Consider the following 115,343-nt stretch of genomic DNA (forward strand, 5'->3'; position numbering starts at 1 on the left):
CCGAAACCCCATGAAGGTATTGTAGGAATTTCTTTTGTAGTACCAGTCCACAATAGTATCTAATAAAAATATAAAAGCCTCTGGTTTAACCTTCTTCCTCGCCTCACAAAAGGCCTGTTTACTTACTGTTACCTCCTTTTTATTAAGAATTTTAAAGAAGTCATCCAGTTCAATCTGAATGCTCTTCTTTACAAAATTAAGCATAAATAACAATGTGCTTGTAAAACTCAACTTGTTTTGCCCTTCACGGGTAAAATAGGTTGGTTTGGATCGTGATTCACACTTAAAAATATAGTCATGAATGACGTTCCGAGTTACCTCAATAGCCTCTAAAAACATACTTTTCCCCATAAAAAATCACCACTTCATCGTTGATATACCTAAAAAATCGGTATTCAAATCGATTATTGTGGTGATTTTAAAAAGTCAAGTGCTTTTTGGCATATTTTGGTTATTTTTTGTCTTTTTTAATTCATTTACATATTTTGTCATCTTAGCTTGATGACATTGGGGGACAGACCCCTCTAACGTTACATAATATTAAACGTCAAGTGTTTCTTGTGTTCCATCTTCTTCTACTACTTCTACTTCACCATCTAATTGATAATGATCACGGATTGCCTGATGGACTTCATCCATAATGTCTTTGTTTTCTTTTAAGAAAACTTTAGCATTTTCTCTACCTTGTCCTAATCTTTCGCCCTGATAAGCATACCATGCTCCACTCTTCTGAACGATATCAAGGTCAGAACCAATATCTAGTATTTCACCTTCAATGGAGATACCTTCCCCATACATAATGTCTACTTCAGCCGTTTTAAATGGTGGTGCTACTTTATTTTTCACGACTTTAATTTTTGCTCTATTACCAATCATATCATTACCCTGTTTTAGTGTTTCAGCACGACGTACTTCAAGTCTAACGGATGAATAGAATTTTAATGCGCGCCCACCTGGTGTAGTTTCAGGATTACCAAACATGACACCAATTTTTTCACGAACTTGGTTAATAAAGATTGCTGTTGTTTTTGATTTATTGATTGCACCAGATAGCTTTCTAAGAGCCTGTGACATCAATCTTGCTTGTAGACCCATATGTGAGTCTCCCATTTCACCCTCAATTTCAGCCTTCGGAACTAGAGCGGCTACTGAGTCAATTACTAAGATATCGACAGCACCACTACGTACTAGAGCTTCTGCAATTTCAAGTGCTTGTTCACCAGTATCCGGTTGAGATAGTAATAATTCATCAATATTAACACCTAATGCCCTTGCATAAGTTGGATCAAGTGCATGTTCCGCATCAATAAATGCAGCTTGGCCTCCACCTTTTTGTGCTTCAGCAATCGCATGAAGTGCAACCGTTGTTTTACCTGAAGATTCAGGGCCATAAATTTCGATAATTCTTCCTTTAGGATAACCACCGATACCTAATGCAATATCTAGTGCCAATGAACCACTAGAAGTGGTTGCTAGTTTCTGGCCTTCTTGTTCTCCTAATTTCATAATAGAACCTTTTCCGAACTGCTTTTCTATTTGTTTTAAAGCCATGTCTAGGGCTTGTTTTCTATCACTCAACGAAACTACCTCCTTAGATTAACTATATCTATCATACATTGTTTTTATCATTTTGCCAAGTAAAAAACGAATAAATGTTCCCCTATTTTCAGATGGATTTTTCTAATAAAAATCGATTATAGAAGTAATAAATCCCCCTATAATCGATTTTTGTATATCTCTTCCCTATTAAAAATCTCATTTTAATAGATTTAATAAAATTTCAAAACCTTTTATAACAGCCCGATGACGAATACCATCTCGATTTCCCATGAATTCATACTTTTCGACAAAATGTTTTCCATCCTTCATATAAATGGAGATATAAACCGTTCCAACAGGTTTTCCCTCCACCGGGTCTGGTCCTGCAATTCCTGTGAAACTTATTCCAATAGAAGAATTTAACAATTCAGCAACATTTTTAGACATTGCCAATGCACATTCTTCACTCACAGTTCCATGGTTTATTAGAAGTTCATCTGGAATATTTAAAACGTTTCGTTTAACCGATTGATCGTAGCATACTACAGAGCCCTTACACACTCTGGAAGCACCAGGAGATGAAATGATTTTTTCAATAAACTTACCACCTGTAAGGCTTTCCGCAGAGGTAATTTGGTGATTTTTCTCCAGTAACCGTTTCAACAGACTACTTTCAAGCGTTTCATCATTCATACCAAAATAATAATCGCCAACCTTCGCTAATACTTGTGCCTTTGTCTGTTCAAGTAACTGAATCACGTCACCTTCAGTAGCAGCTTTAGCAGTTAAACGAATCACAACCCCATCATTTTGTGCTAATGGAGCAATAGTAGGGTTATTTTGTTGGTCTATTAATTCTTTTAGCTCATGTTCAAGCTTAGATTCTCCAATTCCAATAAAACGAAGGACATAAGATTTAATAATCGTATTTTGATATTGTTCACGACTCAGAAATGGTAGTACTTCTTCCACGACCATAGGTTTCATCTCACGAGGGACACCAGGGAGAAACACCCAAGTTGTGTCGTTATAATGAAGAATCATACCAGGTGCCATTCCTACCTTATTAGTTATTATATGGGCACCCTCAAATACACGAGCCTGCTTTCTATTATTTGGTGTCATAGTTGATTTATGCTTTGCAAAAAACGCCTCAATATTATCCATTGAAAGCTTATGTTCTTCCATGTTAAGTCCACTTAATAATTGAAAGGCCTCTCGAGTTAAATCGTCGTCAGTAGGACCAAGACCACCTGTTATAATTACGACATCTGAACGTTCTCCAGCATTATCAAACATATCTTTAACCCTCGTTAAGTTGTCTCCAACGACACCGTGATAATATACATTAATTCCATGGAGAGCAAGCTGCTCGGATATCCACTTAGCATTTGTATTAGCAATTTGACCTAACAAAAGCTCTGTACCAACAGCAATAATCTCAGCGTTCCGTCCCATTATTTAGAATCCCTCATCACATGCCAGTTTTTAACGAAATAGTCGTATCCTGACAGAACAGTGAAGAATAAAGCAATATAAAGCATGATTGTACCAAATGGGAAGCTAATAAAAGAGAACGGGAAATTATGTAGTAACAATACAGCAATAGCAGTCATTTGTGTGGCAGTTTTTAACTTACCCATTTTACCAGCTGCGAGAACAATTCCTTCTCCCGCTGCCACTAAACGCAATCCTGTAACTGCAAATTCTCTACTAATTATGACAATAACTACCCATGCAGGAGCAGCACCAATTTCAACTAACAAAATCAAAGCTGCTGAAACTAATAATTTATCTGCTAAAGGATCTAAAAACTTACCTAAGTTAGTAACTAAGTTATGTTTTCTTGCGTAATGACCATCAATCCAATCTGTTGCAGATGCAACTATAAAGAGTAATGCTGCAACGAAGTGAGAAATTGGTAAAGTACTATCACCAATATTCCATTCTCCCCAATTAAAAGGGATGCTCATTATAATAATAAAAATAGGGATTAGTAATATTCTTGATAATGTAATTCTGTTTGGTATATTCATTATAATTAATTCCTCCTACATATAAAGGTACAAAACCCTTCTTAGCAAAAAGCTTTCAGAAGGGTTTTATCCTTATTCATTTGCTTCAGCAACATTTAACCAGATATATTGCTGGTCTCTTTCGTTAGGGTCAATAGGAAACTCTAATTGTACGTCATTAATCGTCATAGTCAGACTAGGGGTATATCCAAGATTTAATTGAATTCTCTTTTGTCCAGTAACGTCAACTGTGACAGGTTTGTCTTGAGTAACCGTTCCGCTGAAAATAGACTGTCCATTTATATCATAAATACCAATCCATACATCCTGTCCTGTAGATCCGAAATCTAGAATTAACTGCTCCCCAACATTGGTTAATTCTAATTCTGATGTTGGAGATGCGACAGTCCCCTTCTCCAATACAGTGATACCGAGTTTAGGTTCCTCCTCAGTAACGTCTTCCTCTTCCGCATCATCAGTAGGTTCTTCTGTTTCATCATCTACTTCCTGTTCTTCAGCATTTTCTTCTTCATCACCAGAAGCAGAGTTTTGGTTGTCTGGTCTGAAGAACTCTTCCTCATTTTGCTCAGTCGTTGGCGATTCTCCATCTGGCTCATTTGACTTGGTAATGAACCACCAGGCTAAAAAGATAATCCCAATAATTAGGATAACAACAATTAATGTAGGAATAAATGAAAAAATTGCACTACTTTTGGTTGGCATATTATCTTTTCTGGATCGATGAATTCTTGTGTATTGAGTGGTAGTATCCTCCTCAGGGGATGGAATATCCTGTTTATATTCCTCCATAAGCTGATTAGGGTCCAACCCAACAGCAATAGCATATTCCTTGATAAAAGCTTTAGCATAAAATTTGCCAGGCAAAATCGAGAAATTTTCTTCCTCAATCGCTACAAGATATCGCTTCTGAATCTTAGTTGTATCTTGTAATGTATCGAGTGATATATCCTTTGCAACTCTTGCTTCCTTTAATCTTGCACCTATTCCCATACATAACACCATCCATTTAATAATCGAACATTGAAAAGCCGTTTCCTTGGTTAAATTGTGCTTCTTCTACTACTTCATATGTAATCTCTTCGTCCTCTTCACTCCGTAGTTCTATAATATAGTCAAAGTCGTCAATATTATACTCTGTAGATTGAACAAATATATCCGGGTGTTCTACAACTTTAATCGCAGGAAGCTGCATGATTTCTCGAATTAATTGCCAATGTTTCTCGCTTGCTTTTCGTTTAGAAACGATTCCATCAATAATAAATATATTGTCACTACTGTACTCACCAGCAATTAGTTCATTTCTCACTGTTTGTTTTATTAAAGTGCTTGATACAAATAACCATCGTTTATTTGCACATACACTGGCTGCTACAATCGATTCCGTTTTCCCTACTCTAGGCATACCTCTAATTCCAACTAACTTATGTCCATCTTGTTTATATAATTCTGCCATAAAATCAACTAGTATCCCTAATTCATCACGAACAAAACGAACTGTTTTTCTATCGTCAGCGTCTCGGTGGATGTACTTACCGTGTCTTACTGCTAGCCGGTCGCGTAATTTTGATTTACGAAGCTTTGTCACTTGAATAGTATCCATAGTGTGTAAAATCAATTTTAGTCGAGTAATTTGTTCATTGTTATCAGAGAGTAACAACATACCTCTTCGACCATTTTCAACGCCATTTATGGTTACAATATTAATAGAAAGCATACCTAGCAAAGAAGATATCTCACCTAATAAGCCAGGGCGATTAATTTGAATTTCATATTCTAAGTACCATTCTGTTTTTGCCACCCTAAACTCTCCTTTGCCAATATAACTTAGAAAAACTCGCATTCTTGAACGAATTCGTTAGTTTTTTATGTCTGCGGAAAGCTATTTTTACTTTCCTAGTACCAAAAAGTTCCTATACCTTTATAATATATGATTTTTACTATTGTTTAAAGATATTAATGAAAATAATTCCTAAATTTCCTTTATTGAACATAAAAGAAGCTACGATTCAAGCGCAGCTTCTTTTATAAGTGGTTTTTTCTTAATTAATTATTAGCTTCGTTTTGTACTAATTTCACCATTGAGTTGGCGATTGCGTGCTGTTCTTCTTTGGATGCAGCATTCCAAAGCTCACGAAGTACTGCTTCTTCGGAGTTTTTCGCATCGACACTTTTGGCAAGGTAATCTCCAACCTCATAGGCAACTTGAGAAATAGTATCTTGCGACATTCCCTGTGATTGTGCTTGTTCTAATCTATTCGCTAAGAATTGCTTCCATGAGTCAAAATTGTCGAGTACAGACATTTTTCATTCCTCCTTCTCATGATACATGCATAGTATTTGATTTAATTAAACGATTATACACGTTTCACAGAAAGGACAAAAAATATTTTATCACACCCAACCACCGGTGACCCTTAGCACTTCACCATGGATATATCCAGCTTTTTCACTTAACAAAAAGCTAACTACATTAGCAACATCTTGCGGCGTACCGGGACGATTAAGAGGAATTTCACTTACTATTTGTTCTTTCTCATCAGAACTTAACGGGTTCATTTTTGTATCAATAAAACCAGGACTAACCGCATTTACCCGTATTCCACTTGGCCCAACTTCCTTTGCTAATGCCTTCACAAAAGAGATTTGTGAACCCTTAACAGCTGAATAAAGTACTTCATAACTTGCCCCTATTTCACCCCAAACAGAGGAAATTAAGATTATATTACCTGATTTTTTCTTAATCATAGAAGGTAAAGCCTCTTTCGAAATTAACAAAGGAGCTTTTACATGGATCGACAGCATTTCTTCCATAATTTGCTCTGGTGTTTCTTGAAATAAACCATAATATGCAATACCACTCGCAAAAACAATGGAATCGACGGGATAGGCAACACCTGCCAATAATCTGTTGATGCCTGCTTGATTAGTTAAATCTGCTTTGATGGTGTCTAGTATGCCTTCACGAGGGAGCTCTCTTTGGATAGCCTCTATGGCCGTTTTGTTTTGATAATAATGAAGGATTAAAGAATAACCTTCATGACCCAATTGAATTGCAATCTGTTTACCTATATCTCCACTTGCTCCGATAATTAAAACATTTGTCCCCATAATAACTCCTTATTCTGCAACGACCTTACAAACAGCTAATCGATCCTCTGAAATCCATTCTTTCAAGAACTCGTTGGCATCCTTAACTGTCAAACTTTGTATTACTGGAATTAATTCAAAGAAATCAACTCCAACTGTATGATAATGAATATATTTACTTGCAATGTTTTCTAGTGAATTCATTGAACGTAGTAGTTGTCCTATTTTTTTCCGCTTCATACGATCAAATTCCTCTTCAGAAATTTCAAGCGTGTTCGTCGATAATAGAAGGCTCTTAATTTTTTCAACGAATTGGTCTGGATTATCTGAGTTACCCCCAAGTATTGAGTAGCCGAAATTCTTTTCTAAATTGGTTTCAAAATAAAAACTAGAATCGATCATTTTCTCACGGTATAACTCTTCATAGAATTGACCACTTTTAGAGAAATAAAAAGTGAGAATCATATCCTGAAGTAAATCCTTTTTGACAAATTTCTCGCCTTCCAATTCCTGGGTGGATTCTTTAATTCCTACAGTACACTTTGCTACAGATACAGGCATAACGATCTTATCTTCTTGTTTAGCAACTTCAGATGGTTCTTCAGGATAATCACGTTGGATTTCTTCCAATTTCTCAAATGTTTTAGCACTTTGATTTGCCTTAATAAGGCTCAACATTTTATTCGGATCAAAGTTACCTGCGATAAAAAAGGTCATATTTTCCGGATGATAAAACGTATGATAACATGTATACAAATCATCCTTTGTAATTTCACTAATCGAGTCAATTGTTCCAGCTATATCAATATTTACAGGCGTTTTCTTAAATAAGGTTTTTAATGTTCCCATAAATGATTGCCAATCTGGTTGATCATCGTACATTTTGATTTCCTGGCCAATAATCCCTTTTTCCTTTTCAACCGATTCTTCTGAAAAATATGGATCTTGGACAAAATCGAGCAATGTTTTTACATTTTCTTCAATATTAGCCGTTGCAGAGAACAAATATGCTGTTTTAGTAAAAGAAGTATACGCATTTGCTGATGCACCTTGCTTACCAAAATCAGCAAACACATCTCGATCTTTCTTTTCAAATAATTTATGCTCTAAAAAGTGGGCAATTCCGTCTGGAACAGTAATTTTCTCAGATTTACCTATAGGAACAAAGGTACGATCAATCGATCCATAGTTTGTCGAGAAAATAGCATATGTTTTTGACATTTGTGGTCTTGGTAGCAAGAATACTGTTAACCCATTGTCTAGCTTCTCTTGGTATAGGGTCTCTTCAATATGGGTGTATTCATTTTTAGTCATTTGATGAACCCCCTTCACTAGTAAGTAAATAGATGGTATCTTCTTCAATTTGCTTACCAACTTCAATTACTTCCTCAAGCTTAACGTTCTTAATTTTCTCTATCAGTTGATCTGGAGATAAATTAGCTTGAGCAATAACCTGCTGATAAAGCATTTCAATAATACCTTGTGGATGATCTAAAGTTTCTAATAATTGATTGATAATTAATTCTTTCGTTTCATTTAGTTCTTCTTCCGTAATTTGACCATCTTTCATTGATGTCATTTGTTGTTGCATGATATCTCTTGCTTTATCATAGTCCTTAGGCGCAATTCCACTGAATACAAGTAAAAGTCCTTTATGACTCTCTAATCTAGAAGAGGCGTAATAAGCAAGGCTATTTTTCTCCCTAACGTTTATGAATAGCTTAGAACTTGGAAATCCTCCTAAAATTCCATTAAACACTTGTAGGGCGGGATAATTCTCATCTTGGTACTGAACATTCGTTCGATATCCGATGTGTAATTTTGCTTGCTGTACATTTTGTTTATCAATGACTTCTTTTGGTGATTTTTGATTTTTTATCTTTTCTTTTTCAGCTACTATCTTCTCATTTTCTATCGTTTCTCGTTTAAAATTAGTCGCAATTGTTTCTTCAATCTCAGTTGTTGAAACATCACCTAATACATAAACATCTACTTGATCCTCTTTCAAGAGAGTCGTGTAGTAGTCATATAAATCAGAAGCACTAATATTATCTAAGTCTTCTTCGTAGCCACTGACATGTGTTTGGTATACCTCACCTTCACACATTTCATCAATTAATCTCATATTAGCATATTTCATTTTGTCATCTATTATGGATTTTATCTTTTGTCTTAATGTCTCTTTTTCACGGTTAAAGATTTCTTCCTGGAAGGAATTGTTGCTAATATTAGGGTGAAAAATGACTTCATTTAATAAACGAACAGCCTCATTTATGATATTCGATTCATTAGGGATAAATTTTTCATTTGCTACCTCAAGACGAAAACTTAGAATATGATGGTTTCCTTTTTTTCCACCGTCAATAGATAAAACTGCGCCATAGAGATTGTCTAATGCAATTTGTAAGTCCTTTCGACTTGGGTATTCTTTAGGACCTTGTTGTAATACATATGGGAGCAGTGCTCTTTTTGTAATTGTGTCACGATTTAAGGGTGATTTGAATTTTACAACGATGTTCACTGTTTTAAACTTTTCATTCGGTATTAGATGTAGATTTAGTCCTTGTAGTTGTTTCACTTCTTCCTGAATCATAACCATAGTCTTTCCTCCAATTTTATACATTCAAAACGAGCTAAACCTAGTTTGTACGTTTTTCAATAAACAATGAATGTTTTATTCATATCCATAGTTTACCATTTGTAAGTAAAACAACCAAAAAAAACTGACTTGAGTAAATACTCAAGTCAGTTTTTGTACTATCTACTTCCTTTGATATACGGAACACCATTCGCTTTGGGTGCCTCAGCACGTCCAATAAACCCTGCTAGTGCAAGAATGGTTAATACATACGGAGCGATTAGTAAGTACACCTGTGGAATATCCTCTAGTACAGGTATTCCGGAACTTACAATACTTAAACTTTGTGCAAATCCAAAGAATAAGGCTGCACCCATGGCTCCAAGTGGATGCCATTTACCAAATATTACGGCAGCTAGTGCCATAAATCCTTGACCAACAATTGTCGCATGTGAGAAATTCGATACGATGGTTAAAGCAAATACTGAACCACCCAATCCACCTAATGCACCAGATAAAATAACAGCGATATAACGCATTCTAGTAACATTTATTCCATTTGTATCTGCAGCCATTGGATGTTCCCCAACTGCACGCAAACGTAATCCGAATGCTGTTTTATATAAAACATACCAAGCAATAAATGCAATGATAATTGCTACATAGGAGGTTACATAAATTCCTTCAAAAAAGATAGGTCCTATAATAGGAATATCTGATAGGATAGGTATCGTCTGTGAATTAAATGGCTCGGCAACCATATCTGTTTGACCTTTACCATACCAAACTTTGGTTAAATAAACACCAACCCCAAGGGCTAACATATTAATTGCAACACCACTTACTGTCTGATCTGCAAAAAATGATACAGAAGCAACTGCGTGGATTACAGAAAATAGTGCTCCTGCTAATGTAGCAACAATAAGAGAAATCCAAGGTGTCATGTCACCAAAAGTATCTGCAAACGTAAGGTTAAACACGATACCAACGAACGCACCAATAACCATTAATCCTTCAAGTCCGATGTTAATAACACCGGAGCGTTCACTAAACACTCCACCTAGAGCTGTCAAAATGAGGGGCGCTGAGAAAAACAACACCGTAGGTACAATAGAATCTAAAATATCAAGCATTTATTTCCCCTCCTTTTTAAAGCGAAGTAAAGCCCATCGGATAATATAGCTTGATGCAACAAAGAAGATTATTAATGCGATAATAATATCTACAAGCTCTGTAGGGACTCCAGCACTAGGCATTTCTCCTGCACCTTCTTTTAGTACTCCGAAAAGGATAGCAGCAAGAATAACTCCTAATGGATTGTTAGCACCTAACAAAGCAACGGCAATACCATCAAATCCTAAATTAGTAAAACCAGAGATAACAGAAACATTACCATACGTTCCAAGACCTTCCATTGCACCAGCAAGTCCAGCAAAGGCACCTGAGATTACCATGGAAAGAATAATATTTTTACTAACATTCATTCCTGCGTATTTTGATGCATGTTTATTAAATCCAACAGACTTTAGCTCATAACCAATAGTTGTGCGATCAATAATAAACCACATTAGTACAGCTACGAATAATGCAATTAAAATTCCATAGTGCATACGAGAATAAAAAGTTAAAGCTTGTAACCATTCTGACCCTAAAGATGCAGTGGAAGCTATATGCTCAGTCGAAGTAGAATGATCTGTAAGAACAGATCGAACAATTTGGTTCGATACATACATAGCGATGTAGTTCATCATAATTGTTACAATTACTTCATGTACACCAATTTTAGCCTTTAGTAACCCAGGAATAAATCCCCAAAGCCCACCAGCTAAAGCACCGGCTAGAATAGCCAATGGTAAGTGAATAATCATAGGTGCATCAATTGCTATACCTACCCACACAGCAGCTAGCCAACCAACAATAACCTGTCCTTCAGCACCGATATTAAATAATCCCGTGCGAAAGGCAAAGGCAATAGCTAAACCTGTTAATATTAAAGGAGTAATCCTTCTAACTGTTTCCCCAATGGTAAATGCATCATAAAATGCACCATTCCATAACGCAACATAACCTTCTATTGGGTTATGACCAGAGATCATCATAATTATGGCACCAGCAATTAATCCTAGTAGAACAGAGATAATTGGGACTAGGATACCAAATAAACGATTATTTGATGTCACTTGAATCACCTGCCTCATTTGTTGTACTACCCGCCATTAATAGACCCAACTCTTGTTCATTCGTCTCCTCTGGCTTACGACTAGCAACAATTTTCCCATCAAACATAACCGCAATGCGATCACTGACATCTAAGATTTCATCTAGTTCAAATGATACTAAAAGAATTGCTCTACCTTTATCGCGTTCTTCGATTAATTTTTTATGAATAAATTCAATAGCACCAACGTCAAGTCCGCGTGTTGGTTGAGCAGCAATTAATAAATCAGGTGAACGATCAATTTCTCGACCAATGATTGCTTTTTGCTGATTACCACCAGATAACGCTCGTGCAGGTGTATATTCACTAGGAGTACGAACATCATACTCTTTAATTAACTCGTTAGCCTTATTGTAGATTTCTTTATAATTTAATATCGATACATTAGAATATGGTTTTTGATAGTACGTTTGCAATACCATATTTGCTCCAATAGGATAATCGAGTACAAGACCATATTTATGTCTGTCTTGAGGAATATGACCTAAACCACTTTTAGTGACATTTCTTGGCTTTAGATTCGTTATATTCTTTTCCTTTAATTGAATCTTTCCGGAACGTGATTTACGAAGACCGGTAATTGCTTCTATCAATTCTGTTTGACCATTACCATCAATCCCCGCGATACCCACAATCTCGCCAGCTCGTACATCTAGATTTAATCCTTTAACTAAATCTATTTTTCTTGCATCTTGAACATACAATTCTTCAATATGAAGAACGACTTCTTTCGGATCTGCGGGCTTTTTCTCGGTTTTAAAATTCACTTCACGACCTACCATAAGCGAAGCGAGTTCATCAGGGTTTGTGTCTTTTACTTCAACTGTTCCAATACCTTTACCCTTACGAATTACTGTACAACGATCACAAACCTCCATAATTTCTTTTAGTTTGTGTGTTATTAGAATAATTGATTTACCTTCCTTAACTAAAGAACGCATAATTTCAATTAGTTCACTAATCTCTTGAGGGGTTAATACGGCTGTTGGTTCATCAAAAATAAGAACTTCCGCACCACGGTAAAGTGTTTTTAGAATTTCAACACGTTGTTGCATACCCACAGATATGTCACTGATTTTCGCAGAAGGATCTACTTTCAGACCATATCGATCAGAGATCTCTTGAATCTCTTTTTCTGCTTTTTTGATATTAATATTACCCAATTTCCCCTTTGGTTCATTACCTAAAATGATATTTTGAGTAACTGTGAATGGCTCTACAAGCATAAAGTGTTGGTGAACCATCCCGATACCTAAATCATTAGCGACATTGGGATTTGTAATTTTAACTGTTTCTCCATTTACTCGAATTTCTCCAGCTTCTGGCTGATATAGCCCGAATAAGACATTCATTAGTGTAGATTTACCTGCACCATTTTCACCTAAAAGAGCATGTATCTCTCCTTTTTTTAACTGGACTGTAATGTTATCGTTTGCAACTATACCCGGGAATTCCTTCCGAATATTTAACATTTCAATCACGTGTTCCACTAGTCTCACCCCTCATCAAACAAATTCATTTCTTATATCTAAGTTAATTTATGTGATTTCATAATAATAAAATCATCAAATGAAAAAGACGTCATACATCTTCTTCATTTGAGGATCTTAATATTGAAAAATATGGAGGTTGTCCATATTTCCCCTCTAGTCATGACTAGAGGGAAAAGCTAATGGACAGCCTCATATTAGTAGTAACACTTTTATAGACCAGCTTCAAATTCTTCTAATTCATCATGAGTGGATGGAACAGTTACATCCCCATTAAGAATTTTATCTTGCCATTCATTAACTGTGTTAACGATTTCTTCAGTCATTGCATCAGCGTTTGTAGTTGCGAAAGCAATACCCTCTTCTTCAATCCCGAATTCTAATAGTTCTCCACCAGGGAACTCCCCATTTAACGCCATTGTTGCAACTTCTTGTACGGCAACATCTACACGTTTAATCATAGAAGTTAAAGTTACGTTTTGATCGCCAACTTGACCTTCTTCATGTTGGTCACGGTCAACACCAATCACCCAAATTTCACGTTCTGGATCGTTTTGTTTGATATCTTTTGCTTGGTTAAATACACCATTACCAGTTGCGCCAGAAGCGTGGTAGATTACGTCTATACCATTATCATACATGTTAGCAGCAATTAGTTTACCTTTTGCTGCATCAGCAAAGCTCTCTGCATACTGTACATCTACTTCAATATCAGGGTTTACAGATTTAGCACCTGCAATAAATCCTGCCTCGAATTTGTTGATCAGTGGTGAGTCAACGCCACCTACAAAACCTAACTTGTTAGTTTTAGTTTTAAGTGCAGCTGCAACACCTACAAGGAATGAACCTTGGTGTTCTTTAAATGTAATACTCGCTACGTTTGGAGCATCAATTACATCATCAACTATACCAAAATGCACATCAGAATTTTGTCCAGCAACAGTTGTTAAATCTTCTTTAAGTTCAAAACCAATACCGTAAATTAGGTTAAAACCATCACGAACCATACGGTTTAAGTTAGGAATATAATCTTCTCTAGCGTTTGATTGAAGATAGTGGAAACCTTCACCTTCAGATAAGTTGTTTTGCTCACCAAAAGCAGTTAAGCCTTCCCAAGCAGATTGGTTGAAGGATTTATCATCTACTCCACCAATATCAGTAACCATACCTACTTTAAAATCAGCTGTTTCTTCATTAGTAGCATCATCACCATTATTTTCATTACCTGATTCGTTTTCATTATCATCTCCGCCACCACAAGCAGCAAGTAATAATCCTAAACCAAGGATCAATACAAGTAAAAAGCTTAACTTCTTCATGAATAAATACCCCCAAATTAAATTTTAATTAAGTATTTGTTAGTTTACTACTATGTCCTAGGTCCTATCTAATTACTGAAACCACCCCCTAAAAGGAATGTTCATTTATATCCGTTTCCGAAACACATGGAAACTAAATACATCAGAACGAAAATAATTTAATGAATATAAAATTGGTCTATCGTCTTCTGTATAATGCATTTGTTTAAGTAATAATAGGGATTTATCAAAATCACAATTTAATACATCAAATATTTTTTCATGATAGCTAACTGGTTCAATATATGTTACCGCATAACTAATTCGTTTACCTGCATGGTTCTCCATTAATTTAAATAATGAGTCTTCAGTATGCGCTGCTTCAATCGGGATTAACCCTTTTGGCACCTTATCAATACAGAATACGACTGGTTCACCATCTGCTGTACGAATTCTTTCTAATTTTACTAGTTGTGTTAAGTTCTCAGAATCAAACATCAATCGCTCTTCTTCAGTTGGTTCAATGATTTCGGTTGAGAAATATTGAGAGCCAGGCTTTTTACCCGCTTGCTCAATCATATAAGTTACACTTGTCAGTTGTTCAATCCCAGAGGAAACAATAGGTTTCTGGTTTACAAAAGTACCGACACCATGTTTTCTTGTAACAACATTATCTTCCTCTAATATTCTTAATGCCTCACGCAATGTAGCTCTTGATACTCCTAAATTTTTAGATAGTTCAAATTCAGAAGGCAGCTTTTCATTTGCTTTATATTTACCGCTTTCAATATCTTGTTTAATTACGTCAATTACTTGTAAATATAAATGCCTTGAATCAGATTTTATGGACATAAGGTCCCCCCTAGTATTTGCTCATAAACCCTTCTATTATCGAATTTCCGACAAATACTGACAACCATACCTTGAATAATATATCATTAATTCCAAAACAAATAAATAGTTTTAATCAAAAATACAAACATTATTTATTTAATTATGTACTATTAGGTAAAAATACATCATAATGATGTTTAAAGCGGTTTCAATGTTCTAAAGGGTCGTAAAAGTAAGGTAATTTATAAATAATATTAAGCTAAGTAACACGTACTATTTTATACGATGTCACTTAGCCCCTATTTTATACAACCTGTCTATTTAGGAAGTTTTTTCTTCTGCTTGTGAAACTAACACCGCTCTTGGCTTACTCCCCTCATAAGGTCCAACAATACCTCTTGCTTCCATCGCGTCTATTAGTCTTGCAGCTCTTGTATAACCAATCCGAAATCTTCGTTGAAGCATTGAAACACTCGCGCTCTGCATTTCTGTTACGAGCTGAACTGCATCATCATATAACTCATCATCGACTTCCTCAACAACATCATTCGTATCATCCGGAATCATCTCTTCCTGGTAACTCGCTTTCTGTTGTTCAATACAGTGATCGACAATTCTTTCTACTTCTTCATCTGATAAGAATGCACCTTGTACTCGAGTTGGTTTAGAAGAACCAACTGGAAGAAATAACATATCACCACGTCCAAGTAGTTTTTCGGCACCACCAGAGTCAAGGATTGTACGAGAATCTGTAGAAGAAGATACGCTAAATGCTATACGAGATGGTATATTAGCCTTAATAACCCCAGTAATAACATCAACAGATGGGCGTTGTGTTGCAATAATTAAATGAATACCAGCTGCCCTAGCCATTTGTGCAAGCCTAGTTATGGAATCTTCTACATCACTAGAGGCAACCATCATTAAATCGGCTAACTCATCGACTATAACTACTATATATGGTAGGTTAGGTTGATGCTCTGCATCAGCTACTGTTCGATTATATTTTCGAACATATTCATTATATCCTTCTATATTTCTAGTACCGGTATCTGAAAACAACTCGTATCTTCGTTCCATCTCAGAGACTACTTTCTTCAGAGCACGAGATGCTTTTTTTGGATCTGTAACAACGGGCGCCAACAAGTGTGGGATTCCATTATAGACATTTAGCTCTACTTTCTTAGGGTCAATCATCATCATTTTTACTTCATGTGGTTTTGCACGCATTAAAATTGTTGTTATAATACCATTCACACATACACTCTTACCACTTCCTGTAGCACCAGCAATAAGTAAATGTGGCATTTTATTTAACTCTGCAAGAACGGCATCGCCAGAAATATCTTTCCCTAGGGCAACTAGTAATTTAGAAACCTGATTGTTTGTGCTGTCTAGTACTTCTCGAAGTGAAACCATAGAAATTTCTTGGTTAGGTACTTCAATTCCAACTGCTGATTTCCCAGGAATTGGTGCTTCAATCCGTATATCTTTTGCAGCTAGTGCTAGTGCTAGATCATCATGTAAACTAACAATTTTGCTAACTTTTACGCCTGCTTCAGGATAAACCTCATACTTCGTTACAGCTGGACCAACATTAACCTTTGTTACTCTAGCTTTTACACCAAAACTATGAAAAGTTCGTTCTAGTTTTCTCACTACTGACTGTATTTGAGACTTGTCATGTGATTGAGAGTTGAGTGATGGCTCAGATAATAGATTAGGTGAAGGTAATATATATTCTGGATTTTCTGCTTCTGTCATCGGCATAACATCTACATCATCTTCCCCATCATCTTCTACCATCTGTTTAACCGGTTGAACTATATCGCTAGGTTGTGGTTCGACTTCCTCAAAAGCATACGTAACATCTGGGAATTCTTCCGCTTTCGATTCAATCATTGGTTCTGGTGGAATAATACTATCATCTAGTAAATCATCAACAGCATCTTTTCGCTTTGTTTTACTAGGTTTAACTTTCTCTATTACTTTCTTGATTTGTGCTTTACTTTGAACAACTAGTTTTGTGAAAAAGTCACCTAGTGAAAACTCTGTTAGGAAGATTACTCCTATTAGAATGGAGAAGACAGCAACTATTTGTGCACCTACAGATGAAAATAAATAGTAACAGAATGCGAATAGAAATGCACCTATCATTCCTCCACCCGTTTGACCGGCAGTTGCATCGTCAGCAACATAGTTAAAAAAGGTTGTCCATGTCGCTTTTAGAATGGAGGTATCACTAGATACAGCTAGTAAGCTTACATAGGTTTGAATATGTGTAAACAGTAGAGTTCCAAGCAAGATAATATAAAAACCTATCATTTTTTTATGTAAAAAATTGGGATAACGTCTTTTAATAACAATAAATAAACCAATACCTAGTAAAAATAATGATGCCGTAAAATACCATATTCCTAGAAAGAAGCGGAAAATATGCTCTAGGCCACCAGGTATCGCTCCATCGCTAATTGCACTAGCACCACTACCAAAGATTGCTAGAAATATAAATAATAAACCTATGAGTTCAAATTGAACTTGTTTTTTTAGAGACGTTTTTCTTTTTCTTCGTTTTCTCTTCTTTGCCATTTTCTCACCTCTTACATTTCGTTGCTGTTATGAAACAAACCCCTGCCAACATTTTAGGCAAGGGTATATCTTCATGCTGAATAAATATAGTATATCATAGACATTCAAATTTAACGATTCCAATTATGATAGAATTGTACCTGGAGTATACTTTTGATCTAAATAGTCTTGCGGGTCTGTTGATAGTAGTTGGATTATTTGATACTCTCCATTACTATTCTTTTCTACAAAACAAGTTCTTCCCTCATATGTAACACACTGCCGGTTGCTATATACATTTTCAGCAGTTGGAAAGATGTCTGATTCAGAAAGCGGTGTATATAAAATCATTGAATGACCTCCTGATCTTGATTACCTTTCATTTGACTGATTAACTCATTTATCTTCAACATTGCATCTTTCACACCACCAACTCCATCAATCAAACCATACTCAACTGCATCTGTACCGATAACATTAGTTCCAATGTCTCGCGTTAGATTACCTTTTGCAAACATTAGATCCTTAAATTTCTCTTCTTTAATATTGGAATGATTAACTACGAAGTTAATTACTCTTTCTTGCATCTTATCTAGGTACTCGAATGTCTGTGGAACGCCTATGACAAGCCCTGTTAACCGGACTGGGTGTATGGTCATTGTAGCTGTAGGTACTATAAAAGAATAATCAGTAGACACGGCAATAGGAACTCCAATGGAATGGCCCCCGCCAAGGACAATCGAAACCGTTGGCTTGGATAAGGAAGCAATCATTTCTGATAAAGCAAGGCCTGCTTCAACGTCTCCTCCAACGGTGTTTAGTAGAATAACTACGCCTTCTATCTTAGGGTTTTGTTCAATTGCTATCAATTGCGGTAGTAAATGTTCATATTTTGTTGTTTTATTTTGAGGTGGTAATTGGATATGACCCTCAACCTGACCAATTATTGATAAGACATGGATATTTGAATCTGGTGCCTGGGGAACGTTGGTTTGCCCCAATGCTTGGATCTTTTGTACTAAGGAAGATGGACCTGCTTGTTCCTCTTGTCCTTCTTTTTTCTCTGTGTCTTTTTCCATCAACGGAACACTCCTTTCAAAATTCACTATAAAAGTAGTATGAACGTAAACAACTAAATAAATTCCTATAGAAAAAGGATTCCTCATGAAAGGAATCCTTAGCAAATATTATTTATTAATTCACTACTATCTTATTCTATACTAAGCTCTCCATTAATGATCTAACACGGTTCTCTTCTGCCTCCGTTAGCGGAACAAGTGGTAAACGCACACCACCTGTTTGAATACCTTTTATTTTTAAAGCAGCTTTAACAGGTGTTGGTGATGGTGCTTCAAATAATCCATTCATTACTGGTAAAAGTTTACGATGAATAGAAGCGGATCGCTTAACATCACCTTGTTCAAACGCTTGAATCATTTCTTGCATTTCATTACCAATAACATGAGATGCAACAGAAATAATGCCATCTCCGCCTATTGCTAGCATTGGTAATGTTAATCCATCATCACCACTATAAACGGTAAAGTTATCACTTGTATTATCAATAATTTCTGCTGCCTGATCTAAATCACCACTAGCCTCTTTAACCGAAACAATATTTTTGATTTTACTTAATTCAATTATCGTTTCCGCTGACATTTTCACGACAGACCTACCTGGAATGTTGTATAACATCACTGGTAAAGTAGTTTCACTAGCTATTGCCTTAAAATGTTCATAAAGCCCACGTTGACTAGGTTTATTATAATAAGGTGCAACTAACATAACGGCATCAACGCCACATTTTTCCGCTTCTTTCGTTAGTTCAATGGAACTTTTTGTATTATTACCGCCAGTACCAGCAATAACTGGTACTCGGCTATCCACAATTTTTACAACATGTGAAAATAGATCTATCTTTTCTTGAGTAGTGAGTGTTGGCGATTCTCCTGTTGTTCCCGCAACTACTATTCCTTCTGTTCCATGATCTAATAAATAGTCTACTAACTTGGTTGTTTCTTCATAATTGATTTCCCCATTTTCATGAAACGGAGTAATCATCGCAGTTAAAACCTTACCAAAATTCATATATACTCACCTTTCTATTAAAAAGTCATGCAAAATTGTCGACTTTTTGGCTAAATTGAATTCTTCATGTAAGGCATTTACTGCCTTGTATACATCTTGACCAGGGATTAACACCCATATTGTCGTATGACTATCTGCCGACTGTAATATTTGTATGCCTTGATTTGTCAGCGCTTGAACGATTTTGGAGGCTACACCCGGAACACCGGTCATTCCAGCACCTACTACAGATACTTTTGTGCAATCTTCGATGACTGTCGGTTTATAACCTTTAGCGTTTAGAATTTTAATTGCTTTTTTATGTTGCACATTAGGAACGGTGTAGATTACTCCAGTTGGTGATATATTTATAAAATCAATGGATATACCAGCATCTGCCATCGCCTTAAACACTTCTGATTGTAAGCGGTAAGCTTCTTTTTCTTTTGTCTGTACTTTAATTTGGGTAATATTCGCTAGATGGGCAATACCAGTTACTAAACGTTCTGAGACATCAACAGTATTTTTTTGATTAACAGCATTGGTTACCAGTGTGCCTCCATGATTTTCGTAAGTGGAACGAACTAATATTGGAATTTTACCACGCATGGCAATTTCTACTGCTCTTGGATGAATAACTTTAGCTCCTTGATAGGCTAAGTTGCAAATCTCTTGGTATGTTACCACATCTAGAGCACGAGCATTTTTCACAACTCGCGGATCTGCAGTCATAATCCCATTGACATCTGTAAAAATCTCAATTCGTTCTGCGTCTAAGGCTACACCCAAAGCAGCTGCTGTTGTATCACTACCTCCACGACCTAAAGTTGTTAGTTCCCCGATTTCATTTTTGCCTTGGAATCCTGCTACAACAACTACGTCATGTGTCTTTAATTCATGATAAATACGAGTTGGATTAACTTCTTTTATTTTCGCTTGGTTATAATCTGCATTCGTCAAAATTCCTGCTTGCGCTCCTGTTAGCGCAATTGATTTTATCGATTTCTTTTTTAATTCATTTGATAGTACTACAGAGGAAATAATCTCACCACAAGCCATAAGCATATCTAGCTCACGATTTGAAATAGAATGCTCTGGGTAATCAACTAAATCTAAAAGAGAATCGGTTGCATAGGCTCCTGGACTTCTACCTAATGCAGATACAACAACTACAAGCTTAATACGGTTCATTAGTGCGTTCTCTATATGCTCTATAACATGTTGTCTAGTTTGTTTACTTTGTACAGAAGTTCCACCAAATTTTTGAACTAATATCTGCACGTTTCAAACACCTCTACCTAAAAGCTATTTTAATAGCAGCCCCTTCTCTAGAACTCGTTCCGCAATTTGAACAGTATTCCATGCGGCTCCTTTAAGCAAGTTATCAGATACAATCCACATATGGAAACCTTTTGGATGGTCTAAATCCTTTCTCACTCGGCCAACAAACACTTCCTTTTTACCAGCTGCACTTTGTGGCGTTGGATATTCCTGATTACTTGGATCATCCTGTAATATAATTCCTTCTGCATTTTCCAGAACTTTCCATATATCTTTAGTAGTTAGTCCTTCTTGCTCTACTTCAATATATACGCTTTCTGCGTGGGAAGTGAAAAATGGAAGTCTAACACAAGTTGCTGCAACAGCAAGATCAGGGGCATGCAAAATTTTTCTCGTTTCGTTAATCATCTTCATTTCTTCAAACGTATAACCATTATCTTGGAATAAATCAATTTGTGGTAACGCATTAAAAGCGATTGGATAATGTTTTTTATCACCTTTTACTGGCATTACCTCTGAAGGTACTTCTTCCCCTTTTAAAAATCCTTCTGCTTGTAATTTCAATTCCTCAACTGCCTGGTTACCCGCACCGGAAACTGCCTGATACGTTGATACAATTACTCGATTTATACCAAATGCCTCTTTAATCGGTTTGAGTGCTGCCACCATTTGAATCGTCGAACAATTAGGATTAGCAATAATTCCTGTATGAGTTGATAAATCATCTTCATTGACTTCTGGTACGACTAAAGGAACTTGCTCATCCATTCGATAGGCACTAGTGTTGTCAACTACAACAGCACCCCTATTAACCGCTTCAGGAGCAAATCTCTTTGAAACGGATCCTCCTGCAGAAAATAACGCAACATCTACATTATCAAAGCTAGCGTTTGTTGCTTCTTCAACTATTAGTTCTTTGCCCTTAAAATTAATTTTGGTTCCTGCAGATCGTTTAGAGGATAGGAGTTTTAATTGCTTAATAGGAAAGTCCCTTTCTTCAAGTATTTCCAGTATTTTTTGACCGACTGCCCCTGTTGCTCCAACAACTGCTATATTATATAAAGAACCCTTCGTCATGTTGATGACTCCCTCCACTAGTAGTTAATTCGTAGTTTACAATTTTTTTGAATCTTAGCTATTTATTTTATCACAAATTATTCCGTGAATGGAACTAATACTGGTTGCAATTGTCTTCCTTCTAAAGCAGTTGAAATTGCATCCGGTAATAAATCCATATTTGCAACTAATGAATTCGGTTTTTTATACGGGTCATCCTGGCCATAAGGAACAAAGTAAATATACTTGCTTGCCATTAATCGCATTAAATTCACACCATTAAGACCAAGTGCATCATTAGTAGAAATACCAAGTACCACAGGGCTTCCGTTACGCATCGTCGCTTTTGCTGCCATTAAAGGGGGAGAATCAGTCTGAGCATTCGCAAATTTGCTCATTGAATTACCAGTTAATGGTGCTATTACCATACAATCTAAAGGATTTTTAGGTCCAAGTGGTTCAGCTTCTGGCATAGTCGAGATTACTTTATTGCCTGTAATGGATTCAATACGTGCGATATGGTCTTTTGCTTTTCCGAATTTAGTATCTACATTCATTACAGTATAGGTCACTACCGGAACAACTTCTGCACCTAATTCCATTAATCGTTCCATTGGTCCAAACACTGCTTCGTAGGTACAATGTGAACCAGTTACACCAAAACCAATTCGTTTACCTTTTAAATCCATCCTAATAACTCCTTTTCCTTTGTTAAAATTTGAATAATTACGTCTGCCAAGATTTTACCTGCAGTCTTCGGGGCAACGATACTAGGCAAGCTTCTAGCTAAAATAGCTTCGATCCCTCTCTGCTTCGCGTAATCAAAATCAGTACCACCTGGCTTTGATGCCAAATCAATAATAACAGCGTTTGATGGGAGATTCTGAATTGCATCTTTTGTTATTACTTCAGCAGGTATTGTATTAATTAACAAGTCACATTCACTTGTATACTCTGGTAACTTATTTAGTGCAATTGGAGTTAATCCCATTTCTGATATCCTTGCTAAATCGGTTGAATTTTTAGTAGCAACAGATACTCTGGCACCAAGTGCAGCAAACTTATTGGCAACCGTATTTCCCACTCTCCCAAATCCAGCTACAATAACTCTTGAAGAATGGATTGTATAGTCAGTGTTTTCAATTGCCATCATGATTGCGCCTTCTGCGGTAGGGATTGAATTATAAATAGCCACATCATCACGATCAAGAAGCGGAATTAACGTGGTATTTGTTTTCATTGTTAAATCTGTTAAATGATGATTCGTAATTCCAGTAAATACAACTGCTTTATCCTTCAACCTGCCAAACCATTCTTCTGTCATTTGTATCTCTTGATCAGAAAAGACAGTTTCTACTCTACCTTCTTCATCTGTACCAGTAATGGGTAATATCACAATATCTAGATTTTCGACATCCAAGTCACTGAAATCCGTTTGATTCAATCCTGTGAATCCTTGCTCTAACTTGTCGTAACCAACTAGAATTAATTCTATATGTCGGGTCGCTTGTAATTGCCTTATTAATTCTAAATATCTCGCATCGCCGCCTATTACAGCTATTAATTGTTTCATTACCTAGAACACCCTCCAAACTAGTTAAAAAATCATCTATGAAATTATATTCAACATTTAAACTAAAGCATTTTCTTTATAGCTTATGTTGATATAGGCGGTTAGTGAATGTTAGTTAATAAAAACGCACAAAAAAGGCTAGTATCTCGAAAAGGATACTAGCCACCTCGACTAATCAGCTTCTATCATTATCATATCTTCACCAATTTTTTTTATGGAATTCCAATGTATTTTAGCTACATCGCCTTCCTTTTTTAGGCCAAACCATTTGTAATTTGGCAATATAAAAGAACGGATCTGCCCAGTATGTTCATCAATTTCCAAATCCGTTTGTCCTAAAATTCCTAACCGTTTACCATTCCTAATATTTACTATCTCCTTATTACTTATATCATTATAGCGCACTATTTTTCGGCCCCCTTGCATTTGGAGTTTATATAAATATATGCCGGAAAATATAAACCTATGTTATTTATAGTGTTCATAATAAAGCCACCCAAAACAAAATGGGTGGCTTTTCAAATTTATATGAGATTAACCGATTTTTGGTGCAATTAGAGCTGTAGACGGTTTAATTCTAAATGTAGCCTCAATGACCTGTTGAATAGAGTGATGGCTTACTGCATCAATCTCGTGAATCATTTCATCCAGAGTTCGATGACGCTTTAGTAATAATTCATTCTTGCCATTCCTACTCATTCGACTATTTGTACTTTCTAAACTAAGCATCAAACTTCCCTTTAGTTGTTCTTTACTATTTCTTAATTCTTTGTCAGTTAGTCCGTTTTCCACTAATGCGCTAACAGTGCTTTCAATTGTTTCCCTTAATAATGGAAGTTGTTCCTTACCTGTACCAGCGTATATGGTTAGTAATCCATGATCCAAAAAGGAAGAGTGATAAGAAAATACGGAATAGGCTAATCCACGTTTTTCTCTTACTTCTTGGAAAAGTCTTGAACTCATACTACCACCAAGGACATTATTAAGGATAATCAAACTATATACGTCATTGGAACCAATCTGTAAACCATTATAGCCAATGCAAAGGTGGGCCTGTTCTGTATCTTTATGGCGTTCTATAGTGTCGCTTAAAAAGTTAGGTTTTTCGATTCGTGAAGATGATGCCTTCGAGCTATAGCTACCAAAATAATTCTCAATATTATGTATAAAGTCTGCTTCTACATTTCCAGCAACAGATATAACTACATTTTCTGGAATATATTGATTTGCTATGTACTCTTTTAATGTATCGGGTTTGAACGTACTTAATTGTTCCTCCGTACCTAAAATAGGATACCCTAACGGATGTTGCCCATAAGAGGCTCTAGCTAATAAATCATGTACAATATCATCAGGGGTATCCTCATACATTTTAATTTCTTCATAAACCACTTTCTTTTCTCTTTCCATCTCATCTGCATCAAATGCAGAATTAAAGAACATATCTGCTAATATTTCCAAAGCATGCTCCTTATGAGTATCTAAAACCTTGGCATAAAAACAGGTGTATTCTTTAGATGTGAAAGCATTTACCTGACCCCCTATGGAATCAAAGGCTTCTGCTATATCCGTTGCAGTGCGTGATTTCGTACCTTTGAAGAACATATGCTCCAAGAAGTGAGAAATTCCATTATTCGCAGCATTTTCATTCCTTGAGCCAGTAAGTACCCATACGCCAATTGTGACCGACCTTACTGAAGGTATTTTTTCTAATACAATTCGTAGTCCATTTTTGCTAGTATGTTTTTCTATCAAGATTGTTCCTCCTGTAAAACGCTATCGTGTTTCTGATAATAGTTTATCTATCGTACCAATTTTGTATTCTTTCGCCTTTATTTCCGTAATTATGCTAGGTAAGCCATTCACAACGGAAGGCGTAGGATGCATAAGTATTGTAGCACCCGGGTGAATTTTTCCCATTACTCGATTTAGCATAACATCAACCGAGGGTTTCTTCCAATCAATGGTATCGACACTCCACAGAATAGTATTCATTTGAAGCTCATCTGCTACAATTACTACCTCATTAGAAAAACTACCACTTGGAGGAGCGAACCATTTAGGAGTTTCACCGGTAATTGCTTGGATAACATCGTTTGTATCCTTGATTTGTTTATATATTTCTTCCCTTCCCAATCTAGCCATATTAGGGTGGTTGTACGCATGGTTACCAATAGTATGCCCTTGTTCCTTTATCATTTTCACATAATCTACATTACTCTTCGCCCATTTACCTTCGATGAAAAATGTTGCTTTTACTTTATGGGTCTTTAAGATATTCAGGATTTCAGGTATATACTCTGTCCCCCACGATACGTTGATTAAGAACGATACCATCTGTTTGTCAGGATGTCCTCTGTATATCGGAGCAGGCTCTAAGTCATTTAAGGAAACTTTAGGTGGTATTGGATCAAAAACTAATAATTCATCTTTATATTTTCCAGACTTTTCCATTCGTTCATAGGATGCATCGATATTTACTTTCCGACCATTTCTACCAGGTATTTTCTTCCATACCGGATCTATATAAGCATTCTTTGGTTCTTCATTATAGGTAGCACTTTTATCCTTGATTTCTTTATAAAGCGAATCCTCTAATTTAGATATCTCTTCAATTGGAGAAAAGACAGCTTGATTATCCATTTGAAAAGGATTTTGATTTATATTAAAAGATAACATTACGATAATGACAAAAACGATTAGATTAATGAAATTCCGGTATTTATACATATCATCACTCCTCCCTTCCATATATATGAGGAAGGAGGACAAGATATGTAAACCAAACACGGACATATTTATACATATGAAAAAAGAAACTGGTAATCCAGCTTCTTTAAAGTATTACAGTGTCGATTTTTCAGCTTTCTCTTTTTGTTCCTTTAATACCGCTTTACGAGAAAGGTTAACTCTACCTTGATGATCAATTTCTTTTACTTTTACCATAATTTGATCACCTATTTTAACAACATCTTCTACTTTGTTTGTTCTTTCTTCAGCAAGCTCAGAAATATGAACTAACCCATCTTTTCCTTTGAAGATTTCAACAAACGCCCCAAATTTTTCAATACGTTTAACAGTACCTAAATAAACTTGACCAATCTCAACTTCACGAACTATATCTTCAATTATCTGTTTCGCTTTATTGTTCATGTCTGGGTCTGTGGAAGAGATAAATACACTTCCATCTTGTTCAATATCAATTTTCACACCAGTTTCATCAATAATCTTGTTGATTTGTTTTCCACTCGGTCCGATGACATCACGAATTTTATCTGGGTTAATGGACATCGTTAAGATCTTAGGAGCATATCTAGATAACTCATTCTTAGGCTCATTAATCGTTTGAAGCATCGATTCAAGAATTTCCATACGACCTTTTTTTGCTTGAGTAAGAGCTTCTTCTAAGATTTCTCTAGATAAACCATCAATTTTAATATCCATTTGAAGTGCTGTTACACCATTTGCAGTTCCGGCTACCTTGAAGTCCATATCACCTAATGCATCTTCCATCCCTTGAATATCTGTAAGGATTGTATAGTCTTCACCTGACTTAACAAGACCCATTGCGATTCCAGCAACTGGTGCCTTGATAGGTACACCCGCATCCATCATAGCTAGAGTACTAGCACAAATACTTGCTTGTGAAGTTGATCCATTGGATTCTAATACTTCCGATACTAAACGAATAGTATAAGGAAATTCCTTTTCATCAGGTATAACTTTTTCAAGTGCTCTTTCACCTAAAGCACCATGTCCAATTTCACGTCGACCAGGTCCACGTATTGGCCCTGTTTCACCAACGCTATATTGTGGGAAATTATAATGATGCATAAATCGTTTAGATTCTTCTAAATCAAGACCGTCTAGGATTTGTACATCTCCTAATGCGCCTAAAGTACAAATGCTTAATGCTTGTGTTTGTCCTCGGGTAAATAAACCAGACCCATGTGTCCTTGGAAGAACGCTAATTCGAGAGGATAATGGGCGAATTTCATCAGGTTTACGACCATCCGGACGAACTTTTTCTTTGGTAATCAGTCGGCGAACTTCTTCTTTTACCATTTTATCTAATATGGATTTAACTTGAGAAGCAATTTCAGGGTCTTCTTCATAAGATAATAGTAATTCTTTCTTCACTTCGCTAATAGCATCTTCTCTAGCATGTTTTTCTTTCACTTGAATAGCTGCTACTAATTTTTCCTTCACTTCAGCTTCAACTTTTTCTAGCAGTTCCTGATCGAATTCAAACAATACTACTTCAGACTTTTCAGGATTTAATGCTTGTACAATTTCTTCTTGGAATGCTACAAGACGCTTAATCTCGTCATGACCAAACATAATAGCTTCCAACATGACTTCTTCAGGTACTTCATCTGCTCCCGCTTCAACCATGTTAATGGCATCTTTTGTACCTGCAACTGTTAATTCAATATCACTTTTAGCTTCTTGTTCTACAGTTGGGTTAATGATGAATTCACCATCAACTCGTCCAACATGAACACCCGCAATCGGCTGCTCAAATGGAATATTTGAGATAGTTAAAGCGATGGATGAACCAATCATTGCTGCAATTTCTGTTGAGCAATCTTGATCCACACTCATTACAGTACTAATCACTTGCACTTCATTACGATAACCATCAGGGAATAGCGGACGAATAGGTCTATCAATTAGTCTTGATGCTAGTATTGCTTTCTCACTTGGTCGACCTTCTCTTTTAATGAACCCTCCAGGTATTTTACCAACTGCATATAATCGCTCTTCATAGTTTACTGTTAACGGAAAGAATGGTAAGTCCTTCGGTTCTTTTGATCCTGTAGCAACAGCAAGTACTGATGAATCGCCATATTGCACCATACAAGCGCCACTTGCTTGTTTCGCTAATTCCCCAATTTCGACGACAAATGGTTTGCCGGCAATTTCGGTGGAAAATATTTGTTTTTCTTCTGCCATTATTTCTAGTACTCCTTTCATAAAACACTTCTATACTTTATTTTATACTTAATAAACAGCAATGTAAATTTAATATATGTATTAACGTAGAAAAAAAGCAGGATTACTCCTGCTTTTTACATTATCTACGTAAGCCTAATCTTTGAATTAATTCACGGTAACGTGTAACGTCTTTATTACGTAGGTAATTAAGTAAGTTACGGCGTTTACCAACCATTTTTAATAGACCACGACGTGAATGATGATCTTTCTTATGAATTCTTAAGTGTTCATTTAATTTATTGATATCTTCCGTTAGTACTGCGATTTGTACTTCTGGAGACCCAGTGTCACTTTCATGAACTTTAAATTCATTAATAATTTCATTCTTACGTTCTTTAGTAATAGCCATATTCGGCCACCTCCTATATATTTTTGATATCCCCTGTCCCCTAGCAAACGTCGGAGTTTCGATTTGCCAAGCGAAGGTTTTAACTATTATAGCTTAACTCTTTTTGAGAAAAAAAGCAAGGATACAAGATAAAAAGAAGATATAGATATAAGATAAATGCTAAAGAATTGGCGACAGATAATCTCTAATTAATTTTTCATCTTGTTCCATTTGTTCAATCAGTGCTTCAACACTATTAAACTTTTCTTCATTGCGGAAGAATTTATACCATTCGATAACAATTTCTTTACCATATAAATCATCTTTGAAATCTAATATATTTACTTCTAATGATAAATCTATACGATCTTCAGTAAATGTAGGATTTATGCCTAAACTAGCCATCCCTTTATAAACTTTATCATCAATATTTACTCCTACTGCATAAATGCCAGCCTTTGGTAATAAAGCTTCCGGTAAATAGTTAATATTGGCTGTTGGGAAGCCAATTTCTCTTCCACGCTTATCACCTTCTATAACTGTTCCTCTTGTTATAAAATGTCTTCCCAGCAAGACATTTACTTGTTCAATTTCACCTATAGCCAATAACTCTCTAATCCTGGTTGAGCTAATCTTTTCATTATCGAGGGTTACTTTTTCTATTACCGTATGAACAAACATTCCTCTTGTATGCTCTCGAATAACTTCCATGTTTCCTTTTCCCATATGACCATATGTAAAATCATATCCAGCAACTACATGTTTGATATTTAACCCAATGATAAAATGATCAATAAATTCTTGAGGAGATAAAGATGATAATTGCTTATTAAAAGTAATGATATATAAACGGTCAACACCAAGATTTTCAAGAATCTCTTGTTTTTCTCTTAAAGGGGTAATATACTTTACATTTTGGTTATTCCGCAAGACTACAGAAGGGTGCGGATAAAAGGAAATAACAGCGCTTTCCAATTTTTGTTCATTAGCAATGGAGACCGCTTGCTTGATTACCGTCTGATGTCCCTTATGTATGCCATCAAAGAAACCTGTAGCTGTAACGGTTTCTGGTAAGTCTTCTTTTTTCAACATATGGGGGTAGGTTAATTCTATCGTTTTCATTTATAACACCTGCACTTCCATTATTCGTGAAATACACGAACTGGTTTAATTTCATGCTCCTTTTCAGGATGTATTTGATAGATTGCTAATAATTCATCTCCGTACATTACTTTAAAAGGGTTCGTATGAATTATTTGATCAGGTATTAGGAGTTTCTGTCCATTCAAAATCTTCTGTTTTAGCGCTTCATCGTCTACATAAAATGTATCTAAGTGGGTTATTCCTTTAGTGATCGGTAATAGCAATTCTTGTCCTCTTCCATTATTACATGCCTCTTCAATGGTATCAAAATCAACTGTATCATCTCGATGGATAGCTCCTGTCTCTTCTCGGATTAGATGAGACATGTGTGCAGGATACCCAAACCTTTTACCAATATCTACACATAACGTTCGAATATAAGTGCCTTTTGAGCATACCACTTTAAAATTAATTGTTTCACTTGTTTTATCAGTTGGAAGATAAACAATATCATGTATAACAACTGTCCGCTTTGGGCGTTCTACCTGCTGATTAGCACGTGCATATTCGTACAGTTTTTTTCCAGCAACCTTCACTGCAGAGTACATCGGAGGAATTTGTACAATCTCACCCTTAAAAGATTGTAACACGTTTTCGATTTCTTGTTTAGAAGGAACTTTCGAAACTTTTACTTCTTCGACGACTTCTCCATGTGCATCCTCTGTTTCAGTAGCAGTCCCTAATGTAAGTTCGGCAATGTAAACCTTGGTTGTTTCGGTAAGAAACTGGACAATTTTTGTAGCCTGACCTATACATATTGGTAACACACCTTCTACTTCAGGATCCAAAGTCCCGGTATGACCTACTTTTTTCGTTTTATACAGCTTTCTTATTTTCATAACACAATCATGTGAAGTCCAACCTTTTGGCTTCCATAATGGCAATATACCATCCATAGTAATAACCTCCAAGGGTTTATTCCTTATGAACCTCTATTGACTATATTACCAGAGGTTCTTGGCTCTTAAGATAAAAATCTGACTCAGGTGAGCCAGATTTTTTTAGACTATTAAGTGAGATTTCATTTAAGTGGTTCTCTCTGCACAAAAGCTAATACTAGAGGATTACTGAGCTTATGGTCTCCATTCTACATTTTATTTAAAAACTAGAATATGGAAACTATAGCCAAGTTAATCTGGAAGTACTATTGTTTATTTAAGTCACGTAATATCGTGTCAATACGATTCCCGTACTCTAGAGCTTCATCAAATTCAAAAGTAATTTCAGGTGTTTTACGTAAACGAATGCGATTTCCAATCTCGGAACGGATAAAACCTTTTGCTTTTGCTAGACCAAGCAAAGTATCTTTCTTCTTGGAATCATCCCCTAAGACTGAGATGTACACAGTCGCTTGCTGTAAGTCACCAGTTACTTCTACATCTGTAACCGTAACAAAGCCAACACGAGGATCTTTTATTTTTCTTGTTAAGATTTCTCCTAACTCTTTTTTCATTTGTTCTGCTACTCGATTAGCTCGTAAATTACTCATAGCTATCACCTCTTCATGTAATACGTATCCCAAACTAAACGATTTCTATGTTAGATATAGTTCTTTCTATTTCAGAATACGTATCAATTACTCGAAGTATTTCCTGCATTGTTTGATCACCATGAGATCGCTCATTTGTAATAGTTACAATGCCCAACTTCGTCCGTTGCCAAAGATCATGGTAGTCAAGTTCAGTTACTGCTACATTAAAATCTTGACTTAATCTGGCTAATAAACGTTTAATTACTGAACGTTTATCCTTCAATGAGTGAGCATTGTATAAAATGCATTCTACTTCAAGATAGAAAATCATTTACGTTCAATTTCCTCCATAATGAATGCTTCAATTATGTCGCCTTCTTTAATATCGTTGTAGTTCTTAATCGTAATACCACATTCATAGTTTTGAGCGACTTCTTTCACATCATCTTTAAAGCGTTTCAACGCATCAATCTCACCTTCGAATAATACTACTCCATTTCTTATTAAACGAATTCCAGCATCACGGGTAAGTTTACCATCTGTTACGTAACTACCTGCAATTGTTCCTACTTTGGACACTTTAAATGTTTCACGAACTTCTGCTTGCCCAATAACTTTTTCTTGGAATTCTGGATCAAGTAGACCTTTCATGGCTGCTTCGATTTCTTCGATTGCTTTATAAATAATGCGGTGTAGTCGAATATCTACTTTTTCAGATTCTGCCGTGCTTTTCGCATTGGCATCCGGTCTTACATTAAATCCAATAACAATTGCATTCGATGCAGAAGCTAAAATAATGTCAGACTCCGTAATTGCACCCACACCTGTGTGGATGATTTTAATTTTCACACCTTCCACTTCAATTTTTTGAAGGGATGATGCAAGAGCTTCAACAGAACCTTGAACATCTGCTTTAATAATAACGTTGATTTCTTTCATTTCACCTTGTTTGATTTGTTCAAATAAATCATCCAAGCTTACTTTTGTCGTTTCGGAACGGTTCTCTTGAATATGCTTTTGTTGGCGTGCTTCCCCAATTTGACGAGCTGTTTTTTCATCGTCAAATACTACGAATTGATTTCCTGCTTGAGGAACTTCATTCAATCCAGTAATCTCAACTGGCGTAGAAGGTCCTGCCTCTTTCACACGCTGACCAAGGTCATTTACCATTGCTCGAACACGACCGAACGTGTTCCCCACTACAATTGGGTCTCCTACTCGTAATGTACCGTTTTGTACTAATAGAGTAGCAACAGATCCACGCCCTTTGTCAAGTTGCGCCTCTATAACTACGCCTGTAGCATTACGTTTAGGATTTGCCTTTAATTCTTCCACTTCAGATACAAGAATTATCATCTCAAGGAGGTCATCAATTCCTTCACCTTTTAATGCTGAAAGGGGAACAAAGATTGTATCGCCGCCCCAAGCTTCAGGAACTAATTCATACTCTGTTAATTCTTGCATTACTCGATCGGGATTCGCAGATTCTTTATCAATCTTATTGACAGCAATAATAATTGGAACTTCTGCGGCTTTAGCATGGTTAATAGCTTCTACGGTCTGTGGCATTACACCGTCATCTGCGGCAACTACTAAAATTGCAACATCTGTCACTTGAGCACCACGTGAGCGCATGCTTGTGAAAGCTGCGTGTCCAGGTGTATCAAGAAACGTAATTTTCTTACCTCCTCTATTTATTTGGTAAGCACCAATATGCTGTGTAATTCCACCTGCTTCACCAGCAGTAACCTTCGTATTACGAATTGAATCAAGTAAGGTTGTTTTACCATGGTCAACATGTCCCATGATAGTTACAACAGCAGGTCTTTCAATTAAGTCAGTCTCATCATCGACCTCAACGTATTTATCAAGGTCTGTATCTTCTAAGATAATTTCTTTTTCAACTTCAACTTCATATTCTGCACAAATAAGTTCAATTGCATCGTCGTCTAAATCTTGGTTCTTGGTTGCCATTACACCAAGGAACATTAGCTTCTTAATAAGTTCAGAAGCTTCTTTGTTTAGTTTATCTGCTAATTCACTAACAGTTAATGTGCCAGAATATTTGATTTCCTTAGGTGTTTCTTTAATGACTGGCTGTTGGTTGTTTACCTGCTTGTTCTGCTTGTTCCTCTTATTCTTTGGACCTTTATTCTGTTGTTTGTTATTGTTGTTTGGTTTTGGTTTATTATTATTCATTTGTTTTTTAGTATGTTGTTCTTGTTTGTTTGTATTCGGATTTGAGTTCAAATTTGTACCTTTTTCTTTTTTAGTTGCCTGTTGATTTCCATTTTTCTCAGGGCTTTGTTTATTAGTAGAAGTATTGTTATTGCTTTGCTTTTTAGCAAACTTATTATCTAATTTCTTAATCGTATCTCCTTCTATAGTAGACATGTGATTAGAAACTTCAATGTTATTTTCCTTTAAATAATTTATTACATCCTTGCTTGTAATATTTTGTTGTTTTGCATACTCATATACACGCATTTTACGCATATGTTCACCCCCGAATTTTTTTACCCGAGTAGAGATTCTAATTTTTTGGCAAAACCATCATCTAATATTGCAATAGCTACTCTATGGGATTTTCCGATAGCATTTGATAATGTCTCTCGATTATCGGACACGATTACACATGGAATTCCATATGAATGACATTTGTCAGTTAGCTTTTTTCGTGTTTGGGGACCTACATCATTTGCTATAAGTATTAATTTTGCTCTTCTTTTTTGTATGTCTTTAACAATTGTTTCTTCCCCAGTAGAACATTTTCCTGCTCGAAATGCTATCCCAATAATATTCAAATAATTATTTTTCATTTTTATCACTTACAAGTGTCCTTAATTCTTCATAGATAGATGCATCAATTTGTGCATTCAATTGTTTACTTAAGGCACTTGTCTTCTCAGCTTGATTTATAACTTCAATGTCTTTAGTTAAATAAGCACCTCGACCGTTTTTCTTACCGGTAGGATCAACAAAGACTTCTCCCTCTTTATTACGAACAACCCGAATTAAATCCTTTTTGGGCTTCATTTCATTGGTTACTACACATTTACGCTCTGGAGCTTTACGTTTCCCAACCATAAAAATCTCTCCCTTATTCGAATAAATCCTCTTCGACATCTGCGTAGTCTGTATCTTCTTGTTCGGTTAAGAGTCCTTCTGTTCGTGCTTCTGTTTCACTTTTAATATCAATTTTCCAACCAGTTAATTTGGCTGCAAGTCTTGCATTTTGGCCACGTTTACCGATTGCAAGCGATAACTGGTAATCCGGAACGATTACAGTAGTAGATTTTTCTTCTTCATTAACTAATACATCAACAACCTTAGAAGGGCTAAGTGCATTAGACACATAAACTACTGGGTCTTCTGACCACTCGACAATATCAATTTTTTCACCTTTTAACTCATTAACTATCGCTTGTACACGCTGACCCTTTTGACCCACACAAGAACCAACTGGATCAATCTCTGGGTTATCAGCATATACAGCAATTTTCGAACGATCTCCAGCTTCTCTTGCTACTGATTTTATTTCTACAATTCCATCATAAATTTCTGGAACTTCCATCTCAAATAGACGCTTTAGTAACCCTGGATGTGATCTAGAAATATAGATTTGAGGTCCTTTGCTAGTGTTTTCAACCTTTGTTACAAATACCTTAATTCGATCATGCACTAGATAATTCTCTGTGGGCATTTGTTCTGCTTCTGGAAGTTTAGCTTCGATTTTACCAAGATTCACATAAACAAATCGAGGATCAATTCGCTGAATAATACCTGTCATTACATCTTCTTCACGATCTGCATATTCACTAAATATTACGCCACGCTCCGCTTCTCGTACACGTTGTGTTACTACTTGCTTAGCTGCTTGAGCGGCAATTCTTCCAAAATCCTTAGGTGTAACTTCCACTTCGATTATATCCTCTATGTCGTAATTGGGATCAATCTTCTTAGCTTGCTCATGAGAAATTTCTTGTTGATGATCTTCCACTTCATCTACAACTGTTTTTCTTGAAAAAACTCGCATTGATCCTGCAGATTCATCTAACTCCACACGAACATTAGTGGCAGATTTGAAATTCTTTTTATAAGCAGAAATTAATGCCGCTTCTAAAGCTTCAATCAGGATTTCTTTATCAATGCCTTTTTCTTTTCCCAAATTTTCAATTGCATCAAACAATTGACTACTCATCTTCTTATTTTCCCCCTTTATAGTACAACTGCGAGTCGTGCTTTTGCTATTTTTTCAAATGGAATTTCAACTTGCTGCTTTCGTGTCTTAACTTTATATTCGATTGTTGCAACACCGTCAGAGAAACTTATAAGGATACCTTCGTATGCCTTTTCCCCATTAATAGGTTCAAATAACTTCACATAAACATTCTTGTTTACATTCTTAGCAAAGTCTTCCGCAGTTTTAATAGGGCGCTCTACTCCTGGAGATGATACTTCCAGAAAGTATGCCTCCTTAATGGGATCCACATCATCTAGCTTTTCACTTAATCGTTCGGACACTTCACCACATTCAGAAATGTCAATTCCACCTTCTTTATCGATAAAAACACGTAGAAACCAATTTTTACCTTCTTTTACATACTCGATATCAACTAATTCTAAGTTTTTGTCTTCTAGAATTGGAAGAACTAATTCTTCTGTTGTTTTTACAACTTGAGAGCTCAAATCTTACTACCTCCTTTAACTCTAGCTGCACTTACTATTTCTTATTATTAACTAACTGCCTCAATTTCATTTAAAAGCTTATGCAATATAAAACCCTTGCCAGACTAGGCAAGGGAAGTTAGACAAAGCAGGCAGATTACGAAGAAAGAGTGGGAGATGCCCACTCTTTAGTCCGATACTATCAATACTTACTACTAAAATATACCATAAGTATTAACGACAAGCAAGAAAATTACCAAGAATAATCCTTACATTTCATTAATTGGAGAATAACTCTACCAATGCATCCTTCGTCGTGGTGTTGCTAAACTTTAAATAGTCTTGAAGTGCCTTTTGCAAAGAAGCCTTGGTAGTGGCCTTTACTCCAAATTCAACATCGAGCTTAATCATATTGCGAACGATTTCTGGTCGCAAACCGGTTATAACTAATTTACTTCCCATCATGGTTACACCGTCTAATAACTTCAAAAATAGCCTAATTGCTTCATTGTCCATTTCTGCTATTCCAGACAAGTCCATAATTAATGTTTGAATCCGAAGTCTCCCAACTTCTAACAGCACCTTTTCTTCGATAACACCTGCACGATTAGTATCAATTGTCCCGATAAGCGGTAAGATGCTAATATCAGGGGTTATCGGAATGATTGGTACCGAAAGATTATTTACCAACTTTTGTTGCTTCTCTATAAGTTCATCCTTATATCTTGAATAACTGATAAAGAAACTATTTGTAAATGAATCAATTAAATCATTATAATTACTTGTTTCTGAATAGAATTCTTCGCTCTTCTTATCTTGTTTAGCCGTTAATAAATCAAACTGATGTAAGAATTCCCAGAAGGTCTTGCGGATTGCACGGATCCACTCTAATTTAAAGCTAAGTGTCATGGCATGTTTTGCCCATACAATACCTTCTTTTTTGGCGAATTCTTCTAATTCTTCAAATTTCCCATCAACTACTAGTAAAATTAGCTGATGTGCATTATCTAATAGATTTATATTCCCAATTACGTGTATCTCATCTATCTTATCACGAACATTTACTGCTACACTTAACAATCTTTCTTCAAATGATGTTCGATTTAAAACTAGGAACTCGTGAATGTCTTCGCTCTTGATTAGATTAGCCACCCGAATCACTTCCCTTAATCTATTACTATGTAAGCAACAATAATAAAATAATTTTGAATTTATTATACATATATATAAGTCATATAATCAAGGAATAACAATTTCATGCTATGTCCTATGAAAAAAAAGAGGGGTTATACCCTCATGGTATATTACCACGCCGGGACACCCCTCAGACATCAAAATTAAAATAGGGATAATTGGTTCTTCTCTTCCATCCCCTCTAAACAACCATGATTATCTAGATACTCAAGAATAGTTTTAGAAATTTTACTACGTTCGCGTAAATCTTCTTTGGAAAGGAACTCTCCCTCTTCCCTAGCTTTCACAATATTGATTGCTGCATTTGTTCCTAGACCTTCAACAGCATTAAACGGTGGAATCAAAGTATTTCCTTCAACAACAAATTCAGCAGCCCTTGACTTATATAAATCTACTTTTTGGAATGAGAACCCTCGTTCACACATCTCTAGTGCGACTTCAAGAACTGTTAAAAGACTCTTTTCTTTAGGTGCAGCATCATTACCTTTAACATTGATTCCTTCAATACGAGTGCGTATAGCCTCTGAACCTTTAACCATTGTGTTTAAGTCAAAATCACTAGCACGTACGGTAAAATAGGCGGCATAGAAATAAATAGGATGATGTACCTTGAAATAAGCGATACGGACAGCCATTAACACGTAGGCTGCAGCATGTGCTTTCGGGAACATGTACTTAATCTTTTTACATGATTCAACATACCAGTCTGGAACATTATGTTTTTTCATTTCTACAATCCACTCATCTTGTAAACCTTTACCCTTTCGGACCGATTCCATTATCTTAAAGGCAAGAGAAGCTTCGAGCCCTTTATGCATCAAGTACACCATAATATCATCACGACACCCAATAACTTCAGGCAATTGACAGATACCTTCATTAATTAATTCCTGTGCATTACCTAGCCATACATCGGTTCCATGAGATAATCCAGAAATAATAACTAATTCAGCAAATGTTTTTGGTTTTGTATCTTCTAACATTTGTCGGACAAACTTAGTACCAAATTCTGGAACACCTAATGTACCAGTTTTACTATTAATTTGCTCCGCAGTCACCCCAAGTGATTCTGTGCTAGAGAATATTTTCATTACTTCCTTATCATCTGTTGGAATAGTTTTCGGATCAATACCACTTAAATCTTGAAGCATGCGAATAACAGTCGGATCATCGTGTCCGAGTATATCAAGTTTCAATAAGTTATCATGTATCGAATGGAAGTCAAAATGCGTCGTACGCCATTCACTCTTCCGATCATCAGCTGGAAATTGAATCGGCGTAAAATCATATATTTCCATATAATCAGGAACAACAATAATACCACCTGGATGTTGTCCAGTTGTTCGCTTTACTCCTGTACAACCTTTTACCAACCGATCTGTTTCCGCATTTTTAAAGACTAGATTTTTATCAGAGGCATAGCCTTTCACATAACCATAAGCAGTTTTTTCAGCTATTGTACCAATTGTACCAGCGCGATACACATAATCTTCACCAAATAATACTTTCGTATAGTTATGAGCCTTTGGCTGATATTCACCTGAGAAGTTTAAATCAATATCAGGTACCTTGTCCCCTTTAAAGCCCAAAAATGTTTCAAACGGAATGTCTTGTCCATCTTTGTTAAGCGATGTTCCACAGGAAGGGCACTCCTTATCTGGCAAATCAAAACCGCTGGCGAATGAACCGTCTGTAATAAACTCATTATGATGGCATTCTGGACATACATAATGGGGTGGTAAAGGATTGACCTCTGTTATCTCCGTCATGGTTGCTACAAATGATGAACCTACAGAACCCCTCGAACCAACTAGATACCCATCATCTAGTGATTTTTTAACCAGCTTATGAGATATCAAGTAAATTACTGCAAAACCATTACTAATAATACTATCAAGTTCCTTTTCTAACCGATCTGTAACGATCTTAGGAACTGGTTCACCGTAAATATACTTTGCTCGTGTATAGCAAAGGTTTCTAATCTCTTCATCCGCCCCCTCAATTTTGGGAGTGTATAGTTCGTCTTTCACAGGAGATATTTCCTCTATTTCATCTGCTAGAGACTGGGTATTAGAGATAACAATTTCAATTGCTTTTTCTTTTCCTAGAAAACTAAAACTATCTAACATCTCATTCGTAGTACGAAAAGGAGTATCCGGTAATGTAACTCGGTTTAACGGATTACCAGCTTGTGAAGCAATTAATATTTGACGATACATTTTCTCATGATCATCAATATAGTGCACATTACCACTAGCTATTACTTTTTTATCCATCCGTCCACCTAGCTCCACAATTTTCTTGATGATGTCGAGTATTTGAGCTTCATTTTGAACTAGTTCTTTCTCAATAAGATGGGAGTAATTGGCTGGTGGCTGCACCTCTATATAATCATAAAACTCTGCCACTTTTTCGGCTTCCTCTGCAGATTTTTGCATCATCGTTTCAAATACTTCACCTTTATCACATGCAGTCCCAATAATTAAGCCTGTACGATGCTTTTGTAACACAGATCTTGGAATACGTGGAACTCGATAAAAATAATCGATATGGGCATAAGAAACTAATTTATATAGATTCTTTAACCCTTCTTGAGTTTTTGCAATTATTGTACAGTGGAAAGGTCTGGATCGCTGGTATGCATTTCCTTCCCCCATATGGTTATTTAATTGATTATGGTTAGTAATTTCTTTATTCAGTACTTCTTTTACTAATTTCCATAACAGATAACCAGTAGCCTCTGCATCATATATGGCACGGTGATGCTGTGTAAGTTCGATATCCAAATACTTACATAAAGTATTTAAACGATGATTTTTAAGCTCAGGAAATAAGAACCGAGCTAACTCCAATGTATCAATAACAGGGTTTGTTACTTTATCATATTCAATTTTTTGGTAGCCCTGATTTAGAAATCCAATATCAAAGCTCGCATTATGTGCTACAAATACTGCATCCCCACTCCAAGTATAAAAATCTCTTAGTACATCACCTATTTCAGGTGCGTCTTGTACCATTTCATCTGTAATCCCTGTTAAATCAATAGTTGTTTGGGATAAAGCATGATGTGGATTAGCAAACGATTCAAAGCGATCAACAATTTCCCCGTTGTGAATTTTCACAGCTGCAAGCTCTATAATCGTGTCATATACAGCGGATAGTCCGGTAGTTTCTACGTCGAATACTACGTACGTTGCGTCATTTAAATCAATATCATGTTCGTTATAAGCGATCGGAACACCATCATCAACTAGATTAGCTTCTACACCATATAACACTTTAACACCATGTTTTTTCCCGGCGCTATGTGCATCAGGGAATCCTTGTAAACCACCATGATCCGTTATTGCGATAGCTTTATGTCCCCACTTAGCAGCTTGTTCAACAAGTCTAGCAGGAGAGACTACCGCATCCAATTGACTCATAGTTGTATGCGTGTGAAATTCAACACGTTTCTCACCTTCAGGAGCAGAATCTTGCCTTGATGCAACTTGGACTTCTTGCATATCATTAGCCATCATAGCTAATTCGTTGGAGTACATATCCGTTTGGATACTACCTCTGGCTTTTATCCACATTCCCTTTTTCAACTGTTCAAACTTTGCAGCGTCCTCATCACCTTTAGAGAACATTTTAATTTGTAAGGAATCCGTATAATCAGTTGCCTTTGCAATTAACAAGCTTCTTCCGGATCTAAGCTTACGAATTTCAACATCAAATATATAGCCTTGAACAGTAATGCGTTTTTCCTCTTCTTGTATTTCTTGCATCTCAATTGCTTCATCTTGAATTTTGTAACCTAATGAAAACGGCTGATTTTCATCGACATTTCGATCTTTATCACGCTTTTCTTTATCTTGGATTGTTTTTAGAATTATTTTCTGATCTTCTAGTGACTTTTGCTCACGGAACTTTTGAATTTCATCCATTTCTGTCTTAACATCAACCGCTAATGGATGATAAGCAATACCAACTTTGTAACAGAATGCTTTAAAATTCTCATCTAGACGTTTCTTTAAAGCAGTAGCCTCTGCTTCATTTCTCGCAGTTAACATAATCTTATTACCGTTAACCCGAGGCTTTTGATTAAAAACTAAATCACGGTATGCTGGAGATATATCTGGGGTTAATTGTAAAAATAGTTGCCAATAATCACAAACCATCTCTTCGGTATAGTGATTATCTTTTACATTTAGAGTTAATTCTATCGCTGCTAGTTGTTGAAAGGCATGTTTTAATCTAGTTAGTAACTCTTGGTAGATACTTGTAGGTAAGACCCTATCTAACTCGATATAGAAATGCCAAATCTTTTTTAATTTATAGATTTCTAGTTTTTTTAATGAACTCTCTTGAAAATATTGTTGAACATAGTCTAAAGGCATTTCTATTTGCTGAAGTAACAGATTTAATTTCTCTTTTTTGGAAATATCCATTCTCGTATTCCTCCTGCTTTATTGCCAGTAACTGGCCTCTTTCAGGGTAATCAAAAACAATGGAAACCCTTGTCAAGGTAAAAAAGACAAGGGTCCCATTAACGCTTACTATTCTATTTATATACTACCTTCTTTATCCAACATATACAACCATTTTAATCTGGTAATCATTTCTTTTATGCAGTATTCTTTCCATGACAATAGTCCGAATGCACAGTGGTTTCTGCTGTAGTATATTCGGGCTCCTGTACAAATATTAATTAAATCTCGTTACTCTATTTTTTATAAAAATAATCGCTGAATATCATTCCATGTCACAATAATCATTAATAACATTAATAATGCAAAGCCAACAAAGTGGAAAATACCTTCCTTTTCGGGTTCCATTGGTTTTCCACGAACTAATTCAATACCAACGAACAATAGTCTCCCACCATCTAATGCTGGTAATGGTACTAAATTGACAACCCCAAGATTAATACTTAGTATTGCTGTCCACATTAAGAAATTCATAAACCCTGTTTGTACAACTTGGTCAGTAGCGTCATAAATTCCAACTGGTCCTGATAGCATATCGAGTCCTAATTGTCCGGTGATCAGCATCGCTAAATTAGTTAAGATTAGTGAAGTTGTTTCATAGGTCTTTGTAGCACCATAGGTAAATGAACCCCAGAACGTCTTCTCCATTGCCTGCATAACACCAATCTGCCCATAGGATCCCTCGCCGCCTTCAAAAGGAATTTCCTTTGGTACAACCGTTAAGTTTACTGGCTCACCATCACGTAAAACGGTCATACTTAATTCTTCACCAGGATTAGAGCGTACTATAGTAGTAAATTCTGACCATGTTGAGACAGATTGGTCATCTATTTGAATAACTTCATCATTTGGTTTAAATCCGGCTTCAGCTGCGGGTGCACCTTTCTGTATTTCACTTATTCTAGCTTCATCTACAGGAACACCTTGAACAACTCCGATTACAATGAAAATCAGTATTGCAAGTAAAAAGTTCATCATTGGGCCAGCAAATAATTGCATTGCACGTTGACCCACAGTCTTAGATGCAAATTGACGCTCATAAGGAGCAATCAAAGTTTCCTTCTCGTCCATTACAAATAGTGCTCGGGAATCTACTTGAAAGCGTAAAAGATCTTCCTCTTCGTCAATTTCATACCCCTCAATAATTAACTGGTGGTCTAAATCAACTTTTTCAACTTCGATTACACGAGCATTGGGATGCTTGGATTTGTTATTAACGATTATCTTGTTAACTTTGCCTTCTCCATCGAATTCTAATCCAATATGATGGCCAGGCTTTAAATCAATTATCTCTGGATCCTCACCAGCCACGCGAACGTAACCACCTATAGGTAGTAATCGAATCGTATAAAGAGTATCATTTTTAGTAAAAGCAAATATCTTTGGTCCCATTCCAATTGCGAATTCTCGTGCAAGCATCCCCGCACGTTTCGCAAATATAAGATGGCCTAATTCATGGACAAATACTAGAAGTCCAAACATAAAAATAAATGCTATAACTGTTGTCACATCTAACACCTTCCTTTATTGAGGTAGCTAAAGAGATGTATCCACGGAGGAAAATCTATTAGTTATCAAACCTAATTCAGTAAAAATTGCAGGATTAAATGTAGAACAGGAAAAACAAAGATAGCACTATCAAATCTATCTAATATTCCACCATGTCCAGGTAAAATAGTACCGGAGTCCTTTACGTTATAATGACGTTTGAATGCCGATTCAACCAGATCACCAATTTGACCGAATACAGATACAAGTAACGAAATTACTATAATAGTAATTATTCCATAAGGAAACTGGTAGATCACATCAAAGACTATACCTACAATAATAGCAAGAACAATACCACCTAAAGCACCTTCAACTGTTTTATTCGGACTTATCTCTGGCCATAATTTATGTTTTCCTAATGCCCTTCCGGTGAAATATGCCCCCGTATCTGTTGACCAAATTAGTAAGAGCGCAAAGAAAACATGGGCTAGTCCATCTGTACTGTTTCGTGTTTCTAAGAAATAGAAAAACCCCATTCCAACATACAATACCGCCAATAATACAAAACCTACATCATCAAATGTAAACTTGTTTTTCAATAATACAGTATATGCTAATAGTATTAAGACTAAGACAATCATGATTTGTACGGAATATGTTGGAATCATAAAAGCAACATATTCAGCTATACTTGGACTTAGTAGCAACCATAATAGAAGAAATGCTATTAATCCTGCCGGGGAATGCCATGTGATTTTATGCATTTTTAGGAGTTCATATAATCCTATTGTGGCTAATAAGTAAATAACTACCGTAAACGGTAGGTCTCCATAAATCACAAATGGAATAAATAATACTAAAGCAATAACACCTGTTAGAATTCGTTGTTTCATATATGACACATCACCTTATATACCTCCATATCGCCTAGACCTATTTTGGTAGTCCATAAGCGCCTTAACAAAAACTTCTTCCGTAAAGTCTGGCCACAATACATCTGTAAACCAAAATTCCGTATAGGCTAATTGCCAAAGTAGGAAGTTACTTAGTCGTTGCTCCCCACTAGTTCGTATTAATAAGTCTGGATCTGATACGTTATGGGTGTATAGATATTTTGATAACAGTTTCTCATCCACCTGCTCTAGAGAGAACTCTTCATTATCCATATCCTCCATCATAGACTTAATAGCACGTAATATTTCTTTTCTACTACCATAGTTCAATGCAAAGTTCAGTAATAATCCATCGTTATCTTTCGTTTTTTCCTTCGCATACTGTACAGCTTCTTTTGTATAACCTGGTAGTGAATCGAAATCACCAATAGTTTCAATTCGTACATTATTTTTAATTAAATCGGGTAGATAAATATGTAAAAATTCCTTCGGTAATCTTAATAAATACTCTACTTCATGCTTTGGCCTTTTCCAATTCTCGGTTGAAAATGCAAACAGGGTAAGGATTTTTATATTATGTTTTACCGCAGTTTCAACGGTATCTTTCACAACATCCATACCCGCTTTGTGGCCTGCAATTCTTGGGAGGCCTTTTTGCTTTGCCCAGCGTCCGTTTCCGTCCATAATAATGGCAACATGTTCCGGTACATTAGTTAATTCTTCAGTTTGTATAGGAATTTCTTCTTTTTTTGATTTAAAGAAAGGAAGTTTCATAGGCATACTTTTCCTCCGAACACTGGTGTTTAAACGTAAAATACTTTAATTACTATGCTAAATGAATTCGTTATATGACATGGCATACTATTTGTATATTTTATCATATTCCTAGGAAAACAATATAATACAAGCAAAATGTCATTATTATTATAACGATAATCCAATGAGAATACAAAAGCCCCCTTAAATAAGAGGGCTTATATATGTTCCATCGTGTAAGAAGTGTGAAAAAACCACAAGCCTAAACTTCCATAATTTCTTGTTCTTTGTTTTTAGCTAGTTTATCAATTTCAGCAATGTGGTTGTCTGTTTGCTTTTGAACGTCATCCTGAGCATTTCTTAACTCGTCTTCAGTAAGATCCCCATTTTTTTCTGCTTTTTTAAGAGCGTCGTTTGTATCACGGCGAACGTTTCTCACTTGAACTCGGTATTCTTCTGCATATTTTCCTACTACCTTAACAAGGTCTTTTCTACGCTCTTCCGTTAGTGGAGGGATATTTAGACGTATTACATTTCCATCGTTAGAAGGAGATAGGCCTAAATCAGCCTTCTGAATAGCTTTATCAATATCGTTAATTGCTGTTTTATCATAAGGAGTAATAACTAGCAAACGAGCTTCTGGCGCAGATATAGTTGCTAATTGATTTAATGGTGTAGTAGCACCATAATAATCAACAAAAACATTGTCTAAAAGACTAGGATTAGCTCTACCAGCACGTACCGTTGCCAAATTTCTTGAAAAAGCTTGTACTGTCTGCTTCATTTTATCCTTGCACTCATTCATAATTTGATTTGTCATGGTTATTTCCCCCTTATTATTGTACCGATTGTCTTACCCAAGACAACCTTTTTAATATTTCCTTCTTCGGTAATAGAAAAAACAATCAATGGTATATCATTCTCCATACATAATGTAGATGCGGTAGAATCCATTACACCAAGACCCTCATTTAACATTTCCATATAGGATATGTTCTCATACTTTTTAGCATCTTTATTGATTCGTGGGTCATCTGAATATACCCCATCAACATTATTTTTCGCCATTAAAATGACTTCTGCTTCAATCTCTGCAGCTCTTAATGCTGCTGTAGTATCCGTAGAGAAGTAAGGGTTACCTGTTCCAGCAGCAAATATGACAACTCGCTTCTTTTCTAAGTGGCGAATCGCTTTTCTTCTAATATATGGTTCTGCTACTTGGCGCATTTCTATTGAAGTTTGAACTCTTGTTGGTATGTCTATTGTTTCCAGTGCATCTTGTAATGCAAGTGAATTCATAACTGTAGCTAGCATCCCCATATAATCTGCAGTTGCTCGGTCCATTCCCATTTCACTGCCAACCTTACCACGCCATATGTTGCCTCCTCCGACAACAACAGCAACTTCAACTCCAAGTTTAACTACTTCTGAAATTTGGGTTGCAATGGATTGAATAATCTTCGGTTCTATACCGTATCCTTGGTTTCCGCTTAACGCTTCACCACTTAATTTAAGTACAATTCTTCCGTAACGAGCTGTTGTCATGTTAACCTCCATAATGAATAGATTTTCTACTTGTTCACACAATCTATTTGCTCATGGTGAAATAGGGAACATATTATGTCCCCTATTCGTTCATTTCTTATTTTTTAACTTGGCTCATTACTTCTTCTGCGAAGTTTTCAGAACGTTTTTCCATACCTTCTCCAACTTCATAGCGAACGAATGTTTTAACAGTCGCTCCTTTAGCTTCTACGTATTTTTTAACTTTTTGATCTGGGTCTTTAACAAAGCTTTGTTCTAATAAGCAAATGTCTTCAAAGAATTTACCTAAACGACCTTCAACCATTTTCTCAACAATGCTTTCTGGTTTACCTTCGTTTAGTGCTTGTTGTTTTAATACTTCACGTTCGTGGTTAATAACTTCTTCTGAAACTTGATCGCGTGAAACATATTTAGGGTTAACAGCAGCAGCATGCATAGCAATATCCTTAGCAACAGCTGTATCAGTAGTTCCTTCAAGTAAAGCTAGAACCCCAATACGTCCTCCCATATGAAGGTATTCACCAAAAGCATCATTATCTGTTTTTGTTAATAATTCGAAGCGACGAAGAGAGATTTTTTCACCAATCTTAGCAACAGCAGAGTTAATATAAGTTTCTACTGTCTCACCTTCACCTTTTAGTTTTTGTTGCAATGCTTCTTCAACAGTTGCTGGTTTTTGAGATAAGATATGGCTACCTAAATCTTCTAGTAGTTGTTTGAATTGTTCATTTTTTGTTACGAAGTCAGTTTCGCAGTTTACTTCTAAAAGTACAGCTGTATTGCCTTCAGACGCAATATATGTAGAACCCTCTGCTGCAATACGGTCCGCTTTTTTAGCAGCCTTTGCAATTCCTTTTTCACGTAGGTAATCAATTGCTTTCTCAATATCACCGTTAGTTTCAGTTAGTGCTTTTTTACAATCCATCATTCCAGCACCAGTTTTTTCACGTAGTTCTTTAACCATTTGTGCAGTTATAGCCATTATGAATCCTCCTTAGTATTGTTTATATTAGCATTTACCTTATGGTGTTATTACATGCTTTAAAAAAGGTGATAAAAGGCTTATCCTCTTATCACCTGACCTTTTCAGAAATTAAGCTTCTTCCGTTTTTTCAACTGAAGCTTCTGCTTTAGCTTCTTCAGCTACTTCTAATTCTTCACCTTGTTTTACTTCAAGGATAGCATCAGCAATTTTACCTGTAAGAAGTTTCACAGCGCGGATAGCATCATCGTTTGCTGGAATTACATAATCAATTTCATCAGGATCACAGTTTGTATCAACGATTCCGATGATAGGAATGTTTAATTTATGTGCTTCAGCGATTGCAATACGCTCTTTACGAGGGTCAATTACAAACATTGCATCTGGAAGTTTCTTCATCTCTTTAATTCCACCTAGGAATTTAACAAGACGTTCTTTTTCTTTTAATAAACCTACAACTTCTTTTTTAGGAAGTACTTCAAAAGTACCGTCTTCTTCCATTTTTTCAATCTGAACTAAACGGTTAATACGTTTACGGATTGTTTGGAAGTTTGTTAATGTACCACCTAACCAACGTTGGTTTACATAGTACATACCAGAACGGATTGCTTCCTCTTTAACAGAATCTTGTGCTTGTTTCTTTGTACCTACGAAAAGAACTGTACCGCCATTTGCAGCGATTTCTTTCACATAGTTATAAGCTTCTTCAACCTTCTTAACTGTTTTTTGAAGATCGATGATATAAATGCCGTTACGCTCAGTGAAGATATATTTCTTCATTTTAGGGTTCCAACGGCGAGTCTGGTGACCGAAATGTACACCAGCTTCTAGTAATTGCTTCATAGAAATTACTGACATTATTTTTTCCTCCTCAGGTTTATCCTCCGTTTGCATCATTTCTGCATGAAGACCATTTTGGCACCATTTCATACAAATCAACAAACGTGTGTGGTTATAAATAATTATTTTGTATTTACACCAAAAATAAATATATCATACTAAAATAGTGTTATCAAGCTTAAATATTACTTTTTTCCCGAAATTTTATTAATAAGTCTACTTCTGTTCTACCACAACCTAACTTTCGGGCAATTTCTTCTGCAGCCAATCCCTCTTCGTAGAGCTTTAAAATCCTGGATTGAAGTGAAACTACTATGTCATCCTGTATTTGCTCATCTTGATATAGAGTTTGAGGTGTCTCTGGTAGATTTCCCTTTACCGTATGTGTCGTCAATTCCATATCAGCACTAGGTTCATGTCTAGCAACTTGTTTATTTTTGAATACTTCCTGCTGTAATCGATCATTCTCTAGCTTAATTTCCTCGAGATAGTCTTCCATCAAGCTAACAATTTCAGAACTGTCATTTGATTTGTTCATCAATAACTGCTTACTTAAAGCATAAATCGCAATAATTGATAAAATATGTAATAAAAAACTTATAGTGAATAAAAATGATGTCATAAGACGTTAACTCCTACTGTCAAAATTAATCCCTAAATAAGGATGTTGGATAGATTCTTTCGTTGTGTCTACTCCGGGCACATTGGTATCCTTATTAGATGATTTATTCTCCTTTTGACCTTCTTTTTGAAGGTGAATCTCTTCAAATTCTTGTACCTTTTTCCTTTTTTGGTTCTCCTGTATAAGCTGACTTTGGGCCAATGCTTCCTGAAAATGCTGATTAGATTTTTGCATTTGATCTTGAAGTTTACCTGCATCTTGTGTTCTTGGAAGCGCAACCTGCATTTCAACAGATTTCCAACTCATCCAATCACTTCCTTAATTCATACAGAGTTTACTTGTAAGACAATTAATAATTTCACAGTGACCGCATATATATTTCATTTCGTAAAAGTTCTAGTTCAACTTGCTTATAAGAAGTATCTATTACACGTTTATATTTTCCAAATGTTACAACTGTATTGCCATATAGATTCCCTGTTACGGTGAGCTTAGCATGCCGTTCATTGGTATCATTAGTTATTGCATTTAATTGCTCTACTACCGTGTCCAGTAGATTTTTATTTTGACCGTAGGATGTCTTTTGTCTTTGTAAGGTTGCTAATAATTTTGGATTTAATTCTATATTTGGAGTATGAGAAAGTTTATCACCAATTATTGATAATTTCTTTAGCGTCTCCTCAATCTCCTGCTTTTTCATGCTAAGTTTTTCTATTTGTTCTACTTCTTTATGACTTTGCCCTAAAATTAACTCTGTTCTAGTGTTCATATAGTTACCTACATGCTTAACTTCAATCATATCTCCTGCTGAGCTACGCCCACCTATAATGCTTCCACGTTGACAGATAAGTTCTCCACCTGCGACACAATCACTGTGTAAAATAGAGTTTTCCACATATACATTCTTTGCAGCATGAACCATCCCTTGATTAATATATCCTATTTGAATACTTTCCCCTGCTTCTATATAGCCTTTTTGTAAGCCTGAAAGACCCTCTGATATAAAGATAGAACCTTCTGCCTTGATGGTAGCAGCTTCAACCATGCCATATATTTTTATATCCCCACCTGCACTTAACATATAACCCGATGGAACATCTCCTCTAATCAGGATAGTCCCAATAAAATCAAGATTTCCTTCTTTCATGGAGAGCGTATCCGTGACCTCAAACACGGGGTGGATATGTATAAAATTACCTTGTATAGTAGCTTGTCCTACTGAATTTGCATAAAAAGTTAAGTCTTCATCTTCAAACCTAACATTTTTGCCAGCATTTATTTTAACTGGTTTTCCAGGTTTTGCAGCGACAACATTTCCAAATACGTCTGTCCCTTCTGTCCCCTCGGTTGGTAAAGTGATACTAGCTAGCTTTTCATTATTCTCAACAGAAGGTATTGACATAACCTCTCGAAAATTCCAGTTAACATCTTTTTCAACTCTTGGATTAAAATTAATTACAAAGTTTATCTCTCCATCAAGTCCTGGAACTGGTTCCTCTCCATTAGCTACAACTATAGGAAAATCCTCAAGCGGTATTCCATCAATCAATTGTTTTATATTGTCATCATGTAAACCAAAAACTATATGATTGCCAGTTAGAAATTGTTTGATGTCCTCTATGGTGATTTCACTATCTCTATTTACTAAATATTCTTCCTTATAGTGTAGTTCGGCAATCATATGGTCCTTTGAAGTTGCTATTTTAAAGAATTGGCTAAGATCTATCATCTTATGCTACTCCTCTATTTAGGCTTAAAAAGCTTCCTGAAGTTTATTTCGTAATTTAAAAATGGCTTTCTTATGGATTTGAGAGATTCTAGACGTTGTTAAACCAAGTACTTGACCAATTTCCGTGAACGTCAGTCCATCATGATAGAACAAGCTTATAATCATTTGTTCATTTTCTTTAAGCTCTTTAATACTTTCTGTAAGGTCTTTTATTTTCTCGTTTTTTACTATTTGTTCATCAGGTTGAATAGTTTTATCGTCTGGAATGGAGTAGCCAATACCTTCTTTATGTTCAGCTGAGCTTGTCTTTGGCTTTTCCTCAATAGAAAGCATATTTGCTAATAGTGAATCTCGAACATATGATTCAACATCCTGAACAGGCATATCTAGAGCTTGAGCTATTTCCACCGAACTTGGTTCACGTTGATATAATTGCTCTAACTTATGAGTCATCTGTTCAATTTTTTTTGTTTTCTCCCGAATAGAGCGAGGCAACCAATCCTCTTTTCGAAGGCCATCGATAATAGCTCCTCGAATTCGGAAAGATGCATATGTATCAAATTTTAAATCTCTATCAAGGTCAAACTTTTTAAGTGCATCATATAATCCATATAAACCTAAACTTTTCAGGTCATCCTTTATCACACTACTTGGCAAATGGCTCATGGTTCTTTCAACATGGTAATTCACTAAATGCATGTATTGCTGAATTAGCTGATTAGCCGCTTCGTTATCCTGATGATTTTTCCATTTATCCCATAATTCTTGCTCTAGAGGAGAGATTTTTGTTCCCAAATGACTTGCTCCTCCCTGTCCAAATTTTTATACCACTATATCGTTAAATAATATGTTCACCTTTTGTAATTGTACGGATTCTCAACTGTGAATTTTGTGGATCGAATTCTATCGTTCTCCCATAATTCCCACCCACATCTGAAGCAATTACTGGAATCTGATGTTCCGACAATTTACTTAATACCGCCTCAATATTTCTTTTTCCAATCCGCATCATGTCATTTGCAGTATTAATTTGAAACATTTGTGCTCCACCTGCAATTTTAGCTTGCAGCTGAGATTTTCGAAATCCCATACGTAGTAACTTCTCCACAAGTATATCGATTGCTGTATCTGCGTATTTTAATGGATTAGACGTTCCTTGTTTCCCTAGTTTAGAGTCTGGTAACATCACATGTGCCAACCCAGCAATTTGTTTTGTTGTATGATAAATAACAACACCAACGCAAGAACCTAGTCCCGAAGTACGAATAATATCTGGTGCAGAAACAATATTTAGATCAGCTATCCCAACTTTAACAACTGTTTGAACTTTATTCATGATCTTGTATTCCTAAAGCTTGAAATATTTTATTAAATGATTCTGGTGATGGAAGTAACAATAATTGACCATTAATTCCTTTTCGTTCCTCTTCTGCATCATTTATTTTTGTATTAATAATGATAGCGTAATCATATACTTCTGATACTTGTAGCAAACCAACTGTTAATATAGCACCAGCCATATCCACACTTAAATGTGGTATAGAAGGTTGCATATTGATATTTGTAAAATCAGAAAGCGCAGATAAATACGAACCGGCTAAGATATTACCAGCTTCTTGTAAAGCAGAAAAAGCTAAATCGTTTTTTTCACCATCCATAGATAATGAAATCTCGTCATTATTGGTCATTTGCTTTACTAACGATTCCGCTTCTTCCAAAGTAAATAACAAATAGACCATTCCTGGTGCTTTTCCATGGATTTGGAAAAGGATCCCGACTATTAAATTTTCCGGTCCTCCGACCATATCCATTACTTCATCAAAAGATACGATACTGATGTCTGGTATATCCATATCAATTTTCTTTTGTATGAGCTTTGACATTGAAGTTGCTGCATTTCCAGCTCCAATATTTCCAATTTCCCTTAATGCGTCAATTTGAAGATGAGAAAGTTGTGCATAATTCATATTATTGACCTTCTACATATTTTAAATCAGTGATTTCCTCATTCGTTAAGACCTTTTTTAAGTCCAACAAGATAAGTAATCGATTCTCTAGTTTTGCTACACCTTCAATATAATCGTCATTAACAGCACCGATAACTTCTGGTGCGGGCTCGATTGAGTCAATAGGAATATCAATTACATCGTTTGCAGCATCAACTATTAGCCCTACATCAATTTCATCCAAATTAACGATGATGATACGAGTGGATTCATTGAAATCTGTAGCTTCTATACCTAAACGGGAACGGAGATCTATGATTGGTGTGACAACCCCTCGAAGATTTATTACTCCTTTTACAAAATCAGCTGTATTTGGAACCCGTGTAATAGTTTGAATACGCTCAATTGAACCTATTTGTTGTACCGATACTGCAAATTCTTCATCCTTAAGTTGAAATACAATTACTTTCTTTTCAGTAGCTGTTTCATTACTCATTTTCGTTTTCCCCCTCGAATTAGAAATCCCTATTTTATTATGGCATTACTGTCAATGATAAGAGCAACTTGTCCATCACCTAGAATGGTTGCACCTGATATTGCAAACGTATTGCTTAAGTAAGAACCTAAAGACTTTAGTACAATCTCTTGTTGACCGATAAAAGAATCAACTACAAGTGCAGCCATTTTTTCGCCTTTTTTTACAATAACTATCGAAGTATACTCTTCATCAGTAGCAGTATCAGGTACTTGAAAGACATCTTTTAAGTTTACTAACGGAACAACCTTCCCTCTGAAATCGATAACTTTCTTATGATGAGCAGATAGAATTTGTCCTTTAGAAATAATGGCGGTTTCAATAATAGATGATAATGGGATAGCAAATTTTTCTTTATTTAATTCAACTAGCAACGCCGAGATGATCGTTAAGGTTAGTGGTAGTTGAATGGAAAATACGGACCCTTTTCCAAGTATCGAGTCTATGGAAATACTTCCTCCTAATGATTCAATGGTGTTCTTGACTACATCAAGGCCAACCCCACGACCAGAGATATCAGATATTTTATCTGCGGTCGAGAAACCACTTTCCATGATTAATTGATAGATTTGCTGCTCGGATAAAGCCTCGATATCCTGTTCTGTTAATAACCCATTATTTAGTGCTTTATTTAATACTTTTTCTTTATTGATACCGGCACCATCATCAGCAATTTCGATAAAAACATGGTTACCACTGTGATAAGCTTTTAATTTTATTGTACCTTTTTCAGGCTTTCCTTTTTGTAGTCTTTCCTCTGGTGTTTCAACTCCATGATCAATCGCATTTCGTAAAAGGTGAACAATTGGGTCGCCAATTTCATCAATAACGGTACGATCTAGTTCCGTATCTGCCCCAATAATCTCAATATCCACTTGTTTGTCCAAATCTCGAGCAAGTTTCCGCACCATTCTTGGAAATCGACTAAACACTGTATCTATAGGAACCATTCTCATGGTTAAGATGATATTTTGCAGATCACTAGATACCCTTGCCATCCGCTCCACCGTTTCCATAAGATCACTATTTTGTAAATCTGCGGAAATCTGCTCCAAGCTTCCTCGGTCAATAATGAGTTCTTCAAATAAATTCATTAGAACATCTAGCTTTTCAATATTGACGCGAATCGTCTTATTTTGATTGCTTTTAGCAGAGTCAGGTTCTTTACTTTTATCTTCTATATTATTTGAAACAGTTGCATTATCTTTTTGCATTGTTTGAATTTGGTCCTCAATCTCTCTGGACTCACGATACTTTTTAACAGAGAAATGCTGAACAGTTACCGAATCTATCTCTGACACTTTTTGAATTTTTTTAGCGATTTCATCTTTAGGTTGGTTAGATACTAGAATGACAGAAAAAGTATAATCAAAATTTTCTTCTTCTAGATCATTGACAGAAGGGCTAGACTTGATTACCTCTCCAAGTTTTTCTAAAACCTCAAATACCATAAATACTCGAGCACCCTTTAACAAACAGTCTTCCCTTAATTCAACTGTAATCTCAAAGTTCTGAAAACCACGCTCTTTTGATTCATTTAGTATCGATAACTCAAACTCATCTAGATCTGTAAATACATTGGAATGGTTTGAAGATTCCGCTTCCAAACTATCTTCCACATGTTCTTCTTTAATATTTGCTGTCCCTTTTTCAAACATTTCTAGCTTTCTAGCAACTTCTTGTATATCATGGGACCCGTTTCCACCACCTGCTATATCCTCAACCATCGTATTTAAATGATCAACAGTCTCTACTAATAAATCAATCATATTGGATTGAACGTGAACGCGATCATACCGTATCGCATCAAATACATTTTCCAATGTATGGGTCAATGTAGCTAAATCATTATAACCCATTGTTGCGGACATACCTTTTAGAGTGTGGGCTGCTCTAAATATTTCCTCAATTATAGATTTATCGTTAGGATCCTTCTCTAAGTCCAGTATTTTTTTATAGAGCACTTCTATATGTTCATTACTTTCATCAATAAAGACATCCAAGTATTGTGCTGTATCCATCCTATATCCCCCCAGATCTATTTGTCAGTGTATGTATCGTCTCACCCATTTGATGTAAGTGGACTATGTAATTAACCGTGTTGGTTTTAATTGCTGCCTTAGGCATTCCATTGATAATTGCTGAATCCTCTGACTCAGCTAAAATAATAGCTTCAGGGTCACTTTGCTTTAATAACTTTATACCCTTAGAACCATCACTTCCCATCCCTGTAAGTATGACCGCTATCTTGTTCACTCTTGCAATATTAGCCGCTGACTCTAACAGAACATCAACTGCTGGTCTATGTCCAAATCTTTCCACTTCCTGTGTAAGCTCAATTGCATGTGCTGTTCCTACTCTTCTAATTTTCATGTGGTAGTTACCAGGTGCAACATAAACAGTTCTTTCTTGGATAATCTCACCATGAATTGCTTCCTTAATATGTAAATCTGAAAGATTATTCAATCGCTCTGCAAGAGATCTTGTAAAACCTGCTGGCATATGTTGAACAATTAGAATAGGACTAGTGAATTCTTTTGGCAAATCCAATACCAATCGTTGTAATGCTCGCGGTCCACCGGTTGATGCACCTATAAGGACTAATGATTTTGGATGGCGCTGCATCGTACCAATCAGTTTTGGGGAGTATTGGACTTCTTTTTTCTCCACAAAATCCACTTGTGATGCGGCGATAACCTTATTAATAATCTCTTCCTTGATTGTTGTAATATCTAATGATATAGAACCTGACGGCTTTGTAATGAAATCTACTGCACCAGTTGTAATAGCTTGTAATGTACTATTGGTTGCATCTTTTGTAAGACTCGAGAGCATGACAACCGGTAATGGATTTTCCTCCATAATGTGGGCTAATGCTGATATTCCATCCATTACTGGCATTTCAACATCCAATGTTACAACATCTGGTGATAAATCTTTTATTTTCTTAATTCCATCTGCCCCATTCCTTGCGGTTGCTATTACTTGAATCCGATTGTCACTTTCTAGTATATCTGTAATCATTTTTCTCATAAAAGCTGAGTCATCGATCACAATTACACGAATGGGAATCACTTTACTCACCTTCCTTTGTTGTTTAATAGCCCTTTTAGTCTATCAACAAATGTAGAAGATTCTTTCACGTTAATTACTATCTGTCTGTTCATATAATTATCAGCTAGTTGTCTAATTGCTCTTGCAATAGCTGACTTCTCATTTTCTAAAGCAAATGGTGCTTGTTTAATGACAGCAGATGAAACTGCCCGATCTTCTGGTAAGATACCAAGAAACTTAATATCAATGCTTAAGAACTGTTCTACTAATCTTTGAAAACGATTAACAGTCATTAATCCTTTTTTAATATTATCTGCTCTATTTAAAACAACATAGATAGGCATTTCTTTATTAAAACCTATAATATATTTAATCATGCTATATGCATCAGTAATCGAAGTGGGCTCAGGGGTAGTTATCACTACACACTCATCTGATGCTAATACAAAATCGATACTAGATTGAGTTGCACCAGCACCCATATCAAAAATGATATAATCAAACGTTTGTACAACTCTGTTATACTCTTCAAAAAAATAATTCATTTTTCTTTTATCAACCGAAAAAATATTAGAAAGACCAGAACCTCCTGCAATAAACTTTAGATTATGAGGTCCTAGTTCCATAATATCATAAATAGGTAATTGGTCCTGCAGTAAATCGACAATTGTTTTATTTGCTTGCAAGCCTAACAGGATTTCTACATTACCCATTCCGATATCTAAATCGACGAGTAATACTTTGTGACCTTGTTTACATAGCTCTAACGAAAAGTTAACAGCTATATTTGATTTACCAACCCCACCTTTACCACTAACAAAAGAAATGGTCTTAGCATGTTTTGTGTTATTGGAGATTTCAATTTTCTTTCTTAAACTCTCAGCTTGATCATGAATCAATTAAATCACCTACTATTAGATTACTAATGACTTCTTTTGTTGGCTCAAGTATATTATCTGGTACTTCTTGACCATTGGTTAAATAAGAAATTCCCATGTTATGTGTAAGAGGAATATTTAAGAGACTTCCATATTGCCTCGTTTCGTCAACCTTCGTAAAGATAAGACTCTTTATATGAATATGGCGGAAATTATAGTAAATATCATTGATATCCTTTGGTTTTGCAGTTAATGAAAGAACTAAATAATTTTCAACATTATCCCGGGATATCATGTTTTTCTCTAATTCTTTAACATACTGTTCATCACGATAATTTCTACCTGCAGTATCCACTAAAATTAAATCATAATTCTTTAACTTTTCTATTGCTGCTTTATAATCTTCAACCGAATATACAACTTCAACAGGAGTATCTAATATTTTTGCATAAGTTTTCAACTGGTCAATGGCCGCTATTCGATAGGTGTCCATAGTAATAAAGGCAACCTTCTTTTTGTCTTTTAGCATAGAAGTAGCTGCAACTTTAGCTAACGTTGTAGTTTTTCCTACACCAGTTGGACCTACAAAATGTACAACCTTAGCTGTATTCGAAATTCCAGCAAAGGACAAACTACTTAACCTATTCTCAATTTCCTGCTTTAAATCTTTTTGAATAGTCCTGTTATCAGGAGAAGTAGTAGAAGCCTCGTGTTTATTCACGATATTCTGAACGATATCCGTTGCTAATTCTCCTCCTACTTCTTGTTCAATTAAATGCTGATAGATGACTTGATATTCTAGAGCAAATTTATTATGAATTTGTTGTTGCGACTGACGTTCTAAAATGAGTCGCATACTTTTCATTTCATTGATAAGATCGGTTTCCATCTGACCTTTCTGCCTATGGATATTAGAATTACTAGCTATCATTTTGTTAGATGTAGATTGCTTTGTTGAGATTGGCCCTTTGTCTAGCGCAGCAATCACTTCAATTTTTCGTTTTTTAAAGAAGCCTAAAAATCCACCTTCTTGAATTTCTTTTGAGCTAAGTATCACTGCGTCTGATCCTAGCTCTTTACGGATTTTATTCATTGCCTCTGGCATTGTAGGTGCTACGTATTTTTTTACTTTCATGCTACATTCACCACTCCAACACTTTGAACTTGTACTGTCGGTTCAAGCTCATTATAGGATAATACAACCACTTGAGGTAAAAAGCGATCTAATAGTTGTTTTAAATACATCCGAATAGCAGGCGAACACAAGATAATTGCATTCTCTTCTTGTAACGTTAACTTCTCAACTTCTTCATTAATTGATTTAATAATTATTTGCTGCGATTCCGGATCCAATGCTAAGTAATTTCCATGCTCTGTCGATTGAATACTTTCAGCGATCATCTTTTCTATCTTTCCTGAAACGGTAATTACTTTCAATGAATTATCCTGATTCATATACTGCTTTGTTAATTGTGAAGATAGTGCTTGTCTTACATATTCTCCTAAAAGTTCAGGGTCATTCGTCAATTTACTAAAATCTGCAAGGGTCTCGAATATAACAGGTAAGTTTCGAATGGATACATTTTCTCGCAATAATTTAGCTAGTACCTTTTGTATATCACCAATTGATAATGGTTCCGGAGTTGTTTCTTCTACTAGAATAGGATAGTTTTCCTTCAAGTGATCCACTAGCTCCTTGGTTTCTTGTCGACCCAATAATGTATGCGCATGACGTTTAATTACTTCAGTAATATGGGTAGATACAACTGACGGTGGATCCACCACTGTGTACCCAGATAATTCTGCCTCATCTTTACTTTCTTCACTTATCCATTTAGCTGGCAGTCCAAAAGCTGGCTCCTCCGTCTCAATTCCTTCAATTAAATCATTATCCATATCTGGTGTCATTGCTAAGTAATGATCAAGGAGTATTTCACCAGTAGCAACTTGATTTCCTTTAATTTTTAGTCGATATTCATTAGGGTTTAACTGAATGTTATCACGTATTCGTACCACTGGTATTACGATACCAAGCTCTATCGCTAACTGCCTCCGAATCATGATGACTCGATCTAACAAATCCCCGCCTTGCTTAGCATCGACTAAAGGAATTAGAGCATAACCAAATTCAAACTCAATCGGATCCATGTTAAGGAGATTGATTACATTTTCCTGAGTTTTCATCGCTGAACCTTCCGCTTGGTCTTCCTCTTCTTCATCTTTCACTATTGGTTCTTTTTGCTTACGCATCATAAGAAACGCTCCAAAAGCTAGTATGCCTGCAATTGTTGTTGTTAAAAGAAAGTTGATTGGTGTAAGACCTAATAGGAATATCGTACCTGCGGCAATGAATAATAGCTTAGGGTACTGAAGTAATTGCTCAGCAACATCGCTTCCTAAGTTATTGCCTGTTGCTGTGCTACGGGTTACCACAATACCAGTAGCTGTTGAAATTAAAAGTGCTGGAATTTGACTAACTAATCCATCCCCTACAGTAAGTCTCATGTACGTATCAATCGCTTCTTGAAAGGAGAATCCTTTTTCAGTCATACCAATAATTAGTCCAAAAATAATATTAATTAGTACGATAATAATTCCTGCTACGGCATCCCCTTTTACGAATTTACTTGCTCCATCCATTGACCCGTGGAAATCTGCTTCATTTTCTACCTTTTTTCTTCTATCTTTCGCTTCATGCTCTGAAATAAGACCTGCATTCAAATCGGCATCGATACTCATTTGTTTTCCTGGCATTGCATCGAGAGAGAATCTTGCTGCAACTTCCGATACACGCTCAGATCCCTTTGTTATTACTAAGAAGTTAATAATAACTAAGATAACAAATACTACAAATCCTACTAATGGACTGTCGCCTATTACGAAGGTTCCGAACGTATCTACAACACCACCAGCATCAGCATTACTTAAAATAGATCTTGTAGTGGATACATTCAATGCAAGTCTAAAAAGTGTTAATAACAAAAGAAGTGTTGGAAAAACAGAAAATTGTAATGGTTCCTGCGTATTCATGGATACCAATAAAACAATTAGTGCTAGAATAATATTTATTAAAATAAATATACTTAATAGCCATCCAGGTAGTGGGATGACTAACATAATAACGACTAAAATTACGGCTATTAAAACAGAAAAATCACGGGCTTTCATGGATGTCTCTCCTCAACAATTAAACTTTTTTCTCCATGCGATATACATAAGCTAATACTTCGGCAACCGCTTGATAAAACTCTTCTGGAACCACCTCATCGATCTCGACTGAGGCATAAAGCGATCTAGCAAGTGGTCTATTTTCCACTGTTGCTACATTATTTGCTTTTGCAATTTCTCTTATTTTAAATGCAATATGATCCACACCTTTTGCAACTACATACGGTGCACTTGCTCTTGATTCGTCATATTTAATTGCTATCGCATAATGGGTTGGATTCGTTATTACGACATCCGCATTTGGAATTTCACTCATCATACGTCTCATTGCAATTTGTCTTTGTTTTTCTTTTATTTTCGATTTAATCAAAGGGTCCCCTTCGATGTTTTTATATTCATCCCGAATATCTTGTTTCGACATTCGGATATTTTTTTCAAAGTCATATTTCTGATAGGCATAATCAAACACCGCTAAAAACAAAAGCGCAATAGTAGCAGCAATTCCCATGATTAATGTTACTCTACCAAAAAATGCTAATGCACTATCAGCATTTTTAAAGGCAATCATTAACATTTCATCTTTGAACAACCAAATAACGAAAAATGTTATCGTACCTATCACAACTATTTTTAGTAATGATTTTAATAACTCAACTAGGGCACGGATGGAAAAAATTCGTTTTGCCCCTTGAATTGGATCAATTTTCTTCAAATCAAATTTCAAAGGTTCGGTTGTAAACATAAAACCAACCTGCATTAAATTGGAAGCAACTCCTGCTATCATGGCAATAAGCATGATCGGCCCAACAATTTTAATAAATTCAATGATACTCTCCGTAAAAACTTGAAAAACTGTTCTCTCTGTTAGGTCCCAATGAATAAATTCGGTAAATGAGTGTTGAAAAAGACCTAACATATTGTCCTTCATGACACTTCCAAACACTGCCATCATGATTAATACAAATATTAATAAAAAGGCAGTATTTACATCCTGACTTTTTGCTACTCTACCTTTCTTACGTTCATCTGTTCTTTTCTTTGGAGTTGCTTTCTCTGTTTTCTCACCTGCAAAAAATTGTAAATCTAAAGTTATTTGCAAGATTTAAGCACCTCCAAATAATGACATCAGTCCTTGCATGACTTCAAACATATAGCCAAACAAATTTTTCGCTAGAACAATGTAAAGACTTAAGAAAATAAGAATAGCCACAAAACTAACTAAGATCTTTAAAGGTAGACCAACTACAAAAACATTCAACTGGGGTACTGTTCTTGAAATAATGCCAAGTGCAATATCTACTAGAAACAAGCAACCAACAATTGGTATTGATATTTGGAAAGCAATGAGAAACATATTATTAAATGCTTTTATAACAAATTCAACAATATTCTCGTTTTGAAATGGTATAAATGCATCGATTGGAATAAATGTATAACTATTTACAATTCCATCTATTAACAAATGGTGACCATCAACCGATAGTAAAAAGAGAAGTGCGATGATATAAAAATATTGTCCTGTAATTGGGCTTTGCGCACCAGTTTGTGGATCCATTACATTTGCAATCGCAAACCCCATTTGAAAATCAATAAATCCACCAGCAACTTGCACGGCTGATATAATGATATAGCCTATAAGTCCTACTAAAATGCCGACAAGTGCTTCTTTTATTAGGAGAAAGAAATATGATTCATCAACAATAATTGCAGAAGAATCAACAGTATATATCATAATAAAGGCTAAAAACACACTAATCCCGATACGAAATGGCAACGGAATGGTTCGATAAGAAAACAAAGGCATTGTCACGAAGAAACCTAATACACGTACCAATATAAGTAGAAAGATTGGAAAACTATTAATATTAATTAACTCTATCATAGTCTACCCTACAAACCGATTCAGGTTTTGATATAAATCTACTGTAAATTCGATTAAAGTGGTTAACATCCATGGACCAAAGAACAATAAACCAACCAAAACAGCGACTATTTTAGGAATAAAAGCAAGGGTTTGTTCCTGAATCTGTGTAGTTGCCTGAAATATACTGACAAGTAACCCAACTGCTAGTGCCAAAATAAGCAGTGGACCTGTTATTAGTAGTATGGTGTAGATTCCTTTCTCCGCTAAAGCTAATACAAATTCACTACTCAATGAGAGACACCCTCCTTTTACCTAAATCCTAAATCACTTTTCGTCAAAAACCAGAAAGTAGCGAGTGAGTAATTAAATACCAACCATCCACCATTACAAATAACAAAATTTTGAATGGTAAGGAAATCATAACAGGGGGTAACATCATCATCCCCATAGACATAAGGATACTTGCAACAGCCATGTCAATAATTAGAAAAGGGATAAATATCATAAAACCCATTTGAAAAGCTGTCTTTAATTCACTGATTGCAAATGCGGGTACTAATGCTGTAAGTGGTATGTCTTGAACACTCTCAGGTGTTTCAATTTCTGCATAACTTAAAAATAACGCTAAATCTTTTTGCCTTGTATGCTTTGCCATAAAGTTCTTAATCGGTGCACTAGCCTTGGTATAGGCCTCATCGAGTGTAATCTCCTCATTGAATAACGGTTGTAGACCTTCTTCATATACTTCACTGAAGGTCGGTGCCATGATAAAAAATGATAGAAAGAGCGCTAATCCAATTAGAACTTGATTCGGTGGCATCTGCTGTGTTGCTAAGGACGTTCGAACAAACGATAAAACAATAACGATTCTAGTAAAACTAGTCATCAGTATTAAGATACCAGGTGCTAAAGAAAAGACTGTCAGCAACAGGATTAACTTAACCGATGTAGAGACATTAGTAGGATCGGAACTAGAAAACATATCGATAAATTCATTCATAGTTATCTTCCTTCTCGGTATGTTTATTTACTAAGTGTTTTCTGTTTTGTTTTAATTTTTCTAGTTCGTTAGAAAAAAGACTCTTGAAATTTTGATCCTTAGTATTCTCTTTATCTACTACTTGATTAGTTTTACGTTGGAAGAAAGACAGTACATTCTCTGCTTTGAAATCAGATTGCTCTTGATAGCTTTTAAGAATTTCCTCTTTCATCTGCTCATCTATAATCTCCTCTAAAAGCTGTACATTCTCCCCTACTCCGATCAAATAGAGTTTTCCCCCAACTCGTACAACCTGAATGGACTTACTAGGACCAACTGTGATACCACCAAGGTTTTCAAGAGCTTTCACTTGGTTAAATAGCTTATTGCGTTTATTTAAGAATTTTAGTAACAAGTAAATTAAAATAAGAATTAGAAATAGTGCAAAGACCATTTGGATCAGACTAAAAACTACTGATCCACTTTCAGACTGCTCTTCCTCTGTTGCTGGAGGATTTTCTCCGGTGTTCGTACCTGAGTCGGTACCAGAGTTTTCTGTGTTTTGTGTGTTATTTTCGAACATATCGCTGACCTTATCTCCATCAGCATGAACGTATGTTGGGGAAACTATAAGGAATAGTACTAAGCCAAGAAGTATCCCCAAACCACTTTTCTTACTCAACTTTATCACTCGTTTCTTAATCCAAGGCTTTCTGGATTGCTTCGATAACTCGATCTGCTTGGAATGGTTTTACGATAAAGTCTTTCGCACCAGCTTGGATAGCATCAATTACCATTGCTTGTTGTCCCATTGCTGAACACATAATAATTTTTGCATTTGGACTTGCTTCTCTAATTTTCTTCAGAGCAGTAATACCGTCCATTTCTGGCATAGTAATGTCCATCGTTACTAAATCAGGGTTTAGTTCTTTGTATAACTCAACTGCTTGCACTCCATCTTGTGCTTCCCCTACAACTTCGAAACCATTTTTTGTTAATATGTCCTTGATCATCATTCGCATAAAAGCTGCATCGTCTACAATTAAGATGCGTTTACTCATGTATAATTCCTCCTAGTATGATTATTTCAGCTTCAGTAAACGGTCGGATTGACTAATAATATCAGTTACCCGTACCCCAAAGTTTTCATCAATAACAACTACCTCACCTTGAGCGATTAACTTTTCATTCACTAAGATATCGACAGGCTCACCAGCTAGTTTATCTAATTCGATAATAGACCCTGAAGTTAGATCTAATATATCCCTGACGGTACGTTTCGTTCTACCTAATTCAACAGTTACTTTTAATGGAATGTCTAGTAACATATCTAAGTTTCTAGGTTGATTAATAACCGGTTCTTGTTGTTCAAAACTAGAAAACTCAGCTTGCTGTATATTGGATTGGTTTTGAAACATCGTATTACCAATTAATTGAGGTTCTTGTACTGGATTTGTTTGCTGCATTGTATTATTTCCAAATCCTGAAGCTTGTCCCATCATGGAATGCCCTTGGTTTGCTTGACTTACGATTGGTTCCTCAAGTGGCTCTACTGCCACAGCAGCTTCCACTTTACTTTCCTGATTATTCATTAATTCCTCTACTAACTGCTTCGCAAAGTTTAACGGCATCAATTGCATAATATTGGAATCTATTAAGTTACCAACCTTTAATTGAAACGACACTTTTACGCGCACATCTTCCTCATTATTCTCTGAACCATTCGGAAGATCGTTCTGTGATATAGAAGGTGGTGAAATATCCACGCGCTTTTCAAAGACAGTAGACATGCTAGTTGCTGCTGCCCCCATCATTTGATTCATTGCCTCTTGAACGGCACTTAAATGGATTTCATTTAGTTCACCAAAAGGACCTTGTCCGTTGCCACCTAGCATAATGTCAGAAATTACTGCTGCATCTTCTTTCTTGATAACTAAAACATTTTTACCACTAAAACCTTCTACGTAATTAACTTGAACACTTACATGGTTAAATTGAAAGTTTTCTTCGATTTCATCCTTAGTAATAATGGATACTTGCGGTGTTGTTATTTCAACTTTTTGGTTTAAAAGAGTTGAAAGTGTAGTTGCAGAGCTTCCAAATGAAATATTTCCAATTTCTCCTAAGGTATCAATTTCAATTGATGATAGATGTTCATTTAAATCTCGTGTACCTTTTTTTGAATCATTCGTTGGAACAACAGATTCTTCCTCAGCTCCAATATTTAATAGAGCATCAATTTCATCCTGAGACAGCATACCATCATTCATCATCTTCAACTCCTTCCTTTATTTCTTCCAACACCTGTACAGATAACTTATTTTTGAATTTACCAGGTTGTACATGGAATTTAGGCTCTTCATTTATTTTTAAGATTAGTGGCTCATCTATTGTTTGATTTAATGCAATAACATCATTGTTATTTAAATCCAAAAATTGTTGAATACTCATCGTTGTTTCACCAAGGATTGCTTTTGCATCCATATGAACCTTTTCTAGGTTTTTAGCTAATTTATCCGCAGCTTCTGGATCTCGTTTCTTTGTTGTGTTTTGCATCCAGTATTGGACAGAAAGCCTAGAAATAATAGGCTCTAGGACAATATGTGGAATACAGATGTTAATCATCCCACTTACTTCCCCAATAGCCGTATTTAAGGATACAACGACGACTGTTTCATTAGGGGAAACTAATTGTAAAAATTGAGGGTTGATTTCCATATCCTCTAGTTCTGGTTCTATATCTATTAACGACGCCCATGCCTCTTTAAGACTAATTGTTGCTTTATCAAAAAGCTGAGAGATTAGTATTGTTTCAATTTCAGTTAGACTATCAATCTTATTAATAGAACCTCCTCGACCACCTAACAATCTATCAAGCATGCCATAAGCAATGTTAGGGTTAACCTCCATGATTATTCTTCCATCAAGTGGTGAGACATTATAAAGGTTTAAAACCGTAACTTTAGGTATAGATCGGATAAATTCCTCATAAGGTATTTGGTCAACAGATGCAACCGTGATATTAACGTAAGTTCTAAGCTGTGATGAAAATAAACTCGTTAATAATCTTGCATAATTTTCATGAATCCTACCGATACTTCGAATCTGGTCTTTGGAAAATCGCAAAGCTCGTTTGAAATCATATACACGAACCTTTTTCTCACTTTCTTCCTTTTTAAGTTCTTCTGCATCCATATCTCCAGTCGTTAGTGCTGATAAAAGGGCGTCAATCTCGTTTTGCGAAAGAACTTCATCGGCCAAAGATACTCACCTCCAAACATGAGTATTTATTTCTACTGTAATATTTTATTAATCGTATAAACATCCTGAATTAATCCTTCAGTCATCACTTTATTAAGTTCTACTGTCAGGATATCTTCTACATTAGACAGCCCAGATTTAAAGGATTCCTCATCCATCGTTGCCAATTCTTTAATGAGAATATTCCTTACTTGGAATTCTCGTTTAGCGATTTCTTCTTTCGCATCTTTACTATCCGTTACGATTTGAAATTGAATACGAACAAAGCTTCCATCACTAAGGTCGGTTGTTATTTCAGGTGTTTGATAAGAGTATTCAATAATCTCATCAATGGTTTGTTCCTTATCATCATTTTTCTTATCTAATACGTTTAACACGATTACAGCAGCTACTACACCTACTAAAATAATAATAACTAATGATAATAGCATTGTTTTTACTAATCTACTCACTTGAGTTCCCCACCTCGCTTAGTGAATGTATGATACCTATCCTTTGGTAAAAAGATGTTATGAGTTCTGTTACTATATCTTCTGGTTCTTGAACAACCACTTTTTTTCCATTAATTAGTGTAATGGTGGTATCTGGATAGGATTGAATCTGTTCAATCATGAAAGCATTTAATGTAAATGATTCTCCATTTAAACGTTTAAGTTTTATCATAAAATTGGAAGAAGATGTCATCAAGGAGAAATATCCCCCCTGATGACATCACCCTACCTCCCTATTATCGTTTTAGATTAACGAGTTCTTGTAGGATTTCATCAGATGTTGTTATGATTCTGGTATTTGCTTGGAACCCACGTTGTGCTGTAATCATTTCGGTGAACTCTTCAGCTAGGTCTACGTTGGACATTTCTAGGGCGCCGCTGACTACTGAAGCAACACCTTCAGTTTCAGGAACCACTCTTACAGGGGCTCCAGAGTTTGCACTCTCTAAGAATAAATTGCTACCAGCTTTTTGAAGACCCGCTGGATTAGAAAAATTAGCTAATAAAATACGACCAGCAACGACTGTTGCACCATTTTCATTTACATAATTGACAATTCCATTAGATTGAACGGAGAAACTTTGTGCATTATCAGGAATACTTATGCGGATAAATTCGTTAAGATTTCCATTAGTATCCGTATCTGGATCTCCATCAGGTTCAACATTACTTCCTATTAGATATAACCCTTGAGGATTTACAATATACCCTTCCTCATCCAAGTAAAAATTACCCGCGCGTGTATATGAAACACTCGCATTATTTAGAGTTCCTGCAGGAGTATTTGTAGTTCCATTAAAATCACTAGCAACTATAAACATTCCATCTCCCTCTAACGCAAAGTCTAATGGATTATTTGTAGTTTGACGGAATCCTTGAGTATGGATGTTGTCAATAGAGCCTAATTGAGATCCTAATCCAACCTGCGCTGGATTTACCCCACCACGAGTAGCAGTTGACCCTTGAGCACCAGCAGTCATCTGACTCATCATATCCTGAAAAGTTACACGGCCTTTTTTGAAGCCTGAAGTATTTACATTGGCAATGTTATTACCAATTACATCTAATTTTGTTTGGAAGTTTTTCATTCCGGAAATACCTGCATACATAGAACGTAGCATATTTATTTCTCCCCTTTTTTGGTTTTAGTAAGCTGTATCAATCGGTCAACAGCTATTGGCCTCCCATAAGGGTCCAGCCTATTCATTAATTAATATCGTACCGTTAATATTCGTAAAGATTCGATTCGATGCTTCTTCTAGATTCATGGCAGTTACTACTGTGTTATTTTTTGCACTTACTAAAAGTGCTGCATTATTCATTACCACTAGAGAATCAGTTACTCCTTTTTGTTTTGCTTCCGTAACCTTTTCATGAATTAACTTCCATTGACTATCATCTAAATGAATGTTTCTTTCTTGTAATCTATCACTAGCATGTTTACTAACTTTCAGTTCCTGCTGTTCTTTTAGTATTGATTTAAAGTCAAGGTTATGGTTTTCAGGATGTTTTACTTTATTTGGCGCAGGGAACTGTAAGGCTTGTTGTCTCGGTACCTGATGAATTCGATGGTCCATTTACTTCACTTCCTTTATTCAGACCCTGAGTTATCAACCTCTTGATTCGTCTCTTCTACAATTAGATCGTCATCTTTACTATCCTCTCCCGTGCTTTTCACTTCAAGAATTAAATCCGCGAATACCTTTTCTCCATTACGCAATTCAAGAACTGCATGACCCTCTATTTGGCTTACTGCAACTACTTCACTAGTTTGAACTGTAAGCTTTTCTCCCGTCTCTTCGTTATAACCTTGATAAGAGACTGTCTTACCAATTAAATGACTGTATTGAATAATTGGATTCAATTGCTGGCTTTGAACTAACTCATTAATTGCCTTAGACATATTCATTGTTTGCTCTAATGAAGAAAATTGAGCAAGTTGGGAAATAAATTCACGGTCATCCATCGGATTGGAAGGATCTTGATTCTGTAACTGGGTCATTAATATCTTCATAAAATCATCTTTTCCAAGATTGTTATCTGGAACGCCTCTCGTCGAAGTTTGATTTCTTAAATATAATGATGGATCGATTGCTGGCATCGGTATCACCTACACTTTCTCATTTTGAATCAATTCTTCTAGATGTGTCTCAAAATCATCTCCGTCCAGATTGCTATCACTCTTTTGTTCGGATTCGTCTGACTGATTTTGATTTTGGCTATGTAATGATTGTTGTTCATCACTATGTTTTGCCTGGGCTTGTCCTTGTCCAGCACCTACATCCTGTCTTTCAATTACAACTTGTTGTGGCGAAAACATATGCTTTAACTGTCCTAAATTAGACTCCAGCATATCCTTGGCAGCCTGTGTTGTTACAACAATTTTAACTGTCATTTCACCATTAAGTTCTACAAAACGGACCATCATTTCTCCTAGATTTTCTGGTCTTAATGAGATGGATAATTGATTCATTCCATTTGGCATCGATAGAAACTTACTTGTTTTCATCACTTGCTGGAATTGATCGAGTAGTTGTTTTTCTACCGTCTGTCCACTTTGATTCTGGTTAATATAAATGACATATTGTTCTAATTTAGGCATCGATGTATTACTCTGGAATCCACTATCTAGTACAGGTAATACCTTTTCCGTAAGCTGTTGATTTTGCATTGCATTGTCTATCCACTTCACAACATCTTTGGTTGTAACTTCAGTGTGATAAATTTGCTTAGAATTGAGATTACTTCGATTCTGATATGCAACTAATACTTCTTTCCACACTTGATTAATTTTCAAGTTGCTTGGCTCAACTGTTTTTTCCGGATTCTCATTCATCCTTACTAATTGTTTTTCCAATGCTGTCCATTGCTTTAATAAGTCTAATATCTTCGGTGCAATCCTTTTAATATCTTGTTGACTGTTTGTTTGGGAAAGTAAACTTTCAAACTTAGAAAACACTTCCATTAACTGATTTTGAATCTTCACGACTTCTGTTTGATCTACTAAAATAGATTCTTGAAGAAGCTCTACATCAACATTTGCAACCCCAGAAATGTCTTCTAACTGCTTTGCCGAGTTGATGTTTAAGTCATTAATTAATAACTGTAGCGAACTAGAATCATCTGATTTTTCCTCAGATTTCCCGGAATTGACATTTTCCAATATTCGACTAATGTCAATGTCCAAACCTATCAGAATCTCTGTTAATTTACTAGATGACTTCTCATGAACTTCATCCTTTTTTAGTAATTCATTAGCTTGCTGATTCTCTAAACCTTGTAACAGTAGTGCAAACAATGGAGAAGCATCTACAGATTTAGTTTGCTCTTTCGGCGCCTCAGGAACAGTTTGCATATTGGAAGCTAACATCGCAATTGCATTCATTTTGTCACCCCCTTTCAAGTTGAAACTCAACTATTGGTTAATAAAGCGTTTTGCAATATTAGCAGCTGATTCGGGCTTCATGTTTTCCATAATTAACCCTCGATCTTCATTAGACATTTCACTTAATATTATGAATGCTGCACCAGTATCCAGTTGTTCTAGTATCAAAGCTGCCTGTTCACTTTTCATTTCCTTAAAGGAACTAGATATTTGTTTGATTGTTTTATTAGATTCTTCTTCAGGCTGTTGTTTTGCTACATCCAAGTCTCTTTCTAACTTAGTAATTTTTTGTTCTAACCGCTCCACTGTACTTTCAAGAGTCAATTTTTCCTCACTAAGCTTTGCAATTTCATCATCTTTTTTATCAAGTTTTGCTTGTATACTTTCTTTTTTTTCTAATTCTCTTGCCTCTTCATCGGTTGTTATCATGGAAGAGAGAATCGGGATATTGTTCCCAGTATTCTTTGCCCAGCCCACTACGTCTACCCCAGCCACAGCTAATACAATTGCTGTCAAAGTAATTGCAACAATTACAGGTATTACTATGGCAAATAGGAACCATAGAAATGGGTTCATTTTCTCTTTTTCTTCTACTAATCTTTGATTTGCCATTTGTATTCACCTAATTTTTGTGACTAAGATATTGATGGATCGATAGTTCATTCATATATGAATTTTCTGCTTTTCTTTCTATAGATGCTACCTCTTTTTTTCGAAACTCTATTATCTTCTCATACTTTTTTGTTTCAACATGAGCCTCTGACAACTTGAGTTGTTTCGATTCCATGTTAGACCTTGCTTGTTGAACTTGTACTTGGAGGTCGTTTATTTTTTTAATTAGCGTTTCAATGTAAGCTAACTGATTTTGGATATAATCAATATTCATACTTGAAGTCAATGCTTCTTCGTAAGCTACTTCAGCGGCTTCCTTTTTTTGTAGTAATTGTAGAAGTCTAGTTCCAACATCTTCAAATACATCAACTGACTCCCGATAAGCTAGCTGCGCATCCTTTTTCTCTTTTTCTCTTATATCAAGTATTTTGTTTAAGGTTTGAGTTCCTGCCATGATCAACTACCTCCATTTAAAACCATTTTTAGGTTTTCAACCGTTTCTTCAAGCGTAAGCTTTTCATGAACATCTTGTTTGAGAAAGTTAACTAGCTTTGGATAATAAAGGATAGCTTTATCAATTTCATGGTCTGTTCCACGTTTATAAGCACCAATTTGAATCAAATCTTTATTTTCTTCATATTTGGCCATTAAAGTTCTTGCTCGAATGGCTAATTCCAAGTGTTCAGGTGATACGATTTGATTCATGACTCTACTAATTGACTTCAGAATATTGATTGCAGGGTAATGACCTTGTTCTGCAAGGTTACGATCCATGACAAAATGGCCATCCAAAATTCCTCGTACAGTATCTGCAATCGGCTCATTCATATCGTCACCATCAACTAGTACTGTATAAAAAGCGGTAATAGATCCATTTTTATTTGTACCAGTTCGTTCCAGAAGCTTCGGTAATATTGAGAACACGGAAGGGGTATACCCTTTTGTTGTCGGTGGTTCTCCTGTTGCAAGACCAATTTCCCTTTGTGCCATTGCAACACGTGTTACAGAGTCCATCATAAGATTCACATTAAATCCTTGGTCCCGGAAGTATTCACTAATTGCTGTAGCAGTATACGCACCTTTGATTCTCATAAGTGCAGGTTGATCAGAAGTTGCTACGACTACAATTGACTTACTTAATCCCTCTTGACCTAGGTCTTTTTCAATGAATTCACGAACCTCTCGGCCACGTTCCCCTATTAATGCGATGACATTGATGTCTGCTTTACTATTTCGTGCAATCATCCCTAGTAAAGTACTCTTTCCTACACCACTACCTGCAAACAATCCAATTCTCTGCCCTCTTCCAACTGTAAGCGTCGAGTCAATTGCTTTAACACCAACTTGAATAGGTTCAGAAATAGTTGGTCGTGACATTGGATTAGGAGGAGATTGTTCTGTTAAGTAACTGGAAAGACCTTTTGGAAGCTCGGAGCCATCTAATGGCTTTCCTAGTGAATCAATTACGTTCCCGATGAGACTTCTACCGATTTTAACAGTTAATGGTTTCCCAGTGGATTCAACGAGACAGCCAGGACCAATTTCCGAAACTTCGTTGTAAGGCATTAAAATGATTTTCTCATTATTAAAGCCTACCACCTCTGCTAGAACAGGCGTTTTCTGATTGTTTACCGCTGGATGTATATAGCAAACTTCTCCAATATTAGCTGCGGGTCCAACGGATTCTATCATGATTCCAATTACACGTTGAACCTTTCCATATCGTTTGTAGACATCAGCTTCTTCAATTGCCTTTATATAGTTAGATAGATTCATTCTTTTTGCTCCATTACAATTTCATATAAGACTTGTTGAATATTAAGTAATTGTGTATCGATACTTGCATCTATTTTTCCAAATGGATGTTCAATTACACAGCTGCCATATTCTAATCTTTCATTCAAGTAAATGGAAAGGGTTGCCTTGGAATCTAGTATTCTATCCAACTCGTTCTTCTGTGCGAGAACATATTCGTAATGATCCGGATGTAGATAGATAGAAATTTCACGTTGGTCCTTTATCGCAGAGATAGCATCTTTGACAATCGGTAAAAAGCTTTCAGAGTTTTGTTCTAGCTCGTGCTTTAAAATCTTTTCTGCTACATGAACCGCAAGAAGTAAAATAGTCTCTTCACTTTTTTCAAGTGTCAACTCATAGTCTTTCTTAGCAGCCTGGATAATGGAATTAGCCTGAACAATAAGGTGTTGAAACTGTTGCTTACTTTCTATTTCACCATGCTCGAAACCGGCCTGATAACCTTGTTTTTTTGTTTCTTCTATTAGGTTAATCTTCTCTTGCTCCCAAGTTTCTTTTGCTTGTATTATTTGATTTTCTGTGTCCGTTATAAGGGATGCCTGTTGTTGTTTTAACGATTCAATGTTTTCTTGAATAGATTGTAATTTTGCCAACTCATTCTGTATTTGGTCTTCGTATCCTGCAGGTTCCTCTATTATAGGCCTGTGGATTTGTTTGATTTGGATTAACTTCTTCACTTCAGGTTGGGTATTAGACAATGATATCGTCTCCTCCACCACGAGCAATTACAATTTCCCCAATATCTTCTAATCGTCTTATAATGGCAACAATTCGAGTTTGAGCTTCTTCAACATCCCTGAGTCGTACAGGACCCATATATTCCATTTCTTCCTTAAAGGTTTCTGCCATACGCTGTGACATATTTTTAAACACAATCTCTTTCACTTCGTCACTAGCCACTTTAAGTGCTAAACGCAGATCTTCATTTTCGACTTCTCGGATAACACGTTGAATCGCGCGGTTATCAAGAATAACAATATCTTCAAAGACAAACATACGCTTCTTGATCTCATCTGCAAGCTCTGGGTCTTGGATTTCAAGGGCATCCAATATTGTTCTTTCCGTACTACGATCAACACCGTTTAACACTTCAACAACTGTCTGAATTCCCCCTGTTTGCGTGTAATCCTCTGTGAACGATGAAGAAATATTTCGCTCGAGTACTTCCTCTACCTGGCTGATGATCTCAGGCGAGGTTGAATCCATTGTTGCAATACGCTTAGCGATGTCTGCCTGCATCTCTTGTGGAAGGGCAGATAGTATCTGCCCTGCTTGCTCAGGGTCTAAATATGATAATACTAGTGCTATCGTTTGTGGATGCTCATTTTGAATAAAATTCAGCACCTGCTGTGGATCTGCTTTTCTAGCAAAATCAAATGGTCTCACCTGTAATGATGAAGTTAATCGATTAATTATATTACTTGCTTCCTGTTCACCAAAAGCTTTTTCAAGAACTGACTTAGCATAGCCGATACCACCTTGTGAAATGAAGTCTTGAGCAAGCGCAATTTGGTGAAACTGTTCGATGACTTCCTCTTTCATACTTGCATCCACTTTTTTCACTGAAGATATTTCTAGGCTTAGCTTCTCGATTTCTTCTTCTGTTAGGTGTTTATAAACTTGTGCTGAAACATCTGGTCCCAGAGAGATTAAGAGAATTGCAGCTTTTTGTTTTCCTGTTAATTGAGTTTGTTGTCGTGCCATTTTCCTAACCTCCTAGTCTTCCCCGATCCAGCTACGAAGTAACTTCGCAAATTCCTCAGGTTTATCACTTGCCATTTTCTCTAATTGTTTTCTACGCTGAATGGACTCCGTCTCTTCCTTCACTGGTATATCAGGGACAGAATCAATCGATTCGGCAGTAAATGCTTCTTCGCGAACTTCTTCTGTACTTACTTTTGATTTTCGTGTTAGCAATAAAATCAATAAGATAACTATGATTAGCAACAACACCCCACCAACAATGTACATCCATGGAGGGATATTAAACCCTGGATCTTGTGGTACAGTATTCGTTGCGCTAAATTCTTGGAAGATGATAGATGTTTTCTCATCTGGAATTACATCACCATATTGCCCATCAATTGAAGTCGTAATAATTGAGTTTAATATAGAAGTAATACCTTCTTCTACTTGTAACTGATTCGTAATATCCTTATTGTCAACGGCTACTTGAATTCCCAAATCGCGAACTTTGTAAGGACTTTCTACAATCTCTTTGTGAATACGATTAAATTCATTGTTAACTGTTTCTTTAATATACTCATATTCACCATCATCATTATTGTCAGCACCTTCATAACCAGGAATATCACCGTCTCCAGTACCTATTTCTCCTCCAACTTGACCAGCACCGGCTCCAGTATACGTTTCACGGATTGTCTCCACACTTATAGGTAAACCTTCCATATTCTCAGGATCTGCTGGTTCAACAATTTCTTCGAGACGATTCTCTTGCGTGAAGTCAATATCAGCTGTAACAGATACAATAACATTATCTAATCCGACCATCGTACCTAGCATTTGCTGTAGTCTACGTTGTATATCTCTTTCTATATCCTTTTTAACAGTTTGCTGGTACGTATAGGTGTTTTCAAATCCACCCGTATTCTGGTTATTTAAGTCATAGTACTCGGAGTATTGATTCATTAGTGTAATATTCTCTGGTTCAAGATTAGGAACCGCTTTTGAAACTAATTGGTATAACGCATTTATTTGATTACCTTCAAAGCGATGTCCAGGTGCCGTTTCAATAACTATAGAAGCGCTAGTAGGCTGAGTAGCCTCATTAACAAAAATCGGCTCCTTTGGCATGTTAATCATCACGGTGGCATTATTTATTCCTTGAATACTCTTGATTAAATTTGCTAGTTCCGTTTGCATTGCATCCAAGTGCATTACATTAAATTCATTGTCCGTAATTCCCCAAGAAGTATTTTCACTAAAGAACGAGTAATCGATATTTCCACTGTTCGGAATCCCTAAACCAGCCAAATCCACTAATAAATTATCAGCTTGTTCTTTAGGGACCAAAATAGTCTTTCCCCCATCCTCAAGTTGGTATGGGATACCTCTTGCATCTAGTTCTGTTTTTATTTGTCCAACTTCTTGTAAGGATAAATTATTGTATAATGGCACGTTATCCGATTTCGTCGCAAATAATGAAATAACTGCAATTAAAGCTATAACAGCGAGCGAAGAACCTATTATCAATCCTTTTTGACCTTTTGTTCTACTAGACCAAAAGGTTTTTGCCGTTTCATTAAATTTCATTATTTTTTCGTTGTTCATGCACTCCCCCGCCAAATCAAAAACAAAATTAATAGCCTAATTTAATAAAAACATTGGTATTAATTATTAATTTTGTCTTAATTCTTTTTAAAAGCTACCGATATAAAGAATAGAAGTACTTTAGACTTGCATTCTCATAATCTCGTTATAAGCATCGATAGCCTTCCGTTGCACTTCAACAGTAGCTTGTAGTGTAATACTAGCCTTTTGCGCTGTAATCATGACATCATGCAAGTCATCAATTTTCCCCATTGCAAGGGCCTCTGTTTTTTTATCTGACATTACTTGTAGATCATTTACATTATTGATTGCGTTCTTTAACATATTGGCAAAGTTTGCCTGAGCTTTTCCAGGTGCAATTGTTTTACTAGTGTTAGCAATATTTGCTATTGGACTAGTTATATTATTGATAGGTAAATTCATCGTCTATTCTCCTTATTTACCAATTTCTAAAGCTTTCATTAACATACTTTTACTAGCATTCAGTGCAGTAATGTTCGCTTCGTACGAGCGTGTTGCGCTCATTAAATCAACCATTTCCTTTAATGGGTCTACGTTAGGCATTTGTACATATCCAGCCTCGTTAGCATCCGGATGTGATGGGTTATATACCAATTTAAAAGGTTCTTCATCTTCAACAATCCCGGTAACCTTCACTCCGCTCGCCGGATTGGCACTAGAGTTAGTTGCCTTATGTAAAAAGGAACGAAAGCTCTTATCAGCAGGCTCTATTTCCACCATTTTTCTCCGATAAGGTTCAACTTCACCATTTTCATTGATTGTTGCACGTGTTGTATTTGCATTTGCTATATTAGACGAGATGACATCCATTCTTAATCGTTGAGCTGTTAGTGCACTTGCACTTGCGTTAAATGCATTAAAGATAGACATGACTACCTACCTCCCCTGATTACAGTTTGTAAACTATTAAACTTACCATTTATACGATCTACTAAACTTTGATAATAGATTTGATTTTGCGCTAATTCAGCCATTTCTTTATCAATATCTACATTATTTCCATTATGATTGTAAGTGGTGTTGTTCCGTTGGATTATTTCATAGGATAACCTTTGATCTTGTCCAAACGGTAGATGTCTGGGGTGTGTTCGCTTTGCAGTAATAGAACTTGCTATTTCTTGTTGGAGCAAATCTTTAAAAACAACATCTTTCGCTTTATAATTAGGAGTGTCTACATTAGAGATATTGGAAGCAATTGTTTGATTCTTAACAGAAGCATAGTTAAGTGATTGCTGTAAGGTATTAATTGTTCCACTAAATAGGTCCATCATTCAACCTCCTTATATACATCTACATTTTTTGAAAAAACGGTCATAAATAAACAGTTCTATACGAATATTGTAATTTATATCTAGTATAAAGTCTATCAAAATTCGACAGTTTTCTAATATCGAGGGCAAAACAGGAGCATGATACTAGGTATATTTTACTATTAATATGACATTTCACCTTAAATAATGTAAAACACTGTCATTTTATTGACATAATATTGTAGAAGAATGTAATACAAACGGCATAAATCATTATTTCATAGTACTTATATACTATTTTTGTGAATATTTATTAAGTATTGACAAATAAAAAAAGGAATTCACAGGCAATTGCCTGTGAATTCCTTTTTATTTATCTAGAGCGTAGTTTTTCTAATTCTACTAAGAACTTGTCATTTAGTACTTTAATGTAAGTTCCTTTCATACCTAATGAACGTGACTCAATAACTCCAGCACTTTCTAATTTTCTTAATGCATTAACGATAACTGATCTTGTTATACCTACTCGGTCAGCAATTTTACTTGCAACCAGTAGACCTTCATGACCATTTAATTCTTCAAAAATATGGTCAATTGCTTCTAATTCACTGTAGGATAGAGAGCTAATAGCCATTTGAACTACAGCTTTACTTCTTGCTTCCATTTCAATTTCTTCTGTTTTCTCATGTAGAATCTCCATACCAACTACAGTAGCTCCGTATTCACCAAGTAATAAATCATCATTGTTAAATGGTTCTTTTAATCTTCCGATGATTAATGTTCCTAGGCGTTCTCCTCCACCAATAATTGGCACGATTGTTGTTAATCCTTCTTTAAATAATTCCTTGTTTTCTACTGGAAATACGGTGTACTGACTATTAATATCCAAGTTAGCTGTTGTTTCATGGATGTGGAATAGCCCTTCTGTATATTCCTCTGGAAATTGTCTTTCTTCTAGCATTGATTTCATACGCTCGTTTTCAATTTCTTGGTTAATTGCATAGCCTAGTAGTTTTCCTCGTCTACTAAGAATGAACACATTCCCTTTAATTACTTCTGTTAAAGAAGTTGCCATATCGTTGAAGTTAACTGATTTCCCTGTAGCTTTTTGCAACATTGAGTTGATTTTTCGTGCGCGATCTAATAGTTCCATTTTCTTCAAATCCTCCAATAATAGTTTTTTATAATATAAATTGACTTAAGTCTTTATTTTTCACAATAGTGCTAAGTTTCTGGTCGACGTACTCTGGAGTTATATCCACTCTATCCATCGACACATCAGGAGCTTCGAATGACAAATCCTCTAGTAATTTTTCTAGTATTGTATGAAGCCTTCTTGCACCAATATTGTCAGTGTCTTGATTCACTTGATAAGCGATTTCTGCGATTCTAGTTACAGCTTTGTCTGTAAATACTACATTTATACCTTCCGTTTTCAATAAAGCTTGATACTGTTTTAATAAGGCATTAGAAGGTTCATTTAGTATTCGAACAAAATCATCCACAGTAAGTTTCTCTAATTCAACCCGAATTGGAAATCTACCTTGTAACTCAGGGATTAAATCTGATGGTTTAGCCATATGAAATGCCCCTGCAGCTATGAATAGCATATGGTCCGTTTTAACTGGTCCATGTTTCGTTACAACAGTGGAACCCTCTACAATCGGAAGTATATCTCGTTGTACACCCTCACGTGATACATTTGGTGAGTTATCCTGTTTTCCAGCTACTTTATCGATTTCATCAATAAAAATAATACCAGATTGTTCTGCTCTTGCTATTGCTTCTTGTGAAACTTCTTCCATATCGACTAGCTTCTGGGCTTCTTGCTGAATCAATACTTTTCTTGCTTCAGAAACTGCTAGCTTACGTTTCTTTTTCTTTTTTGGCATGAATTGCCCAAGAGCATCTTGCATATTCATACCCATTTGCTCCATGCCTGATCCTTGTAAAAGGTCAAACATAGATGGTGGAACCTCTTCAATTTCAATGGTGACAATATGGTCTTCCAGTTCCCCTAAAGCAAGTTGATGTGCTACTCTACTACGTTTACTCTTTATTTCTTCATCCTTCTCGCCGTCAACAGTATCATCTTGATTACTTTGAGCAGAAAAAAGCATTTCAAATGGATTAGAAATAGTGGATTGTTTTTTCACTTGAGGGACTAAAAGCTTTACAAGCTTCCTTTCTGCCTCCTCTTTTGCCTTACCCATGACTTCATTCATTTTTTCTTCCTTTACCATCCGTAAAGACATTTCAACTAAATCACGAACCATGGACTCGACATCTCTTCCCACATATCCTACTTCTGTAAACTTTGTAGCTTCAACCTTTACAAAAGGAGCACCAACTAATCTTGCTAACCTTCTAGCAATCTCAGTCTTCCCAACCCCTGTTGGACCTATCATCAAAATGTTTTTGGGTACGATCTCATCTTTTAGTTTTTCATCTAGAAGTGTTCTTCTGTACCTATTTCTTAAGGCGACTGCAACAGACTTTTTAGCACTTTGTTGTCCAATGATATAATTATCAAGTTGGTTCACGATCTGTCTCGGAGTATAACTCATCCCCATTGTGCTTGGCCCCCTCTTTATTCAAGTACTTCCAACGTAATTTGGTCGTTCGTAAACACACAGATTTCACCAGCTATTTTCATAGCAGCTAGTGCAATTTCCTTCGCTGTTAGATGGTCTGAATAATTTACAAGTGCCCTTCCAGCACTCAAAGCAAAGTTGCCTCCTGAACCAATTGCTAAAATTCCATCATCAGGTTCAATCACTTCACCAGTACCAGAAACTAACAACATGCTCTCCTTATTCATTACTATCAGCATAGCTTCTAACTTCCGTAAGACTTTATCACTGCGCCACTCTTTAGCAAGCTCAACTGAAGCTCGTGTTAAATTCCCATTATACGCTTCGAGTTTACCTTCGAATTTTTCAAACAAAGTAAATGCGTCTGCTACAGAGCCTGCAAATCCTGCTAAAACTTGGCCATTGTACAATCTACGTACTTTTTTAGCTTTATGCTTCATAACAACTGAATTTCCAAGTGTCACTTGACCGTCACCACTCATCGCACATTGTCCGTTATGCCTGACTGCAAATATCGTGGTTGCATGCATTTCTTGTGCCAACATTCATCACCTCATCCGTAATTTCTAACCTTTAGCTCTAGGATGGCTATTTAAGTATATATTACGTAAATGATCCTTTGAGACATGTGTATAAACTTGGGTTGAGGATAAACTTTCATGTCCCAAGAGTTCCTGAACTGTTCTAAGATCAGCACCCTCATTTAACATATGGGTAGCAAAAGTATGTCTTAATTTATGAGGATGTACTCTTATTGTCAATGCTGCATTTTCTACCATCTTATTAAGAACAACACGAATACCCCTAGTTGTAATAGGATTGCCTCTTGAATTTAGAAAGACCGCTTCCGTAGATGCACCTGTTTTCTCTAGTAATTGCTTTCTACCATCTTGTATGTATAATTGAAGTGCTTTTTCAGCAAAACTACCAAAAGGTACGTATCGCTCTTTATTTCCTTTTCCTTTAACTAATAAAGTACCAATGGAAAAATCGATATCCTTCAATCGTAGATTCTGACATTCACTTACACGAATACCGGTACCGTAAAGCGTTTCTAATATGGCTTGATTTCGTTGGCCTAGTGGGTTAGAAGTATCATTTGATTCAAAGAGTTTGATCATTTCCTCCTCATACAAGAATCCTGGGATTGGTTTAGGAGCTTTCGGCAAGGTTATCAGCATAAAGGCATTCGTTTCAATAACACCTTCTCTTTCTAAAAACTTAAAGAAACTTCGTATACTAGAGATTTTTCTAGATACGGATTTCCTAGTTAGTTTTCGTTCATACAAGGTTGTTAAAAACACACGGACAAAACGCTGATCAACTTCTTGCAATGTCCCTATTCCTTCTTGATTTACAAATGTAAAGAATTCTTCTAAGTCATGGTTGTAATATTCTACTGTGTATGGTGAAGCATTTTTTTCAATTTGAAGATATTCTGTAAATTCTCTTTGAAATTGTTCAAGTTTTTCCAAATACTCACCTCGACTTGACAGCCATATTAAAATATACCATACATAAGTTAACTATTGCAATTAACTTAACAAAATTGTAACAAAATTCTGAATTGATTGCAACAAATATAAAATTCAAGAATTACACTAGAACTTTATATGTATAGCACTGTCAAGTAGTTTCGCTTACCACTGGATAAGTATAGCGATTTTAGAATAAATAGTCAATCATGAACTCTTGATTTTTCGACATAATTCGATACCTTCAAATATTGAAAATAATGACCTATCCATTATTTTTACCAATTGTGCAAAAATTATAATCACTACTTTTATTAATTATTACCCTATTCCAAAATGATAAAACATTGGAACACATTATACCCCTTATCAAGACATCTTCATATACACTTTCTTTTTGCCAAAAAATAAAAGGCGCTCACACCTGAGCGACTCTTTTATCCTTGACTATTTTCCTCATAATCACAGTTCGTGCACACGATTTGGGTTTCTTTCTTTGATTTCTTTTCCACTAATAATGATTCACATTTCGGGCACGGTCTTGCTATCGGTTTATCCCATGAAACAAAATCACACTCTGGGAATTGATCACAACCATAGAATACACGACGTTTTTTAGATTTACGTTCTACTACATTTCCTTCTTTACATTTAGGACAAGTCACGCCGATTTCTTTTAATATTGGCTTCGTGTTTCGACAATCGGGAAAATTAGAGCAGGCTAAGAATTTTCCATAACGCCCCATTTTGTAGACCATTTCGTGACCACAATTTTCACAATCTATTCCTGCGGGTTCATCTTTAATTTCAATCTTTTCCATTTCTTCTTCTGCAACAGTTAGTCGCTTCTGAAAATCCGAATAGAAGTCATCAATAATATTGACCCACTCAACTTTTCCATCTTCAATGGAATCCAGATCATTTTCCATTTTCGCAGTAAATTCCGCATCAATAATCTCTGGGAAGAATTCCCTTAATAAATCAACTACAATACTACCTAACTCCGTGGGCATAAACCGCTTATTGTCTAAAGTTACATATCCACGACGTTGAATAGTGTCCAATGTTGGTGCATAGGTGGAGGGTCTTCCGATACCTAGTTCTTCCATTGTTTTAACTAATCTGGCTTCTGTATAGCGTGGTGGTGGCTGAGTGAAATGCTGGTTCGGAGTAATCTCTTTAGCATCAATCATCATGCCTTCTTCTAAGTTTGGAAGAAGTTTGTCTTCCACCTTTTTATTATCATCGGTTCCTTCCACGTATACTTTCATAAAGCCTTTGAACTTCACTTTTGAACCAGTAGAGCGAAATTCTACATTATTATTGATTAACTGTACAGTCATCGTATCTAATATCGCTGGGGCCATTTGACTTGCTACGAAACGTTCCCAGATTAACTTATATAAGCGTAACTGGTCTCTGGAAAGAATAGGTTTTAAAGTACTTGGTTCTCTCATTACCGATGTAGGTCTAATAGCCTCGTGAGCATCTTGTATGTTTTCATTTTTCTTTTCTTTCTTACTTGCACTTAAATATTCTGTACCGTATTTTTCTTCTACATATTCTTTTGCTTCATTTTTAGCAGTATCTGAAATACGTGTTGAGTCCGTACGCATGTACGTAATTAACCCCGTAATACCACCAGCAGCTTTTCCGAGATCTATACCTTCATATAATTGCTGTGCAATCATCATGGTTTTCTTAGCTCTGAAATTTAGCTTTCTAGCTGCTTCCTGCTGTAGAGAAGATGTTGTAAATGGTTGTGCTGGATTTCTCTTTCTTTCTTTTTTGATGACTTTATCAATCTTAAACTGTTTATCTACCAATTTATTTAATACTTCTTTTACTTCACTTTCGGATTTTATTTCTAGTTTCTTTCCGTCAATCCCATAAAAAGCTCCCTCGAAATCTTCCTTTCCTTTTTGAAAGTTAGCTTCAATGGACCAATACTCTTCAGGTGTGAATTGGTTGATTTCTTTTTCGCGGTCAATAATCATTTTTAATGCTACAGATTGTACACGTCCAGCACTTAGTCCTTTTTTAACCTTTTTCCATAGAAGTGGACTAATGTTATACCCCACTAGACGGTCTAGTACTCTTCTTGCTTGCTGGGCATCTACCAAATCCGTGTCAATTGTTCGCGGATTTTTGAAAGATTCCTTTATTGCATCTTTCGTTATTTCATTAAATACAACGCGACACTTCGAATTTTCGTCCACATTCAGGGCATGCGCTAAATGCCAAGCAATTGCTTCCCCTTCACGATCGGGATCGGCCGCGAGAAAAACTTGTTTAGCTTTTTTTGCTGATTTTTTTAAGTCCTTTAATATATCACCTTTACCACGAATCGTAATATACTTGGGCTTATATCCTTCTTCTACATTGACTCCCATTTGACTTTTGGGTAAATCAATAACATGTCCCATTGATGCCTTCACTTTATATTTCTTCCCTAAGTATCGTTCAATTGTTTTCGCTTTTGCGGGTGATTCAACTATTACGAGATAGTCTGCCATTCTCTTCCTCCTTAACTGAGGTAACGAAAAACCTAGTACATATAACATGCTAAATCAATCGTGTCCTAAAAAGTGCTATACATCTAAATGTAAGAATAGTTAGTAAAAATGTCAACATTTTCAGTTTAATCAGTCATAATAAATTATATAAATAGATAGTTATTCTAATACAAATCCTAACTTATGATAAATATATACGACTGGATTGTCAAACATACAATGAATTTTAATTAACATTAGTACTAATGTTATACCAGTTCTTCCCAAGTATATGCCAATCGGTTTCAATATCTTTATGCGAAGAAGCAATTCTTGCTCCTTCTTGTATAAGTTTAAGGCATCCTTGTGATTGAGGTATATGTGGTGATCCAGGGACAGCATACACTTCTCTACCTTGATCTAAAGCCTGATCTACCGTTATCATTGTTCCGCTTTTTTCAGTAGCTTCTATAACTAATGTTGCAAAACTAAGCCCACTAATAATTCGATTTCTCTCTGGAAAATGATACTTTCTTGGTTTAACATTTGGCGGATACTCAGAAAGTACTAAACCATGCTGTTTAATTTCTTGAAAAAGTTGTTTGTTTTGATATGGGTATATATGTTCAAATCCACTACCTAATATAGCAATTGTTTTACCACTTTCATGTAAAGCTAATCGATGTGCAAAGCTATCAATGCCCTTTGCCATTCCACTAATAATAACCCAATCTTCCTTAATTAATGGCTTTATCAGATAACTTGTTTTATTTCCTGCTTCTCTAGATGGATTTCTAGTTCCAATAACACTAATCGATGGATAATGGGACAATAACGAGGTATCCCCTAATGCATACAAAACGATCGGTGCATCCTTAATTGTTTTTAACATAGGAGGATACTCTACGTCAATAATTGTCATTACCTGATAATTTTGCAAATCGCGTAATGTCTCGAGTATGATTGCTCTATTATGTAAGTCATGATGAAGCATCGCTGCTTGTTTTTGTTCAATGGATAGGTAGTTACTTATTTGAGTAGAAGATAATCGGTAAATTCGCATTAAAGAGGGGTCTAATTGTAGGAGTTTTCGCAGGGACTTTCTCGACAATCCACGACTGCGATGAAGGTGGATTAATCTATGTTTTCTATTTTCAAGCAATTTGTCACTTCCTTTCTTTTATATAAGGAAGGAACCTAAAAGTATCCATCTTTTAGGTTCCTGGTAGCAATTAATTTAGTGAAACATAGCTACTAAACTAATTGATTAATGTGTCTTACACTTTTCGGCTAAACCTTTTTTCTCTAGAACTTGAATCATTGTTTCTCCAATTACTGATGGTGTCTCTGCAACTTCGATTCCACATTCATTCATAACTCTAATCTTCTCTTCAGCAGTACCTTTACCTCCAGAGATAATAGCACCAGCATGACCCATACGTTTTCCTGGAGGAGCTGTAGCACCACCAATAAACCCAACTACAGGTTTAGTCATATTTGCTTTTACCCACTCAGCCGCTTCTTCTTCTGCAGTTCCTCCGATTTCACCAATCATAACAACCGCATATGTTTCTGGGTCTTCATTGAATTCTTTTAATACGTCAATAAAGTTTGTTCCATTTACTGGATCCCCACCAATACCTACAGCTGTTGTTTGGCCATAACCAGCCTGTGATAATTGATGTACTGCTTCATATGTTAGAGTTCCAGAACGAGATACGACACCAATGTGTCCTTTTGTATGAATATACCCCGGCATAATACCGATTTTAGATTCATCAGAAGTAATGACACCAGGACAGTTTGGTCCAATTAGGCGAGTTTTCTTACCTTCCATATAACGCTTAACTTTGACCATATCTAGTACTGGAATATGCTCTGTAATACAAATTACTAAATCTAATTCAGCGTCCACTGCCTCAATGATTGCATCTGCTGCAAATGGAGCAGGTACATAAACTACAGAAGCTGTTGCACCAGTCTTTTCTACAGCTTCTTGAACTGTATTGAATACTGGTACTCCTTCTACTTCTGTACCACCTTTTTTAGGTGTTACTCCCCCAACAATCTTTGTGCCATATTCAAGCATTTGCTTTGTATGGAATTTAGCAGTACCACCAGTAATACCTTGGACAATTACTTTTGTATCTTTATTTACATATACACTCATTATAGTCCGTCCTTTCCAAAATCTATGTCTTTTATATACTAGATTTTACATCCACCTAAGCTTCTTTAACTAAGGATACAATTTTCTCAGCGCCATCAGCCATAGAGTCTGCAGGAATAATGTTTAATCCAGATTCGTTTAAAATCTTTTTACCTAGATCCACATTTGTACCTTCAAGACGAACAACTAATGGAAGGTCTAATCCAACTTGTTTAGTTGCTGCAACAACACCTTCAGCAATAACATCACACTTCATAATTCCACCAAAGATATTTACAAAAATACCTTTAACATTTTTATCGGATAAGATTATTTTAAATGCTTCTGTAACCTTTTCAGCAGTAGCACCGCCCCCAACATCTAGGAAGTTTGCGGGTTCTCCGCCATAATGTTTAATAATGTCCATCGTTGACATTGCTAAGCCAGCACCATTAACCATACAACCAATATTTCCATCTAAAGCTACATAGCTAAGGTCATATTTGGATGCTTTAATTTCCTTTTCATCTTCTTCGTCTAGATCACGATATTCTAAAATATCTTTTTGACGGTATAATGCGTTATCATCAAAGTTTAACTTTGCATCAAGTGCTAATACTTCTCCATCGCCAGTAGTTACTAGTGGGTTAATTTCTGCAATAGAGCAATCTTTTTCAACAAATGCTTGGTATAATCCAGTCATGAATTTAACAGTTTTGCCCAGCAATTCATCTGGAATATTCATATTAAATGCTAGTCTACGAGCTTGATAAGGAAGAAGACCTACTACTGGATCAATAACTTCTTTGAAGATCTTTTCAGGTGTTTCTGCTGCAACTTCCTCAATTTCAGTACCACCCTCTTCAGACCCCATCATAACTACACGTGAAGTAGCACGATCAAGTACGACACCTACGTAATATTCTTTCTGAATATCACAGCCTTCTTCAATAAGTAAACGCTTAACTTCTTTGCCCTCTGGTCCGGTTTGGTGTGTTACTAGAGTCTTACCAAGAATTTCATTAGCGTATGTACGAACTTCATCTAAATTCTTAGCAACCTTAACTCCACCGGCTTTCCCGCGTCCACCAGCATGAATTTGTGCTTTTACTACAGTAACAGTCGTACCTAATTTTCCAGCTGCCTCAACAGCCTCATCTACCGTATATGCAACATATCCATTAGGAACTTTTACACCGAAACCTTTTAAGATTTCTTTCCCTTGATACTCATGAATATTCATTCTTCATCCTCCCATCAAAAATCACTGCATTTTCATTGTATTAAAAAACAGAAATTTGTACAAGAAAAGAACTACTATTTGTCGTAAAATTATTAGTATTATTTGTTTTGGTCCATCTTTTGATCTGTTCGGTAGATAAATGCAAACACCTCAGCTACTGCTTGATAGAGTTCTTCTGGTACTTTTTCATTTATATCTAGTTTAGAAAGCAATTCGACCATATTCCTGTCTTCCATGATAGGTATATGATTCTCTTTAGCTTTCTTAATAATATTTTCTGCTATTAACCCTTTCCCAGTTGCGCTTACTTTTGGCGCATCTGCTTTTTCTTGATCATAGCTTAATGCAATCGCCTTTTTTCGATTGTGATTCATATCCGAAAGTCTACCCCCTCATATGATACTTGCTGTTTCTCAACTTCTACTTTGTTATTAGGAGTAGTCGAATCTTTCATTGTTAAAGGTCGAAATATGACTGAAGACAAATGATAGTCAAGTTTTTCTAATCCGCTCTTTAATATTGGTTTTAAAGACTGGGTTAAATCACTGATATCGTTATCATTTAAGATGGATAAAGAGATAGCTCGTTTTTGGACTTGCATGTCTATAACCGTCTGTTCCAGATTTGTGAGATCAAGGAAGAACATGACTCTACAAAAATCTGGGTTCAATTCACCAGTATCCGTTCTTTTTCCCTCAAACGACATCCCAATATCATTTTCCATACCAAATACTTTTCCTGGCATAATCAGATTTGCCTGAAGTGCCTTATCGGTTTCAAGAACTGACTGTAATTGTAATCCATTGATAGATTGTAATAGTCTAGTCGCGTGATCTTGGATGAATCCATCACTAGATTGCAGAATCTGTAACAACATCCCTTTCAATGTATTGCTAGGATTTTCCCCAGATTGTAAGATGGTTTTTTCATAGTTGAGGCCAACCTCTTGTAATACTAGTTGTTTCTGACTAAGAAATGTTTCCTTTAACATGTGATGTAGAAGTGAGTCAAGTTTTACATAATTTTTTGTGTTAGCTAATATTTCTATATCTGCAAGTAATGCCTTCAATTGTTGAGGGTTATTAATGAATGAATCTAAATTGCGTGGTGTGAGGCGAAATATAGATTGCTCTACTTCCTGTTTTAAATTAGCAAAGGATTCATTAGACAAAGGGAGGTTTTTGGTTATATTCCAATGTAATAACTCTCCCCAGTTTGTTAATAATGAATTAGCTTGCTGATTTATCAAAGTTAGATTAGATAGGATTGTACCTAACTGCTTAGGTGAATCAATCTGCAATAGATGGTTAACAGGAGCTACATTCTGATTCATCATTTGGTTTACCCGATTACTCCAACTACTAAACGGAATTTCACGGTCTATTACACCAATCACTTTCAATACATTAACTATTTCAGGACTATCCAATAAAGGCGATAGTTGGGATATTCTTATTTCACTTGAATTTCCAGAAAACTGTTTAAGTTGACTAAGTAGATCCTGTTTCAGTTTCGTATCTGTAGTATGGGGTTGTTGCATTTCTGCTTCTAATGTAACAATGCGCTCGGTAAAACTTCCCAAAAATCGTGAAGACAAGGCTTGGAATAACGCTTCCGTAATGGGAGTTTTATTTAGAATCATGTCTTGCAATACCAGTTTAGCTTGCCCTTTATCAGAAGCTGCATTTAATAATGCTATGGCATTCTGTAATTGGCCTTTATCAAACGGAATCTTATTCCGCAGTAGTAAACCAACAAATTCTTGATTGAGTTTCGTATGTTTTATACCTAATTGGCGCAACAAGTGTAAATAGTTCATTTGTGAATTAGGGCCACTATCCAATGAGTCGCCTAAAACCTTCAATAGTATAACATTATCTGTACTTTTCACTTGGAAATGGTAGCGTGCTCCTACCTCTAAGGAAGCTTCTAACTGAGCAATTAATTGATTCGTTCCAAGCTGAATTTGTGCTTTGTTATTCGGAAACAGTTTATGTATGTTTCCTTGTATAATTTGCCCAGTTCTTAGATGTAGGGTACCTACCTTTAGGTTTGATAACTGACTTTGTGCAACTTGTTGAATATTCATCTGAACCACTCACCTTATATTTTCTTTAACAGGCCCGAATGACTTACGATGATATGGCGAAATACCATATTCTTTAAGCATCTCCATATGCAATTTTGTCCCGTACCCCATATTCGACTGAAAATCGTACATCGGATATTCGGAATGAATCTCCTTCATTAATCTATCTCTACTTACTTTTGCAAGAATACTTGCTGCTGCGATCGAAATACTTCTGGCATCACCTTTAATAATAGCTTCTGAGGAGCATGGCAGACTATCAAGTTCAACTGCATCTATCAATACATGCTGAGCCTTTGGACTTAATTGAGTCAATGCATTTCGCATTGCTAGTTTTGTAGATTCTAGTATATTTATTTCATCTATCGTTTGATTATCAACTATAGAAATACCATAACTAATGGCATTTTCTTTAATGATTTCAAAGTATTCCTCACGTTTTGATTCACTTAACTGCTTTGAATCATTTAAACCTAATAGTTTAAAATCTATTGGTAAGATTACTGCAGCGGCTACAACTGGGCCAGCTAATGGTCCTCTACCCGCTTCATCAATTCCAGCAACGAATTTCTTTCCAATTTGGTAACTCTTTTTTTCGTAAACAGACATCTCTTCATAGGCCATCTCTAAAGCCAATTGTTTTAGCTTTTGCTTTTCATAAGTTTGAATGAGTTGTTGTACTCCTTTACGGCTGTCATTTTTTAGCGATTCAATATCAATGTCTGTTAGTCTTTCCTGTTGTAATAACGTTCTTAATTCACTGATGGATTGATTTCCCATGTTAACACCTTACTTTCTATACCTTTTATATCGGCTCACACTATAAAAAATAAAAGACATCCATCTAATGATGTATGTCTTTATCCTTCCTCTTTAGGTCTTTCCAAGGTTATATTACCTAGTCGTCCCGTCCTTAGATCGCGAATTACAAGGTCACTAACTTTATCAAGATTTATATTTCCTCCGCTCTCAAGAGCACCCCTGAACTTACCTATTTTCATAAAAATCTCTAACATGTCTTCTTCATGTTGTTCAATTTGATAACGTTCTTCTAGAGACTTAGGATAATATTCTTTTAAATAATTAATTACAAATACAACGATATCTTGTATCGAAAGCAATTGGTCTTTTATGGTACCTATTGCAGCCAGTCGATACCCTACCGTTTGGTCCTCAAATTTAGGCCACAATATACCAGGTGTATCTAATAATTCAAATTCCTTTTTCACTTTAATCCAAAGCTGTTGTTTTGTTACTCCTGGCCGGTCGCCAACTTTTGCTATCTTTTTGTTAGCCAGTCGATTAATTAACGTTGATTTTCCTACATTTGGTATCCCGACGATCATTGCTCGTGCAGCACGTGGTTGGATTCCTTTTTTCTTCAATTTCTCTAGCTTTACTTTTCCTAGCTCTTTTGCTAATTGTATAACTCTATTCACATCGGATTTGTCATTAACATTCACAGCTAAGGCCGGAATTTCACGCTCTTTAAAGTATTCTATCCATTCATTAGTGACCTTAGTGTCTGCCAAATCACGTTTCATTAATAGAATCATCTTGGATTTGCTTTGTAATACTTGCTGAAGCATCGGATTTTGAGATGATAAAGGGGCTCTAGCATCCACAAGCTCCATTACAAAATCAACCAATTTAAGCTTTTCTTCTATTTCTCTTCTTGCTTTGGCCATATGGCCAGGAAACCATTGAATTGTCATAGTTGTCCTACTCTCCTATGAATTTAAATCGATCAAACGGCCAGTATATCACACTTGCTTTGCCAACAATCTGATCAATTGGTATTGGACCGAGTAACCTACTGTCTGTAGAGTTCGTTCGATTGTCACCAAGTACAAAAACATGCCCCTCTGGAACTGTGCCATAGTTACCCTTTATTACTTCCAAGGTGAAATCATTTGTTTCTATATCTACACGGGTATCAAGAAAGAACTCTTCTTCTATAGGCTCACCATCTATATATAAAATATTATCTTTATAAGCTACATGCTCACCAGGTAAGGCGATGACACGTTTAATAAAATCCTTTTGGTCATTGGCATGAAACACAACAACATCAAATCGTTCCGGTTCATCTATTTTGTAAAGAAATTTATTAACGATCATTTGATCTCGATCATGTAATGTTGGTTGCATGGAAGGACCGTCAACGATAATAGGTGTAAATAAGAAGGTTCTTACTAAAAAGGCTATACCAAATGCGATTAATAATGCTTTTAACCAATCAAACCACTCACTTTTCCCTTTAGCAGCCATATTCTAACCTCCGAAACCTTGCTCTTATAATTATATTATAATTTATCATGTAGCTATTATGTTTTCTTTTATGTAAAAAGGAGCTTGAATAAAATACCAAGCTCCTTTCCAAATGCATTCTTCGATTTCTATTCTTAGCGACGTTCTTTAATACGTGCTGCTTTTCCGCGTAGGTTACGAAGATAGTATAGTTTCGCACGACGTACAATACCACGACGTGTAACTTCGATTTTATCAAGACGAGGTGAATGTACTGGGAAAGTACGTTCAACACCTACACCATAAGAAATTTTTCTTACTGTAAATGTCTCGCTGATTCCACCGTTTTGACGTTTAATAACGACACCTTCGAAAACCTGGATACGTTCACGAGTTCCTTCTACAACTTTAACGTGAACTTTAACAGTATCTCCTGGGCGGAAATCAGGATGATCGTTACGAAGCTGATCTTTTGTGATTTCTTCGATTAATTTTTGCATCCTGCTTCACTCCTTCCAAACCAATGCTCATTATTCCCAATAGGTAACAGCGGAACATCGTTTATACGTACTTAATCGTAGTTAAGCACAATAAATAATATATCATAATACGAGCTAGACTTCAACAAATTATTTCAACATAAGTTTCAATACTACTAATAGAGAGTAACCAGAAAAGACTAAGGTTTTAAAAACCAATGATATTCCTATTTTATTTTACTCCGATTGCTTATCTACTAGTTTTTGTAGGATTTTATTATCTTCTTCGGACAGCGAATAATCATCTAATAAATCTTTACGACGTTCATAGGTTCTTTTTAATGATTGTTCTCTTCGCCACGATTCAATTTTAGCGTGATCGCCAGATGTGAGTACTTCAGGTACCTTCATACCTCTAAAGTCTGCTGGTCTAGTATAATGCGGATGCTCTAATAAGCCTGTTGAAAAAGAATCTTGTGGTGCCGATTCTTGATTACCAAGAACTTCAGGCAAAAGCCTTACGACACTATCAACTACAACCATAGCCCCTAACTCGCCACCTGTAAGTACAAAATCACCTATTGAAATTTCATCTGTTACTAAATGCTCGCGTATTCGTTCATCATATCCTTCATAATGACCACAAATAATAACCAAGTGATCCTCTTCAGCTAATTCCTCAGCCTTTTTTTGTGTATAGCGCTCGCCTTGCGGACACATTAATACTATTCTTGGTTTAGACTCTTTGTCCGCTGTAATTGCATCTACTGCATCAAAAATAGGCTGTGGTGACAACACCATACCAGCCCCTCCACCATAAGGATAATCATCTACTTTGTTGTGTTTGTTTTCTGTGAAATCTCTAAAGTTCACCAGATTAAAATGAAACTTATCTTTTTCTTGTGCTTTTTTCAAGATTGAAGTATTAAAAACACTTTCAATCATCTCAGGAAACAATGTTAGTATGTCTATTTGCATCAATCAAGCAATCCTTCCATTGGTTCGATAACGATTTTCTTTTCAGCAATATCAATATCTTTCACTACATCTTTAATATACGGAATTAATATATCTTTACCTTTTGGTTGTTTTATAACCCATACATCATTTGCTCCAGGAGCTAATATTTCTTTGACTTGGCCAATAGAATTCCCTTCATTAGTAAATACTTCACAACCAATAATCTCATGGTAATAGTATTCGTTTTCTTCTAATTCGGTAAGTTGAGATTCCAATATTTTTAACGTAGAGCCTTTAAAATGCTCGACTTCATTAATATTGTTCAAACCTTTAAAATGAAGTAAATCAAACCCTTTGTGAATCCGATGACCATCAATCTCTAATTCTCTTACAACTTGATTATTTGTAACAAGATATAAAACATTTCCAATTTCAAAGCGATCTTCAAAATCACTTACTCGAAGAATTTTAAGATCTCCCCGAATTCCATGCGTATTTATTATTTTTCCAACTGTGTACATTTTCTCATTCATATAATTTCACCTGCTAGTTATCAATTCGTACGACAACATCATCTTTAATAATGATGGCTGTAGTCTCCATAATCTCATTCCAATGCGTACCAACTTTTACCTCAACAAGAGCTTCAACTTCACTTTCAACAATTTCGCTTCCAATTTCTAGCATTTCCAATTGATCGATTTTAAACTCAATGAGTTTTATTTTTTCCTTACGCTTTTTTATTTCTTGTTGAAAGCGGTCGTGGAGATCTTGTTTTGACATCCCTTTTCTATTTTGCAATTTTCGTTGCTCAAATAATAGTTGTTGACACTCTTGTTCAAGTCGCATTTTGTGTTTAGTGAACTTTTCTCTCAATTTGTCTTTGCTTTTCTCGGTAATAACTTGCTTTATAACTACTTTTTTTATAATATTCACGTCTACCTCGCCTCAACCTTCCCTTTAATCAGTGCCCGTCGTATGTATTACACGAGTACACCTTCAAAAGTCTGTTAACTATAAATAAGGCTATAATTTCTCTGTGAATGTGTAAAAAGGGAAAGGTCTCCCTTTCCCTTTACATGATATCTAGATAGATTCGTTTATTAGCGTCTGACTTAGCTGCATAAACTACAGTACGAATCGCTTTTGCAATACGGCCATTTTTTCCAATCACCTTACCAACGTCATTTTGATTTACAGTAAGATGGTAGACAATTTTCGTGTCTTCTTCTCGCTCTGTCACAACAACGTCTTCTGGATAATCAACTAATGGTGCTACAATCGATTCAATAAGGGCTTTCATGATATCACACTACTTTACTTATTAGTTTTTTGTTCGTGGAATTTCTTCATGATGCCTTCTTTTGAGAATAAGTTACGTACTGTATCGCTTGGCTTAGCGCCTTTTGTCATCCAATCAAGTGCTTTTGCTTCATCTATTTTAACTTCAACTGGATCAACTACAGGATTATAAGTTCCAATTTGTTCAATAGAACGTCCGTCACGAGGAGAACGTGAATCAGCTACAACAATACGATAGAAAGGATTTCTTTTAGAACCCATACGTTTTAAACGAATTTTTACTGCCATTACTTGCACCTCCATTAATATGTTCTCACAAGAATTGATTGTATCAGAAAGTTTTTAGTCTGTAAAGTGTTTTTACATTACATCTTGTTTTTTATAGTTATTTAGCATTCTATCCTTATCCGCAGCCCGTATACACTTCGCTTTCCGTGGGCGGCTGGTGAGCCTCCTCAGAGCTATCGCTCTTGCGGGGTCTCACCGAAGCCTATCCTCCCACAGGAGTCTCCGTGTATACGGGCTGCTCAGAGCACTAAACTAGTTCATCTTACTAAATAGTAATACAGTATACAGAAAAACTAATTATCAAAAAGGATTAAAAGGCATTTTGAAGCCTTTTCCTTTTTTGCCTTTTTGCATGTTGGTCATTTGTTTCATCATTTTTTTCATTTCGTCGAATTGTTTTAGTAGGCGGTTGACTTGGGATACGGATGTTCCGGAACCTTTTGCAATCCTTTTCTTTCGACTTGCATTCATAACGCTTGGGTCTTGGCGTTCTTTTTTGGTCATTGATTGGATAATCGCCTCAACATGTACTAATTGCTTTTCATCAAATTGGACATTTTTTAGCCCTTTCATCTTATTAGCGCCTGGAATCATCCCTAATAAGTCTTCTAGTGGCCCCATTTTCTTAACTTGGCCCATCTGTTCTAGAAAATCATCGAAAGTAAAAGTTGCGTTACGCATTTTATCTTCTAATTCTTTTGCTTGATTTTCATCTACTGAAGCTTGAGCTTTTTCAATTAGTGTTAATACATCGCCCATTCCAAGAATTCGTGAAGCCATACGTTCTGGATGGAATGCCTCTAATTGATCAAGCTTTTCTCCCATACCAGCAAATTTAATTGATTTTCCTGTGACTGCCTTAATAGATAATGCAGCACCACCACGGGTATCACCATCAAGCTTTGTTAATACGACACCTGTAATGTCTAGTTGCTCATTAAAGCTTTCTGCAACATTAACAGCATCTTGACCTGTCATTGCATCAACCACAAGGAAGATCTCATCTGGATTCACTGTTGCTTTAATTTGCTCAAGTTCCTCCATTAAATCTGTATCAACATGTAGTCTACCAGCTGTATCAATAAGAACATAGTCATGATGTTCTTCTTTAGCCTTTTCAATTGCCTTCTTTGCAATATCTACTGGATTTGCCTCTGTCCCCATTGAGAACACTGGCATATCCAATTGTGAACCAAGTGTTTCTAATTGTTGAATTGCTGCAGGTCTATAAATATCACAAGCGACTAACAATGGAGAACGATTATGTTTCTTTCTTAATAGATTTGCAAGTTTACCTGTGGTAGTAGTTTTACCAGCACCTTGCAAACCAACCATCATAATTACCGTTGGTGGACGGTCACTTACAGCTATTTTGCTTTGTTCTCCACCCATTAGCTCGGTTAACTCTTCTTTTACAACCTTAATAACCTGTTGTCCAGGTGTTAGGCTTTCCATTACCTCTTGACCTACTGCACGTTCCTTAATACGCTTAATCAAATCTTTCACTACTTTGAAGTTAACATCCGCTTCCAGTAGTGCAAGGCGTATTTCACGGGTCATCTCTTTAACATCTTGTTCAGAGACTTTCCCTTTCCCTGTTATTCGCTTAATCGTACTTTGCAGACGGTCGGCGAGTCCCTCAAATGCCATGTAAGGTGTCCCCCTAATCTAATTCTTTTAATTGATTAATATATAAATGAAGCTGCTCATCTTCAAGAGTAGAAACATGCTTTTCTAGAAGTTGTACAAGCCGCATTCTTTTTTCGAACTTATCATATAAATGCAGTTTCTCTTCATAGGATTCTAACATTGTCTCTGTCCGCTTAATGTTGTCATATACAGCTTGACGCGAAACATTTGATTCCTCTGAAATTTCCCCCAACGAATAATCTTCAAGGTAGTACATTTCCATATAGCTACGTTGTTTGGGTGTAAGTAATGCTTGGTAAAAATCAAATAAATAATTCATTCTCGTCGTTTTATCTAGCATTGTATCACCCCTTGTTAAGTGAAAAACCTTTACAATTTATCTTATCGAACGATCTATCCTTTTGCAAGTAGAAGACTAACCTAATCTTCACTTGGTTCATCTAACATATCAGCAAATAATCCATACACAAATGCATTTGCATCGAACTTCTGTAAATCTTCCGCTTTCTCACCAAGACCAACAAATTTAACAGGTATGTTGAGTTCATGTCGAATAGCTAAAACAATACCACCTTTTGCCGTGCCATCTAGCTTCGTTAAAACAATTCCTGTAACATCGGTAGATTCTGAGAAAGTTTTTGCTTGGCTTAATGCATTTTGCCCGGTAGTTGCATCTAACACTAGCAATACTTCATGTGGCGCACCAGGGATTTCTCTCTCTATTACACGTTTCACCTTAGATAATTCATTCATTAGGTTTACTTTGTTTTGCAATCTACCAGCAGTATCACAAAGTAAAACATCCACTTTTCGAGATTTGGCCGCCTTGATTGCATCAAAGATAACAGCAGCAGGATCACTTCCTGCATTTTGCTTAACAACCTCTACTTCTGCACGTTCGCCCCAAACCTCCAATTGTTCAATGGCTCCCGCACGGAATGTATCACCAGCTGCAAGCATGACAGTCTTACCATCCGCTTTCAGTCGATGGGCTAGCTTACCGATAGAGGTTGTTTTACCAACACCATTAACCCCTACAACAAGGATGACTGTAAGGCCATCTTCTTGAATATTTAAAGTCTCAATCTCTTCATCATCGTCACCGTAATAAATATCAACTAATTTCTCTGAAATAACGTCTTTGACTTCTGCAGTATCTTTAATATTACGACGTTGGACCTCAAATTTTAATTCATCAATGAAATCCATAACGGTCATTACACCAACATCAGCAGAAATAAGAACTTCTTCCAGTTCTTCAAAGAAATCTTCATCTACTTTTCGATACCTTGCAATCAGATCATTAATCTTTCCCGAAAAGGATTTTCTTGTTTTTTCCATACCTTCTTTATATTTCGTGGAAACTTCTTCTTGATTGTCTTGTTTGAATTTACTTTTCAACTTTTGAAAAAAGCTCATAAATGTGCACTCCTTTAAGATTGAATAAGCTCTATTGTTTCTTCTAAACGGACGGATACAAGACGGGATACACCTGACTCCTGCATCGTTACTCCGTATAAAACATCAGCCTGTTCCATCGTACCTTGACGGTGTGTGATAACAATAAACTGTGTATTTTCACTATAATGCTTAACATATTTGGCAAAACGGACAACATTTGCATCGTCTAGAGCTGCTTCTACTTCATCTAAGACACAGAATGGTACTGGACGTACTCTTAAAATAGCAAAGAGTAATGCAATAGCAGTTAACGCACGCTCACCACCAGACAATAGTCCGAGGTTTTGTAATTTCTTACCTGGCGGCTGAGCAATAATATCAACTCCAGTATCTAATAAATTGCTCGGGTCAGTGAGCTTCAACTCAGCATGTCCCCCACCAAATAATTCTTTAAAGACGATTGCAAACTCATCTCTTATTTGACCAAAGGTTGTACTAAAGAGGTGCTCCATTTCTTCATCCATTTCTTTAATAACAGCAAATAATGTTTGCTTTGCTTCAACTAGGTCATTTCTTTGTTCTGTTAAGAATGTATAACGTTCAGCAATACGATCATATTCTTCAATTGCACCAAGGTTAACATTACCTAGACGGTCTATTCTTGATTTAATTTCAGCCACTTGATTTTTTGCTTCTGCTATATTCTCTACTTTACTGAATTCTTGTTGCGCACGTTCAAACGTAATCATGTACTCAGTCTGTAATATAGCCAAACGGTTTTCCAATTCTACATCCAGTCTATTTGCTTTTACTTCTTTTTGTTGTATTCTTTGCATTAAGGCTTGATGTTTCTTGTTTTCTTCTTTCAGTTCACGTTCTTCATCCTTCTGTTTTTGTGTTCTTTGCATTCTGTCCGAACGTAATCCTTGAATTGATGCAGTTATAGATTCTTTTTCTTCACTTTTTTCGGAAAGCTTCTCATTTATTTCTTCTTCTGTTTCATTTGACTGAGAGAGTTCTATCAATTCTTCTATCTCTTCCGTAACTTTTTCAAAGCGCTCCGTATGTTCCGATAGTCTATTTTTAAGCAGGTTAGTTTTATCTTGCTGACTTTTCACTCGTTCTTCCTGCTCCGCCAACTGAACCTGATATTGATGGAAATCACTTTGAAGCTGATCTTGGTTTTCTTTAAACTCTAGCTCTTGCTTCGAAAGGGAATCAATTTGAGATTGAAAATATTGTAACTTCTGCTCAATATCGTTTAATTCAAGTGTAAGCTCTTGATCACGTGCTTCAAGAATCTGTAGGTCACGTTCGTATTGTTTTTTATCTTGATCATACACAGATAGATTTTCCTGCAAGGAAGCAAGTTTCAATTCTAATTCTTTGTGATTTGACTTAGCTTCTTGTAAATGTAATTGCTCATCAACAATCTCTTGTTCAATTCCCACTAACTGATGCTCTAATGCCGTAATCTGTTGCTTTTGTTTTTGTACTTGTTGCTCAAATTCTTGTGCTTTTATTTGGTAGTCTTCCAGCTTTTCTGTTAGCTCTTGAAGATCTTTTTCTCTCGTAAACAAAGAAGAGTTAGCTTTCTTTTGAGCTCCCCCAGACATAGAACCACCTGGGTTTACAACGTCCCCTTCTAACGTAACTACTCGATATTTTCTCATGAGAAGTCTAGCAATATCATTGGCATCTTTTAATGTTTTCGCAATGACAACATGTCCCATTAAGTGATCGATTGCTTTTTGGAAGGGGGTATTCGTTGAAACTAACTTCCCTGCAATCCCGATGTAGCCAGGATGATTTTGTATCTGATTCAATACATCCACGGGAATGAATCTTGGTTGGATTGATCCTAATGGTAAGAAAGTTGCACGACCGCTATGAGTTTTCTTCAACCAGGATATCGCTTCTCTAGCAGACTCATCATTTTCAACTACTATATGTTGCGCTTGACCACCCAGTACGGTTTCTATAGCGGTGATATAAGGCTTAGGTACATCCATTAGCTCAATTACAGCACCATGGATTGCAGATAATTTACCATCTTCTCTCGCTTTTAATACTGCTTTAACTCCATGGAAGAATCCTTGAAAATCCTCTTTCATTTCTTCAAGCATTTCTTTCTTAGACTTCAGCTTCTCGATGTATTGATAGCCCTGATAAAGCTTAGTTTGAGACTCCTGATAATTATTACGCTTTAATTCTATATCCTTTTTTAATTGTTTAATGGATTCTTCTTTTTTACGATAGGTATTTTCATAATTATTAAGGGTTAAGGTTGCTTCTTGTAATTGCTTAGTATAGTTTTCTCTAAGTCCAATGACATCTTGGAATTTATCATCTTGTTTGTCTTTTTTACCATGAATTTGTTGAATTTGTTGTGCAATAGACTGTCTCTCATTCCGCTTAGCAGCCTGTTTATTTAGGAATTCAATGTACTCCGATTTGAGTTCTTCGATTTGCTCAACAAGACTGTCCTTATCCGTAGTTAGTTTAATCTTAAGCTCATCTACCAATTTCTTCGTATGTTGCTTTATTTCTTGAAGCTCAGTTAACGTAAATGTTTCCTTTGAAAGTTCTGCTTCTAAGGTTTGAATTTGTTCTTCTGCTTCGCGCTTTTGTGTCTCAAGCTTTTCCTTATTTTCCGCAAAGTGCTTTGTTCTTTCATGGAATACTTGTTTTCTGCCTTCATATTGCTCTAGCTGTTGAGTAGTAGAAAGCAAGCGTTCTTGTAATTCGTTGATTTTTTCATCCATACGGTTAATTTCTTCTCGCTCAGATGTTAGGCTCGCTTCTTTCTTTTGGATATGTGTTTTCAGGGCGACTTCATCCATCTTTTCAGAATCAATCTCTTTTAATAGCCCTTGCCATTCTTCATGTAACATTTCAATCTCTGTAATTAATAGAGATATTTCCTGTTGTTTAAGTAAATCCTTTTGCTTTAAGTATTCTTTTGCTGTCTCTGCTTGTGCTTTTAATGGATCTAACTGATTTTCTATTTCATAAATAATATCTTCTACACGATTCAAATTTTCTTGTGTTTCAGCAAGTTTATATTCTGCCTTTTTTTTACGTTGTTTATATTTCAACACGCCTGCAGCTTCTTCAAATATAGTACGTCTTTCTTCCGCTTTAGAGCTTAATATCTCTTCTACTTTACCTTGACTAATAATTGAAAATGCTTCTTTACCAAGCCCAGAATCAAGAAACAAATCTACAATATCCTTCAGGCGACATGATTGCTTATTGATATAAAATTCACTTTCACCAGAACGATAAACTCTTCTTGTCACACTAACTTCGTCATAATCAAGTGGTACAGCCTGGTCACTATTATCTAATACCAAAGTTACTTCAGCGACGTTTAAAGCTTTTCTCGAATCACTACCTTGGAAAATAATATCCTCCATCTTAGTACCACGTAACGATTTTGCAGACTGTTCTCCTAATACCCAACGAATAGCGTCAGTAATATTACTCTTCCCACTACCATTTGGGCCAACTACGGCAGTAACGCCAGGTACAAAGTCCACATGAATTCGCTCTGCAAAAGATTTAAAACCAACACTTTCTAAACGTTTTAAATACATAGACATTCTCCTAACGGAAACGAATCACTTTCTTTAAAAGTAAAAACGATTCCATTTTCCCTTTTTCTCTTTATTTATAGGCTTATATATTATCGCTGTTGTTACTGAATAATCGCTTCCCTCTAAAACAACAATCATAAAAATTGCCCTATTTTAAAAAAGTATTTTTCTTAATATGGATATTTATAACCACATAATTATTGGCTTTTTAATGCATTTATTTTATCATAAACATAGAAACAAAAGAAGAGTGGACCGAAATACCCACATTATTTTACTAAATAGAGGTGTATTATGAATCTAGAAAACCCTACTAAAGAAAATTTAGCGTACATATTAAATGACCTAGGTGAACGTATGTCTGTTGCTAATCGCTCCCTGCTAGATGTCGAGGACTATGATCTTTCCAAATACGAAGATATTAAGTTCATGTATGACATGGTTGTCCAAAAAGGTAGACTATCCGCATCTGAAATTCAGGCATTTATCCAAGAACTAAGACAGGTTAGAAAATAACAATTCTAATACAGATAGAGGTTGTCCTACAAGGGGCAACCTCTATTCTCTAATTTTCTATTTTATCAAGGGCATCTTTTGCTGCACGTTGTTCTGCTTCCTTTTTGGTCCGACCTATCCCGGAACCAAGCACTTCACTATTAATTAGTAACTCTGCAATAAACTCCTTATTATGTGAAGGACCTTTCTCATCTACTATTTTGTATTCAATGGTTTGATTTTTATCCTTTTGAACCACTTCTTGTAGCTTACTTTTATAATCCATCCCATGCGAAAAAGCACCTGTGTCTATTTTAGGAAATACATGTTTCTCTAAGAAATTTAACGCTGTATCAAAACCTTGATCTAAATATACAGCACCTAGAAACGCTTCAAAAACATCAGCTAATAATGCTGGTCGGTTTCTTCCACCTGTCATCTCTTCCCCTTTACCTAAAAGGATATGTTCACCAAAATTCAAGCTACGTGCAAAAGCTTCTAATGAAGGTTCACAAACGATTGCTGCACGTAACTTAGTCATTTCTCCTTCTGGCATACTTGGGTATTTACGATATAAATACTGAGAGACTCCTAATTCTAATACTGCATCCCCTAAAAATTCTAGTCTTTCATTATCAGAAAAATGAACGTTACGATGCTCATTCACATAAGATGAATGTGTAAATGCTTGTCTTATAACATCAATATTATGAAATGGAATACTAAGCATTTCTTCTAATTTTCTTCGATCCATAAATTCTTGCCACCTCTTGTTGATATATGGAAAAGTCTCGCATCTAGCGAGACCCTCCTTAAGTAACCTTATATTAACCCTGTAAATTATTTATGTAATTTACAGCATCACCAACAGTGTTAATTTTTTCTGCTTCTTCATCAGCAATTTCCATGTCGAATTCATCCTCAAGTTCCATGACTAATTCAACAACGTCTAATGAATCTGCTTCTAAATCATCTTTGAAAGATGCTTCCATTGTTACTTTAGCTTCTTCAACATCAAGTTTATCTACAATAATTTCTTTTACGCGATCAAAAACGTCTGCCATACCACTTCACCTCCCTTCAAAGAATAAAATATATTACATTACCATTCCGCCGTCAATATGAATAGTTTGTCCAGTAATATAATTAGCATCATCTGAAGCCAGGAAACGAACTACTTTAGCTACATCTTCAGGCTGACCTAATTTAGCTAGTGGAATAAGGCTTAACATTCCCTCTTTTTGCTCATCGGTTAATTCATCCGTCATATCTGTTGAAATAAACCCAGGAGCTACTGCATTAACTAAAATATTACGAGTCGCAAGTTCTTTTGCAGTAGTTTTTGTAAGTCCTATTACACCCGCTTTAGCCGCAACATAATTAGCCTGCCCAGGGTTTCCACTAACGCCAACTATAGAAGCAACGTTTATTATTCTACCAGAACGCTGTTTCATCATTTGCCGTGTAACGGCTTTCGTACAAACAAATACTCCTTTTAAATTCGTATTAATAACTTGGTCAAATTCAGATTCTTTCATTCTCATTAGTAAATTATCACGAGTGATACCAGCGTTATTCACTAAAATATCAACACTGCCAAACGTATCAATTGTTGCTTTTACCATTTCTTTTACTTGATCTTCATTAGCGACATCCGACTGGAATTTAACTGCTTTAACACCAAGCTTCTCAATTTCTTCTACTACCCCTTGGGCCTTAGCTTCACTACCAGCATAGTTTACCACAACATTTGCACCTTTTGCAGCAAGTTCTAAGCAAATTGCTCGACCAATCCCTCTAGAACCACCAGTAACAATTGCCGTTTTACCACTTAACATTACGCTTCACCTCTATACCATTTAATGAATTCGTTCATGGATGCCTGGTCTTGGACTGAAAAAATAGTTGCTTTACGATCGATTTTCTTTACTAAACCACTTAGCACTTTTCCATTTCCCACTTCAACAAAAGCATCAATTCCCTCCTCCATCATATGGCGGATAGATTCTTCAAATCGAACTGGTGAATAAAGCTGTTTTAAAAGTAATTCTTTGATATCTTCTTGATTTTTAACTTGTTTTGCTGTCACATTTGCGTATACCGGAACTGCTGCATCTTGAATATTTACCTGTTCCAAATACGTAGAAAAATCATTGTTGGCTGCTTTCATCAACCTAGAATGAAATGGCCCACTTACATTTAATGGAATAACTCTTTTCGCACCACGTTCTTTGAGAAGAACGCTAGCTTTTTCTACTCCAGCTACCGATCCCGAAATAACAATTTGACCTGGGCAGTTGATATTAGCTATATCAACTATTTCATCAGATATGGATTCAACCACCTCTTGAGTGACATCAGTAGACAACCCTAATACAGCCGCCATAGTACCTTGCCCTTTTGGAAATGCTTCTTCCATTAGTCGACCACGTGTTGCCACTAAAGGAAGTGCCTGCTCTAGTGATATAGATTGGGCAGCAACCAGGGCACTATATTCTCCTAGACTATGACCTACTACCATTGTTGGCAGTACATTTTCTTCAGTAAGTAAACTATATAAAGCTATACTAGAAAGCAGTAAAGCTGGCTGGGCATTTTCTGTTTCAGTAAGGGTTTCAGGAGGACCTTCAAACATTATTTTTCTTAAATCTTTCCCTATAGCTTTGTTAGCCTTCGCATACATTTCTTCTATACTCGGATTACTATTATGAATTTCCTCACCCATGCCTACTGTCTGTGATCCTTGTCCAGGAAACATAAATGCAATTTTTTTCATCAATTCTCCTCCTCACCTGTTTGCATCGACTCCACAGTTTCTTTTATGGTCTCTGTAACGCGATGTTCTACCATGTGACAGGTTTGTTTAATTGCACTATATATTGCACGGCGGTTAGAAGAGCCATGCGCTTTAATAACAGGTGCAGCCAAGCCGAATAAAGCAGCTCCTCCATATTCGGAATAATCTAGCTTATCTTTTAACCCTTTTAAATCACTTTTGATCATTCCAGCTGCTAGCTTAGTTTTTAAGGAGGACATAAAGGTATCCTTAATCATGGAAAATAGAGCTGATGCAGTACCTTCAACAGTCTTTAAGGCTATGTTTCCACTAAACCCATCCGTAACCACAACATCGGCTACACCTTGCAATAAATCCCTGGCCTCCACATTACCTACAAAATTAATTGGAGCCTTTTTCATTAAATCAAAGGCATTCTTCGTTAATTCATTACCTTTTCCGTCTTCTGTACCAACATTTAATAATCCTATTCTTGGATTATTAATAGAACGAACCTTTTCAGCGTAGACTGACCCCATTATGGCGTATTGTAATAGGTGGTTTGGTTTCGCATCTACATTCGCTCCAACATCTAACATTAGAAATCCTTTTCCGTCAACAGTAGGAAGAGTTGGACTAAGCGCAGGACGATCGATACCTGGTATTCTCCCAACAACAAATAAACCTGCACTCATTAAGGCACCAGTATTTCCGGCAGATATGCAAGCATCTGCTCTACCTTCTTTAACCTCGTCTGCCATCATAACCATGGATGAATTCTTCTTACGACGTACAGCCCTTACTGGTTCATCTTCACTAGTTATTACTTCATCAGCATGAATGATTGTAATTCTCTCTGAATTTGTTAGGTGCTGTTTGATTTGTTCTTGATCACCAACAAGTGTTATATGTAACTCTTGAAACTCTTTAACGGCATCCATCGCACCTAATACAATTTCCTTCGGTGCATGGTCGCCTCCCATAGCATCAATTGCAATTCTCATTCATTATTCTCCTTTTTCTCAGTTGAGCGATACATGTGAAATTCCCCTGAAAAAACTTTTTCACTATCTACAAAACTATCAACTTGAACTAATGTAAGTCCTTTTTCATTGATTCCTTCAACAAAAGCCTTTGCTACAACTCGTTCCCCTTGACGAACCTGTCTTTTAAAGTTCAGTACTGATTTGGCTGTTAAAGCTAATTCATCGTTTATAACAGCAACTGCAAGTGAATTGGCTTGAGCAAATAAATGATGACCACGGGCAATATTATTTCTAGTAAAGACATGCTCCTTTCCAATATCTAGTATTGAAATGGCCCGTTTATCCAATTCTAAATCAATAATCTCTCCGATAACATCTTCCAACGGTAATGACTTTACGGTTTCATTCCATTGATGATTCGCAACAGATTTAATTCTCTCACGTAGTTCTGGAATAGATAATTCCATACGATCAAGTCGTATCGTTTGTATGCTAACATTAAATTTATTAGCTAATTCCTCATCTGTTATAAAAGGAGTTTCTTCAATCGTTTCCCTTAGTTTCTCTTGTCTTTTTACTTTAGGTATCCTCATAAAGCACCGTCCACTTATAATTATTTTCGATAATAACTGTTGCTATTATGACTTGGTACTAATAGTAATATATATTACTATATTGAATTATGCAAGTATGAATTAGTCAAGAACGGTGTCAAAAACGCCTTCATTTTCTAAGAAAATCCTCAACTTCTCGTACTTTACATCATTCTCAAGTAAATCTAATTCAATGATTTCCTGAGCATCATTTCTTGCTGTTTCCAGTGCTCGGTAATCATGTATCATATCGGCAACTTTGAAGTCAGGTAGTCCGCTTTGCTTCGTACCAAAAAAGTCACCAGGTCCACGCAGTTTTAAGTCCTGTTCAGAAAGTTCGAACCCATTGTTAGTTTCAGTCATTATTCGCATTCGCTCTTTTCCTGTCTCGCTTTTAGGGTCAGCAATTAAAATACAAAAACTCTGCTTATCCCCCCTACCAACTCTTCCTCTCAATTGGTGTAGCTGTGACAATCCAAAGCGTTCGGCATCATAGATGACCATAATGGTTGCGTTAGGGACATTTACACCTACCTCAACTACGGTGGTAGAAACAAGCACTTGAACATCATTAGCCGCGAACTGTTTCATTACTTGTTCTTTTTCATCCGCAGGTAATCTTCCATGCATTAATCCCACATTAATAGTAGATGAATAATATTCAACTAACTGATTATATAGATCAACTGCATCTTGGATATCTAGCTTTTCGGACTCTTCGATTAGAGGACAAATGATATACGCCTGCTCCCCATTATTTACGTGCTTTTCAATGAAACCAAGTACCCGATCAAACGTGTTAGCTTTTGTCCAATACGTTTCAATTTCCTTTCTGCCAGCTGGCATTTCATCAATAACAGAGACATCCATATCACCAAACGCAGTAATTGCTAAGGTCCTTGGTATTGGTGTTGCTGTCATAAACAAAACATCCGGATGCAACCCTTTATTAGATAATGTCCGTCTTTGTTCTACACCGAAGCGATGCTGTTCATCCACAACAACCAATCCTAGGGTTTTAAAATGTACATCATCTTGAATTAAGGCATGGGTTCCAACAAGTATATGGATATTATGGTTCTCCAAGTCTGATAAGATTTCTTTTCTCTTTTTCCCTTTGATAGAGCCCGTTAATAGTTCAACCCTTGCTAACTCGCCAAACATTTCCTTTAATGATTGATAGTGCTGTTCAGCGAGAATTTCTGTAGGAACCATCAATGCTCCCTGCTTATTAGCTGTAATAGTTGCATAAAGACCAATAGCAGCAACAGCTGTCTTCCCAGACCCTACATCTCCTTGTAGCAATCTATTCATACGATATGGAGACTTCATATCGGCTAATATCTGCCTGAGGGATTTATTTTGAGCATTTGTCAAAGCATAAGGAAATTGACTGATAAAACGCTGTATCTTTGACTCATCAAAGTCTTGAACATTACCTGTGGTAGCCTCACGGCGTCTCTTTCGTAAGATTTGAATTTTCAACTGAAATAATAAAAATTCTTCATAGGTGAATCTTCTTCGAGCATGTTTTAAAGCAATTCGACTTGCTGGAAAATGCATTGTTTTAATAGCATCCTTACGACTAGGAATCTTATAAGTTGTCAACAAATCTTGTGGTAAAATTTCCTCCATTTGATTTCCATAATCCTGAATTGCTTGTTGGATTGCCTTTTTTAGACGATAAGTCGTCACATCTCCTCTAACGGAGTATATAGGCTGTATATCAGAGGATTTTTCCATGGAGCCCTTTTGATAATTGCTAACTGTTATTTGTAAGCGATGTGCATCCCATTTACCGGTTAGTGTAATTACATCATCTATTTGGATCTGTTTTTTAGCAAATGCCCTATTAAACATCACTACTTTGACAGCAATATTTTCAACCTCAACATTGAAGGAAAGTCGGGATTTTTTTCTACCAAAAAAGGAAAGAGAAGGGGCACTAATTACCCTTCCCTCAATCGTAACTTTATCCTCATGAATCAATTCACTTAGAGGTAGTATTTCTAAAACATCATATCTAGAAGGAAAGTGTAGTAAAAGATCTTCTACGGTATGAATATTTAACGTTTGAAGATCCTCTGCAAATTTTTCTCCTATACCTTTTATATCTGATACTGAATAATCTAGCATCATCGATCACTCTTTCTACTGACTTGTTACATTCCTATTTGCCAAAAATCTTTTCTTTTAATAGTCTTCCTGTTGGGGTATCTGCTAGCCCACCTTCACCTGTTTCGCGCAAAGAACTTGGCATTTGTCTACCAATTCGATACATTGCACCAATAACTTCATCACATGGTATACGACTAGTTACACCAGCCAAAGCTAGGTCTGCTGAAACGATTGCTAAGGAAGAACCTGCTGCGTTACGCTTGACACATGGAACTTCAACTAGTCCTGCTACAGGGTCACAGACAAGCCCTAACATATTTTTCAACGTTATAGCAAATGCTTCTGAACATTGTTGTGGTGATCCGCCTGCCATTTCTACTATAGCAGCGGCTGCCATTGCACCAGCTGAACCAACTTCTGCTTGGCAACCTCCTGCTGCACCAGAAATAAAAGCATTATTAGCTACAACTAGACCAAAAGCTCCCGAGGTGAATAAATATCGAATCATTTGTTCACGGGTTGGGTTTAATTGTTCCTTAACTGCAAATAATGTACCAGGTACACATCCAGCACTCCCTGCAGTAGGTGTCGCACAAATAACTCCCATCGCAGCATTTACTTCATTTGTTCCCATCGCCTTACTAACGGCGTCAAGCATCAAATGTCCGGATAATGGTTTCTTTTCTTTCATATATTGTTGAATTTTAACAGCGTCCCCACCGGTTAAACCAGTTACAGAATGAACACCTTTCAGACTATCTTCAATTGCTTTTTCCATAACTTGCAGATTTTTTTCCATTTCTGCAAATACTTCATCACGCGATTTATTTTTAACATCCATTTCTTGTCGAATCATTACTTCGGAGATTAGGATATCTTCCTTCTCTGCAATCTCTACTAATTCCGCAACTGTTCGGAACATCGTTATTCTCCCCTTTAGCTAACAATTTTAGCAATTTGAATAATATGATCAGCCTTTTCCAATTCTAGTAATATATCATCTTCAATATTTTGATCCACTTCAATTACCATTAATGCTTCTTTTCCTACATCTTTACGGTTAACTTCCATATGTCCGATGTTTATCTCGTGCTTAGCCAGTATTTTCGTTACGGATGCAATTGCACCAAATCTATCATTATGCATAATTAGAATGGCCGGGTGGTTACCAGAAAGTCTTAGTTCAAAACCGTTTAATTCTGTAATTTCCACTTTCCCACCACCAATGGAAATACCGACAATCTCCAATTGGTCGGAGTCATCCCCAATAACAAGTCGTACAGTATTAGGATGATCTGTCTTTGCACTATCTTCAATAAAGTCGATTTTCAAGTCTTTTTCTTTAGCTAATTTTAACGCCTTGCTCATACGTGTGTCATCTGTTTCAAATCCTAACAGTCCGCCAGCTAAAGCGAAATCTGTACCATGACCTTGATAAGTTTTAGCAAACGAACCATACAAATGAATTTTGGCCCATTTGGGTTCTCTTCCGAATAAATTACGAGCAGCGAGCCCTATACGAGCAGCTCCTGCAGTATGTGAACTGGATGGACCAACCATTACTGGACCAATAATATCAAAAACAGAATTATATTTCATTTACTGACACCGCCTTCATTACCTTATGAATTTTCGCACCTATTGTAAATTATATCAAAAACTATTATAATAATCATTTGTGGATTATAGATTTTTAGATTTAAATTGATTATTTATTTAATCGGGTGGGAGAGGGATAAGTAAAAATTGAGGAGATTACATGCCTTTAGGTCCAGAAAGTAAGAAGTCAGCATTCAGAAATGAACTGATAGCTGGAATAATAGGATATTTAACAACCGTTTATATCGTTGTAGTTAATGGCTCAATCTTAAGTGAAGCAGGTATATCACTTGAAGCTGGTATGATAGCTACTATTTTGGCCAGTTTTGTAGGGACATTAATAATGGGTTTCTATGGTAAATTACCACTAATATTAATTCCTGGAATGGGTATCAATGCATTATTTGCCTATTCTATCGTTCAAGGAAGTGGACTAACCTTCCAAGAAGGATTGGCAGTAGTATTAGTTGCATCTACCATATTCTTATTAACTGCGTTTACCAAATTAGGCGTTCGATTAAAAGAAGCTATTCCAGACTCTTTAAAACATGCGATTAGTGTCGGCCTAGGCCTTTTCTTAATACTAATTGGATTAGAGAAAAGTGGTTTAATTACTAGCGGGGAGAATACCATAATTGCGATAGGCGACTTTAGTTCTCCGATTATACTTGTTAGTATTTTAACATTGTTCATCGCAATCTTTCTATTTGTAAAAAATATTCCAGCTAACTTCTTAATCACAATGGTAATTGGTACAGTACTAGCTTCTATATTTGGCATCATCGAAACAGGTACAAAGTTAGATGGGATTTCTAGTAGCTTTGTCTTCATCCCTGCTTTTACTGCAATCGATGAGCTTTCATTCTGGCTTGCAGTATTTCCGCTAGCAATGATCCTAATATTTGAAAACATGGGTTTGTTAAATGGTCAAGTAAACATGCTAAACCAAGATGAGAAATCGTATAATAGAGGCTATAAAACAACCGCTATTTCTTCTTTAACATGTGCCTTTTTAGGGACTTCTCCAACTGTATCCGCGGCAGAAAATGCAGCGATAATAGCATCGAAAGGAAAAACAGGACTTGCAGCAATCATTGCCAGCCTTTTATTCCTAGCAACAATTTTCATCATTCCTTGGATTACGATGATACCAAACGTAGCAATTAGCCCTATTTTAATCATCGTAGGATTCCTAATGGTGCAAAATATTCGTCACATTCCTTTAGATAACATTTCTGAAGCTATTCCTGCATTTCTAATTATCGTAATGATCCCTTTTACGTATAGCATAGCAGATGGAATGGCATTCGGTTTTATCGCCTATCCAATTGTAAAGCTAGCATTAGGTAAACAGAAAGAATTATCAGCAGCTATTATGATTATTTCTTTATTGTTTGTTTGTGACTTTGTTATAAAAATTGCAGGTATATAAAAAAGATTCGCCTTTTGTAGGCGAATCTTTTTTATGTCCTGTTTATTATTCAACTGAGAATATATAAGAATAAATTGGTTGGTTTCCATTATGAACTTCAATTTCAACATCTTCATAATTTTCTTCAATAAATCCAACTAATTCATTCACTTCATCTTCTGAGACATCCTCACCAGATAGAATGGTTAGTATTTCATCATCTTCGGTTATTAATTCTTGGAACAACAACTTCACTGCTTCTAAGCGTTCTTTATGAGTTGCAACGATTTTTCCGTCAGCAATTCCCATAAAGTTTCCATTCTCAATAGAAATCCCGTCAATTTGGGTATCTCTTACTGCGTAAGTAATTTGTCCCGTTTTAACGTGAGAGCTAGAATCAGTCATATTCGTTTTATTTGTTTCTAAGTCTTCTTCAGGATGGAATGCTAATAATGCACTTATACCTTGAGGAATTGTTTTAGTTGCAACTACAGCAACATTATCACCGGCTAATTCTGCTGCCTGCTCAGCTGCCATTATAATATTTTTATTATTAGGAAGAACTAAGACATTCTTAGCATTTGCCTTTTCAATAGCATCTGTAATATCTTGCGTACTTGGGTTCATGGTTTGTCCACCTTCGATAACTACAGTTGCGCCGAGACTTTCAAATAAAGCTTTAAGACCTGAACCCATCGCAACCGTTACTATACCAAAGTCCACCTTCTCTTTTGGTACACTATCTTTAGGCTTATCACCAACAATTGCAGTATGCTGCTCACGCATATTCTCTATCTTCATATTAATAAGGCTTCCATGGCGTTGACCAATGGTTAGTACATTACCAGGGTATTCCGTATGAACATGAACTTTTACAACATCTTCGTCAGATACAACTAATAACGAATCGCCATGATCACTTAATTCATTACGAAAGTCAGTCTCATCAAAAGGATTATCTGCTAACTTGTCTTCTTCAAATTTCACCATGAATTCAGTACAATATCCAAATTCAATTTGAGATGTATCCATAAAATCTTGTGCAGATTTATGATGTTCCGCATTCACCATTTCTTCCATTTCAACTTCTTCTACACCTTCTGGAAGTTCTTCACCTTTTAGTGCAGCTAAAAAACCTTCATAGACCGTTACAAGTCCTTGACCACCCGAATCAACTACACCAACTTCCTTTAATACAGGAAGTAAATCTGGAGTACGTTTTAAGGAAGCTTTAGCTTCTAGTAATACCTTCTCCATCATACTGATAATATCATCTTCTTGGTCTGCAATTTCCACTGCTTTTTTCGCAGCATCTTTAGCAACTGTTAATATTGTTCCTTCTACAGGTTTCATTACTGCTTTATACGCCGTTTGAACACCTGTATCAAAAGCTACAGCTAAATCATTCGTATTCAAGGACGCCTTCTTCTCCATACCTTTAGCAAATCCTCTAAAGATTTGGGAAAGAATAACACCAGAATTCCCTCTAGCACCCATTAATAAACCTTTCGAAAAGGCATTAGCAACTTCTGAAATATTTTCAGATTTAGACTTCTTCACTTCGTTCGCACCAGAAGTCATTGATAAATTCATATTTGTTCCAGTATCACCATCTGGCACCGGAAACACATTTAATGCATCTATTCTCTTGGCGTTATTTGTTAAATGGTGTGCTCCAGTTAACACCATTTGTGAAAATGTAACGCCATCTAGCTTTTGTACTGCCACAATAGTTCCTCCCTCTAAAAAGGCGTGCAAAGTTAATCTTTTGCTACACGTACCCCTTGTATGTAAATATTTACGGAATCAATTTCAAGTCCTAGAGTTTTACTCAACGTGTATTTCACTTGAGATTGAACATTATGAGCTACTTCAGAGATTTTGGTACCGTAACTAACAATAATATACATATCTATATGTAATGAATTGTCTTCTTGTCTTACTACGATTCCTCTAGAGTAATTTTCTTTACGAAGAATTTCAGCAATACCATCTCTGATCTGACTCTTTGATGCCATACCAACAATACCGTAGCATTCAACCGCTGCACCACCAGCAATTGTAGCAATAACTTCATTCGTTATGGTTACATGACCATCTTTCATATTCAATTCTATGGACATTTTTATCCTCCTTTAAACAACAAGATCTTATCGATATTTTACTACAATTATTATGTTTTTGCACATCGTGTATAACTTTTAGTTAGATTGATCTTGACGAATATAAATGTATGTAAAAATGCAGGCGTGAGTTTTCGCCTCTTATAACAATGAACGATTCCACCCATTCTGTCAAGTGAAAATTCTTTATATACTTATTGCAATCTCTTCTTAGTTATGGTAAATTGTATAAGTATTAAATTGACTAATGCTACAGAGTAGGAGGGATAACATGGCTAGAAAATGTGTTGTTACCGGACGTAAAACAACTAGTGGAAATCAACGCTCACACGCTATGAATTCCAACAGACGTAATTGGAAAGCTAATGTACAAAAAGTTCGTATAATGGTAGACGGAAAACCAAAACGTGTTTATGTTTCTGCACGCGCACTTAAATCAGGTAAAGTGGAACGCGTATAATATATACCTATTCATTTTACTGATACATTAGTTATTAGCTAAAAGCACCCAAACTAAACGGGTGCTTTTTTCTATCTGTCTAATTAGTTTTTTATTAATTTCATAATCCTTAAAGCTAATACATGCACTGAGCGGCCCGAATACACGAAGACTCTTGTGGGAGGATAGGCTTAGGTGAGACCCCGGTGATGCACCTGCGTCTGCTAGTATCGCTACGAAGCGAGCTTCCTCGGTGCAAGGCTGCGAAGAAGTAATTTCAAGTAGTTGCCTGGCTCACCAGCCGCCCACGGCAAGGAAAACACTGCGAGGTACTATCGAGCAGATGTTACCCCTGTGCTGGAAGTAAAAGCGAAGTGTATTCGGGCCGCGGACTTGGCTATAAGTTAAATCAAAAAAAGAAGCTTCTGCCAATTATTGACAAAAGCAAAGAACACCTTACTTCTCTTTCTTAAAAATACCGATCACAACACGTACAAATCCTCCGAGTACTCTAGGGAGCTTAATAGTATAAAATTTCATAAGTTCGCCCTCCTCCGTTTCAAACACGCATACGCGAATCGCCACCTAACTAGTCACGACTCCTTACAACTAATACTATGCCGTCTTCAAACGAAAAAGTACCATTATTTCTTATAAGCTTGTTCGAAATAGAAAGAGTAGAACCCATCATTATTCTAGCTTTCGTTAAAGGGTAATAAAATCCTTCTAGAGTTAACCCAATTACTTCTCGAGTAATAGGGATAAACGAAATTGTTGGATAGAGACTATCGAATGTTACAGTATAAGTACCGGGATAAAACAATTCCAACTGATTATATTTATCGATTATATATCCTTGTATACCTTGATTAATTATTTGATTCAGTAACTGAATATTGATTAACGTGTGATCCATTCTCCCACCGGTAACACCAAAAAAGTAAATCCTAGTTACGTTTAAAGAAAAAGCAATACTAAGTGCTAATTCCAAATCAGTTTGATCTTTTTCTATTGGAAAAAGTTCAATGCTTTTTGCATACTCTTCTATTGTTTCTAGTTCACTACTAGTAACTGAATCAAAATCTCCTACTGCATAATCCAAAGGGATATTGTTCTTAATAATAGAAAGAGCCCCTCTGTCTGCCCCTATCCAACAATCAATTTCACTTTGAAATTTCGATAAATTTGGGAATAAATCTGAAGGGCCATTTCCTACAATAGCAACCGTATACATACAAACTCCTACACTTCTGCTGCTCTACGAATATCTTGGATTGCTTGTTTTCTATCTAATTGATTATATACTGCACTACCTGCCACTAGCACTTCAGCACCTGCGTCCGCACATTTTTTTGCAGTAGATACATTAACACCGCCATCAACTTCTATCTCAAAAGAATTACCAAATTCTTTTCTCCAAGCAGCTATCTGTTGGATCTTCTTTACTGTAGACTCAATAAAAGATTGCCCACCAAATCCTGGATTAACTGTCATTACTAACACTAAATCCACATCTGCTAAT

120 protein-coding genes and 1 pseudogene (1 of these 121 running past the window's edge) are annotated in these 115,343 nt (G+C 36.1%); 3 read left to right on the forward strand and 118 right to left on the reverse strand.

Annotated elements, in window-relative coordinates:
- The 104 genes and pseudogenes from TE34_RS10710 to smc form a co-directional block, all read right to left on the reverse strand.
- A pseudogene (locus tag TE34_RS10710) lies at positions 1-351 on the reverse strand (IS4 family transposase); the annotation flags it as partial.
- A 189-nt stretch (positions 352-540) separates the two neighbouring features.
- Positions 541-1,578, reverse strand: a complete 1,038-nt coding sequence (recA, locus tag TE34_RS10715) for a recombinase RecA (protein WP_047984813.1) — start codon at positions 1,576-1,578, stop codon at positions 541-543.
- A 177-nt stretch (positions 1,579-1,755) separates the two neighbouring features.
- Positions 1,756-2,997 carry a competence/damage-inducible protein A gene (locus tag TE34_RS10720; protein ID WP_047984814.1) on the reverse strand — a complete coding sequence of 414 codons (1,242 nt, stop codon included), beginning with the start codon at positions 2,995-2,997 and terminating at the stop codon, positions 1,756-1,758.
- A complete protein-coding gene (gene pgsA / locus TE34_RS10725) occupies positions 2,997-3,575 on the reverse strand; it encodes a CDP-diacylglycerol--glycerol-3-phosphate 3-phosphatidyltransferase (RefSeq protein ID WP_047984815.1) in 579 nt (192 codons plus the stop codon). Before pgsA ends, TE34_RS10720 begins: the two co-directional genes overlap by 1 nt.
- 72 nt (positions 3,576-3,647) lie before the next feature.
- On the reverse strand, positions 3,648-4,565 hold the full coding sequence (locus tag TE34_RS10730; RefSeq protein ID WP_047984816.1) for a helix-turn-helix domain-containing protein: 918 nt from the start codon (positions 4,563-4,565) through the stop codon (positions 3,648-3,650).
- A gap of 16 nt (positions 4,566-4,581) precedes the next feature.
- Positions 4,582-5,373: a DUF3388 domain-containing protein gene (locus TE34_RS10735; RefSeq protein ID WP_047984817.1), complete on the reverse strand. Its 792-nt coding sequence runs from the start codon at positions 5,371-5,373 to the stop codon at positions 4,582-4,584.
- A gap of 245 nt (positions 5,374-5,618) precedes the next feature.
- Entirely contained in the window at positions 5,619-5,876 is a 258-nt protein-coding gene (locus tag TE34_RS10740; RefSeq protein WP_047984818.1) for a DUF3243 domain-containing protein, read from the reverse strand.
- A gap of 90 nt (positions 5,877-5,966) precedes the next feature.
- Positions 5,967-6,683 (reverse strand): elongation factor P 5-aminopentanone reductase, encoded by a 717-nt coding sequence (gene ymfI, locus TE34_RS10745; protein ID WP_047984819.1) that lies wholly within the window; start codon positions 6,681-6,683, stop codon positions 5,967-5,969.
- Positions 6,684-6,692: 9 nt separating this feature from the next.
- Positions 6,693-7,976, reverse strand: a complete 1,284-nt coding sequence (gene yfmH, locus TE34_RS10750; protein WP_047984820.1) for an EF-P 5-aminopentanol modification-associated protein YfmH — start codon at positions 7,974-7,976, stop codon at positions 6,693-6,695.
- Complete coding sequence (gene yfmF / locus TE34_RS10755) at positions 7,969-9,261, reverse strand: EF-P 5-aminopentanol modification-associated protein YfmF (protein ID WP_047984821.1); 1,293 nt, start codon at positions 9,259-9,261, stop codon at positions 7,969-7,971. Before yfmF ends, yfmH begins: the two co-directional genes overlap by 8 nt.
- A 158-nt stretch (positions 9,262-9,419) precedes the next feature.
- A complete protein-coding gene (locus TE34_RS10760) occupies positions 9,420-10,373 on the reverse strand; it encodes an ABC transporter permease (RefSeq protein WP_047984822.1) in 954 nt (317 codons plus the stop codon).
- Complete coding sequence (locus tag TE34_RS10765; protein WP_047984823.1) at positions 10,374-11,438, reverse strand: ABC transporter permease; 1,065 nt, start codon at positions 11,436-11,438, stop codon at positions 10,374-10,376.
- Positions 11,407-12,948: an ABC transporter ATP-binding protein gene (locus tag TE34_RS10770; protein WP_047984824.1), complete on the reverse strand. Its 1,542-nt coding sequence runs from the start codon at positions 12,946-12,948 to the stop codon at positions 11,407-11,409. The genes TE34_RS10765 and TE34_RS10770 overlap by 32 nt, the downstream gene beginning before the upstream one ends.
- Before the next feature lie 212 nt (positions 12,949-13,160).
- Positions 13,161-14,267 carry a BMP family lipoprotein gene (locus tag TE34_RS10775; RefSeq protein WP_047984825.1) on the reverse strand — a complete coding sequence of 369 codons (1,107 nt, stop codon included), beginning with the start codon at positions 14,265-14,267 and terminating at the stop codon, positions 13,161-13,163.
- A 105-nt stretch (positions 14,268-14,372) separates the two neighbouring features.
- A complete protein-coding gene (locus tag TE34_RS10780) occupies positions 14,373-15,098 on the reverse strand; it encodes a GntR family transcriptional regulator (RefSeq protein ID WP_047984826.1) in 726 nt (241 codons plus the stop codon).
- A gap of 303 nt (positions 15,099-15,401) precedes the next feature.
- Positions 15,402-17,669 (reverse strand): FtsK/SpoIIIE family DNA translocase, encoded by a 2,268-nt coding sequence (locus TE34_RS10785; RefSeq protein WP_047984827.1) that lies wholly within the window; start codon positions 17,667-17,669, stop codon positions 15,402-15,404.
- A 123-nt stretch (positions 17,670-17,792) separates the two neighbouring features.
- Positions 17,793-17,999, reverse strand: coding sequence for a YlzJ-like family protein (locus TE34_RS10790; RefSeq protein ID WP_047984828.1), 207 nt, complete (start codon positions 17,997-17,999; stop codon positions 17,793-17,795).
- Positions 17,996-18,727, reverse strand: coding sequence for a ClpP family protease (locus TE34_RS10795; RefSeq protein WP_047984829.1), 732 nt, complete (start codon positions 18,725-18,727; stop codon positions 17,996-17,998). Before TE34_RS10795 ends, TE34_RS10790 begins: the two co-directional genes overlap by 4 nt.
- A gap of 136 nt (positions 18,728-18,863) precedes the next feature.
- Entirely contained in the window at positions 18,864-19,736 is an 873-nt protein-coding gene (gene dapA / locus TE34_RS10800; RefSeq protein ID WP_047984830.1) for a 4-hydroxy-tetrahydrodipicolinate synthase, read from the reverse strand.
- A 6-nt stretch (positions 19,737-19,742) separates the two neighbouring features.
- On the reverse strand, positions 19,743-20,996 hold the full coding sequence (dapG, locus tag TE34_RS10805) for an aspartate kinase (RefSeq protein ID WP_047984831.1): 1,254 nt from the start codon (positions 20,994-20,996) through the stop codon (positions 19,743-19,745).
- Between the two features lie 24 nt (positions 20,997-21,020).
- Positions 21,021-22,073, reverse strand: coding sequence for an aspartate-semialdehyde dehydrogenase (asd, locus tag TE34_RS10810; RefSeq protein ID WP_047984832.1), 1,053 nt, complete (start codon positions 22,071-22,073; stop codon positions 21,021-21,023).
- A gap of 77 nt (positions 22,074-22,150) precedes the next feature.
- The gene (dpaB, locus tag TE34_RS10815; protein WP_047984833.1) at positions 22,151-22,741 is read right to left on the reverse strand and encodes a dipicolinate synthase subunit B; all 591 of its coding nucleotides are present in this window, start codon (positions 22,739-22,741) and stop codon (positions 22,151-22,153) included.
- Positions 22,732-23,625 (reverse strand): dipicolinic acid synthetase subunit A, encoded by an 894-nt coding sequence (gene dpaA, locus TE34_RS10820; protein ID WP_047984834.1) that lies wholly within the window; start codon positions 23,623-23,625, stop codon positions 22,732-22,734. Before dpaA ends, dpaB begins: the two co-directional genes overlap by 10 nt.
- A gap of 171 nt (positions 23,626-23,796) precedes the next feature.
- Positions 23,797-24,030, reverse strand: a complete 234-nt coding sequence (locus TE34_RS10825) for a YlmC/YmxH family sporulation protein (protein ID WP_201777692.1) — start codon at positions 24,028-24,030, stop codon at positions 23,797-23,799.
- A 129-nt stretch (positions 24,031-24,159) separates the two neighbouring features.
- Positions 24,160-25,380, reverse strand: coding sequence for a M16 family metallopeptidase (locus TE34_RS10830; RefSeq protein ID WP_047984835.1), 1,221 nt, complete (start codon positions 25,378-25,380; stop codon positions 24,160-24,162).
- Positions 25,381-25,401: 21 nt separating this feature from the next.
- Positions 25,402-26,355 carry a polysaccharide deacetylase family protein gene (locus TE34_RS10835; protein ID WP_047984836.1) on the reverse strand — a complete coding sequence of 318 codons (954 nt, stop codon included), beginning with the start codon at positions 26,353-26,355 and terminating at the stop codon, positions 25,402-25,404.
- Positions 26,356-26,469: 114 nt separating this feature from the next.
- A complete protein-coding gene (locus TE34_RS10840) occupies positions 26,470-28,581 on the reverse strand; it encodes a polyribonucleotide nucleotidyltransferase (RefSeq protein WP_047984837.1) in 2,112 nt (703 codons plus the stop codon).
- A gap of 121 nt (positions 28,582-28,702) precedes the next feature.
- A complete protein-coding gene (rpsO, locus tag TE34_RS10845; RefSeq protein ID WP_047984838.1) occupies positions 28,703-28,972 on the reverse strand; it encodes a 30S ribosomal protein S15 in 270 nt (89 codons plus the stop codon).
- A gap of 159 nt (positions 28,973-29,131) precedes the next feature.
- Positions 29,132-30,073, reverse strand: a complete 942-nt coding sequence (locus tag TE34_RS10850) for a bifunctional riboflavin kinase/FAD synthetase (protein ID WP_047984839.1) — start codon at positions 30,071-30,073, stop codon at positions 29,132-29,134.
- 20 nt (positions 30,074-30,093) lie between these two features.
- The gene (truB, locus tag TE34_RS10855; protein WP_047984840.1) at positions 30,094-30,990 is read right to left on the reverse strand and encodes a tRNA pseudouridine(55) synthase TruB; all 897 of its coding nucleotides are present in this window, start codon (positions 30,988-30,990) and stop codon (positions 30,094-30,096) included.
- Positions 30,991-31,238: 248 nt separating this feature from the next.
- Positions 31,239-31,583 (reverse strand): 30S ribosome-binding factor RbfA, encoded by a 345-nt coding sequence (gene rbfA, locus TE34_RS10860; protein ID WP_047984841.1) that lies wholly within the window; start codon positions 31,581-31,583, stop codon positions 31,239-31,241.
- 34 nt (positions 31,584-31,617) lie between these two features.
- Positions 31,618-31,896 carry a DUF503 domain-containing protein gene (locus tag TE34_RS10865; protein WP_047984842.1) on the reverse strand — a complete coding sequence of 93 codons (279 nt, stop codon included), beginning with the start codon at positions 31,894-31,896 and terminating at the stop codon, positions 31,618-31,620.
- The gene (gene infB / locus TE34_RS10870) at positions 31,893-34,061 is read right to left on the reverse strand and encodes a translation initiation factor IF-2 (protein ID WP_047984843.1); all 2,169 of its coding nucleotides are present in this window, start codon (positions 34,059-34,061) and stop codon (positions 31,893-31,895) included. The genes TE34_RS10865 and infB overlap by 4 nt, the downstream gene beginning before the upstream one ends.
- Before the next feature lie 20 nt (positions 34,062-34,081).
- Positions 34,082-34,384 (reverse strand): L7Ae/L30e/S12e/Gadd45 family ribosomal protein, encoded by a 303-nt coding sequence (locus tag TE34_RS10875; RefSeq protein ID WP_047984844.1) that lies wholly within the window; start codon positions 34,382-34,384, stop codon positions 34,082-34,084.
- Complete coding sequence (gene rnpM, locus TE34_RS10880; RefSeq protein WP_047984845.1) at positions 34,374-34,652, reverse strand: RNase P modulator RnpM; 279 nt, start codon at positions 34,650-34,652, stop codon at positions 34,374-34,376. Before rnpM ends, TE34_RS10875 begins: the two co-directional genes overlap by 11 nt.
- A gap of 13 nt (positions 34,653-34,665) precedes the next feature.
- Positions 34,666-35,766 carry a transcription termination factor NusA gene (nusA, locus tag TE34_RS10885; protein WP_047984846.1) on the reverse strand — a complete coding sequence of 367 codons (1,101 nt, stop codon included), beginning with the start codon at positions 35,764-35,766 and terminating at the stop codon, positions 34,666-34,668.
- 17 nt (positions 35,767-35,783) lie between these two features.
- A complete protein-coding gene (rimP, locus tag TE34_RS10890; RefSeq protein WP_047984847.1) occupies positions 35,784-36,254 on the reverse strand; it encodes a ribosome maturation factor RimP in 471 nt (156 codons plus the stop codon).
- Between the two features lie 258 nt (positions 36,255-36,512).
- Positions 36,513-37,385, reverse strand: a complete 873-nt coding sequence (locus tag TE34_RS10895; RefSeq protein WP_047984848.1) for an STAS domain-containing protein — start codon at positions 37,383-37,385, stop codon at positions 36,513-36,515.
- Positions 37,386-37,570: 185 nt separating this feature from the next.
- The gene (locus TE34_RS10900) at positions 37,571-41,860 is read right to left on the reverse strand and encodes a PolC-type DNA polymerase III (protein ID WP_047984849.1); all 4,290 of its coding nucleotides are present in this window, start codon (positions 41,858-41,860) and stop codon (positions 37,571-37,573) included.
- A gap of 282 nt (positions 41,861-42,142) precedes the next feature.
- Positions 42,143-43,408, reverse strand: a complete 1,266-nt coding sequence (rseP, locus tag TE34_RS10905; protein WP_047984850.1) for an RIP metalloprotease RseP — start codon at positions 43,406-43,408, stop codon at positions 42,143-42,145.
- 71 nt (positions 43,409-43,479) lie between these two features.
- A complete protein-coding gene (locus TE34_RS10910) occupies positions 43,480-44,283 on the reverse strand; it encodes a phosphatidate cytidylyltransferase (RefSeq protein ID WP_047984851.1) in 804 nt (267 codons plus the stop codon).
- A 15-nt stretch (positions 44,284-44,298) separates the two neighbouring features.
- Positions 44,299-45,063, reverse strand: a complete 765-nt coding sequence (locus TE34_RS10915; RefSeq protein WP_047984852.1) for an isoprenyl transferase — start codon at positions 45,061-45,063, stop codon at positions 44,299-44,301.
- 238 nt (positions 45,064-45,301) lie between these two features.
- Positions 45,302-45,859 (reverse strand): ribosome recycling factor, encoded by a 558-nt coding sequence (frr, locus tag TE34_RS10920; protein WP_047984853.1) that lies wholly within the window; start codon positions 45,857-45,859, stop codon positions 45,302-45,304.
- Positions 45,860-45,861: 2 nt separating this feature from the next.
- Positions 45,862-46,584, reverse strand: a complete 723-nt coding sequence (pyrH, locus tag TE34_RS10925; protein WP_047984854.1) for a UMP kinase — start codon at positions 46,582-46,584, stop codon at positions 45,862-45,864.
- 97 nt (positions 46,585-46,681) lie between these two features.
- Positions 46,682-47,566 carry a translation elongation factor Ts gene (gene tsf / locus TE34_RS10930; protein ID WP_047984855.1) on the reverse strand — a complete coding sequence of 295 codons (885 nt, stop codon included), beginning with the start codon at positions 47,564-47,566 and terminating at the stop codon, positions 46,682-46,684.
- 111 nt (positions 47,567-47,677) lie between these two features.
- A complete protein-coding gene (gene rpsB / locus TE34_RS10935) occupies positions 47,678-48,424 on the reverse strand; it encodes a 30S ribosomal protein S2 (protein ID WP_047984856.1) in 747 nt (248 codons plus the stop codon).
- A gap of 160 nt (positions 48,425-48,584) precedes the next feature.
- Positions 48,585-49,028 (reverse strand): DUF6115 domain-containing protein, encoded by a 444-nt coding sequence (locus TE34_RS10940; RefSeq protein WP_047984857.1) that lies wholly within the window; start codon positions 49,026-49,028, stop codon positions 48,585-48,587.
- A gap of 6 nt (positions 49,029-49,034) precedes the next feature.
- Positions 49,035-49,334 (reverse strand): hypothetical protein, encoded by a 300-nt coding sequence (locus TE34_RS10945; RefSeq protein ID WP_047984858.1) that lies wholly within the window; start codon positions 49,332-49,334, stop codon positions 49,035-49,037.
- Positions 49,335-49,386: 52 nt separating this feature from the next.
- A complete protein-coding gene (locus TE34_RS10950; RefSeq protein WP_047984859.1) occupies positions 49,387-50,757 on the reverse strand; it encodes a DUF342 domain-containing protein in 1,371 nt (456 codons plus the stop codon).
- A 24-nt stretch (positions 50,758-50,781) separates the two neighbouring features.
- On the reverse strand, positions 50,782-51,552 hold the full coding sequence (locus TE34_RS10955; protein ID WP_047984860.1) for a FliA/WhiG family RNA polymerase sigma factor: 771 nt from the start codon (positions 51,550-51,552) through the stop codon (positions 50,782-50,784).
- A gap of 43 nt (positions 51,553-51,595) precedes the next feature.
- Complete coding sequence (locus tag TE34_RS10960) at positions 51,596-52,093, reverse strand: chemotaxis protein CheD (RefSeq protein WP_047984861.1); 498 nt, start codon at positions 52,091-52,093, stop codon at positions 51,596-51,598.
- The gene (locus TE34_RS10965; protein WP_047984862.1) at positions 52,086-52,724 is read right to left on the reverse strand and encodes a chemotaxis protein CheC; all 639 of its coding nucleotides are present in this window, start codon (positions 52,722-52,724) and stop codon (positions 52,086-52,088) included. The genes TE34_RS10960 and TE34_RS10965 overlap by 8 nt, the downstream gene beginning before the upstream one ends.
- Before the next feature lies 1 nt (position 52,725).
- The gene (locus tag TE34_RS10970) at positions 52,726-53,199 is read right to left on the reverse strand and encodes a chemotaxis protein CheW (protein WP_047984863.1); all 474 of its coding nucleotides are present in this window, start codon (positions 53,197-53,199) and stop codon (positions 52,726-52,728) included.
- A gap of 29 nt (positions 53,200-53,228) precedes the next feature.
- Entirely contained in the window at positions 53,229-55,259 is a 2,031-nt protein-coding gene (locus tag TE34_RS10975; protein WP_047984864.1) for a chemotaxis protein CheA, read from the reverse strand.
- Position 55,260: 1 nt separating this feature from the next.
- Positions 55,261-56,313, reverse strand: a complete 1,053-nt coding sequence (locus tag TE34_RS10980; RefSeq protein WP_084710687.1) for a protein-glutamate methylesterase/protein-glutamine glutaminase — start codon at positions 56,311-56,313, stop codon at positions 55,261-55,263.
- A gap of 5 nt (positions 56,314-56,318) precedes the next feature.
- Entirely contained in the window at positions 56,319-57,191 is an 873-nt protein-coding gene (locus TE34_RS10985) for a MinD/ParA family protein (protein ID WP_053075063.1), read from the reverse strand.
- The gene (gene flhF / locus TE34_RS10990; protein ID WP_047984865.1) at positions 57,181-58,305 is read right to left on the reverse strand and encodes a flagellar biosynthesis protein FlhF; all 1,125 of its coding nucleotides are present in this window, start codon (positions 58,303-58,305) and stop codon (positions 57,181-57,183) included. Before flhF ends, TE34_RS10985 begins: the two co-directional genes overlap by 11 nt.
- Positions 58,302-60,338: a flagellar biosynthesis protein FlhA gene (flhA, locus tag TE34_RS10995; protein WP_047984866.1), complete on the reverse strand. Its 2,037-nt coding sequence runs from the start codon at positions 60,336-60,338 to the stop codon at positions 58,302-58,304. Before flhA ends, flhF begins: the two co-directional genes overlap by 4 nt.
- A 19-nt stretch (positions 60,339-60,357) precedes the next feature.
- A complete protein-coding gene (flhB, locus tag TE34_RS11000; protein WP_047984867.1) occupies positions 60,358-61,437 on the reverse strand; it encodes a flagellar biosynthesis protein FlhB in 1,080 nt (359 codons plus the stop codon).
- Between the two features lie 3 nt (positions 61,438-61,440).
- A complete protein-coding gene (gene fliR, locus TE34_RS11005) occupies positions 61,441-62,220 on the reverse strand; it encodes a flagellar biosynthetic protein FliR (protein WP_047984868.1) in 780 nt (259 codons plus the stop codon).
- A 3-nt stretch (positions 62,221-62,223) separates the two neighbouring features.
- Entirely contained in the window at positions 62,224-62,493 is a 270-nt protein-coding gene (fliQ, locus tag TE34_RS11010; RefSeq protein WP_047984869.1) for a flagellar biosynthesis protein FliQ, read from the reverse strand.
- 43 nt (positions 62,494-62,536) lie between these two features.
- Positions 62,537-63,202: a flagellar type III secretion system pore protein FliP gene (gene fliP / locus TE34_RS11015; RefSeq protein ID WP_047984870.1), complete on the reverse strand. Its 666-nt coding sequence runs from the start codon at positions 63,200-63,202 to the stop codon at positions 62,537-62,539.
- On the reverse strand, positions 63,195-63,863 hold the full coding sequence (locus TE34_RS11020; RefSeq protein WP_047984871.1) for a flagellar biosynthetic protein FliO: 669 nt from the start codon (positions 63,861-63,863) through the stop codon (positions 63,195-63,197). Before TE34_RS11020 ends, fliP begins: the two co-directional genes overlap by 8 nt.
- Before the next feature lie 16 nt (positions 63,864-63,879).
- Positions 63,880-64,242, reverse strand: a complete 363-nt coding sequence (locus TE34_RS11025) for a response regulator (RefSeq protein ID WP_047984872.1) — start codon at positions 64,240-64,242, stop codon at positions 63,880-63,882.
- Between the two features lie 21 nt (positions 64,243-64,263).
- Complete coding sequence (gene fliY, locus TE34_RS11030; RefSeq protein WP_047984873.1) at positions 64,264-65,454, reverse strand: flagellar motor switch phosphatase FliY; 1,191 nt, start codon at positions 65,452-65,454, stop codon at positions 64,264-64,266.
- A complete protein-coding gene (gene fliM, locus TE34_RS11035; RefSeq protein ID WP_047984874.1) occupies positions 65,444-66,442 on the reverse strand; it encodes a flagellar motor switch protein FliM in 999 nt (332 codons plus the stop codon). Before fliM ends, fliY begins: the two co-directional genes overlap by 11 nt.
- A gap of 32 nt (positions 66,443-66,474) precedes the next feature.
- A complete protein-coding gene (gene fliL / locus TE34_RS11040; RefSeq protein WP_047984875.1) occupies positions 66,475-66,894 on the reverse strand; it encodes a flagellar basal body-associated protein FliL in 420 nt (139 codons plus the stop codon).
- A complete protein-coding gene (locus TE34_RS11045; protein ID WP_047984956.1) occupies positions 66,887-67,105 on the reverse strand; it encodes a flagellar FlbD family protein in 219 nt (72 codons plus the stop codon). The genes fliL and TE34_RS11045 overlap by 8 nt, the downstream gene beginning before the upstream one ends.
- Before the next feature lie 64 nt (positions 67,106-67,169).
- The gene (flgG, locus tag TE34_RS11050) at positions 67,170-68,054 is read right to left on the reverse strand and encodes a flagellar basal body rod protein FlgG (RefSeq protein ID WP_047984876.1); all 885 of its coding nucleotides are present in this window, start codon (positions 68,052-68,054) and stop codon (positions 67,170-67,172) included.
- Between the two features lie 78 nt (positions 68,055-68,132).
- Positions 68,133-68,510, reverse strand: a complete 378-nt coding sequence (locus TE34_RS11055) for a TIGR02530 family flagellar biosynthesis protein (RefSeq protein ID WP_047984877.1) — start codon at positions 68,508-68,510, stop codon at positions 68,133-68,135.
- A gap of 14 nt (positions 68,511-68,524) precedes the next feature.
- Positions 68,525-69,034, reverse strand: coding sequence for a flagellar hook assembly protein FlgD (gene flgD, locus TE34_RS11060; protein WP_047984878.1), 510 nt, complete (start codon positions 69,032-69,034; stop codon positions 68,525-68,527).
- Positions 69,035-69,043: 9 nt separating this feature from the next.
- Positions 69,044-70,318: a flagellar hook-length control protein FliK gene (locus tag TE34_RS11065; protein ID WP_047984879.1), complete on the reverse strand. Its 1,275-nt coding sequence runs from the start codon at positions 70,316-70,318 to the stop codon at positions 69,044-69,046.
- A gap of 30 nt (positions 70,319-70,348) precedes the next feature.
- A complete protein-coding gene (locus TE34_RS11070; RefSeq protein ID WP_047984880.1) occupies positions 70,349-70,930 on the reverse strand; it encodes a MotE family protein in 582 nt (193 codons plus the stop codon).
- A gap of 10 nt (positions 70,931-70,940) precedes the next feature.
- The gene (gene fliJ, locus TE34_RS11075) at positions 70,941-71,384 is read right to left on the reverse strand and encodes a flagellar export protein FliJ (RefSeq protein WP_047984881.1); all 444 of its coding nucleotides are present in this window, start codon (positions 71,382-71,384) and stop codon (positions 70,941-70,943) included.
- A gap of 2 nt (positions 71,385-71,386) precedes the next feature.
- Positions 71,387-72,706 (reverse strand): flagellar protein export ATPase FliI, encoded by a 1,320-nt coding sequence (gene fliI, locus TE34_RS11080; RefSeq protein ID WP_047984882.1) that lies wholly within the window; start codon positions 72,704-72,706, stop codon positions 71,387-71,389.
- Positions 72,703-73,443 (reverse strand): flagellar assembly protein FliH, encoded by a 741-nt coding sequence (fliH, locus tag TE34_RS11085; RefSeq protein ID WP_053075064.1) that lies wholly within the window; start codon positions 73,441-73,443, stop codon positions 72,703-72,705. The genes fliI and fliH overlap by 4 nt, the downstream gene beginning before the upstream one ends.
- Positions 73,436-74,449 (reverse strand): flagellar motor switch protein FliG, encoded by a 1,014-nt coding sequence (gene fliG, locus TE34_RS11090; RefSeq protein ID WP_047984883.1) that lies wholly within the window; start codon positions 74,447-74,449, stop codon positions 73,436-73,438. The genes fliH and fliG overlap by 8 nt, the downstream gene beginning before the upstream one ends.
- A gap of 12 nt (positions 74,450-74,461) precedes the next feature.
- Entirely contained in the window at positions 74,462-76,036 is a 1,575-nt protein-coding gene (gene fliF, locus TE34_RS11095) for a flagellar basal-body MS-ring/collar protein FliF (protein WP_047984884.1), read from the reverse strand.
- Positions 76,037-76,156: 120 nt separating this feature from the next.
- Positions 76,157-76,459, reverse strand: coding sequence for a flagellar hook-basal body complex protein FliE (gene fliE / locus TE34_RS11100; RefSeq protein WP_047984885.1), 303 nt, complete (start codon positions 76,457-76,459; stop codon positions 76,157-76,159).
- A 12-nt stretch (positions 76,460-76,471) separates the two neighbouring features.
- Positions 76,472-76,927 carry a flagellar basal body rod protein FlgC gene (flgC, locus tag TE34_RS11105; RefSeq protein WP_047984886.1) on the reverse strand — a complete coding sequence of 152 codons (456 nt, stop codon included), beginning with the start codon at positions 76,925-76,927 and terminating at the stop codon, positions 76,472-76,474.
- A 2-nt stretch (positions 76,928-76,929) separates the two neighbouring features.
- A complete protein-coding gene (gene flgB, locus TE34_RS11110) occupies positions 76,930-77,325 on the reverse strand; it encodes a flagellar basal body rod protein FlgB (RefSeq protein WP_047984887.1) in 396 nt (131 codons plus the stop codon).
- 355 nt (positions 77,326-77,680) lie between these two features.
- Entirely contained in the window at positions 77,681-78,460 is a 780-nt protein-coding gene (gene codY, locus TE34_RS11115) for a GTP-sensing pleiotropic transcriptional regulator CodY (RefSeq protein ID WP_047984888.1), read from the reverse strand.
- Positions 78,461-78,488: 28 nt separating this feature from the next.
- Positions 78,489-79,880, reverse strand: coding sequence for an HslU--HslV peptidase ATPase subunit (gene hslU, locus TE34_RS11120; protein WP_047984889.1), 1,392 nt, complete (start codon positions 79,878-79,880; stop codon positions 78,489-78,491).
- 17 nt (positions 79,881-79,897) lie between these two features.
- Positions 79,898-80,443 carry an ATP-dependent protease subunit HslV gene (gene hslV, locus TE34_RS11125; RefSeq protein ID WP_330218313.1) on the reverse strand — a complete coding sequence of 182 codons (546 nt, stop codon included), beginning with the start codon at positions 80,441-80,443 and terminating at the stop codon, positions 79,898-79,900.
- 24 nt (positions 80,444-80,467) lie between these two features.
- Entirely contained in the window at positions 80,468-81,376 is a 909-nt protein-coding gene (xerC, locus tag TE34_RS11130) for a tyrosine recombinase XerC (RefSeq protein ID WP_047984891.1), read from the reverse strand.
- Positions 81,377-81,813: 437 nt separating this feature from the next.
- A complete protein-coding gene (gene topA, locus TE34_RS11135) occupies positions 81,814-83,892 on the reverse strand; it encodes a type I DNA topoisomerase (protein WP_047984892.1) in 2,079 nt (692 codons plus the stop codon).
- A gap of 226 nt (positions 83,893-84,118) precedes the next feature.
- On the reverse strand, positions 84,119-85,033 hold the full coding sequence (gene dprA / locus TE34_RS11140; protein ID WP_047984893.1) for a DNA-processing protein DprA: 915 nt from the start codon (positions 85,031-85,033) through the stop codon (positions 84,119-84,121).
- Positions 85,034-85,138: 105 nt separating this feature from the next.
- Positions 85,139-86,041, reverse strand: coding sequence for a succinate--CoA ligase subunit alpha (sucD, locus tag TE34_RS11145; RefSeq protein WP_047984894.1), 903 nt, complete (start codon positions 86,039-86,041; stop codon positions 85,139-85,141).
- A gap of 55 nt (positions 86,042-86,096) precedes the next feature.
- On the reverse strand, positions 86,097-87,263 hold the full coding sequence (gene sucC / locus TE34_RS11150) for an ADP-forming succinate--CoA ligase subunit beta (protein WP_047984895.1): 1,167 nt from the start codon (positions 87,261-87,263) through the stop codon (positions 86,097-86,099).
- Between the two features lie 98 nt (positions 87,264-87,361).
- On the reverse strand, positions 87,362-87,637 hold the full coding sequence (locus TE34_RS11155; protein WP_047984896.1) for an EscU/YscU/HrcU family type III secretion system export apparatus switch protein: 276 nt from the start codon (positions 87,635-87,637) through the stop codon (positions 87,362-87,364).
- The gene (locus TE34_RS11160) at positions 87,634-89,352 is read right to left on the reverse strand and encodes a hypothetical protein (protein ID WP_047984897.1); all 1,719 of its coding nucleotides are present in this window, start codon (positions 89,350-89,352) and stop codon (positions 87,634-87,636) included. Before TE34_RS11160 ends, TE34_RS11155 begins: the two co-directional genes overlap by 4 nt.
- 9 nt (positions 89,353-89,361) lie before the next feature.
- Positions 89,362-90,132 carry a ribonuclease HII gene (locus TE34_RS11165; RefSeq protein WP_047984898.1) on the reverse strand — a complete coding sequence of 257 codons (771 nt, stop codon included), beginning with the start codon at positions 90,130-90,132 and terminating at the stop codon, positions 89,362-89,364.
- 80 nt (positions 90,133-90,212) lie between these two features.
- Positions 90,213-91,067: a ribosome biogenesis GTPase YlqF gene (gene ylqF, locus TE34_RS11170; RefSeq protein ID WP_047984899.1), complete on the reverse strand. Its 855-nt coding sequence runs from the start codon at positions 91,065-91,067 to the stop codon at positions 90,213-90,215.
- A gap of 7 nt (positions 91,068-91,074) precedes the next feature.
- Positions 91,075-91,623, reverse strand: a complete 549-nt coding sequence (lepB, locus tag TE34_RS11175) for a signal peptidase I (protein ID WP_047984900.1) — start codon at positions 91,621-91,623, stop codon at positions 91,075-91,077.
- A gap of 134 nt (positions 91,624-91,757) precedes the next feature.
- Positions 91,758-92,102, reverse strand: a complete 345-nt coding sequence (gene rplS / locus TE34_RS11180; protein ID WP_047984901.1) for a 50S ribosomal protein L19 — start codon at positions 92,100-92,102, stop codon at positions 91,758-91,760.
- Positions 92,103-92,318: 216 nt separating this feature from the next.
- On the reverse strand, positions 92,319-93,059 hold the full coding sequence (gene trmD, locus TE34_RS11185) for a tRNA (guanosine(37)-N1)-methyltransferase TrmD (RefSeq protein WP_047984902.1): 741 nt from the start codon (positions 93,057-93,059) through the stop codon (positions 92,319-92,321).
- Positions 93,059-93,574, reverse strand: a complete 516-nt coding sequence (rimM, locus tag TE34_RS11190) for a ribosome maturation factor RimM (protein ID WP_047984903.1) — start codon at positions 93,572-93,574, stop codon at positions 93,059-93,061. Before rimM ends, trmD begins: the two co-directional genes overlap by 1 nt.
- 13 nt (positions 93,575-93,587) lie before the next feature.
- Positions 93,588-93,977 carry a YlqD family protein gene (locus tag TE34_RS11195; protein ID WP_047984904.1) on the reverse strand — a complete coding sequence of 130 codons (390 nt, stop codon included), beginning with the start codon at positions 93,975-93,977 and terminating at the stop codon, positions 93,588-93,590.
- Between the two features lie 139 nt (positions 93,978-94,116).
- Positions 94,117-94,344 carry a KH domain-containing protein gene (locus TE34_RS11200; RefSeq protein ID WP_047984905.1) on the reverse strand — a complete coding sequence of 76 codons (228 nt, stop codon included), beginning with the start codon at positions 94,342-94,344 and terminating at the stop codon, positions 94,117-94,119.
- Positions 94,345-94,358: 14 nt separating this feature from the next.
- Complete coding sequence (gene rpsP, locus TE34_RS11205; RefSeq protein ID WP_026906094.1) at positions 94,359-94,631, reverse strand: 30S ribosomal protein S16; 273 nt, start codon at positions 94,629-94,631, stop codon at positions 94,359-94,361.
- A 300-nt stretch (positions 94,632-94,931) separates the two neighbouring features.
- Positions 94,932-96,281 (reverse strand): signal recognition particle protein, encoded by a 1,350-nt coding sequence (gene ffh, locus TE34_RS11210; protein ID WP_047984906.1) that lies wholly within the window; start codon positions 96,279-96,281, stop codon positions 94,932-94,934.
- 13 nt (positions 96,282-96,294) lie between these two features.
- Positions 96,295-96,621, reverse strand: a complete 327-nt coding sequence (locus tag TE34_RS11215; protein ID WP_047984907.1) for a putative DNA-binding protein — start codon at positions 96,619-96,621, stop codon at positions 96,295-96,297.
- Between the two features lie 80 nt (positions 96,622-96,701).
- On the reverse strand, positions 96,702-97,700 hold the full coding sequence (gene ftsY / locus TE34_RS11220) for a signal recognition particle-docking protein FtsY (protein ID WP_047984908.1): 999 nt from the start codon (positions 97,698-97,700) through the stop codon (positions 96,702-96,704).
- 14 nt (positions 97,701-97,714) lie between these two features.
- On the reverse strand, positions 97,715-101,281 hold the full coding sequence (smc, locus tag TE34_RS11225; RefSeq protein WP_047984909.1) for a chromosome segregation protein SMC: 3,567 nt from the start codon (positions 101,279-101,281) through the stop codon (positions 97,715-97,717).
- Positions 101,282-101,575: 294 nt separating this feature from the next.
- On the opposite strand from smc, the gene TE34_RS11230 reads away from it, so the two are divergent.
- Positions 101,576-101,797 carry a DUF1128 domain-containing protein gene (locus TE34_RS11230; protein WP_047984910.1) on the forward strand — a complete coding sequence of 74 codons (222 nt, stop codon included), beginning with the start codon at positions 101,576-101,578 and terminating at the stop codon, positions 101,795-101,797.
- A 49-nt stretch (positions 101,798-101,846) separates the two neighbouring features.
- Here the strand turns inward: TE34_RS11230 and rnc are convergent, their stop codons facing one another.
- The 9 genes from rnc to sdaAB all read right to left on the reverse strand — a co-directional run bounded on the left by rnc (position 101,847) and on the right by sdaAB (position 109,848).
- Complete coding sequence (gene rnc, locus TE34_RS11235) at positions 101,847-102,530, reverse strand: ribonuclease III (RefSeq protein ID WP_047984911.1); 684 nt, start codon at positions 102,528-102,530, stop codon at positions 101,847-101,849.
- A 73-nt stretch (positions 102,531-102,603) separates the two neighbouring features.
- Complete coding sequence (gene acpP / locus TE34_RS11240) at positions 102,604-102,840, reverse strand: acyl carrier protein (protein WP_047984912.1); 237 nt, start codon at positions 102,838-102,840, stop codon at positions 102,604-102,606.
- A 33-nt stretch (positions 102,841-102,873) separates the two neighbouring features.
- Positions 102,874-103,614, reverse strand: coding sequence for a 3-oxoacyl-[acyl-carrier-protein] reductase (gene fabG / locus TE34_RS11245; RefSeq protein WP_047984913.1), 741 nt, complete (start codon positions 103,612-103,614; stop codon positions 102,874-102,876).
- Positions 103,614-104,552: an ACP S-malonyltransferase gene (fabD, locus tag TE34_RS11250; protein ID WP_047984914.1), complete on the reverse strand. Its 939-nt coding sequence runs from the start codon at positions 104,550-104,552 to the stop codon at positions 103,614-103,616. Before fabD ends, fabG begins: the two co-directional genes overlap by 1 nt.
- On the reverse strand, positions 104,552-105,556 hold the full coding sequence (plsX, locus tag TE34_RS11255) for a phosphate acyltransferase PlsX (protein ID WP_047984915.1): 1,005 nt from the start codon (positions 105,554-105,556) through the stop codon (positions 104,552-104,554). The genes fabD and plsX overlap by 1 nt, the downstream gene beginning before the upstream one ends.
- The gene (gene fapR, locus TE34_RS11260) at positions 105,553-106,131 is read right to left on the reverse strand and encodes a transcription factor FapR (RefSeq protein WP_047984916.1); all 579 of its coding nucleotides are present in this window, start codon (positions 106,129-106,131) and stop codon (positions 105,553-105,555) included. The genes plsX and fapR overlap by 4 nt, the downstream gene beginning before the upstream one ends.
- A 102-nt stretch (positions 106,132-106,233) precedes the next feature.
- Positions 106,234-108,267 (reverse strand): ATP-dependent DNA helicase RecG, encoded by a 2,034-nt coding sequence (gene recG, locus TE34_RS11265; RefSeq protein ID WP_047984917.1) that lies wholly within the window; start codon positions 108,265-108,267, stop codon positions 106,234-106,236.
- A 34-nt stretch (positions 108,268-108,301) separates the two neighbouring features.
- On the reverse strand, positions 108,302-109,171 hold the full coding sequence (gene sdaAA / locus TE34_RS11270) for an L-serine ammonia-lyase, iron-sulfur-dependent, subunit alpha (RefSeq protein WP_047984918.1): 870 nt from the start codon (positions 109,169-109,171) through the stop codon (positions 108,302-108,304).
- Positions 109,172-109,185: 14 nt separating this feature from the next.
- Positions 109,186-109,848, reverse strand: coding sequence for an L-serine ammonia-lyase, iron-sulfur-dependent subunit beta (sdaAB, locus tag TE34_RS11275; RefSeq protein ID WP_047984919.1), 663 nt, complete (start codon positions 109,846-109,848; stop codon positions 109,186-109,188).
- A 160-nt stretch (positions 109,849-110,008) separates the two neighbouring features.
- Between sdaAB and TE34_RS11280 the strand changes: the two genes are divergently transcribed.
- On the forward strand, positions 110,009-111,280 hold the full coding sequence (locus tag TE34_RS11280; protein WP_047984920.1) for an NCS2 family permease: 1,272 nt from the start codon (positions 110,009-110,011) through the stop codon (positions 111,278-111,280).
- Positions 111,281-111,325: 45 nt separating this feature from the next.
- Here TE34_RS11280 and TE34_RS11285 read toward each other — a convergent pair whose 3' ends face one another.
- Positions 111,326-112,987, reverse strand: coding sequence for a DAK2 domain-containing protein (locus TE34_RS11285; RefSeq protein WP_047984921.1), 1,662 nt, complete (start codon positions 112,985-112,987; stop codon positions 111,326-111,328).
- 32 nt (positions 112,988-113,019) lie between these two features.
- Positions 113,020-113,382: an Asp23/Gls24 family envelope stress response protein gene (locus tag TE34_RS11290; protein ID WP_047984922.1), complete on the reverse strand. Its 363-nt coding sequence runs from the start codon at positions 113,380-113,382 to the stop codon at positions 113,020-113,022.
- A 271-nt stretch (positions 113,383-113,653) separates the two neighbouring features.
- Between TE34_RS11290 and rpmB the strand changes: the two genes are divergently transcribed.
- On the forward strand, positions 113,654-113,842 hold the full coding sequence (gene rpmB / locus TE34_RS11295) for a 50S ribosomal protein L28 (protein ID WP_047984923.1): 189 nt from the start codon (positions 113,654-113,656) through the stop codon (positions 113,840-113,842).
- 435 nt (positions 113,843-114,277) lie between these two features.
- Here the strand turns inward: rpmB and spoVM are convergent, their stop codons facing one another.
- The 3 genes in view from spoVM to rpe are tightly spaced (at most 49 nt apart) and all read right to left on the reverse strand, a layout consistent with a single transcriptional unit that may run on beyond the window.
- Positions 114,278-114,361 carry a stage V sporulation protein SpoVM gene (gene spoVM, locus TE34_RS11300; RefSeq protein WP_047984924.1) on the reverse strand — a complete coding sequence of 28 codons (84 nt, stop codon included), beginning with the start codon at positions 114,359-114,361 and terminating at the stop codon, positions 114,278-114,280.
- 49 nt (positions 114,362-114,410) lie between these two features.
- On the reverse strand, positions 114,411-115,055 hold the full coding sequence (locus TE34_RS11305; protein WP_047984925.1) for a thiamine diphosphokinase: 645 nt from the start codon (positions 115,053-115,055) through the stop codon (positions 114,411-114,413).
- Positions 115,056-115,063: 8 nt separating this feature from the next.
- Positions 115,064-115,343 carry the 3' end of a ribulose-phosphate 3-epimerase gene (gene rpe / locus TE34_RS11310; protein ID WP_047984926.1) on the reverse strand. The gene runs 377 nt beyond the window's last position, so only the last 280 of its 657 coding nucleotides appear in the window; the start codon falls outside the window, past its right edge; the stop codon is at positions 115,064-115,066.

Origin of the sequence: Ornithinibacillus californiensis (assembly GCF_001038485.1) — a bacterium.
Taxonomy (GTDB): domain Bacteria; phylum Bacillota; class Bacilli; order Bacillales; family Amphibacillaceae; genus Ornithinibacillus; species Ornithinibacillus californiensis.

Coding starts and splice junctions, on each gene's coding strand:
- TE34_RS10720 (WP_047984814.1), bottom strand. CDS start 2,997: ATGGGACGGAACGCTGAGATTATTGCTGTTGGTACAGAGCTTTTGTTA.
- TE34_RS10840 (WP_047984837.1), bottom strand. CDS start 28,581: ATGGCAGAAGAAAAACAAATATTTTCCACCGAAATTGCCGGCAAACCA.
- sucC (WP_047984895.1), bottom strand. CDS start 87,263: ATGAATATTCATGAGTATCAAGGGAAAGAAATCTTAAAAGGTTTCGGT.
- TE34_RS11065 (WP_047984879.1), bottom strand. CDS start 70,318: ATGAATGCAATTGCGATGTTAGCTTCCAATATGCAAACTGTTCCTGAG.
- sdaAB (WP_047984919.1), bottom strand. CDS start 109,848: ATGAAATATAATTCTGTTTTTGATATTATTGGTCCAGTAATGGTTGGT.
- TE34_RS11165 (WP_047984898.1), bottom strand. CDS start 90,132: ATGGGAAATCAATCCATCAGTGAATTAAGAACGTTATTACAACAGGAA.
- rpsO (WP_047984838.1), bottom strand. CDS start 28,972: ATGGCTATTACTAAAGAACGTAAGAATGAAATTATTAATGAATTTAAA.
- flhF (WP_047984865.1), bottom strand. CDS start 58,305: ATGAAAGTAAAAAAATACGTAGCACCTACAATGCCAGAGGCAATGAAT.
- TE34_RS10835 (WP_047984836.1), bottom strand. CDS start 26,355: ATGTATAAATACCGGAATTTCATTAATCTAATCGTTTTTGTCATTATC.
- TE34_RS10875 (WP_047984844.1), bottom strand. CDS start 34,384: ATGAAAAATAATTATTTGAATATTATTGGGATAGCATTTCGAGCAGGA.
- TE34_RS10900 (WP_047984849.1), bottom strand. CDS start 41,860: ATGGATATTTCCAAAAAAGAGAAATTAAATCTGTTACTTCAGCAAATA.
- plsX (WP_047984915.1), bottom strand. CDS start 105,556: ATGAGAATTGCAATTGATGCTATGGGAGGCGACCATGCACCGAAGGAA.
- TE34_RS11045 (WP_047984956.1), bottom strand. CDS start 67,105: ATGATAAAACTTAAACGTTTAAATGGAGAATCATTTACATTAAATGCT.
- TE34_RS11215 (WP_047984907.1), bottom strand. CDS start 96,621: ATGCTAGATAAAACGACGAGAATGAATTATTTATTTGATTTTTACCAA.
- TE34_RS10960 (WP_047984861.1), bottom strand. CDS start 52,093: ATGAATAAAGTTCAAACAGTTGTTAAAGTTGGGATAGCTGATCTAAAT.
- hslU (WP_047984889.1), bottom strand. CDS start 79,880: ATGGGGATGAGTTATACTCCGAGACAGATCGTGAACCAACTTGATAAT.
- TE34_RS11160 (WP_047984897.1), bottom strand. CDS start 89,352: ATGAATATTCAACAAGTTGCACAAAGTCAGTTATCAAACCTAAAGGTA.
- TE34_RS10940 (WP_047984857.1), bottom strand. CDS start 49,028: ATGACATCATTTTTATTCACTATAAGTTTTTTATTACATATTTTATCA.
- smc (WP_047984909.1), bottom strand. CDS start 101,281: ATGTATTTAAAACGTTTAGAAAGTGTTGGTTTTAAATCTTTTGCAGAG.
- TE34_RS10910 (WP_047984851.1), bottom strand. CDS start 44,283: ATGAAACAACGAATTCTAACAGGTGTTATTGCTTTAGTATTATTTATT.
- TE34_RS11025 (WP_047984872.1), bottom strand. CDS start 64,242: ATGAGTAAACGCATCTTAATTGTAGACGATGCAGCTTTTATGCGAATG.
- rimM (WP_047984903.1), bottom strand. CDS start 93,574: ATGAATGAGAAAATGTACACAGTTGGAAAAATAATAAATACGCATGGA.
- TE34_RS10785 (WP_047984827.1), bottom strand. CDS start 17,669: ATGGCAAAGAAGAGAAAACGAAGAAAAAGAAAAACGTCTCTAAAAAAA.
- ylqF (WP_047984899.1), bottom strand. CDS start 91,067: ATGACAATTCAATGGTTTCCTGGCCATATGGCCAAAGCAAGAAGAGAA.
- ymfI (WP_047984819.1), bottom strand. CDS start 6,683: ATGGGGACAAATGTTTTAATTATCGGAGCAAGTGGAGATATAGGTAAA.
- flgG (WP_047984876.1), bottom strand. CDS start 68,054: ATGCTACGTTCTATGTATGCAGGTATTTCCGGAATGAAAAACTTCCAA.
- fliG (WP_047984883.1), bottom strand. CDS start 74,449: ATGGCACGACAACAAACTCAATTAACAGGAAAACAAAAAGCTGCAATT.
- sdaAA (WP_047984918.1), bottom strand. CDS start 109,171: ATGTTCCGAACAGTTGCGGAATTAGTAGAGATTGCAGAGAAGGAAGAT.
- rnc (WP_047984911.1), bottom strand. CDS start 102,530: ATGGATCGAAGAAAATTAGAAGAAATGCTTAGTATTCCATTTCATAAT.
- fliP (WP_047984870.1), bottom strand. CDS start 63,202: ATGAATGAATTTATCGATATGTTTTCTAGTTCCGATCCTACTAATGTC.
- ffh (WP_047984906.1), bottom strand. CDS start 96,281: ATGGCATTTGAGGGACTCGCCGACCGTCTGCAAAGTACGATTAAGCGA.
- fabG (WP_047984913.1), bottom strand. CDS start 103,614: ATGTTAAGTGGTAAAACGGCAATTGTTACTGGTGGTTCTAGAGGGATT.
- lepB (WP_047984900.1), bottom strand. CDS start 91,623: ATGGCTGCTAAAGGGAAAAGTGAGTGGTTTGATTGGTTAAAAGCATTA.
- flgC (WP_047984886.1), bottom strand. CDS start 76,927: ATGTCTATCTTTAATGCATTTAACGCAAGTGCAAGTGCACTAACAGCT.
- TE34_RS11305 (WP_047984925.1), bottom strand. CDS start 115,055: ATGTATACGGTTGCTATTGTAGGAAATGGCCCTTCAGATTTATTCCCA.
- TE34_RS10765 (WP_047984823.1), bottom strand. CDS start 11,438: ATGAGGCAGGTGATTCAAGTGACATCAAATAATCGTTTATTTGGTATC.
- fabD (WP_047984914.1), bottom strand. CDS start 104,552: ATGAAAAAAATTGCATTTATGTTTCCTGGACAAGGATCACAGACAGTA.
- fliI (WP_047984882.1), bottom strand. CDS start 72,706: ATGAATCTATCTAACTATATAAAGGCAATTGAAGAAGCTGATGTCTAC.
- recG (WP_047984917.1), bottom strand. CDS start 108,267: ATGCTAGATTATTCAGTATCAGATATAAAAGGTATAGGAGAAAAATTT.
- TE34_RS10790 (WP_047984828.1), bottom strand. CDS start 17,999: ATGATTTTATATACACCGCTTTCTGAATCAGACATCTTTCCAACTGCT.
- fliY (WP_047984873.1), bottom strand. CDS start 65,454: ATGATGAATGATGGTATGCTGTCTCAGGATGAAATTGATGCTCTATTA.
- tsf (WP_047984855.1), bottom strand. CDS start 47,566: ATGGCTATAACTGCACAAATGGTTAAAGAACTACGTGAAAAAACTGGT.
- TE34_RS11290 (WP_047984922.1), bottom strand. CDS start 113,382: ATGTCCATAGAATTGAATATGAAAGATGGTCATGTAACCATAACGAAT.
- rbfA (WP_047984841.1), bottom strand. CDS start 31,583: ATGAGTAATTTACGAGCTAATCGAGTAGCAGAACAAATGAAAAAAGAG.
- dapA (WP_047984830.1), bottom strand. CDS start 19,736: ATGAATTTTGGTAAGGTTTTAACTGCGATGATTACTCCGTTTCATGAA.
- pyrH (WP_047984854.1), bottom strand. CDS start 46,584: ATGACAACAGCTCGTTACGGAAGAATTGTACTTAAATTAAGTGGTGAA.
- TE34_RS11070 (WP_047984880.1), bottom strand. CDS start 70,930: ATGGCAAATCAAAGATTAGTAGAAGAAAAAGAGAAAATGAACCCATTT.
- TE34_RS11200 (WP_047984905.1), bottom strand. CDS start 94,344: ATGAAAGCCCTTATTGAATCGATTGTAGCACCATTAGTTGATTATCCA.
- flgB (WP_047984887.1), bottom strand. CDS start 77,325: ATGGACCTATTTAGTGGAACAATTAATACCTTACAGCAATCACTTAAC.
- acpP (WP_047984912.1), bottom strand. CDS start 102,840: ATGGCAGACGTTTTTGATCGCGTAAAAGAAATTATTGTAGATAAACTT.
- sucD (WP_047984894.1), bottom strand. CDS start 86,041: ATGAGTGTATATGTAAATAAAGATACAAAAGTAATTGTCCAAGGTATT.
- fapR (WP_047984916.1), bottom strand. CDS start 106,131: ATGAGGATACCTAAAGTAAAAAGACAAGAGAAACTAAGGGAAACGATT.
- TE34_RS10975 (WP_047984864.1), bottom strand. CDS start 55,259: ATGGATACAGCACAATACTTGGATGTCTTTATTGATGAAAGTAATGAA.
- TE34_RS10950 (WP_047984859.1), bottom strand. CDS start 50,757: ATGATAGATCTTAGCCAATTCTTTAAAATAGCAACTTCAAAGGACCAT.
- TE34_RS10760 (WP_047984822.1), bottom strand. CDS start 10,373: ATGCTTGATATTTTAGATTCTATTGTACCTACGGTGTTGTTTTTCTCA.
- yfmH (WP_047984820.1), bottom strand. CDS start 7,976: ATGACTAAAAATGAATACACCCATATTGAAGAGACCCTATACCAAGAG.
- infB (WP_047984843.1), bottom strand. CDS start 34,061: ATGCGTAAAATGCGTGTATATGAGTATGCAAAACAACAAAATATTACA.
- TE34_RS10915 (WP_047984852.1), bottom strand. CDS start 45,063: ATGCCTATGAAACTTCCTTTCTTTAAATCAAAAAAAGAAGAAATTCCT.
- dpaA (WP_047984834.1), bottom strand. CDS start 23,625: ATGAAACAATTAATAGCTGTAATAGGCGGCGATGCGAGATATTTAGAA.
- TE34_RS10970 (WP_047984863.1), bottom strand. CDS start 53,199: ATGAGTAATGAAACAGCTACTGAAAAGAAAGTAATTGTATTTCAACTT.
- frr (WP_047984853.1), bottom strand. CDS start 45,859: ATGACAAATCAAATTATGAATGAGTGCAAGGATAAAATGAAGCAGACA.
- nusA (WP_047984846.1), bottom strand. CDS start 35,766: ATGAGTAGTCAATTGTTTGATGCAATTGAAAATTTGGGAAAAGAAAAA.
- spoVM (WP_047984924.1), bottom strand. CDS start 114,361: ATGAAATTTTATACTATTAAGCTCCCTAGAGTACTCGGAGGATTTGTA.
- rpsP (WP_026906094.1), bottom strand. CDS start 94,631: ATGGCAGTAAAAATTCGTTTAAAACGTATGGGTTCTAAAAGAAATCCT.
- TE34_RS11055 (WP_047984877.1), bottom strand. CDS start 68,510: ATGGACCATCGAATTCATCAGGTACCGAGACAACAAGCCTTACAGTTC.
- TE34_RS10865 (WP_047984842.1), bottom strand. CDS start 31,896: ATGATTTTCTATCTTGAAGTAGAATGCATTTTATACAATGCTCACTCA.
- fliJ (WP_047984881.1), bottom strand. CDS start 71,384: ATGGCAGGAACTCAAACCTTAAACAAAATACTTGATATAAGAGAAAAA.
- truB (WP_047984840.1), bottom strand. CDS start 30,990: ATGGATGGTATATTGCCATTATGGAAGCCAAAAGGTTGGACTTCACAT.
- flhA (WP_047984866.1), bottom strand. CDS start 60,338: ATGAAAGCCCGTGATTTTTCTGTTTTAATAGCCGTAATTTTAGTCGTT.
- ftsY (WP_047984908.1), bottom strand. CDS start 97,700: ATGAGCTTTTTTCAAAAGTTGAAAAGTAAATTCAAACAAGACAATCAA.
- pgsA (WP_047984815.1), bottom strand. CDS start 3,575: ATGAATATACCAAACAGAATTACATTATCAAGAATATTACTAATCCCT.
- codY (WP_047984888.1), bottom strand. CDS start 78,460: ATGGAACTATTAGATCGCGCACGAAAAATCAACTCAATGTTGCAAAAA.
- fliE (WP_047984885.1), bottom strand. CDS start 76,459: ATGAATTTACCTATCAATAATATAACTAGTCCAATAGCAAATATTGCT.
- rpmB (WP_047984923.1), top strand. CDS start 113,654: ATGGCTAGAAAATGTGTTGTTACCGGACGTAAAACAACTAGTGGAAAT.
- TE34_RS10775 (WP_047984825.1), bottom strand. CDS start 14,267: ATGAAGAAGTTAAGCTTTTTACTTGTATTGATCCTTGGTTTAGGATTA.
- TE34_RS10795 (WP_047984829.1), bottom strand. CDS start 18,727: ATGGAAAAAGACACAGAGAAAAAAGAAGGACAAGAGGAACAAGCAGGT.
- TE34_RS10945 (WP_047984858.1), bottom strand. CDS start 49,334: ATGAGTTGGAAATCTGTTGAAATGCAGGTTGCGCTTCCAAGAACACAA.
- fliF (WP_047984884.1), bottom strand. CDS start 76,036: ATGAACAACGAAAAAATAATGAAATTTAATGAAACGGCAAAAACCTTT.
- TE34_RS10850 (WP_047984839.1), bottom strand. CDS start 30,073: ATGAAAACGATAGAATTAACCTACCCCCATATGTTGAAAAAAGAAGAC.
- flgD (WP_047984878.1), bottom strand. CDS start 69,034: ATGCCAGCAATCGATCCATCATTATATTTAAGAAATCAAACTTCGACG.
- yfmF (WP_047984821.1), bottom strand. CDS start 9,261: ATGGTTATGATTCAGGAAGAAGTGAAACAACTACAAGGACTAAATCTA.
- TE34_RS10730 (WP_047984816.1), bottom strand. CDS start 4,565: ATGGGAATAGGTGCAAGATTAAAGGAAGCAAGAGTTGCAAAGGATATA.
- dpaB (WP_047984833.1), bottom strand. CDS start 22,741: ATGGATTTAAAAGGTAAACGAATTGGTTTTGGTGTAACTGGTTCACAT.
- rnpM (WP_047984845.1), bottom strand. CDS start 34,652: ATGGTTGGGAAACGTAAAGCTCCAGAGCGTAAATGTGTAGTAACCAAT.
- fliR (WP_047984868.1), bottom strand. CDS start 62,220: ATGATAGAGTTAATTAATATTAATAGTTTTCCAATCTTTCTACTTATA.
- TE34_RS11280 (WP_047984920.1), top strand. CDS start 110,009: ATGCCTTTAGGTCCAGAAAGTAAGAAGTCAGCATTCAGAAATGAACTG.
- topA (WP_047984892.1), bottom strand. CDS start 83,892: ATGGCAGACTATCTCGTAATAGTTGAATCACCCGCAAAAGCGAAAACA.
- TE34_RS11230 (WP_047984910.1), top strand. CDS start 101,576: ATGAATCTAGAAAACCCTACTAAAGAAAATTTAGCGTACATATTAAAT.
- TE34_RS10780 (WP_047984826.1), bottom strand. CDS start 15,098: ATGTCCATAAAATCTGATTCAAGGCATTTATATTTACAAGTAATTGAC.
- asd (WP_047984832.1), bottom strand. CDS start 22,073: ATGACGAAGGGTTCTTTATATAATATAGCAGTTGTTGGAGCAACAGGG.
- TE34_RS10740 (WP_047984818.1), bottom strand. CDS start 5,876: ATGTCTGTACTCGACAATTTTGACTCATGGAAGCAATTCTTAGCGAAT.
- TE34_RS11155 (WP_047984896.1), bottom strand. CDS start 87,637: ATGAATCACAATCGAAAAAAGGCGATTGCATTAAGCTATGATCAAGAA.
- trmD (WP_047984902.1), bottom strand. CDS start 93,059: ATGCAAATAGACATACTAACATTGTTTCCTGAGATGATTGAAAGTGTT.
- rplS (WP_047984901.1), bottom strand. CDS start 92,102: ATGCAAAAATTAATCGAAGAAATCACAAAAGATCAGCTTCGTAACGAT.
- TE34_RS10965 (WP_047984862.1), bottom strand. CDS start 52,724: ATGAATTATGCACAACTTTCTCATCTTCAAATTGACGCATTAAGGGAA.
- rpsB (WP_047984856.1), bottom strand. CDS start 48,424: ATGTCAGTAATTTCTATGAAGCAATTACTAGAAGCTGGTGTACATTTC.